Consider the following 113,072-nt stretch of genomic DNA (forward strand, 5'->3'; position numbering starts at 1 on the left):
GCACACCACCTCGTGGCCGACCTCGGCAAGCACAGCGGCCTGGACCAGACCGACATAGCCAATCCCAAACACCGTCAAATTCATTTGGTTCTATTTCCTGTCAAAGGCCGGCCCGCGAAAGCGGTCCGGCCGGTTCAGATGTCCCCCAGGCCCAACGGCCTGGCTGGTTCGGCATGATCTTATCCCAAAACCGGTTCCCACTTTTGGGGATCATGCCTAGTTGGAATTGCTTATGTTGCACGCCAGCGATTCCGGAAACTGGCATGGCTGCCCCAGGGCGGTGAAAGCGACGCGCTTGACCTGCAGGGTCACCTTGCTGCCGGGATCGGTGAAGGCGCCCATCCAGTTGGTCAGCTTGTCGCTGCCCCAGAGGCTGAAGAAGATTTTCTGCGAATGGGCGGGCAGCTCGTCCGGGTTGGTCACTTCATGGACGAGCTTGCCGTTGACATACCAGCGCAGCCGGTGCTTCTCCCAGACGAAGCCGTAATCATTGAAGCCCTTGTCGGCGCCGCCTTCGACGTCGACCAGCTTGCCGTTCTTCGGCTTGCCCTGGATGTAGCTGTTGACCTGCACTTTCGACGGGTCCTTGGTGAGGACCTCGAAGTCGATCTCGTCCCAGGGCTGTTTGTCCTGCGGGCCGATATAGGAGAAGAAGGCGGCGTTGAGGCCGGAGCCGGTACCGGTCTTCATGCGCGCCTCGTAGACGCCGTAACCGTAGCGCTGCTTGGTCTGGATCTCGGCGCAGGCGAACTCGCGGTCCTTCAGCTTGCGCTTTTCGAAGCCCAGCGACAGCACGCCGTCGGAAAGCCGCACGAGGTCCTTCGACCAAGTGCAGTTCTGATGGGCGCCATTGGTCCAGCCGTCCGAGACGAACCAACGGGACTGGTTGAAATTCGAGAAATCGTCGACGAAGGACGGCGCGCTTTGCAGCTCTTGCTGTCCCTCTTGCGCATGCGCGGGGTGCAGGCCCACCGCAAGGGCCACTGCCATCGCAAACAGGCTGCCGACGAAGCCCAGCCGCAGACTGGTTAATCCGCTCCCCGGCGCATGCGACATCGCGCAAGCCGCCGCGGTGGAGGTGTTGTCCGGATTTGCGTTCATAACAAACTCACCTTGTGTTGTTCCGCCCCAACCCAAAGTCATCCTTGGCCCGCGCGAGCGAGCCGCTTCCGATCTTCCGCCCTTGAACTCCTCTCTATTCCTCGTTTTTACGCAATTCCGGACAGAAAACCGCTCACACTTTTCCTGGAATTGCTTCAGTGCCTCGTACCGATGACGGCGCCTGAAGGCGCCATCAGCCTCTGGAGCGTTTCACCGTTTCACGGAAACGGCGAACCGCTCCATCTCCTTGTTCCCACGCAATTCCGGACGGAAAACCGTTTTCACAGTTTTCCTGAAATTGCTCTTGCCGTCGCCTGCTCAGCAGGCCGACCGGAACCATCCTCGACGATCGCGTCGAGCGAATGACGCAGTTCCTTCATCAAACCTTTCTGGCGAGCGAGCTCCGCAATACGCCGCTCGCAATTCAGGATCGAGTTGGTCATCGCGCTGACGTCCGATCCCTTGCTGGCCGATGCCGAACCGTTCTCCATCGCCTCGACCAGAAAGGCCGCGTTGGCGGCCGTCGACTTGTAACGGTTCTCCAGCCCGGTTTTCTCCGCCTCGATCTCCGCCGAGATCTGGTCGAACAGCTTCGCCAGCCGGTCGAAACGCTGGAGATCGGTCTGCCGGTCGCGCGCCGGATCCCGGGATCTGAAGCCAAAAATCGAAGCCATCCTATCGGCCTTTCGAAATTGCTGCATTGCAACATAGACTGCCATTCCAGCAGCGACTAGGCAACATCATAGTTTTCGGAATGCGGATTTTTTGAGGGGCGGCAGCTTCCGGGACGATGCGGATCACTCGTTTGCGGCGCTGGTTGCCGCCATCAGGAACCGCATCGGCGGTATTTGCTGCCGTGCAACAATCCCGGTGCGGCGGAACAGCGCGTCGAGCTTGTCGGTGGCGACGCCGCGGACGATCGGGATCAGATTCGACTGGCTTGCGAAGGCGTAGGCCGCGGCCGATGCCAGCCCACGCTCGGCTTTCACGTCAAGGAAGTTGCGCAGCCGGTATTTGTCGCGGACATGGCGCTCATGGCGCCGCAACGCAGCCTTGGAGCGCTCCGGAAGGCTGTCGATCTGAAGCAGCGCCAGATCGGCATCGGCAAGACGCTTCAAATCCTGCGTCCTGTGGCGGCCGCTCAGCGAATCGGCACGCACGATCGCGCCATAGCCGCAGGACTTGATGACCTTGAAGCGCGCGCCGCAGGCGACAGCGCGGGCGTAGAGCTCGTAGTCCTCGCCAAGCCTGAGGTTCTCGTCGTAGCTCAGCCCGTGCTGCTCGAGGAAAGCCCGGCTGATCACCGGCTTGAGGAAGCCCAGCTCGCCGCGCCGCACACGGCGGCGCGAGATGTTGCCGTCGATGAAGCGCTCGAAATCGAGAAATTCCGGCTCGGCCGCGAAAAGCGGCGCCGCGACCTTGGCGAAGTCGGGCGCGGCATCGTCGCGGATCAGCATGATGTTGTCGGCGGCGAAATCCCAGTCGACACTGGCGAAAAGCCGGCGAAAGCGGCCTTGGAGGAAGAAATCGTCGGCATCGAGAATACTGATGAAGGGCGATCTGGAGGCCCGGATGGCGGCGTTGCGCGCGGCGGAAGGACCGCGATTGACGTCGAAGCGGATGACGGCAAGCCGGCCGCTGCCGTCATCGGCGGCCAAGGCCACATCCCGGGTGTCGTCGGTGGAGGCGTCGTCGACCACGACGACTTCGGCGACTTCCGTCTCGCGCAGCGCCGAAGCGATGGCGACGGAAATCGTTCGCGCCGCATTACGCGCGGCGATGATGACGCAGACTCCCGAGGTCGCCACCGGGGTCACCGCGGGGGTCGTCACAGGCATCGTCACGGGCATGGGCTCACCTTTCGCTTGCATGATTGGCCGCCCCGCCCATGATTTTGATCATTTCGCTCCGCGCCGGCTCGACCGTGGCCGGGCGCTCGAAGATGCGCCGGCTGAGGTCGGCGGAGGCCGCCCAGCCGGCTTCAGCCAGGTAACGGACCGGCTCGCGGCCGCAGAGTTCCCACAACACATGGCGGCGCTGCGGCCAGCGCAGGGAGGCGAGCCACGGCGCCATGACCATGTGGAAGAGATCGGCGTTGTCGATGCGGGCCAGAATGCGGGTGGCGCGATCCGAAAGCAGCGTGCCTGTGGCGCCGAGCAGCACATCGGCCGCGCGCAGGCCGAGGAGCAGCGTATCCGCCAAGCCCTGTCCGGCGGCGTGATCGAGCACCCTCTGCTGCTCGGCTTCGCTCAACCGGTCGGCACTGGCCCTGACGTCGCAGACATAGCCGGCGCAGGGCTCGCGATTGAAAAAGGCCTTGGCGACGCTGATCGAGGACAAAAGCAGCGTGTCGGCCGCCGAGATCACCGGCATGACCGCTCCGGCCACCTCGACTTGGCGCTTGCGACGCAGGAAGCCGTCGATGTCGCGCGGGCTCGGCGAACCCGGCTGCTGCAGCCGGTGATGGAGGTCGACCGTCGATGCCCTCGCGCCGTCTTCACGAACCATGTGCTGCTCGCCGAGGAAGCGGACCCACCAGACGGAACGGGATTTGCCGGCAACCTCGTAGCCGATCGCCCGCAACGCCTCGCGGGCCTTTGCGAAGGTGGCGGGCGAAACCAGTATGTCGACGTCGCCGGATGGTTTCATGAAGTGGTCGCCATAGAGCAGATGCTGCTGGAGCGGCCCCTTGAGGAAGACGAAATCGACGCGGTTCTCGCGCAACGCGCGATCGATGGCTATCGAGTCGCCGATGCAGGCGGCGTTCATCAACATCGTGCGCCGACGGTAGCCGTCGAGCCAGCCAGGCAATTCCGCAGGCGCGGCACCTTCGGGCGCATGCTTGAGCGCCTTGAGCAGGAACACGGCGACCTTGTTCAGCCTGGCGATGTCGGCGACTTTGGCCGCCGAGATTGGGGCCGCCGAGATCGGGGCCGCCGAGATTGGGGGCGCGGCGATCGGGGCGTTCGAGACGGTCGGCGCGGGCACATCGGCCCGGCCATCCGTGATGCTGGATCGTGGCGCGAAAAACAGCCTCAGGCAGGCCTGCACATAGGCGACTTCGTCGGCGCAGCCGGCGGCGCGCAGCCTTTCATAGGAGCCATCCTGCACCGCCATGCCCGATGTCGTTCTCCGCAAAATGCCGCCCAAGGGGCTTATACCGCACCTGCGAAGAAAAGCATCGGGAAAATTGACGCGATGACCCAAAGCCGAGTTGGGATCGCCTCGCGTCTGCAACCCAAGCGTTTAAAACCGCTGTGCGTTCAATCACTTTTGAAGACGATCCCTGAGACGCTCCAGCGGGCCGGAAAGTGGCGTTTTTTTGCGGCAATTCCTTCGCATTTGCGAGATTCTTTTCTCGCCTAAAAAATTATCATAACTAAATCAAATGCTTATTTAAACGGCAAAGACCTGAGGTTGAATTCCTGGATGGGTGAGGTTTAGGATGACGGTGCCCACGGCTTGATCCTCAAGGAATGCGAGCGCAACCAAGAATTGATTAATGGTTGGTAAATCAGGCTTGACTCATGGATGGTGCCGTGCAGCAATCGCGCTGCAGCATAGCGATATGCTGGCGGCATTCTGCAGCCGCTTCCAGTCCTTAATTGGAGAGTAAAATGGAACAGAATGTTGAAAAGCATGAGTACGAAACCCCCAGCCTGACGGTTCACGGTTCGATTGAATCCATCACGCAGGGCGGTGCTGGCACGACGGCGCTCGACGCGAGCTTTCCCGCGCACACGCCGGTCGGCGAGCTGACTTTCTCTTAAAGCTTACTGGCATCCGGGTGTCTAAGTTGGGGCTCCGGATGCTCTCCAACAGGTGAGCCGGGGGGCTTTTGTCCCCCGGGCTTCCTGCCGAGGGTCGCAGGCAGCCGATCCACGGCGAAAGTCCCAAGGGCGCGGTGGCCAGCAACGAGGTTTTAGGATGGACTGGAACCCCTCGGACCATGACCGCGTGGTCGCGACCGGCGAGGCGGTGGCTTGTGAATTCGGCGCCGGACTGGCGCTGCTGCACCTCAAATCCAACGTCTATTACAGCCTGAACGGCGTCGGTGCCTTCATCTGGGAGCAAATCCAGGAGCCGCGATCGGTGCTCGATATCCGCAGCGCCGTGCTTGCGCGCTACAATGTCGATGCCGAGCGCTGCAAAGCCGATGTCGAGGGCTTGCTCAAGGGGCTGACCGAAGCAGGGCTTGCGAGGCTCCACCGTGAGGAACTGGTCTAGGCTCCGCTCGCTGAGCGGCCGGGAGATGCTGTTTCTGGCGCGCTGCCTGATGGTGGTGAGCGCGGTGCGGCTTGCGCTGACGCTGTCTTCCTACAACCGTGTCCGCAGCGCGGTCACGCGGCTGGACGCCAGAAGCGACGCCAGCATCGCCGACCTGCGGCGTGTCGCCTGGGGCGTTGCCGCCGCGGCGCGGCTCGTGCCGGGCGCCACCTGCCTCACCCAGGCGCTGGCCGGGCAATATCTGCTTGCCCGCCAGGGCAACGCCTCGAAGATCAGCATCGGCATCGAAAAAGGGACCGGCAGCACGCTCAAGGCACATGCCTGGCTGATGAGCGGCAACCACATCGTGCTCGGCGGCTCGATCAACGGATTTGCCCATCTGGTCGACCATGGATCATGACCGATGAGCGGCGTCGTCGGAATCATCCATGGTGATAACGGCCGGCCCGCCGGGACCGGCGATATCCAAGAAATGCTTTTGCGCATGCGCCACCGCGCCCTCGACGGCAGCTCCTGGTGGACAGAGGGCGGCGTGGCGCTCGGCCACGCCTGGCTCGACACGACCGGCGAGGACGGACCCGGCCCGCTGACCATGGCCGGCGGCAAGCTCGCCATCACCGCCGACTGCCGGCTGGACAATCGCGACGAGCTTCTGGCGCGGCTCGGCCGGCGCGATCGGTCGATGACCGACGCGGCGCTCGTCATGCGCGCCTATCTCAAATGGGGCGAGGCCTGTCCGACCTATCTGCAGGGCGATTTCGCCTTCGCGATATGGGACGGCGAGCGCCAGGCGCTGTTTTGCGCGCGCGATCATTTCGGCGTCAAACCGTTCTACTATCATTCGAGCGGCAGGCGCTTTGCGTTCGCCTCGGAAATCGGGCCGATCCTGGCGCTGGACGGCGTCGGCAGGCGGCTCAGCGAGCACCAGATTTCCGGCTTCCTCGCCGGCTTGCCGGACGATCCGCAGGCCACGCCCTATGCCGAGATCTTCCGGCTGCCGGCACGGCACAGCATGACGGTCGCGGACCGCCAGGTGACGCTGAGGAGATACTGGCAGATCGAGCCGTCGCAGCGGCCGCCGCGTTCGGACGCGGCCGAGGAATTCAGGCATCTCTTCGCGCAATCGGTGGAGAACCGCATGCGCGGCACGCCTGCCGTCGGCGCCATGCTGAGCGGCGGGCTCGATTCTTCCTCGATCGCTTGCGTCGCCGGTCTTCGCGCGGCGGCGCAGCGCAACCCGAGGCTCAAGACCTTCTCGCTGGTGTTCGACAAGGGCTCGTCAATGGACGAGAAGCCGTTCATCGATGCGGTGCTCGATGACAATCCGCTCGACGCCACGCTGATAGCCGTCGGCAACTACGCGCCCTTCGCCGAATTTGAGCGCATCCTGGAGGAGCAGGAAGGCACGTTCCTGGCGCCCGGCCTGTCCCTGACCCGCGGCCTTTACCGCACCGCCGGCGCAAAGGGCGTCAAAGTGCTTCTCGACGGGCATGGCGGCGACGAGGTCGTCTCGCAGGGCCATGGCCACCTTCACGAACTCGCCAATGCCGGCAGGTGGCTCGAGCTGTGGCGCGAATTACACAGCGCCGCCAATACCTATGGCGAGGGCATGCTTTCCCTCTATTTCAAGTTCCTGACCATCTACGGGCCGGCCTGGCGGGTCGCGCGAATGCGATCGACGGCAAGACGCGTCGTCGGCAAGCTGCGGCGCAGGCCGGCGCAAGCCGCGCGCGTCGCCTGGGCGGGCCTGGTCAACCCTGAGCTTGCCAGGCGCACCGACCTTTCCGAGCGTTTCCATCGCTGCGGCTACATGCCCGCAGCCGTCACCGCCAGCGAGGCGCTGACGCATCGCTGGCTGCTCTCCACCGGGCTGGTGCCGCACGCCTTCGAAGTGCTCGACAAGGCCGCCGCCAATTTCGGCGTCGAGCCGCGCTATCCGTTCTGGGACAAGCCGCTCGTCGAATTCTGCCTGGCATTGCCCGGCGAGGAAAAGCTCAGGGACGGGTTCGGCCGCCATGTGCTGCGCCGGGCCATGCAAGGCATCCTGCCGCCGCCGGTGCAATGGCGGCGCGACAAGATCGATTTCACCGCCAACCTAGTCAAGGGCATGCTCGGCAATCACCGCGAGCTTCTGGACAGGCTGCTGATATCGGACAGCGAGCGGATCGCGCCCTATGTCAACCTGCCGGAAGTGAACGCGGTCTATGAGCGACTGCTCAGCCAGCCCGAGCAGGCGACGCTACCGGATGTCCAGCATGTCTGGCGCTCGGTTTCGCTGTCGCTTTGGCTGCGGCAAGTTGAAGGAAGTCCCGCATGAACCTGCCGATCGCTTCCCTTGCGCGGCCCGAGCCCGCCAGCGAGACGACGGCGCCAGGCGGACGCATCCGCCATTTCTACAAGGCGTACGGGCTGATCGTCAGCTCGGAGGTGGCGCTGCCGGAACTGGAACCGGCGGCGCCGGCGACACCGGACCTGGAGATCGCGGTCGGGCCGGTCGGCTTTCCCGACTCGGCATCGCCGGGCGCCACGGCGTTCCGCTTCGAGCCGACGCGCCAATATCTTTCCTGGCAGGCGGTCGGCGCGTTCATGATCAGCGGCGCCAGCCGGATCGAGGTCGATCCGGCGCCGGGTATCGACGACCCGCTGCTTGCCTTTCCGCTGCTCGGGCCGGTGATGGCGCTCGCTCTTCACCAGCGCGGGCTGCTCGTGCTCCATGCCAGCGCCATTGCCGTAGGCCGCAAGAGCGTGATCTTCATGGGCGACAAGGGCGCCGGCAAGTCGACGATGGCGGGCGCGATGATCCGCGCCGGCCATCGCCTGCTCACCGACGATGTCGTGGCGCTGGATCTGTCCGATCCGGAGCGGCCGATGATCCTGCCCGGATTTCCACAGCTCAAGCTCGCCGCGGACGCCGCCGGCGCCATTCGCCTCGATCAGGTGGAGGTGCGTCCGCAGGTGCATCCGCAAATCGACAAGACGCAGCATCGGCTGCGCGACGGATTTGCCGCTGGAGCGGTGCCGGTATCGCGCATCTATGTGCTCGAGCGCGGCGATCGGGCGGCGATCTCGCCGCTGATCGGGGCCGCCGCGCTGCCTGCGATCATCAAATTCTCCTATGTCACGCGGTTCGGCCGGCAGGCGCTGCCGGGCGATTCCGCCTCGGTGCATCTCAGGCAATGCGCGCAGGTCGCCGGACGGGTCGGCGTCAGCCGCCTCGAAGTGCCGGCCGGGCTCGGCCGGATCGACGAGGCGGTCGCCGCGATCGAAAACGACCTGGCGTCCGGGACAAGGTGAGCCAGGCGCATGGGCTGGTCCTCGAAGCTTCGCCTGTCGCTTTTCCGGGACGTCGCCGGCTTCGGCGCCATGATGGCGCATGTCGGCGGGAGGCGCACGGCGACGGCGCTTGCCTTCCTGATCCTGGGCAGTCTCACCGAAGGCATCTCGATCCTGTTGCTCGTTCCGTTGCTGCGCCTGATCGGCAAGGCCGAGCAGGATTACGCGGTGCGGGTGCCGGAGGCCTTGCATTGGCTGGTGCCCGGCGGAACGCTGTCGCTTGCCACCGTGCTATGCCTGCTTGTCGCGCTGGTGGCGCTGCAAGCGATGTTCAACCGCTTCAAGTCGGTCTACATGGCGCGGCTGCTCTATGACTTCGTCAACCGCGTGCGCATGAACCTGTTCGAGAGCGTCGGCAAGGCGCGCTGGGGCGTTTTCACCCGCATCCGCAGCTCCGACCTCGATCATGCGCTGAACGGCGATGTAGACCGGGTGCAGGTCGCCGCCTTCTCGCTGCTGATGCTGACCCAGGCGACGCTGCTTCTCACCGGCTATCTCGTGGTCTCGCTGTTCATCTCGCCGGTGATGACATCCTTCGCTATTTTCATCGGCCTGGTGCTGCTGGTTGCTCTGCAACCGTTCAGGGCGCGCGCCAGCGCCTATGGCCGCACGCTGACCGGCAACCGCCAGGACCAGTACCGCACGGTCTCCGAGTTCCTCGGCGGCATCAAGGTGGCCAAGAGCCTAAATGTCGAGGCAAGCTATTTTGCCGAGCTCGGCGCGACGCTGGACAGGATGAAGGCCGACAACATCGCCTTCGTCCGCAACAGCTCGCTCGGCACTGCGCTGTTCCAGGTCACGAGCGTGATCGGGCTCAGCCTCTTCATCTATATCGCGCTGGTCCGCTTCCACCTGTCGTTGGCCGAGATCGTGGTGCTGCTCCTGGTCTTCATGCGCGTCGCGCCGCGCTTCATGGACATGCAGCTCCAGACACAGCAGGTGCTGATCAACCTGCCGGCCTATGCCTCGATGAAAAGCCTCCAGGCCCGCTTCGACGCCGAGCGCGAGCCGGAAGAGAGCGTGGCCGGACAGGGCGCGAGACTGTCGCTCGATACCGGCCTCAACGTCCGCGACGTCTCCTTCGCCTATGGCGAGGGCGACGGGAAACCAGTGGTCAGCGATATCACCTTCGGCCTGCCGGCCGGCAAGGTGACGGCGCTGATCGGCCCATCCGGCTCCGGCAAGAGCACGATCGCCGACATGCTGCTCGGCCTGCTCGAACCAACCAGCGGCCGGATCCTGGCCGACGGGGTGGAGATCACCACCCGGAACCGCAGGGCCTGGCGCGATCAGGTCGCCTATGTGCCGCAGGACGTGTTCCTGCTGCACGACACGATCGCCGCCAATCTGCGCCTTGCCGCGCCCGATGCCAGCGATGACGAGCTCTGGGCGGCCTTGCGCAACGCCCATGCGGCCGATTTCGTGGAGCGGCTGGCATTGCGGCTCGATACGGTGGTGGGCGACCGCGGTGTGCGGCTCTCCGGCGGCGAGCGGCAGCGCGTCGCCCTGGCGCGGGCGCTGCTGCGCAAGCCCTCGCTGCTCATCCTCGACGAGGCAACGAGCGCGCTAGACTGGCAGAATCAGTCGCTGATCGCCCAATCGATCGAGGCGCTGCGCGGCGAAATGACGATACTGACCATTGCGCATCGGCCGTCGATGATCGCCTTCGCCGACTGGGTCGTTGCCATTGAGAACGGACGCATCGTCGAGGTCGGACAATATCGGCGGCTGAAGACAAAAGCCGGCAGCTGCCTTGCGAGGATGCTGTCGGGCGAGCAGGCCGAGCGCGAAATCACGCCCCCGGTCGAGGCCGGACAGGCCCCGGCGTCGGTCGAACGATCAGTGGAGGCTGCGCCTGGCGCTTAGCTTTTCGCCTTCGGCGACCTTGTTCAGGATCGTGCCGCGGTCGGCCTCGCGGGCCTTGTCGGCCGATGTCGGCGTGGTTGTGCCGATCATGGCGAAGACCAGAAGGAAATAGCCCGCCTGGATGATGACGGCGCAGACAATGGCACGCAAGAGGATGGTGCCCGCCGAAGCGCCATCGAAATATGACCAGCCGATGACGATCGCCAGCGCGAACATCATGCCGATGATGAATTTTGGCAGAGACATGTTCGCCGGTCCTTCAACCGAGACGAGCATGCAGAAGCTGCGACTTACCCACCCGCGTAACTCCCCGTTGCGCCAAAGAACTCTTTCTGGCTGCCCAAACCGGCCGGTTGCTTCCGGCCTTCCTTACCCATGCAGACTATGACAGGAACAATTTGCGACTCTATTAAGGCGGGCCGATTGGAGCAAGGCCCGACAGGTATGGTTTCCAACCATTTTACGAGATCGGCGCCACCATGCTGCGTCGCACACTCTGGCCGCGGCAGCTATTCAATGCGCTGTCTGTCGCTTTAGTAAAGCGCGTCACTTTGATTAGTATTTTATCTGAATAACTTACCACCGCGAGTGCTTCCAGCGGTGCGCAACCGCGTTTCTTCTGCAGCAAGGAACGCACTGTCCAAAAATGGCCCAAAAGGCGAACTACATTTTCCCGGTTTTCTCTCACCTTGTCATAAACGTGCCACAAAGGTGAAAATTTGGGCACGGCAGGTTTATTATTTAGTCAATTCATGACGAGAACATTTCATCGCGATGGGAAATTGTGTGTTGCGCTGCAGCATTTTTTTGATATCTTGCCGTAAACCATCCGTTCAACGTATGGAGCTTCTGCATGAGGGACGTCGCCAAGTCGGCTAATGCGGGTTTTTCGCAGGTCGGCGTTGATTTTCCACCCCCCATCGGCGGTCTAATCAAACGCAGTTTCGACATCGTCGGTTCCCTGACCGGGCTGGTCCTGCTCAGCCCGCTCTTCCTGATGGTCGCCCTGCTGGTCAAGCTTTCGGACAATGGTCCGATCTTCTACGGCCACAAGCGGATCGGCCGCGGAGGCAGGATTTTCTCCTGCCTCAAATTCCGCACCATGGTTCCGGACGGCGAGCGCGTGCTCGCCGCCTATCTGGCGGCCAATCCGGAAGCCAATGCCGAATGGATCGCGACGCGCAAGCTGAAGAACGATCCGCGCGTCACCCGCGTCGGCCAGGTGCTTCGCAAGCTCAGCCTCGACGAGCTGCCGCAGATCCTCAACATCCTGCAGGGCGACATGAGCCTTGTCGGCCCGCGCCCGGTCGTGCGCGACGAACTGGAGATCTATGGCAGCGCCGCGGTCTATTACCTGAAGTCGCGCCCGGGCCTGACCGGGCTGTGGCAGGTGAGCGGCCGCAACGACGTATCCTACGACACGCGTGTCGCCTTCGACCGCCACTATGTCGAGAACTGGTCGTTGGTCGAGGACATTCGCATCATCTTCAAGACGGTTCCTGCCGTGTGGATGTCGCGCGGCAGCTATTGACCGACGGGCCTGCCCCGCAGAACTCGGGGCAGGTATCCGGAAATGATCTCATCGGGCGGATGGGGCCAAACGGATCGGAAACGTTCATTTGACAAAAAACCTCTTCGGACTGTCTTTCGCCTGCAGTCTCATATCCCGGACACCGGCCCGCTTCGCGGGCTTCGTGCTTGCGGCGTCGCTGGTCATGCCGCAGTTCGCCGTTGCCGGCGATTATCGGCTTGGCCCACAGGACAAGCTCAACATCCGCGTCGCCGAATGGCAGACGGTCGACGGCACGTTCCGCGACTGGTCGGCCATCAATGGCGAGTATTCGGTCGGCCCCGGCGGGACGCTCTCGGTGCCGTTCGTCGGCGACATGCAAGCCGCCGGCAAGACGACAGCGGAGATCGCTTCGGCGATCGGGCTCGCGCTGCAGCGTAAGCTAGCGCTGCCCGACAAGCCGGAAGCCTCCGTCGAGATGGCACAGTTCCGGCCGTTCTACATTTCGGGCGAAGTGCAGAATCCCGGCCAGTTCCCCTTCGTGCCCGATCTGACGGTGCTCAAGGCAGTCAGCATTGCCGGCGGCATAAGGCGTAACGCCGATTATGGTCCCCAGCTTGGCAAGGATCTGGTCACCGCCAAGGGCAGCTATGACATCTATGACGACCAGCGTATCCGCCTGCTCGTCAAGCGGGCCAGGATCGATGCCGACCTCGCCGGGAAGACAACCTTCGAGGTGCCCAAGGAAATCGAGGGCGATCCGAGACTGGCGACGATCGTCGCCGACGAAACGGCGATCCTGGTCTCCGACCAGAAATCGCTAAAGCTGAAGCTCGATGCGCTCGACGATTTGAAGGGCGTGCTGCAGGCGGAAATCGAATCGCTGCAGAAGAAGATCACCAACCAGCAGAAGCAGGTCGACCTCGCCGAGAAGCAGGCCGACAGCATCGGCCCACTGGCTCAGAAAGGCTTGGTCGCCAATGCGCGGCTGCTTTCCTCGCAACAGTCGGTCACCGACCTGCAGGGCAAGATCCTCGACTATGAGACGGCCATCCTCACCGCCAAGCAGTCGATCAGCAAGGCCGAGCAGGACGCCATCGACGCCAGGAATTCGCTGAATTCCACCCTTACCGCCAACCGGCAGCAGGCCGAGGCCGATCTGAACGAGGCGACGTTGAAGGTCGGCATGCAGAAGGGCCTGATCGCGCAGGCGTCGGACCCCGCGACGGCGGCCAGCATGACCAGCGACCAGGAGCCGGCCCTGCTCTATTCATTGGTGCGCGTCGCCGACGGCAAGACGAGCGAGGTCGAGGCCAAGGAAGACACACCAGTCCTGCCGGGCGACGTGATCAAGGTCAAGCTGGCGCCGACGGCCAGCCAGTAGCGCCGCCGACCCGAGCTTGCCCGAAGCGAGCCGGGAACCGGAGGCGGGAGGGACAAGCCAGGCTCGTTCGCGTCGCGGCGCGGGCGGGCGATCTGTTTTGGACCGCTTGAAGGCATAACATGCAGCCCCCAGCCCCGCGTCACGTCTATCTGAACCTCGACGCCATCCGCGGCGTGGCGGCGATCAGCGTGATGCTCTACCACTTCTCGCCATTCCTGGCCGCCGGCAAGGTGCTGCCGTCGAGCTATCTCGCGGTCGATCTGTTCTTCCTGCTCAGCGGCTTCGTCATCGCGCATGCCTATGACCGCAAGATCGAGAACGGCATGGGCTTCGGCACTTTCGTGGCCATCCGCCTGATCCGGCTCTATCCGCTCTATCTCGCCGGCACGCTGCTCGGCTTCTTCTATCTGCTGGTCAAGAACAGGCTGATGCCGGCCGAATACATGCCGTTGTCCGAGATCGGCCTACAACTGACGACCGGCATGTTCTTCATCCCGCTGGTCAGCGATGCCTACCACACGATCTTCCCGCTCAATCCGGCTTCGTGGTCGCTGTTCTTCGAGCTCATCGTCAACATCGCCTATGTTGCGGTCTTCGTGCTTCTGTCACGACGCGTGCTGATGGGGATCGCTGCCGTCAGCCTGGTGCTGCTTGTCGTCGCCTCGATCCTCGCCGGCACGCTGGATTTCGGCATGACCGGGAACACCATCCTCAGCGGGCTGCCGCGCGTCACCTTCTCGTTCTTCCTCGGCGTGCTGGTCTGCCGCTCGATGGCGCGCTGGCAAGGCAGCCTCGGCTTCCTGCGGCGCGGCCTGTGGGTCGAGAGCGCGATCCTGCTCACCCTTGCCGTCTTCGCCATCGCGCCGGCCGGCGGCGCGCGCATCGTCTACGACCTCGCCGCCATCGTCATCGTCTTCCCGATCATGGTGATGACCGGCGCGGTGGCGCCGACCGCGCCGCTTCTGTCAGGCTTCTATGGCTGGCTCGGGCGGATCTCCTATCCGATCTATATCATCCACACGCCGATGCTGATGATCATCGCCGGAGCCGGCAAGGCCTTCTCGATAGACCCGTTCGCGCATCATCCCTGGTTCGGGCTCGTGATGGCAGCCTCAGTCGTCGTCATCGCCGACATCGCCACGCGCATTTATGACGAGCCCGTGCGTCGCTTCCTGCAGCGGCAGATGCAGCGCGCCCGGGCCATGGCGTAGAGCGGCTCACTTAGGAAGGATCCAACGGACCAATCCGGCATGAAGATTCCGAAATCCATTCTGATCGATCCCGATCGAAACGAGACCTACGGCGTCTTCGCCGTCGCGGTTTCCATGATCGCCTTCGCCTACTCGCCCAATTTCGGCCAGATCCTGATCCTCGCCTACTACGCCGTCTGGCTGCCGCTGCTGTTCGTCGACTACCGGCGCTTCACCTGGAAGCTCTCCAGCGCCTGGCTGCCCATTCTGCTTGCGGCCTATGTCTGCTCCTCGGTGTTCTGGTCCCAGGCGGCGGGCATCAGCGCGCGCGCGGCGGTGCAATATTCCTCGCATATCGTCTGCGCCTATGTCGCGGCGCGCACCATCAATGTGCGCACGCTGGTGGTGGGCTCGCTGATCGGCATCTTCTTCGTTCTGCTCTATTCACTGGGAGTCGGCGGTTACGCGCTCGACACGATAGACGGCACGGTCAATTTCGTCGGCGCCTTCAGCTCCAAGAACCAGATCGGCTTCTTCTCCTCGCTCGGCATCTTCTTCTGCCTTGCGTTCCTCGTCTTCTACCGGCGCAACTGGCTGGGCTTCGTGTGGACCGCGCCGATCATGCTTCTGTCGGCCTATATGCTGGCCATCGCCCATTCGGCGACGTCCGTGGCCTCGCTGCCGGCGGTGATCGGCATCGTCATGCTGCTCACCATGACCAAGGTCCTGTCGCTGCGCTATCGCCGCGTGCTGTTCATCGTCGGCGCCGGCGCGCTGGTGACGGGCGTCGTTGCGGCGCTCAATCTCGGCCTGCTGGATGTCGTGCTCGGCGTCTTCGGCAAGGATTCGACGCTCACCGGCCGCACCTATCTGTGGGAGCAGGGCTGGGAGGCAGCGCAGGAGCATCCGCTGCTCGGCTACGGCTACGCCGCCTATTGGGTGCAAGGCTTTGCCGATCCGGAGCGGCTGTGGGCTGAGTTCTACATCTCAACCCGCTCCGGCTTCCACTTCCACAACACCTATGTCGAGACGCTGGTCGAGATCGGCTTCATCGGCGTGACCCTGCTGGCGCTGGTGATCCTGCGCTCTTTCTACGGCCATGTGTCCAAAGTAGTGTTCGGCGAGTGGAGCGCCGATTCGGTGGTGCTTGCCGGCGCGATCGGGCTGATGCTGATCCGCTCCTTCTTCGAGGTCGAACTGCTCGGCCCTTACTTCATGGCGTCCTTCATCGTCTATTACGGCCTGTTCACGCTGACCCCGTTGCCGGCTGTCCGGCGCCGCAGGGCGGCCATTCCAGCCGAGGACGAGCGGCCTGCCAATGGCCGCATGCCAGTCGCCATCTGATCACTGGGACGCAGCCGCCGAGCGTGCGACAGCGGCTTGGATCAACCGGTCGGCAAGGATCGCCAGGAAGGCGATCGACAGGCCGGCGATCAGGCCCATGCCGGCATCGGCCTTGCCGAGCGCGACATAGACCGCCTGGCCAAGATCGCGCGTGCCGACGAGGGCGGCGATAGCCAGCATCGAGAGCGCCGCCATGATGGTCTGATTGAGGCCCAGCATGACGACCGGCAAGGCGAGCGGCAGCTTAGCCTGCAGCAAGGTCTGCATCGGCGTCGCACCCATCTGCTCGACCGCCTCGACGACATCGGCGCGCACATGCCGCAGTCCGTGCTCGACATAGCGGATCGGCGGCACGATGGCGTAGAGCATGATGGCGATCAGCGCCGTGAACTCGCCGACCTTGAAAAACATCAGCGCCGGGATGAGGAAGACGAATTGCGGCATGGTCTGCAACGCATCGCAGATCGGCTTCAGGATATGCGAGACGCGGTCGCTATGCGCCGCCCATGTGCCGAGCGCGCCGCCGGCCAGAAGGCAAAGCAGGACCGCCAGCGTGCAGAGATAGAGCGACTGCACCAGTTGCGGCCATAGGCCGTTGACCAGGATCAGCCCGAAGCCGACCAGCGCGAAGAGGCCGAGGCGCGGCCCGCCCACCTGGCCGGCAAGCAAGGCGACGGCAAGGATGAAGACAGGCCAGGGCAGATCGAGAAAGCCGGTGTAGAGGACGAGGCCGGCGGCCAGCACGGCGAGCCCGCCTCGCCAGCCGAAGGCGCGCATCGCCAGCGCGGCCAAGGCCAGCACCAGGACGACATAGCCGGCCAGCACCGGTGGCGGCAGCGCGAAGCCCCACATGGCCGGCGTCGCCGAGCCCGAAATGCCGACGCGCAGCGGCAGGAGCAGGCAATAGAGCACGGCGTTGCGCACGCCGTTGAAGAACCAGGCATAGTCGCGCACGAGTCCCAGCAGCCACTCGTTGACCGCGCCCATCTGCATGCGCAGCCCGGTTTGCGGCAGAAGCGTCGCATCGGGCATGGCAAGCCGGATGACCACGGCAAGAGCCAGCGCGACCGCCAGCCACAGGGCCAGTCGGCGCGGCGTCATCCAGCGCATGGCGCGCGTCGGTCCGGTCTCCGGCGCCTTGGCGAAGCCGATGGTGAGGCGGTCGATGAGGATGGCGAGCAGCGCGATGACCAGGCCGGACAGAATGCTCTGGCCAAACTCGGCCTTGCGCATGGAGGACAGGACTTCCCAGCCGATATCCTCGAAGCCGCCGATGATGGCGGCGACGATGACCATCGACAGTGCCGCCATCGTCGTCTGGTTGAAGCCGACGAGAAGCTGCGGCAGCGCCGTCGGCACCTCCACCTGCAAGAATTGCTGGCGGCGCGTGCAGCCGCTCATCAGGCCGGCCTCGCTGATCGCCGCCGGCACACGGTCGAGCCCAAGCATGGTGTTGCGCACCATCGGCGGCGTCGCGTAGATCGCCGAGGCGATCAGCCCGACCACCGGCCCGAAACCGAACAGAAGCAGGAGCGGAATGAGATAGGCGAAGGCCGGCACCGTCTGCATCAGGTCGAGCGCGCCGAGCAGCACCGGACGCCAGCGCGGGCGAGCGTAGCCGAGAACGCCGAGCAGGAAGCCGAGCACGGTCGAGATCGGCACCGCCAGCAGCACCAGGGCAAGCGTGTTCATGCTTTGCGGCCAATAGCCGGCGAGCAGGATATAGGCGAGCGTGGCGAGCGCGAAGATCGCCAGCCGCTCGCCGCTCGATTTCAGCGCAAGGGCGGCGACAGCCAGCATCACCGCCGGCCAGGGCAGCCAGGCGAGCGCCAGCCGCGCGCCGCGCATCGGCGCATCGAGCAAGGCTGAGAGCGCCCGGAACCCGGGCTGGATGACGGCGACCACCACGTCGGTCACCGCGTTGATGTAGGAGGCCAGCGGCAGCGTCCATTCCTTGGGGAAATTGACCAGCCAGGGAAGTTCGGTTTTCAGGAGCAGGCAAAGCAGCGTCAGCACGGCCAAACCACACCAGGGAAGAAGGGCCGGCGCGATGGCGAACCTCTGCGGTGACCGTGCGATCGCGGCCGGCGCCGTCATGAGCTTTTGCGCCTCGCCTGCTCGCGCTCCAGCACGGCGAGCACCGCGCCGGCGCTGAGCACCGCCGGCGGGCTGTCGCCGGCGCCCGGCACCGTGAAGGCCGCTACCCCGGATGCGAGCCGCGGGATAAGCGCTTCGAGGCTGGTGTCCGCGGCAACGCTTTGCTCGGGCAGCGGCGCCCCGTTCGCCGGTGAGGCGACGTCGCCTGCCGTGATGACCCGCAGCAGCGGCATATCCTCGGTGAACTGCGCGACATAGTCGTCGGCCGGGCTGAGCACGATGTCGGCCGGGCGGCCGATCTGCACGATCTTGCCGGCACGCATGATCGCCAGCCGGTCGGCCAGGCGGAAGGCCTCGGCGATGTCGTGGGTGATGAAGATGATGGTCTTCTTCAGCATGCGCTGCAGGCGCAGGAACTCGTCCTGCATCTGCTTGCGGATCAGCGGATCGAGCGCCGAGAACGGCTCGTCGAGGAACCAGAGCTCCGGGCCCACAGCGAGCGAGCGGGCGATGCCGACGCGCTGCTGCTGGCCGCCGGAGAGCTGATGCGGGAAGGACGCCTCGCGGCCTTCGAGCCCGACCAGCGCGATCATCTCGCGGGCGCGGGCCTCGCGCTCCTTCGGCGGCTTGCCCTGGATCTTCAGCGGAAAAGCGACATTGCCCAACACGCTGAGATGCGGCAGCAGGCCGAAATTCTGGAACACCATGCCCATGGCGTGGCGGCGCAGGTCGATGAGCTCCTTGCCGCTGGCGGCGAGCAGGTTGCGGCCGTCGAGCAGGATCTCGCCGGCGCTCGGCTCGACCAGGCGCGACAGGCAGCGAACCAGGGTCGACTTGCCCGAGCCGGACAGGCCCATGATGACGAAGATCTCGCCGGTCGCCACCTCGAAGCTGGCATCGACCACGGCCGGCAAATGCGCTTCCGCGCGCAGGCGCTCGGCCAGCGCCTCGGGATCGATCACATAGCCGCGCGAGTCGAAATAGTAGCCCGGGCGCCGGCCATAGACCTTCCAGACATTGCGACAGGCAAGCTTTATCGGACGCGCGGCAGTGTCCATTCCCATCAATCCGTGCCGATTGTTCGCCCGGCTCCGCGCATTGCGGAAGCCGGGCCTTTGTTGCCCTCAGCCCTTGTCAGGCATGTCGGCGAATTATCCCTTGGCGCCATCCAGCCAAGGTTTCCACACCGTCTCGTTCTTGTCGATCCATTCCTTGACGACGGCGTCGAGATCCTTGCCCTGCTTGTCGACCGCCAGCATCAGTTTCTGTTGCTCGGTCGCATCCATCTTGAACGCCTTCAGGAAGGTGTAAGCCGCCGGCCATTTGGCGCCGAAGCCCGACCAGACGATCTTGTCGACGTCAGGCGGCGTGATGCAATGATCGTTGGTCTGCTGCTTGCAAGGCGGCATCGTCACCCAGCCGACATCGTTCTCGGCCAGCGCGTAATGCGGTCCCCAGAACATCATGATCAGCGGCGTCTTGGCCGCTTCGGCCGCTTCGAGCTCCGCCACCAGCGCGCCTTCCGAACCGGACGGCACGGCAGTGTAGGGCATGTTGTTGTCGGCAAGGATGGTCGCGGCGCGCGAGCCCCAGTCGGACGGGTAGTCGAGGAAGCGGCCGTTGGGCGCGGTCTCGGGTGTCGCCAATGCCTGCACGCATTCGGGCTTGTTCAGCGCATTCCAGTCCGGCAGGCCGGGGCAGACCTTCTCCATGAATTTTGGATAGATCCAGCCTTCCTGGGTCTTCAGATCGAGCTTGCCGATATCCTCGATCTGCTTGGCGGCGAGCACCTTCGGATAGATGTCGCCGACATTGTTCAACCAGATCTCGACCGAGGCGCTGAGCGAGCCGTCGGCAAGGCCTGAGAATTGCGGAAAATTGCCGGCGGTGACGTATTCGACCTTATAGCCGAGCTTTTCCAATATCTGTCCGGCGATGTGGGTGGAGACGTGCGCGCCGGTCCATTCCAGCATGGCGAGCTTGATCGGCTCGTCCTTGGCGCCGAGATCGGCGGCGACGGCAGGCGCGCCTGCCGCCAGAAGGGCGGCAAGCGCAATGGCATTCAAGATCGGCTTCCTCAGCATGATGTTCCCCTTTGTTTTTGGTTGGTATCGCTGTTTGCCGCACAGAAGTGTTGCACAATGCCGGCCGGCGACTTAACAAATCTGGACGCCAACTTTCGATCTTTGGACACGTGGCTCCGAGCGCCCAGCCGATCCGAATCCTCATCGTGGTCACGCCCAACTTCAATCTGGCGGCGACGACAGCCTTCATCGATCCGTTCCGGGCGACAAACTATCTTGAGGGGCTGACACGCTTTCGCTGGATGATCGCCTCCGCCCATGGAGGATCATGCCTCGCCAGCAACGGCATGATGGTCCAGACGGAGAAGCTCGCTTCCATCGAAGAGCAGAATTTTGAAATCGTGCTGGTGTCGGCGAGCTGGACACCGGAGACGGCGAGCACTCCGCATCTGCAGGCGCTGCTCAGGAAATGGGCGCGCAACGGCTCCATCGTCGGCGGGCTCGATACGGGAGCGTTTATCCTCGCCGATGCCGGACTGCTCGACGGGCGCCGCGCCACGGTGCATTACGAGCATATCGATGCGCTGAAGGAGCTGCATTCCGACATCGACGTGTCGGAAGACATCTTCGTCCATGACGGCAAACGCTTCACCTGCAGCGGCGGGATCGCTTCGGCCGATGTCGCCTTGCATTTGATCCGGGCAAGCGCCGGCGATGCTTTGGCCAATGCCGCGGCTCGCTACATCTTTCACCCGACCTTGAGGCCGGCCGGAACATCGCAGAACCCCGGTAGCGCGGAACCGCTTGGCCGCTCGGCGCCCAAGACCGTGCGCCAGGTCATATCGATCATGGAGCAGCATCTCGAGCAGACGCTGATCATCCCCGAGCTTTGCCGCAAGGTGGATATCTCGCAAAGGCAGCTCGACCGGCTGTTCAAGCAATATGTCGGCAAGCCGCCGGCGCTCTATTATCGCGATATAAGGCTGGACCGGGCGCGCGGCCTGGTCACCCAGACCGACATGCTCATGTCGGAGATAGCGATCGCGTCGGGCTTTTCGAGCCAGGTCCATTTCAGCCGGGCCTATCGCGAACGCTTTGGCCTTTCGCCGCGTTCCGACCGTGTCGAGGGCCGCATACCTTTCGAGTTCAGGGCCTGGCCGATGCACCGGAAGTCGCCGGACGATGAGGACGAGGCGGCTGGCGAAAAACGATAAACCAGCGGCGAACCGCGCATAGATTCTTCGCCTTTTCGGCAGCAAGCTTCTGCCATCGTGTCCTGTGCAGGCGCACGAAACCAGAGGTGCTTCGATGACGCTGCTTCCTTCGAAAGACGAGTTCACCGCCATCAAGGAGGGCTATTCGCCGAACCCCTCGCGGTCCCTTTCGCTGAAGAGCGACGCCTATACCGACCCGCGCTGGCATCAGGTCGATCTGGAAGCGATCATCGCCAGGACCTGGCAGTGGGTTTGCCATGTCGAAAAAGTCCGCAAGCCGGGCGACTATATCGCGGTCGAGACCGCGGGACGCCCTATTGCCGTCGTCCGCGACCGCGAAGGCGTTCTGCGCGCCTTCTACAATGTATGCAAACACCGCGCCCATGCGCTCCTTTCGGGCGAGGGCAATTCCAACAAGATCATGTGCCCTTACCACGCATGGACCTATCGCCTCGACGGCCAGCTGGTGCGCGCGCCGCACACCGAGACGCTGGAAGACTTCCAGACGAAGGACATCTGCCTCGACCAGGTGCAGGTCGAGGAGTTTTGCGGCTTCATCTATGTCAATCTCGACCCCTCAGCGGCGTCGCTCGCTTCCCAGACGGGCGACCTCGCGACCGAGATCAAGCACTGGGCGCCCGACATCGACCAGCTGACCTTCGCGCATCGGCTGACCTATGACATCAAGTCGAACTGGAAGAACGTCGTCGACAATTTCCTCGAATGCTATCACTGCCCGACGGCACACAAGGATTTCTGCACGCTGGTCGACATGAGCACCTACAAGGTGACGACGCACGGCATCTATTCCAGCCACATGGCCGATGCCGGCAAATCCGCCAACTCCGCCTATGACGTCTCCAACGCGACCGTACGGACGCATGCCGTGTGGTGGCTGTGGCCGAACACCTGCCTGATGCGCTACCCCGGGCGGTCCTCGATGATCGTGCTGAACATCATCCCGGCGGGGCCGGACCGGACCTTCGAGACCTACGATTTCTTCCTCGAGAGCAAGGAGCCGAACGAGGCGGAAGTGCAGTCGATCAAGTACCTCGACGAGGTGCTGCAGGTCGAGGACATCAACATCGTCGAGAGCGTCCAGAAGGGCATGAACACGCCCGCCTTCACGCAAGGGCGCATCGTCAACGACCCCGATGGCTCCGGGCAGTCGGAACACGCCGTGCATCATTTTCATGGCCTGGTCCTCGACGCCTATGGGCGCTGCGCTGCGTGATCGACAGGTTGCATCGACGATGCATTTAGCCGGCGTTTCAAAGGGCTCTCCATGAGCGGAAGACTTAAGGACAAGGTGGCGCTGGTCACCGGCGGGCGCGGCGGCATCGGCCGCGCAATCTGCGAGAGGTTTCTCGCGGAGGGAGCCACGGTCTTCGCAGGTGATCTGAGCGATACAGGCAGCATGGGCGCCTCGCCGGAAGGATCCGCGACATTCGTGCAACTGGACGTGACCTCGGAAGACCAGGTCAGGGCCGCCATGGCCAAGGTCGAGGCGGCCGCCGGCAAGCTCGATGTGCTGGTGAACGCCGCCGGGATCGAGATCGAAAAGACCATCGAGCACACCACGCTCGAGGAATGGAACCGCTGTTTCGCGGTCAACGTCACCGGCATGTTCCTCACCTGCAAATACGCGCTCCCCCTGATGCGCAAGGTAGCCGCCGGCGGCCGCACAGCCTCGATCATCAATTTCGGCAGCTATGACGGCTTCATCGCCGACCCGGGCCTCGCCGCCTATTGCGCCAGCAAGGGCGCGGTGCATGCGCTGACCCGCGCCATGGCCTGCGACCACGGACCCGAAGGCATCAGGGTCAACGCGATCTGCCCAGGCTATGTCGACACACCGATGCTGCAGTCCTTCTTTGCCGGCGCAGGATCGGGAGGCGGCGGCGGCACGATCGAAATGCTGCGCGACGCGGTGCGCAACGTGCACCCGATGCGCAACTACGGCACGCCGGCCGACGTCGCCAACCTGGTCAACTGGCTTGCGAGCGACGAAGCGCGCTACGCCAGCGGCCAGCTCTGGATCCTCGATGGCGGCCTGTCGGCCCAGGTTCAGCAGATGAGACTTTGACCATGAGCAAACCCGTCATCATCACCTGCGCCCCGACGGGCGGCATCCACACGCCGACGATGTCGGAGCATCTGCCGATCACGCCGAGCGAGATCGCCAAGGCGAGCATCGACGCGGCTGAAGCAGGCGCGGCGATCATCCATCTCCACGCGCGCAATCCCGAGACCGGCAAGCCCGATCCGCGGCCGGAGTTGTTCCAGGATTTTCTCCCGCGCATCAAGCAATCCTGCAACGCGGTGCTGAACATCACCACAGGCGGCGGGCTGGGCATGACGCGTGAGGAGCGGCTGCGGGCGGCGAGCACGGTCAGCCCCGAAATGGCGTCGATGAACATGGGGTCGATGAATTTCGGCGTCTTCCCGATGCTCGACAAATATTCGAACTGGAAGCATGAGTGGGAGCCGGAATTCCTGGCGATGACCCGGGACTTCATCTTCCGCAATACGTTCGGCGACATCGAATATTCGCTGCGGGAACTTGGCGACGCGCACGGAACGCGCTTCGAGTTCGAATGCTACGACCTCGGCCACCTCTACAATCTAGCCTGGGTCGTTGACCAGGGCTGGGTCAAGTCGCCTTTCTTCGTCCAGATGGTGTTCGGCATCCTTGGCGGCGTCGGCGCCGATCTCGACAATCTGGTGCACATGCACACGATTTCCGAAAAACTGTTCGGCGACGATTATGAATGGTCGGTGCTCGCCGCCGGCAGGCATCAGATCCCGTTCACCACGCAAGCAGCATTGCTCGGCGGAAACCTGCGCGTCGGCATGGAGGACAGCCTCTATATCGGCCCGGGCCAGAAAGCGACGTCGAGCGCCGAGCAGGTGAGGAAGATCCGCTCGATCGTCGAAAATTTCGGCCGCACCGTCGCCACGCCGGACGAAGTGCGCAAGCGTCTCGGCCTCAAGGGTGCCGCCAATGTGGCGTTCTAGGTGAGAGAAACGTGGCCGCTCGGGAAAACAATCTGCTGGGAAAAATAGCGATCGTCACCGGCGGCGGACGCGGCATCGGCCGCGCGATCGTTGACCGGCTGGTCGGCGATGGCGCCCGCGTGCTGACCTGTGGCCGCGGCAAGCGTCCGGACAATCTTGCCGCCGAGGTCTCCTGGGTCCAGGCCGATGTCGGCAAGTCTTCCGACGCAGAGGCCATCGTGAAGGCTGCCCGCGATGCTTTCGGCGCGCCGACGATCCTGATCAACAATGCGGGCATTCAGATCACCAAGACGGTCGCCGAGACCACCGACGAGGATTGGGATCTCGTCATCGGCGCAAACTGCAGGGGCGTGTTCAACATGTGCCGCGCGGTGTTGCCCCTCATCGCCGAGCATGGCGGCAGCATCGTCAATATCGGCTCGATCTCCGGCAATGTCGCCGATCCGAGGATGGCGGTCTACAATGCCTCGAAAGCCTTCGCGCATGGCCTGACGCGCTCGATCGCGGTCGATCATGGGCCGAAGGTGCGATGCAACGCCATCTGCCCGGGCTGGATCATGACCGAGATGGCGGCGGACGGCTTCGACCTTGCCCATGATCCGGCGCGCGCCAAGGCCGACGCCATTGCCAGGCATCCTGCCGGCAGGCTCGGCAAGCCGAGCGACATCGCCAATGCCGTCGCCTGGCTGGTTTCCGACCAGGCCGCCTTCGCGACCGGCCAGTGTTTCGTTCTCGACGGCGGACTGACCGCCGCCTCCCCTTTGCAACCAGGATTGTTCTAGATGACCAACGTCAATCACACGGCGGTGCTCGGCGCGGGCGTTATCGGCGCGAGTTGGACGGCGCTGTTCCTCGCCTCCGGCCGCAGCGTCGCGGTGTTCGATGTTGCCGATACGGCCGAGGCGCAGGTCCGCGACTATGTCGAGCAGGCATGGCCGGTGCTGAAGGATCTCGGGCTCACCGACAAAGGCAATCCCGATCGCGTCAGCTTCCATAAGTCGGCTGCCGAGGCCGTTGACGGCGCGCAATTCGTCCAGGAAAGCGTTCCGGAACGGATCAACATCAAGCACGAGCTTTTTGCCGCGATCGAGCCCGCGCTCGCTTCAGATGCTGTCGTGGCATCGTCGGCCTCGGGCCTGACGCTCAGCGAGATGCAGGCGGGATGGAAAAATCCGGCCCGCTTCGTGCTCGGCCATCCATTCAATCCCCCTCACCTCATCCCGCTGGTCGAAGTCATGGGAAACGGGCGCACGGCCGACGGCGTGGTCGAGGCGGCCGAGCGCTTCTACGCCAGCGTCGGCAAGGTGACCATCCGCGTCAACCGCGAGGTGCCGGGCCACGTCGCGAACCGGCTGCAGGCGGCGGTGTGGCGCGAGGCGATCCATCTGGTGAAGACGGGCGTCGCCAGCGTCGAGGATGTCGACAAGGCGATGTGGGCCGGGCCGGGGCTGCGCTGGGCCGCGATGGGGCCGACCATGCTGTTCCATCTCGGCGCCGGCGAAGGCGGCCTTGCCGCGTTCTGCGAACGCTACACCAGCAGCTTCAATCGCTGGTGGGACGATCTCGGCGTCCTCCATCTCGACCCAAAGACTTCGGCGACACTGGTGCAAGGCGTCACGGAGGAAGCGCAGGGCAAATCGGTGTCGGACCTGTCCGGCCAACGCGACGCCTTGATCACCGCCACGCTGAAGGCGATCACGCCGCTTCGGGCGCGCTGAGCGGCACAATGTCGAACATCCCGGTAGAAAACGGCCCTGTCGTCATCGTCGGCGCCGGACAGGCGGGATTTTCCGTTGCCGCCAAATTGCGCGACCTCGGGCACAGCGGGCGGATCACCCTGGTTGGAGCGGAGCCGCACCCGCCCTATCAGCGCCCGCCGCTTTCGAAAGGCTATCTTCTGGGCGATATCACGGAGGAGCGCCTGCATCTCAGGCCTTTGACCTTCTACGACCAGAAAACGATCGAGCTCCGGTTGGGGACGGAGGTCGAGGCAATCGACCGGGATCGGCGCGAGGCGAGGCTGAACGACGGATCGGTTCTGTCCTATAGCCGCCTTGTCCTTGCCACCGGATCGCGGCCCCGACTCCTGCCGCCGGACCAAGGCGGCGACCTGGACGGAGTCTACTATCTGAGGTCGATCGCCGATATCCAAAGGCTGGCGCGGGAGTTCGTAGCGGGTCGGCGCGTCGTCATCGTCGGGGGCGGCTATATCGGCCTCGAAGCCGCCGCCGTCTCCGCCAAGCTGGGCTTGGGTGTCACGCTCATCGAGAGCGCCCCGCGAATCCTGCAGCGCGTCGCGTCGGCCCATACCGCATCGTTTTTCCGTGAGCTCCACCGAAGCCACGGCGTCGACATCCTGGAAGGCGTCGGGTTGACGCGCCTGGCCGGGCGCGAGGGCCGGGTGACCGGTGCCGTCTTGAGCGACGGACGCAGTTTGCCGGCCGATTTCGTGATCGTCGGTATCGGCATCCATCCGAATGTGGAACTCGCTGAAATGGCAGGCCTCGATACCGAGAACGGCATCGCGGTCGACGCCCAATGCCGGACCACGGACCCCTTCATCCTCGCGGCCGGCGACTGCGCGTCGTTTCCCTGGAAGGGCCGGCGCCTCCGCCTCGAAAGCGTCGGCAATGCCGTCGAGCAGGGTGAGGCCGTGGCGAAGACCATCATGGGCCAGCCGCAGAAATACCACGCAGAGCCATGGTTCTGGTCGGATCAGTTCGATTGCAAGCTGCAGATCGCGGGCCTGGGCGGCGACCATGATTGCGCGATAACCCGGCAGGTGTCCGACACCTCGCTTTCCATATGGTATTATCGGGGCGACGACTTGCTGGCGGTGGACGCGATCAACCAACCGGCCGCCTACATGGTGGGCAAGCGCCTGATTGCCCAGGGAAAATCACCGGACCGGATGAAGGTCGGTGACGCCGGCTTCGAGCTCAAGTCGCTCCTTGTCTGATCGATTGCCGGCTAACGTCTAGCTTCGTTTGACAGGGGAACGGCCCAGCCCCTTAAAGCCGAGCCGTTCGACCCATCCGACGGGCAACGGTGATCCAGCCGGGTCTATCCCTTGGCGCCATCCAGCCAAGGTTTCCACACCGCCTCGTTCTTGTCGATCCATTCCTTGACGACGGCGTCGAGATCCTTGCCCTGCTTGTCGACCGCCAGCATCAGTTTCTGTTGCTCGGTCGCATCCATCTTGAACGCCTTGAGGAAGGTGTAAGCCGCCGGCCATTTGGCGCCGAAGCCGGACCACACGATCTTGTCGACGTCAGGCGGCGTGATGCAGTGGTCGTTGGTCTGCTGCTTGCAGGGCGGCATCGTCACCCAACCGACATCGTTCTCGGCCAGCGCGTAATGCGGGCCCCAGAACATCATGATCAGCGGCGTCTTGGCGGCTTCCGCCGCTTCGAGCTCAGCCACCAGGGCGCCTTCGGAGCCCGATGGCACGGCAGTGTAGGGCATGCTGTTGTCGGCAAGGATGGTCGCCGCGCGCGAGCCCCAGTCGGACGGGTAGTCGAGGAAGCGGCCATTCGGCGCCGTCTCCGGCGTCGCCAATGCCTGCACGCATTCGGGCTTGTTGAGCGCGGTCCAGTCGGGCAGGCCGGGGCAGACCTTTTCCATGAACTTCGGATAGATCCAGCCTTCCTGGGTCTTCAGATCGAGCTTGCCGATATCCTCGATCTGCTTGGCGGCGAGCACCTTCGGATAGATATCGCCGACATTGTTGAGCCAGATCTCGACCGAAGCGCTGAGCGAGCCGTCGGCAAGGCCTGAGAATTGCGGAAAATTACCGGCGGTGACGTATTCGACCTTATAGCCGAGCTTTTCCAATATCTGTCCTGCGATGTGGGTGGAGACGTGCGCGCCGGTCCATTCCAGCATGGCGAGCTTGATCGGCTCATCCTTGGCGCCGAGATCGGCGCTTTGCCCGGCCGTCGTTGCGGCAAGCATCAGCGCGAGGCCAAGCCCGGCCCCTTGCAAGGCATTTCCTATTGTCATGTCAGTTCCCCTGTTGGTTGATGGTCCTTCTGTTTATGCCGGCCTCCTCCCACGAGACCGGGATCCATCACCCCCGACCGACGCTACCACAAGGCGCCGCCGGTGATCTGGATATTTTCCATGGTGATCCCCTTGGCGAGGTCCGAGCAGAGGAAGACCGCGAGCGCCGCGATTTCTTCCGGCTGCATCATGCGGCCCTGGGGATTGCCCTTCCTGAATTCGTCCATCACCTCCTCGGCGCTGCGGCCCTTGCCTTCGCGCTCGACGACCTGCGCCACGTTGCGGCGCATCAGCTCGGTCTCGACCCAGGTCGGGCTGATCATGACGCAGGTCACGCCATGCGGCGCGCCTTCAAGCGCGACGCAGCGTGTCAGGCCAAGCAGGCCGGCCTTGGAGGCGCAATAGGCAGGATTGTCCTTCCAGCCGACGGAAGCGGCGGTCGAGCCGATGTTGACGATGCGGCCCCAGCCGCGCTCGATCATGCCGGGCAGAACGGCGCGCGTGGTGCGGAAGGCGCCGGTGAGATTGGTGTCGACGATCTTGTCCCAGAGCGCGTCGGAATGGCCGCAGACCGGCTGTTCGGCCGTGGTGCCGGCGGCGTTGACCAGGATATCGGCGGCGCCGACAGCCGCCTGGGCTTCCGCAAAGAAGAGATCGGTGAGCGCGCTGTCACGCACGTCGAGATGGGCGGCATGCACCTTGGTGCCGTGGGCGGCGAGCGCCGAGCGGACCCGCTCGATTTCTTCCGCGCCGGGATAATAGGCGGCATCGACCCTGCCCGCCTGTGGCGACGCCACATAGGAGCCGACGGCGACATTGGCGCCTGCCTTGGCGAGCGCCGTGGCAATGGCAAAGCCCATGCCGGAAAAGCCGCCGGTGACGATGGCGCTGCGGCCGGTGAGGTTGGTCATCGCAAGCGGTCTCCGAATTCACACTGCAAGATAGCCTCCGTCGACGACCATTTCGGAGCCGGTGACGAATTTCGATTCGTCCGAGGCGAGGTAGAGGACCATGTAGGCGATGTCCTTGGGCTCACCGAGGAAGCCGATCGGATGGCGCGACAGCGCCTTGGCCTTCTCCTGCTCGAGCTTGCCCAGGTCGCGCAGATAATTCTCGGTCTGCGGCGTCCAGATATAGCCGGGATGAATGGAATTGCAGCGGATGCCGTAGCGCTGCTCGGCGCAATGGACGGCGACCGCTTTGGTCAGCGTGCGCACGCCGCCCTTGGAGGCGCAGTAGGCGGCAAGGTCGGCCTCGCCGATGATGCCGTCGATGGAGGAGAGATTGATGATCGATCCGCCGCCGGATTTCTTCATCAGCCTGATGCCTTCCTGGCAACCGAGGAAGACGCCGTCGAGATTGACGGCAATCGTGCGCCGCCATTCGGCCAGAGTCGTGTCCTCGACGTTTCTGGCAATCGCGATGCCGGCATTGTTGACCAGCACGTCGAGCCGCCCGAAGCGCTGCTCGATCGCCGCCATCACGGCAGGCCAGTCCTCGGGCTTCGACACGTCATGGCGCAGCGCCAGCGCCTCACCGCCAGCCTTGACAATCTCGGCCGCCGTATTGCCGGCGAGCCCTTCGTCAATGTCGCCGACGACCAGCCTGGCGCCTTCCGCCGCCAAAAGAAGCGACGACGCCCGCCCGAGGCCGAGACCGGCTCCGGTAACGAGCGCCACCTTGCCTGCGACGCGGCCCATTTGCGGCATCACCCTCCTTTGTTAGTCGGCTCCAGCGGCGTGCCCAGCCAATCACGATAGAAGCCTTCGAGGTCCGGCTCGAAATCATGCACGATCGGATAGCCGGGCGCAGCCGCCTCGACCTCATGCAGCGAGCCGCATTGCGGGCAGATGAACTCGCGGATTTCCATCCAGCCCGGATCCGGCAAATCGCTGTTGGGGTAGATCTCGCGCAGCGTCTCCTCGCTATCGCGCACGATGATCGCCGCCTTCAGCTTCCAGTTCTTGCGGTAGTCGCCAAAGGAATGGCCGCATTCGCATTTCGTCACCCGCTCGTCGCCGCTCTGGCAGATGAAGAGATGGTCGCCGACCGGAAGCAGGATCGGATCGTTCCAGCCGACGCGGTCCTGCAGCACAGCGACATATTTGAAGAAACGGTCGTCGTCCTTGTAGGCGCTCATGATGCGGCGCGTCTGCGGCCAGGGCAGCGTGCCGGCAACCAGGTCGGCGATGACTTCCTTGCTGTATGAGGTCATGGTCCCTTACTCCACGCCGAAGGTCGATTTGGCATCGACATCCCAGAAGGTCGAAAAGTCCTTGGTGAAGCGCGGCGAAAGCTTGATGGCGCTGGCGTACATCTTCTTGACCTCGGGCGCGAAGTCGGCGGCCTTCACCCGTTCGCGCTCCTTGGCGATCCACTCCGAAACCGGTTTTGCGCTAGCCAGGCGCTTGGCCCGCATCTCGGCGCGATGGCGCTTGGTGGCTTCGAGATTGGCCACCGGAAAACCGTCCTCGTCCTCGTCGAGGACGACGCCGAAGATGCCTTCAGCCGCTTGCCTCGTGAGGAAACCGTTCTCGACGTCCCAGGCGGTTTTCACCGGGTCGCGTTCCAGCACGTCGCCGTAACCGCCGCCGCCATTGTAGGAATGGGTAAACACGTCGCCCGTCTTATGCGGCGCGGTGATGTAGGGGCCTTCCAGCGTCACATGCTCGCCTTCCAGCCGCACTTCCAGCTCCGAGCGGTATGGATTGGTGCCGGTGTGATGCGCCAGCGGCGAGCCATTCCCGGCCAGCTCGAAGATGTTGGTGTCGCGCACCGCGCGGTGCTTCTGGCAGGTCGGCGCCGGATAGCCGCCACAGAGCCCGCCATTGTCGAAGACGCGTGAGGAATGTTCGGACGTAACAAGCCGCAGATGATCGGTCTTCGAGACCAGCCAGGTCGACAGGAACGAGCAGCCGCCGCGATATTTGCCGGCGCCGCCGGAATTGGGAACGATCGACCTGCCGATATAGAGCATTGGCATGTTCTGTTCCCAGATCTCGATATTGCCCATGTCGGACTCAGGATTCCAGCCGACATAGGCGGTGTCGAGGCCGTCCTTGATGGCCAAGGCGCCGGAGCCGGCGGCGGCGCATTCGAAATGCGCCATGCCGAAGGGCGTGCCGTACTGGCTCTCGCCGCCCATCTCGATCATCGGGCTGTTGACCTGGCCGACAAAGGCTTCCTCGACGAAGCCGCGGGCGATGAAGGAGCGCGAAAGCAACCGCTGGAAGACGCCATAGGCGGGCAGCAGCAGCGCCCAGGACGTGGCGGTCGCCACCATCTCGTTGTCCGGGTTGGTCCAGGTGCCGTGCGGCAGCTTCAACTCGGTCGCCATCCAGGCGCCGTCATTGACCAGGCCCTCGAAATTCATGTGCTGGGTCAGCGTCACGAACATGCCGCCATCCATGCCGGCCGGCGTGCAGTTCATCGAATGGTAGCCCCAGGGCTGCGTGCCCTCGAAGTCCATCTTGATCTTGCCGTCTGCGGTGATCTCCATCTCGATGGGGATGTTGTAGAGCCAGTCGGGATCGCCGAGCGGCTGGTAGCCCGGCTTGCCGGCGGTGACGTGGCCGTAGAAGGTGTGGCCGCGATAGATGCCGGGCACGGTGAGCTGGCGGGTGCGCGCGAGCTGGGCGCGGCGGCCTTCCTCGATGAACTCCTTCGATACCTGCATCCAGTAGTCGAGGCCGATCTCGTCGATCAGCGCCTTGACGCTCTCGCGCATATCGATGCACGACGCCACCTTGGCCTTCTCGTCCAGCACCCAGTAGATCGGCATGCGGAGATTACGCTCGCAGCGGATGACGTAGTCCCGCCTGAGCTCGTCGTTCTCGCCGACCTTCTCGGCGCAGACGAACAGGCCTTCGGTGAAGCGCTCCTGCGCCAGCGCCACGTCGCCGCCGGGCGTGATGCCGCCGGCCTCCAGCTCGTGGCAGACGGCGCCGGCCCAGCCGACCAGCTTGCCGGAATGGAAGATCGGCACGACGTCCATGACGTCCGGCACCTGCACGGTGCCGATAAAGGCGTCGTTGTTGGCGAAGATGTCGCCGTCGCGGATCTGCGGGTTCTCCTCGTAGCCGTTGCGGATCATCCATTTGATGAAGCGGCTCATCGTGTGCACATGCACCATGATGCCGTTGGAGAGCGCGATGGCATCGCCTTCCGGCGTGTATATGGCGACGACCATCTCGCCGACCTCGCGCACGCCGGGTGAAGCCGAGATGCGGCGCGCCATCTCGCGGGCCGACACGCAATAGGCGCGCAGCTTGGTGTGCAGCGTCTCGAATTTCAGCGGATCCTGGTTGCGCAGATGGAGGTCGGTGATGCCGTCATAGCATCCGGTCTCTTCCATCAGCCGTTCGGATTCGATCAGCCGTTCGCGGATGCGCAGCGCAGAGGCGGGTTTGTCCAGCATGGCGTTCGCCCTTCTCAAGCGTGGGTGTAGTGCAGCAGCGTCCATTCATCGACATGGACGCGATCCTGCGGGTGGACGACGAGCGTCGTGGCCGGGTGTTCGATGATGGCCGGTCCGATCACTTCATGGCCGGGCTGCAGCAAGTCCATCTCGTAGAGATTGGCCTTGTGCCAGCGGCCGCCGATATAGGCCTCGCGCACGCCCTTATGGGCCGACGCCGGATCGGATTTGCCGAGCGGCCGCTTGACCAGCATCGGCTTGACCTTGTCGGCGGTCGCGATCAGGCCCAGCTCGGTGATCGAGAAGCCGGCCTCGCCATAGCGCGAGACGCGGTGATTGACCTTGGCGTAGACCGCCTCGAATTCGGCGATGACCCTGCGCATATCGTCGGCGGAACCGATGGCGGACAGCGGTGCCATCACCTCCACGTCCTCGAGCTGGCCGGTGTAGCGCATCATCAGGAACGGCACGGTCTTGATCTTGCTCAATGCGTGGCCGTCGGCGACCATTTCGTCGACCGCGGCCTTGGTCAGGTCGTCCCAGACCCCCGTGACCTTCGCGCCGAAAGCCTGCAATTCGTCATCGCTGGCGCGCGCGCCGATATCGATCTGCGTCGACACCGAATGGCGACGCATGAAATCGGCGGTGGTGCAGCCGAAGGCCGAGAAGGCGGCGGCGAACTGGAAGGTGATGATGTCCTTGAAGCCGATGCCCTTGGAGCAGCCGGCGAGATGCAGGGGGCCGGAGCCGCCATAGGAGAGCAGGGTGAATTCGGACGGATGGATGCCTTGGCCGGAGATGACGCGGCGCAGCGCATTGTTGGCGTCGGCCTCCAGCATGTCGATCATGCCTTCGGCCGCCTCCTCGACGCCGACCCCCAGCACGCGGGAGCATTTCTCCTCGAAGGCTTTGCGCGCCTTCTCGACCTGCAGCACGACCTTGCCGCCAAGGAAGTAATGCGGGTTCAGACGGCCGAGGATGGCATCGCAATCGGCGATGGTCGGCTCGGCGCCGCCCTTGGCGAAGCAGATCGGGCCGGGATCGGAACCGGCGCTTTCCGGCCCGAGCGAGACCTTCCTGGTCAGCGGATCGACCTTGAGGATCATACCGGCGCCGGCGCCGATCGTGTCGAGATGCAGCGTCGGCACGTTGAGCTTGAAGCGGTCCATCAGCGGCTCGTTCTCGATCCGCGTCTGGCCGCGCGTGATGACGCCCATGTCGAAGGAGGTGCCGCCCATATCCGAGCAGATCAGCGAGTCGTTGCCGATCAGCTTGCCGACATAGGCGGCACCGAGGATGCCGCCGATCGGGCCGGAGATCATCGTCTCATGCAGGCGCGGATGGTTGATGGAGGTCAGGCCGCCGAAGGAGAGCAGCGTCTGCACGCCATATTTGAAGCCGTATTTCTTCGAGACGTCCTCGATGCCCTTAAGCTGCCTGCGGCCGCGCGAGGTGGCGTAGGCCTCGATCAGCACCGAGTTCAGCCGCGACTGCTCGCGGATGACGGGCCGCACTTCATGGCTCGAGTAGACCAGGATGTCGGCGCCGGCAGCGGCGATCTCATCGCGGCAGATCTCGGCGATGCGCTTCTCGTGCGCCGGATTGACGTGCGCGAAGATGGTCATGATGCAGATCGCCTCGACCTTGTCGGCGATCAGCTTCTTGGCGGCGGCATGCACCTCGTGCTCGTAGAGCGGCAGGATGATGTCGCCGAACTGATCGATGCGCTCGGTGACGCCATAGGTGCGACGGCGCGGCACCAGCGGATCGGGATGATGGTGAGTGACCGCGTGCAGGCGGTCGGCATAAGAATAATCCGCCCATGCCTGCAGGCCGCGGCCCATCAGGATCATGTCCTCGAGGCCTTTGGTGGTGATCAGGCCGAGCTTGCGGCCGGTGCGCGACAACAGCGTGTTGAGCATGCCGGTGCCGGAATAGAGCACCACATTGACGCCCGAGAACAGATCCTGCAGCGAGATGCCCCAGGCATCGGCGGCATCCTCCGCCGAGGCGAGGAAGCCCTCGGCCTCGTTCTTCGGCGTGGTCGCCGACTTGCCGATCTTGAAGTGGCCGTCCTGATCGACAAGGATCGTGTCGGTCATGGTGCCGCCAGCGTCGATGCCGATGACGATTGGGTTGGTGGTGATCTGGTCCACGGGTCGCCTTCCCTTGCCGAGAGTGACCACAGGCTAGATTCGATCGCGCTGATCGCGCCATATGCCTAAAGACACAATGACCCGGCGGCGCGGTTCGCCGAGAAAAGGGCATGCGCATGGGCAATATCTGGGCGCCGCTGGCAAAAGCGATCGCCGCCACCGGCACCGAACGGCATGTCGACTGCCTGATCGACCTGATCGGCGCCGACATCGCGCACGACCTGGTGACGGTGACGCGCTATTCGGCGACCAGGACACCGGAATTCGTCAAGCATCGGCGCTTCTCGGACGAGATGGTGCGGCGCTACCTCGACAATTACTACGTCTTCGACCCGTTCTATGCCTCGTGGCGCAGCCAGCGCCGGCTGGGCATCATGCCGCTGAAAGGTCTGGCCGACGAGGAAGCCAAGCGCGGCCAGTACATAGCCGGCTTCTTGGCGCAGTCGGAAATCTGCGACGAGGTCGGCATCATGCTGGCCGATGGCGGCGACTGGTGCCTGGGTATCTTTCTCGACCGCTCGACCGTGTCGTTCAAGGACAGCGAGATCGCGCTGCTGACCGAACGGCTGCCGGTGTTCGAGGCCCTGCATGCTCTCGACATCAAGGCGCGCGGGTCAGACTTTTCGCGCACCTCGGCGCCGAGCGGCCCCGGCGCTTCGCCGCAGCAGAAACCCAGCATTCCAGAAAGCCTGTGGCCCGAGCTTTCATCGCGCGAACGCGAGTTGGTGCAGTTGATCCTCGCCGGCCATCCGACCGCCAACATCGCCGAGCGGCTCGGCATCACCGTCGGCACGGTCAAGAACCACCGCCGCCGCATCTATGAAAAGCTCGACATCACCACCGAGCGCGAGCTGTTCCTGCAATTCTTCCAGCACCGGATGGACAGGTAGCGGCGCGTCAGTCGTGCAGGTCCCGCGGAATCGGTGGCCCTAGGGTGAAGCCGGAAAAGGTCGCCTCAAAGCCTTCGCGCTGCGGCGAGCAGCACATCATGCCCACGTCGACCGTTTTCGAGATCGGGAAATAGGCCAGCCGCACCGGCTTCCAGCGGCCGTCCGAGGCGTCCAGATATTGGATGCGGATCGCCTCGGCGTGGCGGGTCAGGCGGATCCTGACACCGTCCTTGCCGGCGGCGATGGCGACCAGGGACCAGTCGGAAGTGTCGTTGGTGACGACGACAGAGAAGTAGGCCAGCCCGTCGGTGTATTCGATGCCGGCCTTGATCCAGTGCGTTTCGCTGAGGCGCAGCATCAGCCCCGCCTGATCGTAGAGCACCTTGTAGTCGCCCTTGACGATGACCTCGGCGCTGAAGTCACCCTCGACGGGACGGTAGAGGAAATGGCCGTTGTGGCGCCAGAAGCCATAGAAGGTCTCGCGCCAGAAGTCGGTCTCCTTGCCGGTTCGGACGGTAAGCGTGCCGTCGCCGACCATGTGATGCGGCGGCGGGTTGAGCCATGTCATATCGGCTAGGCCAGACGTCATCAATTCCCCCTTCGATACGCCTAGCCGGCGAATGTATAGGCCGTCTTCACCGTGGTGTAGAACTCCATCGCGTAGCGGCCCTGCTCACGTGGGCCGTAGCTCGAGCCCTTGCGGCCGCCGAACGGCACGTGGAAGTCGACGCCCGCCGTCGGCAGGTTGACCATGACCATGCCGGCTTCGGAATTGCGCTTGAAATGCGTCGCGTGCTTCAGGCTGGTCGTGCAGATGCCGGAGGTGAGGCCGAAGGGCGTGTCGTTGGCGACAGCCAGAGCCTCGTCATAGTCCTTGACGCGGATGACGTTGGCGACCGGGCCAAAAATCTCCTCGCGCGAGATGCGCATGGCATTGTTGGAGCCAACAAACAGCGCCGGCTGCAGATAGAAGCCGGGCGTCCCGCGCTCCAGCCGGTCGCCGCCGAAGGCGAGCTCGGCGCCTTCCTGGCGGCCGATGGCGATATAGTCCTCGTCCTGCTTGAGCTGCGACTGGTCGACGACCGGGCCGATCTGGGTCTTGGCGTCGAGCGCATCGCCGATGACGAGCTTGTCTAGCCGCTCCTTCACCGCATCGACGAAACGGTCGTGGATGCCTTCGCTAACGATCAGGCGCGAGGAGGCCGTGCAGCGTTGTCCAGTCGAGAAATAGGCGCCGTTGATGGCGCAATCGACGGCCACCGCAAGATCGGCGTCGTCGAGCACGACGAGCGGGTTCTTGCCGCCCATCTCAAGCTGGAACTTGCGCATGTGCTCGACGCTTGCCGCGGCGACGCGCTTGCCCGTGCCGACCGAGCCGGTGAAGGAGATGGCGTTGACGTCGGGGCTGTCGAGCATCGCCTGGCCGACCACCGAGCCCTTGCCCATGACGAGGTTGAGCACGCCCTTGGGCAGGCCGGCGCGGTGCAGGATGTCGACGATGGTCCAGGCGCTTTCGGGCACCAGTTCGGCCGGCTTGAAGACGATCGTGTTGCCGTAGGCGAGCGCCGGCGCGATCTTCCAGGCGGGGATGGCGATCGGGAAATTCCATGGCGTGATGATGCCGACGACACCGACGCCCTCGCGGGTCATCTCGACGCCGACGCCCGGCCTGACGCTCGGCACCATCTCGCCCGACAGGCGCAGCGTCTCGCCGGCGAAGAAATCGAAGATCTGCGCGGCGCGGATCGTTTCGCCCACGCCCTCGGCCAATGTCTTACCTTCCTCGCGGGCGAGCGACCGGCCGATCTCGTCCTTGCGCGCCACGATCTCGTCCGAGGTCTTCTTCAGCACGGCGTGGCGGGCAAGAGGTCCGGAGCGCGACCAGGCCGGAAAGGCGGCCTTGGCGGCCGCTATGGCCTGCTTGGCCTGCTCCGGCCCGGCCGACGCGTATTCGCCGACGACATCGTTGGTATTCGAGGGGTTGATGTTGCGCGAGCCGGCCTCGCCAAGCCACTCGCCATCGATCAGGTTCTTGCGCAGCACGGTCATCTTGTTTTTCCTTGGGTTCTGGTCACGGCAGCTATCAGCCGGTCAATTGTCAGACAAATGATATAGTCACTGTCCGGAAAGAGGTCTACCCGGCATATGAGACAAAGCTAGGACTCAGGTCGAGAACGACCAGAACAGGCAGGCGAGCGTGACCACGCCGAAGATGACGAAGAACAGGCTTCTCAGCAGGACGTTGCGGCGAAGCTCGTTCATGGTGAGATGCGCCGCCACGATCGCCGCGACGAACAGGAAGCGCCAGTTGAAGAGCGCCCACAGCACCTCGTGCTGGCCGAAAGCCCATCGGGCGACCAGCGAGCCGACGATGGTCGCGAACAGCATGATCGTCGCCCAGCAGATCGCGTCGGCGGCATGGGTCAGCACGATGCCGGCGGCGCGGATCGGGAGGATCATCATCAGCATGGCGCCGAAGAAATAGACGGCGGCGATCGCCAGGAACGAGCCGGCGTCGGCGATGCCGTCGAGGCGCTTCACGCCATACGCGCCGTAGGGATAACCGTGCCTCGCCACGGCCAATGACAGCGCCATCAGCAAGGCGCTCAAAACCGTGACCAATGCGAATGTGCCGAGGGCCTTGCTCATGCCGTTTCCCGTCAAGACGAATCAACAGGAGTCTAGCAATCAAAAGCCGCAATTCACCTGTCGATATTCTCGAAGGCGCCAATGCCCTGGGCGATCAGATTTGTCGCCATGACCAGCGAGACGATCGCGCCCGAGTTGAAGACGACGACCCACCATTTGCCGCCGGTGAGGAAGCCGGAGCCTTCGGCGATCGCCAGGCCCCAGTCGGCGGAGGGCGGCTGGATGCCGAGGCCGAGAAAGCTCAGCGTGGCGATCGAGAAGAAGGCGTAGCCCAGCCTCGTGACCAGCTCGATCAGGATCGTCTCCCTGATGTTGGGAAGGATCTCCAGCACCATGATGGCGAAGGCATTCTCGCCGCCGAGGCGGGCCGCGCTGACATATTCGCGTTCCTTCTGCTCGCGCACGGCGGCGCGCACGGTCCTGGCCACCAGAGGTGCATAGGCGATGGCGATCACCAGGATGACCGTGAGGTTCGAGGGCCCGAGCGCCACCAGCGTCATGGTGACGAGCACGATGAAGGGAAAGGCCATCAGCGTATCGAGCAGCCGCGCGCCGATCGCGTCGACCAGGCCATCGAAATAACCGAGGACCAGGCCGATGATGGTGCCGGCGGCGACGCCACCCAATGTCGCGAGCGGCGCCACCAGCAGGATGTCGCGCGACCCGACGATGATGCGAGACAGCACATCGCGGCCGAGATGATCGGTGCCGAACCAGTGCGCGGCGTCCGGCGGCGTCAGCGTGGCGAGAAAATCCTCGGCATAGGGATCGTAGGGAACCAGACGGAACAAAGCGCAGGCGATCCAGAAGGCGAGGATGAGTGACCCGAAAATGACAGAAGGTGGAAGGCCGCGAACGGCGCGGCCCAGCCTGCCGGCGACCCGCAAGAATGCAGGCACGCGCGAAGGTGCCGGAAATTCCAGAAGGTCCATCATGGCGACGCCCGCCGCCGCTGCCGCGGGTCGAGCAGCGCCTGCACGAGATCGCCCGCCGCCGCAGACAGGACGAAGATCGTCGCCATGACAAGCACGCCTGCTTCCAGCATCGGGAAATCCCGCGACTTGGCGGCGTTCAGCACCAGGTTGCCAAGGCCCTGGATGCCGAACAATGCCTCGATCACCACCAGCCCGCCGAGCATGTAGCCGCTCTGCGTCGCGAGCACTGCGACCGTCGGCGTCAGCGCGTTGGGCAGCACGTGACGGACAATGACCTGCCGGCGATCGAGCCCTTTCAGGGTGGCGGTGCGCGTATAGTCGGCGGCCAGCGCTTCGATGACGCCGGCCCGCGTCATGCGCGCCAGATAGCCAGCGAGGTTGAGCACCAGCGGCAGCGCCGGCAGGATGAGGTAGTAGCCGCTCGTCCAGAAGCTCGCGCCGTCGGGAGCCGCACCCGTGATCGGCAGCCAGTTCAGCCACAGGCCGAAGACCAGGAGCAGGAGCAGCCCCGACACGAAATCCGGGACGATGCCGAAGGAGACGCCGGCGAGCACGATCAGCCGATCGGCAAGCCCACCCCGGTTGAGGCCGGCGACAATGCCCGCGCCGACACCCAGCGGCACAAGAAACAGCATGATGATTCCCGCAAGCGCCGCCGAGCGACCAAGGCTTGCCAGCACGAAGGGGCCGACCGGCGCGCGCATCGACAGCGACGTGCCGAAGTCGCCGGTGAGCGCCGCGCTGAACCAGCGCCAGTATTGGACGAGCACAGGCTGGTCGGCGCCGAGCTGCCTGTTCAACGCCGCGACGGCCTGCGCGTCGGCGAAGGGACCAAGCATGACGCGCGCGACATCGCCGGGCAGGACCTGCCCGGCGAGGAAGACCAGCGCGCTGACCAGCCACAAGGTGAGGAGCAGCGAGGCCACGCGTGCCGACAAGGCGCGGCCGGTCAGCATCGGGCTCCGGCGCCCCGGCCGGTTTGACGTTTCCGCGTCATGCCTGGACGAAGGAAACGCGGTCGAGCAGAAGATGCGAGATCGCCGTGAAGCGCACGCCTTCGACCTTCGCGCTGGCGATCCGGCTGTATTGCGAGAAGTAGCTGATGATTTCCGGCGTCTCGTCGAGCAGCAGGGTCTGGATCTTGCCGGCTGCGATGCGCTGCGCCTGAAGGTCGCGCGCCTTGCCGTAATCAACCAGCAATGCGTCATAGTCAGCATTCTTGAAATGCGCGGCGTTCCACGCGCCGTCGCTCTTCAGCGTCGCGTTGAGGAAGATGTCAGGCGTGCCGCGATGACCGAAATCGGTGATGCCGAGATTGGAATCGAGCCAGGGCGAGCTGCCGAACGTCGCCGACCCGTAATAGGCATCCTGCGGCAGCACGTTGAGCTTGATGTCGATGCCGGCCTTCTTGGCGAAGTTCTGGATGATGACGGCGTAATCGGGGATATCGTAGGCGCGCTCGGTGGTCAGCGTCACCTCGAAGCCGTTGGGCACGCCGGCCTCGGCCAGCAGCCGCTTGGCCTCGGCGATGTCCTGCTTGCGCTGCGGCACCGACGGATCGGCCGAGGGGAAGATCGGCGCGAATGGCGTGTCGTTGCCGGCGATGGCGCGACCCTTGAGCAGGCCTTTGACGATAGCCTCGCGGTCGAGGGTGAGCGCCAGCGCGCGGCGGACGCGCTTGTCGGTGAACGGCGCCTGGTCTGTCCTGAGATGCACGGCGTCATGCGAGCTTGCCTGGACGCTGAGCAGCTTGAAATTGGGATTGCCCTCGATCGCCAGTTCGAGACGCGTGGTGCTCGGGATGACGTCGAGCTGGCCTGCCTGCAGCGCCACAACCTGCGCCTGCTCGTCGTCGAAGAATTTTATTTCGACCCGGTCGGGCAGCGCCTTGTCGCCCCAGTAATCGGGATTGCGCACGAAGCTGGCGCCCTGCTTGGGGCGGAAGGATTCGAGCTTGAACGGGCCGGTGCCGTTGAAATTCTTCTCGAAATCGCCGGCATAGTCGGCCGGCAGGATCACGGCGTTGTAGACGTCCGAGGAGACATAAAAGGGGAAATTCGAGTTCGACTGGTCGAGATCGAAGGCGACCGTCGCGTCGTCGACAATCTTGGCACCGCCCTTGGACAGGATGCCCTTGTAGGCAGAGAGCGCCGACGAGCCGCTGTTCGGATCGACCAGACGCTCGAAGCTTGCCACCACATCCTTGGCGGTGACGGTGCGGCCGTCATGGAATTTCACGCCGGGCCGCAGCTTGAAGGTCCAGCGCTTGGCCGTCTCGTCGGCTTCCCAGGACAGAGCGAGCTTCGGCTGCAGCCCGTCCTTGGGATCGTCGAGGATCAGATATTCGCCGACCTGGCTGAGCACGCCGATGCTGGCCGGATCGGTGACCGTGACCGGATCGATCGCCTTGGTCGGCTGGCCAAGCCCGACGCGGACGGTGCCGCCGGCGGCAGCGGCGCGCGCCGTGCCTGAGAAGCCCAAACCTTGCGAGGCGGCAAAGCCGGTCAGGCCGATCAGTGCCGCGTATTTCAGGAGATCGCGGCGTTTCAGGTAGCCGGCGGCGTATTCGTCGACAGCGACGTTCCAGATGTCACCAGACAGATTGCGAAGGGCGTCGATTTCGTTGCGCTTGGTCATTTTTGCCTCTGTGAAAATCGTGGTTCTGAAATGAAGCGGAGACGACGGGGCCGGATCAGACCGGCTGGCCGTCGAGATGGATGCGGTCGACTGCTTGCGGATAGAAGGCGATCAGCCCCTTGATCTTCGGCATCTCGGCGATCGGATCGCGGTAGCTCCAGGCGATGTCTTCGCGGAGCGAGCCGTCCCTGAGCACGCCGGACCCGTAGGAGGCGACGCCTTTGTAGGGACATCGGGTCCTCGTCAACGAAGCCCTCAGCCGGTCGAGCCGGACATCCTCCGGCGGAAGATAGAAACGTGTCGGCAGATGCGTTTCGAACAGCAGCACGGGACGGCGGCTGTCGGCGATCGGCTCGCCGTCGAACCAGATCTCGACATGGCTGGAGCTCTGCAGCACGTCGATGCGCGCATAGGGATCGCGGGCATGGACGAAGACTTCTTCCTCCTCCTCGAACCATTGGTCGACGAGGTTCCAGGTGAAGGCGATGCGGCCGGCAAGCGGCGCGAGGTTTTCGTCGAGCGGGGCGACAAACGACCAGGCGGCATCGGCGGCGCACCTGTCGCCGGCTTCGATATCCCAATATTTCGTCTCGCCGCCGACGGCATGCTGCTGGCCTTGCTTCGACGGCTTCAGCGCCGACTGGTCGACCGCCGCCAGCGGGAAGAAGTAGATCGGCAGGAAGTGATTGGAGCGCAGCACCAGCACGTTGCGGCTGTCGGCGATGACGCGGCCGCCGAACTTGACGCGGATGCGCTTGGGACTGTGCAGGACGTTGATCAGCTGCGGCGCGGTCGCTTCGCGCGGCTGCAATCTCGGTGCGGCGGTCATGACGGCTCTCCTCAGGACACGGCGCGCTGATTGGCGCGCTGCTCGGCGAAGCGGTTGGCGGGGCGGGCGAGGCCGAAGCGGTCGCGCAGCGTTCCTGGCGCGTATTCGGTCGGGAAGACGCCGCGGCGCTGCAGCTCGGGCACGACCTGTTCGGCGAAGTTGATCCAGTCCTCCGGCAGCAGCGGGAACATCAGGTTGAAGCCGTCGGTGGCTCCCGCCTCGAACCAGTCCTGCAGCTGGTCGGCAATCTGCTTCGGCGTGCCGGCGACGGTCGGCACCGAGCCGCTGTTGGCGAGCTTGCGGGCGATCTCGCGCAGGGTCAGGTTCTGCGAGGCCCACTGCCTGACCCGGTTGAGCGAGGTGCGCCCGCCATTGAAGGTGCTTTCGTCCGGAAGCTGCGGCAGCGGGCCGTCCGGCGGATAGGCCGAGAGGTCGATGCCGCTCCAGCTCGACAGGAGATCGATGCCGACGCGGTCCGGCAGCAGCGTCTGCAGGTACTCCTGTCTGTCGCGCGCCTCGGCCTCGGAGGCGGCGACGATCGGCAGGATGCCCGGCAGGATCTTGAAGCTTTCCGGCCGCCTGCCGTGACGGGCGAGACGGTCGTTGATGTCCTCACGATACCGGATGCCGTCTTCCCTGGTGCTGTAGATGGCGAAATGCGCATCGGCATGGGCGGCGGCGAAATTCTTGCCGTCTTCCGAGGAACCTGCCTGGACGATCAGCGGATGGCCCTGCGGCGGCCGCGAGACGTTGAGCGGCCCGCGCACCTTGAAATGGGCGCCGCGATGGTCGAGCACATGGACCTTGTCCGGATCGGCAAAATAGCCGGTTTCCTTGTCGAACAGCAGGGCTTCGTCCTCCCAGCTGTCCCACAATCCCTTGACGATATCGAGGAATTCGGCGGCGCGCTGGTAGCGGAAGGCATGCTCGATATTGCCGTCGCGGCCGAAATTGCGCGCCTCCTCGTCCATGGCCGAGGTGACGACGTTCCACGACGCCCTGCCGCCGCTGATGTGGTCGAGCGAGGCGAACAGGCGCGCCACATTGTAGGGCTCGCTATAGGAGCTCGACGCAGTGGTGATAAGGCCGATATGCTTGGTCACGCCGGCAAGCGCCGACAAAAGCGTTAACGGCTCGAGGCGGGCATTGGCGTAGTGCGCGACGCCGCTCTTCACCGAATCCCAGATCGATACGTGGTCGGCGACGAAGATCGTGTCGATCCTGGCACGCTCGGCGGCCTGGACCAGCTCGCGATAGTAGTCGAAGCCAAGCACTTCCCGGCCGGGCGCACGCGGGTGCCGCCACGACATGCGGTGATCGCCCTGCGGGTTGAAGAAAAATGCGCTCAGGATCAACTGGTTTCGCGCCATGCAGGCCTCCTTGCAAATCCTTGGGAGAGACACGGACGCCGCGTTGCTCGGCACGACCCGCGATCTCCAATTTGCAAAAAGGCTAGATTGCGCTCGTCATTAATTCGAGTAATTTTATAGAGATTATGTACTAAATAAGCGGAAGCGATTGCCCTTGATTAGGGCACCGGCAGAAAGCGATTTCGAGGTCTCAATGTCCCCTTCGGTGCTGAACGTGGAGAAACTTTCCATCGCCTATGGCGGGAAAAGAGGATGGCAATCCGCCGTCGATGGCGTGTCGCTCTCCATAGGCCAGGGCGAAGCATTGGGACTGGTCGGCGAATCCGGCTCGGGCAAAAGCTCCGTGGCTCTGGCCATATTGCGCTACCTGCCGGGCAATGCCCACCTGGCGGCCTCGGCGCTGGAATTCCAGGGTCGGGAAATCCGTGGGCTGTCCAGCGAAGACCTGCGCGGCCTGAGGGGCGACCGCATCGCGGCCGTCTACCAGCATCCGGGCGCCGCGCTCAGCCCGGCCATGACGATCGGCCGGCAGATCGGCGAGACGATCATGCGCCACCGCCCGGTCCGCCACGAGGAAGCGCGCTGGCGCTCAGCCGAATTGCTCAAGCGCGTGCGGGTCGCCAATCCCGAGCGGGTGCTCGATCTTTATCCGCACGAGTTGTCCGGCGGCATGCAGCAGCGCGCCAACATCGCCATCGCCATCGCGCTCGACCCGGCGCTGCTGGTGCTGGACGAGCCGACGACGGCGCTCGATGCAAGCGTGCAGTCGGAAGTGATTGCCATCCTCGACGATCTGCGCCGCGACCACAAAACCAGCATCCTTTTGATCAGCCACGACATCAACCTGATCCGCCGCTCCTGCGACCGCGTCGCGGTCATGCAGTCGGGCGCCGTGGTCGAGAGCGGCGATGCGGAGGATGTCTTCGAGAATCCCGCCCATGCCTACACCAAGGCGCTGATCGCCTCGATCCCGGCGCTCGATTTCACCAAGCATGACGGCCGGCTGGCCGAGACCGGCTCGGCAGGCCGCATCCAGGCGGCCGCTCGCCGAACCGGTCTGGCCCCGCAACGCCGGACCGCCATTGCCTGCAAGGGCGTCAGCCATTCGTTCGGTTCGCAGCCCGTGCTGCACAATGTCGAGCTCCGCGTCGGGCAAGGCGAGACCTTCGGCCTGATCGGCGAATCCGGGTCGGGCAAGTCGACGCTGGCCAGGATCGTCACCGGGCTGCAAGCACCCAGCCAGGGATCGGTTGAGCTGTTCGGCAGGACGGTCGCGTCGCGCGCAGAGAAGCGCGCCGCCAGCGAACGGCGCGACGTGCAGATGGTTTTCCAGTCGCCCGACCGCACGCTCAATCCGCGCCACCGGATCGGGCGGATCATCAGCCGGCCGTTGCGGCGGCTTGCCGGCCTTGGCCGGAGAGATGCAAAGAACCGCGTCGCCGAGCTGCTGCGCTCCGTCCGGCTGGCGGACACAACCGTGGAACAGAAGCCACGCTCGCTCTCCGGCGGCCAGCGGCAGAGGGCGGCGATCGCGCGCGCCTTTGCCGGCGCGCCGAAAGTGGTGGTGCTGGACGAACCGACCTCGGCACTCGACGTCTCGGTGCAGGCGACGGTGCTCAACCTGCTCAACGACCTGCAGCGCGACCAGGACACCACCTATCTGTTCATCAGCCACGACCTCAGGGTCGTGCGCTACATGGCCGACAGGATCGGCGTGCTCTATCGCGGCCGTCTGGTCGAGACCGGCGCATCGGAACAGGTCTTTCGCGGACCCAACCACCCCTACACGAAGCTGCTGCTGGCCGCGTCCTCGGACAATGCGCCGGCAATCTCAGCCGAAGCGGCGGCAGAGACAACGCATGCCGGGTGTGCGTTCGCCGATCGTTGTCCTCTTGCCTTAGCCAGCTGCCGGGAAGCAGAACCTGCCGCTGCCGATGTTGGCGGCGGCCATCTGATCGCCTGCAGGCGAAGAAGCGAATTGGCCTAGCCGATCCGGTTGCCGCTCTTCGGGTCGAACAGATGCAGCGCCGCCGGATCGGCGGCGAGGCGGATCGTGTCGCCCGGCCTCACATCGCTGCGGCCCATGACGAAGACGCAGATCTGCTGGTTGGCCAGCCGGACATAGAATTGCGTCGACAGGCCGAGCGGCTCGGCCACCTCGACCCCGGCCTTCAGCGCGCCGTCATCGACCAGCTTGATGTGCTCGGGCCGCAGGCCGATGGTGAGGTCATCGCCGTCCTTAAGTGGCAGGCCATCCGGCAATCTGAGCTTCTGGCCGTCGGCGAGCACGGCGTCGGCCTTGCCACCCTTGGCCACCTTAGCCGGCAAGAAATTCATGCCCGGCGAGCCGATGAAGCCGGCGACGAAGGTGTTGGCCGGACGGTCGTAAAGCTCGAGCGGGCGGCCGACCTGCTGGACATAGCCGTCATGCATGACGACGATGCGGTCGGCCATAGTCATGGCCTCGACCTGGTCGTGGGTGACATAGACCGAAGTGGTCTTGAGCTGCTGGTGCAGCGCCTTGATCTCGGCGCGCATGTGGACGCGCAATTTGGCGTCGAGGTTGGAGAGCGGCTCGTCGAACAGGAACACTTTCGGGTCGCGCACGATGGCGCGGCCCATGGCGACGCGCTGGCGCTGGCCGCCGGACAATTGGCGCGGCAGGCGGCCGAGATAGGAGTCGAGGCCGAGGCGCTTGGCAGCGGCGCCCACGCGGCCTTCGATCGTCGTCTTCTCGGCCTTCTTCAGCATCAGGCTGAAGCCCATGTTCGAGGAGACGTCCATGTGCGGATAGAGCGCGTAGGACTGGAACACCATGGCGATGTCGCGGTCCTTGGGCGCCACGTCGTTGACCAGCCGCTCGCCGATATGGATCTCGCCGCCGGTGACCTCTTCGAGGCCGGCGATCATGCGCAAGAGCGTGGACTTGCCGCAACCCGACGGGCCGACCAGGACGACGAACTCGCCATCGGCGATCTCAAGATCGACGCCGTGCAGGATGCGCAGCGCGCCGTAATCCTTCTCGACATGTTGCAGCGTGACGGAAGCCATCTTTTATCCTTTGACCGCGCCGGCGGTGAGGCCGGTGACGAGATAGCGTTGCAGGAAGGCGAAGAAGACGCAGACCGGGATCAGCGCCAGGATGGAGGCGGCCATCATCTGCCCCCAGTCGACGGCAAACTTGCCGATGAAGGTGAGCAGCCCAACCGCAAAAGTCTTCTGCTCGTCGCTGGAGATCAGCATCAGCGCGAACAGCAATTCGCTCCAGGCGGCGGTGAAGACGAAGCCGAGCGTCGCGCCCATGCCGGGCAAGGTCAGCGGCACGATCACCCGGCGCATCGCCTGCGCGCGGGTGCAGCCGTCGATCATCGCCGCCTCCTCCAGGTCCTTCGGGATGCCGTCGAAGAAGGACTGCATGAGGAAGGTGGCGAAAGCGGTGTTGAAGGCGGTGTAGATGATGATCAGGCCGATCAGGCTGTTGGTCAGGCCGAGATCGCCCATGATGCGGTAGATCGGCGGGATGACCATGACCAGCGGGAAGGTCTGGGTGAGCAGCAGCAGGATCGCCAGCGTCGCCTTGCCGCGGAAGGTGAAGCGCGACATGGCATAGCCGGCGAGCGTGGCGATGACCGTGACAAACGCGGCTGTCGACACCGAGACGATGACGCTGTTGAGGAAATAGCGCGGGAAGTCGGACGCTTCGAGCACGGTGGCGAAGTTCTTGAACGTCGTCTGCGACGGCCAGAAGGTGATGCCTTCGGTATAGAGCAGGCGCTCGGGCGTGACCGAGATCTTCAGTGTCCAGAAGATCGGGAACAGCGCGAAGATCACGTAAGCGGCTATCGCCGCGTAGAGGCCGATGCCGCCGAAGATGCGCGAGGAAGTGGAGCGACCGGCGATCATTAGACGTGCCTCACCAGCGTGCGGCGGATGGCGATCAGCCCGATGGCGTAGACAATGAGCAGCACCAGAAGCAGCACCGCCACGGCAGAGGCATAGCCTTTGTCGAGCGACTTGAAGGCGCTGACATAGATGTAGACGGGGACCGTGCTTGTGGAACCGGCAGGCCCACCCTCGGTCATGACGAAGATCAGGTCGGCGAAGGTAGCGATCCAGATGGTGCGCAGCATGACGGTGATGACGATGGTCGGCGCCAGGAAGGGCAGCGTCACCTTGGTGAAGCGCTGCCAGGGCGAGGCGCCGTCTATTGCGGCCGCCTCATGCAATTCGGACGGGATCGATTTCAGCGCGGCAAGCAGCGTGATGGCGAAGAAGGGAATGCCGAACCAGACATTGGCGATGATCGGTCCCCACATGGCGGTGGCGGGATCGGACAGGATGTTGGTCGGCTCGGCCTTCAGGCCCAGCGCATAGAGCCAGTGCGGCAAGGGCCCGATGATTGGGTTGAACAGCCAGGCCCAGGTGAGGCCGGAGAGGAAGGACGGCACCGCCCAGGGCAGGAATACCACCGCCTGCACGACTTTGCGACCGTAGAAGGGCTTGTCGAGCAGCAGCGCCAGGCCCATGCCGAGGAAGAACTGGAAGAACAGGCTGGCGACCGTCCACCACAGCGTGTTGATGAGCGCCTGGCCGAGCACAGCGTCGGAGAGCATCGCCTGGTATTGCGCAAGCCCGACATATTGCGACTTGAAGGCGGAGAATTTGCGGAAGGAGTAGCTGATGCCGATGATCAAAGGCACCAGAAGCACCAGGACCAGCAGGACGATGGCCGGCGAAAGATAGAGCCATGGCTCGATCGCGGCCTTGCTCAGCCGCCGCTTGCGCGGCGGGGCGGCGGATCGGATTTCGGACACTGCGTAGGTCATACGGTGCTCGCGGTGGAGGGTGGGACCGGCGTTGGCGACAGCGTTCTTCTCCCCGTTGAACGGGGAGAAGATGCCGGTAGGCAGATGAGGGGCGGCGCTAACTTCTGAAAGGAGGGCGCTGCCCCTCATCCGACCCTTCGGGCCACCTTCTCCCCGTGAAACGGGGAGAAGGAAGAAGGGTGCTACTTCTTGTTCTTCGCCAGCCAGTCCTGCTGTTCCTTGGTCAGGAACTTGGCCCATTCGTCGGCCACGTCCTTGGCCGGCTTCTGGCCGAGCAGCACTTCCTGGAAGTTCTTGATCGCCACCTGGTCGACGAAGTTGCCGAGGTTTTCCAGATGGGTCGGCGGCGTCACCATTTCATATTTGGAGCTGTCGCTAAGCTCGGTGAACCAGCCCTTGAACTGCTCGGTCTTGAAATGCGCATCCTGGTCGGCGCCGTTGTGGATCGGGATGACGCCGACTTCCTTGGCCCATTCCAGGTTATCCTTGGGCGACAGCAGCGTGGCCATCAGCTTCCAGGTCTCGTCCTTGTGCTGGGAATTGGCGAACATCGCCCAGCCGGCATAGCCCAGCGTCGGATAGGATTTGCCGCTCGGGCCGACGGGAAGCGGCGCGACAGCGAAGTCGTCGGCGCTCATCTTGTCGGCGATGCCGAGTAGCGCGTCCGGATCCTGGTTGAGCATGGCGCAGGTGCCGGAATAGAAGCCGGTCACCGTCTCGTTGAAGCCCCAACTCACGGCGTCCTTCGGCGCCAGGCCGTCCTTGTACATGTCAGCCAGCATCTGCAGGCCCTTGATCGAGCCCGCGTCATTGATGGTCGAGACACCGTCGTCGGTGAAATAGCCGCCCTTGCCGTCGGCGATGTTCATGAACATGTGCATGCCGTTGAAGGCACCCGGACCGCCACGCAGGCAGTAGCCGTATTTGCCGGGAAGCGCCGAGATCTTCTTGGAGAAGGAGACGAACTCGTCGAGGTTTTCCGGCGGCCGGTCGAGGCCGGCTTCCTTGAACAGCTTCTTGTTCCAGAACAGCGCATTCACATAATAGCCGTAGGGGATCATGAACTGCGTGTTGTTGACGGTCGAGCCGAACTGCTTGGCGCGATCGCCGAGAGTCTTGGCGTCCGGCCACTTGGCCATATAGGGGCCGAGATCCTCGAGCTGGCCGTTGTTGGCGTAGAGGCCCATCCAGCGTTCCGGCATCTCGACGACGTCGGGCGTGTCACCGGCCTGCACCATGGTGAGGAATTTCTCGAAGGCCTGGCCCCAGGGCAGCGAGACCACCTCCACCTTGATGCCGGGATTGGCGCTCTCGAACTCGGCGATCTGCTTCTTCAGGAATTCGGTGCGCGGCGGACTGGTGATGACCTCGACCAGCTTGATGGTGGTGTCGGCCAGCGCGCCGCTGGCGGAAATCGCCAGGCCGGCTACGGCGGCAAGCATGAAGGTCAGTCTTTTCATCTTCAGGACTCCCATTTTGATCCGTTTATTTTTTTGACCTGTCGAAGGCCTGGGCGATGTCGGCCCAGAGGTCCTCGACATTTTCCAATCCGACATTGAAGCGGATGGTTCGGGGGCTGACGCCGAAGCGCGCCATCGAATTGATGCCCGGCGTCTGCTCGAGCGAGGCCTTTGCCGGCACGACCAGGCTTTCATGGCCGCCCCAGCTGACGCCGATGCGGAAATATTTCAGCGCGTCGACGAAGGCCGGGATGTCGACGTCCTCGGTGACCTCGAAGGAGAACAGCCCGGCATAGCCGGCTAAAGTCTTCTTGCCCGGATGGTTCGAATAGGCGGGGTGGTTGACCCGCTCGACCTTGCCATGCGCCTTGAGGCGCTCGGCGAGGATGAGCCCGCTTTTCATGTGATGCGGCAAACGCAGGGGCAGCGTGCGCAGGCCGCGCAGCAACAGCCAGCCTTCGAAGGGCGACAGCTTGCCGCCGAGCTGCGAATAGGTCTGCTCGTTGATATGCTTGATGTGGGCGGCCGAACCCGCCACCACGCCGGCGACAGTGTCGCTGTGGCCGCTCAGATATTTCGAAGCCGAATGCAGCACCAGATCGACGCCATGCGAGACCGGCTTCTGGAAGACGGGCGTGGCCCAGGAATTGTCGATGGTGGTGACGATGCCGTGCTCCTTCGCCAGCCGCGTCAGATGCTCCAGGTCCTGCAGCTCGAACATCATCGAAGTCGGGCTTTCGAGATAGAGCAGCTTGGCGCCGGGAAGGGCCGCGGCAACCGCGTCGGGATCGGCGCCGTCGACATAGTCGACCTTGATGTTGAGGCGCGGGAACAGCCGCTCGAACAGCCGGTAGGCATCGCCATAGCAGTTGCGCACGGCGACCATGCGCTCGCCGGCGCCGACGAAGGCGAGCACGGTCGCGCTGATCGCCGCCATGCCGCTCGAGAAGCCGCGCGCGGCTTCAGCGCCTTCGAGCGCCGCCACGCGCGCCTCGAACTCCATCACCGTCGGATTGTCGCCGCGCGAGTAGATCGGCTGCTTTCTTCTGCCGGCAAAGGTGTCGGCCATGTCGGCGTAGCTGGCGAAGGTGAAGAGCGAGGTCTGGTAGATCGGCGGCACCACCGCGCCGCCCGGAAACGGATCGTCATGCGCCAGAAGCGTCGCCGCCTCGCCAAGATAGTCGCTGGCGAGGGAGGCCGGGTCGAAGGTGTTGGGCTGCTCGTTCATCTGCGGTCCGAAAGTTTGAGGTTGGCGGCACCGCGCTTCAGATCGTCCTCGACGGTGGCCATGAGCTTCAGCGCCTCGGCGCGGGCGCCCTCGGGATCATGCGCGGCGATGCAGTCGAAGATGGTGCGGTGATAGGGGAAACTGGCATGGCCGAAGTCGCGCACGCCGAGCGGATGTTCCCAGAAGCGGTGGAACAGCTCATGCATGGCACTGATAATCTGCTCGAACAGCGGATTGCCCGAGGCGCGGTAGACCGCCTGGTGGAATTCCCAGTCCTCTTCCGAGGACATGCCGGCGCGCGTCCGGAAGGCTTCTTCCATGATGTCGAGCTTGCGCTCGATCTCGGCAAGCTCGGCCTTGCCGGCGCGGATGGCGCAAAGCGCGGCCGCCTCAGCCTCCAGCGCGCGGCGAATCTCCAGCGTGCGCATCAGGCCGGCGAAATCATTGCCGCCGGCCAAAGTCAGCGGCATGTGCAGCATGTCGGGCGAGACGGCGGCCTTGAGATAGGTGCCCGAACCCTGCCGCCGCTCGACGAGGCCGAGCCCCTCCCAGCGGGTCAACGCTTCGCGAACCGTGTTGCGGCTGACCTTGAGGCGTTCGGCCAGAATACGCTCTGTCGGAAGCTTCTCGCCCGGGCCCAGGGCTTCCTGCCGGACAAAGCCCGCCAACGCCTTCAGCACCGCGTCGTCGCGGGCCGTGGTCTGGATGGGGGGTAGGAAGTCGGTCACGCCGGCTGAGCCTAAAGTGGTTCAATGGTCCAACCAATTTCTGCACAGGTGGCGAGACGAGTCAACAGTCGAAACGAGGCTGGGACGAACGGCGCATATGCGCCATTCGGCTGGCCCTGTCGTTTCAGGCGCGGATGCGCGTCGGCAATCTCCGTTACGGCGGATCTTTCGTCGCGCCCCACGACAATGTCATCGAGATGGCCATGCCCTGCCCTGGTGCAAGCACCGTCAAGCCACCGAGATCCAGCAGGTTGTGGCCGTTGGCCGAGTGGCTCATCGGCTCGAAGCAGAAGAAGTCCTCGCGGTAGTCCGGATCGAATGTCGTGTCGGAGACGAAAAGGAAATAGTGCGATAGCGCCGGAGCGGTCTCGATGCCGAGCCGCGTGCGCCGCTCCGGCCAAACGATGGTTGCCGTGCCGTTCCAGCCTTCAAAACCGTTGTTGACCCAACGGCGCGGCAGCGTTCTCGGGTGATTGAAATCAAGCGCTTCAGGCACCGATGTGCGGGCGTCGGGGAGCCAGCCCGCTTTTTCCGTCCAATAGGCCGTCGCCGGCGCTTCGAGCGTGGTCGCCGGCGTCAGTGGAAAATAGGGGTGCCAGCCGAGCCCGAACGGCATCGGCCGCTCGCCGAGATTCGTCACGCCAAGGATCGCCTTGAAACTCGGCCCTTCACATTGGAAGCGTTGTGTGGCGCGATAGCGATAAAGCTCGCCCTGAAGCTCGAACGACAGCGATGCCTCGGCGTCACCGCGGTCCTCGACGGTCCAGCCACCGAGCCAGCCATCGCCGTGCAGGTAGTGGTTGTCCCAAGGTGTGTTGGGCTTCAGACGATACTCGGTCCGATCGAACAGAAAACGATTGCCTTCGACCCTGTTGCCGAACGGGACCAGCGGAAAACAACCGGCCTTCAGCGGATCGCGATCCGAACCTTCCGGCGGCGGGCGCAGCAGCGGTTGCCAGCCGCCGCCAAGATCGGCTTCTAACCGCCAGATACTCCCGCCTTGCGTCGAGAGCACGCAGCGAAGGCTCTCGCTGGCGATCTCGATATCGGCCATCGTCAGCCCTTGATGCCGGTCGCGGCGATGCCGCGCACGAAGTGCCGCTGCAAGGCGAGGAAGAAGATCGCCGTCGGCAGCGTCGCCACGACGGCCGACGCCATCAGCACGCTCTGCTTCATCGACATGCCGGCGCCACCGACCAAAGTCGCCAGCCCGACCGGAAGCGTGCGGGTCTCGTCGGAATTGGTGGCGATCAGCGGCCAGAAGAAGTTGTTCCAGCTTGCGACGAAGGTGAAGATCGCCACCGTGGCAAGCCCCGGCTTGGTCAACGGCAGGAGGATGCGCCAGAAGAAGCCGAAACGGCCGCAGCCATCCATGATGGCGGCGTCCTCCAGCTCCCTCGGCACGGCCTGGAAGAACTGGGTCAACAGGAAGACGCCGAAGGCGTTGGCCGACGCCGGCACGGTGAGGCTGAAGATGCTGTCGACCAGGCCGTAGCTGTTCAGGCCAAGGAACAGCGGCACGAAGAGCAGTTCATAGGGCAAAAGGAAGGTCGCGAAAATCACGCCCATGATGACGCGGCGGCCGGGAAATTGCATGCGCGCCAGCGGATAGGCGGCCAGGGCATCGACGGCCAGGGTGAGCACGGTGGTGAGAATGCCGACGACGGCTGAGTTGTGGAACCAGGTCAGCATGGGGAAGCGCTGGAACAGCGCGCCATAGGCCTCCAGCGTCGGCGCATCCGGTATCCAGGCCGGCGGATAGGCGTAGATCTCGCTTTCCGGTTTTATCGACGTGACCAGCATCCACAGGATCGGCGCGCCCCACAGCGCCGTCACGACGACCATCAGCACATAGGCAAGCGCGCGCCCGCCAAGCGATTTTCCGGCACGGTTGGAGCGCTGGTCCTGCATCAGATCGCCTTCATCAGCTTCATCTGGGCCAGCGAGAAGACCAGCGTGATCAGGAGCAGCACCACGCCCGCGGCGGCGGCCGGACCCATCTCGAAATTCTGGAAGGCGGTGAGGTAGATGTACTGCACGATGACGAAGGTGCTCGCCTCCGGGCCGCCCTGTGTCATCACATAGGCCTGGCCGAAGACGCGCCAGCCGTTGATGATGGTGAGCGCGGTGACCAGCGCCATGGCCGGCCGCAGCAAAGGCAAGGTGATGTAGACGAAGCGCTGCCAGGGGCCGGCGCCGTCGAGCGTGGCGGCATCATGCAATTCCTCGGAAATGTCCTGCAGCGCCGCCAGGAAGATGATCATGTTGGTATTGACGGTCCACCAGATGGTGGTGATGGCCAAAGCCGGCATCGACCAGTACGTATCCTTCAGCCAGGCGATCGGCTCGATGCCGATGGTGGTGAGATAGTAATTGACGAGGCCGGTGCCCTTGTCGAACAGCCAGCCCCACAGGATGCCGACCGTCGAGACCATGACCACGTAAGGCAGGAACACCACCGTGCGCACAAAGGCGGTGCCCTTGAGCTTCTGGTCGAGCAGCATTGCTAAAGCCAGGCCAAGAACGACCATCGGGATCGCCGTCAGGAAGACGAAATAGAAGGTGTTCCTGATCGCGGTCAGGAACAGCGGATCGGCGAAGATCTGCCGGTAATTGTCGAGGCCGATGAATTCAGGCGTGCCGAGAATATCCCATCGCATGAAGCTGATGCCGATGGCGGCCAGCGTCGGCAACAGCATGAAGGCGATGAACAGCGCCAGATAGGGCGACAGGAAGAGATAGGCGGCGAGCGTCATGCCGCTGCGCACCGCCCCTCCCTCCTGCGCCGATGCGCGGCGGGCGCTGGAGCGGCCCGCCGGTTGTGATGCCAGCGATGTCATCAGCCCTTCTTCAGCTGCGCGTCGAGCCCTTCCTTCATCGCCTTCAAGGCGTCCGGCACCGGCTTGGAGCCGTTGAGCGCGGCCTGCAGATTGGTGACCAGCGGCGTCGGCTTGTCGAAAGAGAAGACCGAGAGATATTGCGGGATCAGCGGCTCGTAGACGATGTTGGGCAGGTCGTCGACGAAGGACTTGAAGTATTTGTATTGCTCGGTGCCGGTGAAGGCGGCGCTTTCACGCACCGCCTTGCTCTGCGGGATGATGCCGACGGTGGTGGCGGGTGCTGCGAAATTGTCGAAGAACCACTTCATGAAGGTGCCGTCGGCGGCGAGCTTGTCGTCGCTTTTCTGCTTGGACACAGCCATGCAATGCGAGTTCGCCCAGACGGCCGCCTTCTGGCCGAATACCGGCAATTGCGCGGTCATGAAATTCATCTTCTGCGCCATGCGCAGATTGACCTCCCAGGGGCCGATGAACTTCATGGCGACCTGCTTCGAGGCGAAGGCATCCTCGCCCTTGTTGCCGCCGACCTCGGGGTTGGTCACACCATGCACGTTGATCAGGTCGACGAGATATTGCAGCGCCTTCTGCGAGGCCTCGCTGTCGACCGCGGCCAGGCCCTTGTCGTCGAGGAAGGTGCCGCCATTCTGGTACATCAGGCTGAACCAGATCCAGCGCGCCGTCGCCCATGTGTTCGGCAATTCGAAGCCGTAACGCGTGACCTTGCCGCTGCCGTCCTTGACGGTCAGCTTCTTTGCCCATTCGAGGAATTCCTCGCCGGTCTTCGGCGGCTTGGCCGGATCGAGGCCTGCCTCCTGCACCATGTCGACATTGTAGTAGAAGCCGAGCGGATGCACGTCGAGCGGCGCCGCGTAGACCTTGCCGTCGAAGGTCACCCCGGTGCGGCCGGCATCCGGAACCTGCGACAGGTCGAGGCCGGACGAGGCGACCACGTCGTCGATCGGGCGGATGACCTTGCGCGTGGCGAATTCCGGCAGCTCGGTGATGTGGAAGAGCACCAGGTCCGGCGCGCGACCGCCGGCCGAGGAGACCACCCATTTGGAGAACAGCGTATCCCAGTCATAGCCGGTCGGCTCGACGGTGACGCCCTTGCCGCCCTTGTTGAAGGTGTCGATGACGCCGTTGAGCGCGGTGGTGTTGTCGGCGCCGGTCCAGCCATGCCAGAGCGTGACCTTCTCGTCGGCAGCGAAGGCGCCGCGCGGCAGCGCGCCCGCTAGTGCTGCACTTGCGCCGAGCGCAAGCGCCTGGCGACGCGTCAGCAGGGATTTCGCGAAGACATCATTTGCCATTGTTTCCTCCGATCTATGGCTTTGTGTCAGGGGTGGTGAAGCACGCTCAAGCCGCCATCCGCGACGAGGCAGGCGGCGTTGATGAAGGGGCATTCGTCGGAGACGAGAAAGACCGCAGCCATGGCGATCTCCTGCGGCGTGGCGATCCGCCCGCCCGGATGCAGCGCCAGCGTCTTGGCGCGCGCGGCCTCCGGATCGTCGAAGCTGTTCCAGTAGTCGATGACCTTTTGGGTGGCGACATAGCCGGGCGCCAGCGCGTTCACGCGCACATTGTTGCCGGCATATTCGATCGCCAGCGACTTGGTCAGGCCGATGAGCGCATGCTTGGCGACGGGATAGGGGAAGGTGTGCGGGATGATGGTGAAGGCGTGCGTGGACGCGATGTTCAGGATCACGCCGCCGCCCTGCCCGATCATCCCCGGCAGCGCCGCCTTGGCGCAGTGCCAGGCGCCTTTCACGTTGACGTCGAGGTTGCGCGTCCAGTCATCCTCGGTGGCCTCGAGCGGCGTCGAAAAGACGTTCATGCCGGCATTGTTGATGACGGTGTCGACCGGGCCGATGGCCTTCGCCGCCGCGGCCATCGCGGCGTCGATTGCCTTGGCGTCGGCGATGTCGGCCGCCGCATGCGCGACCTTGCCCAAACGGGCGGCGCTTTCGGCGAGCAGGCCGGCGTCGCGGTCGACCAGGAACAGCTCGGCCTTCTCACGCAGGCAGGCCTCGGCGATGGCATAGCCGATGCCTTGCGCCGCGCCGGTGAGGAAGATGCGTTTTCCCTTGAGCCGTCCCATCAGCGCCGCCCCAATGCCGAGGAGCGCAGATTGTCGAGCAGCACGGCCAGGAGCAGGATCACGCCGCGCACGATGTATTGGTAGAAGGCTGGGATGTTGAGCAGGTTCATCGCATTCTCGGCGATGCCCATGATCAGCACGCCGACGATGACGCCCGACATCGTCGCGCGGCCACCAGCAAGCGAAACGCCACCGAGCACACAGGCCGAGATCACCGAAAGCTCCAAGCCCACCGCGGCGTTGGGCTGGCCCGAGGTGATGCGCGAGGCGAGCAGGATGCCGGCGATGCCGCAGACCACGCCCTGAAGCGTGAAAATCCAGATGCGCGTCCGGTCGACATTGACGCCGGCAAGCCGCGAGGCCTCCGGATTACCGCCGATGGCCAGCGTATTCTTGCCGAAGACGGTGCTGTTGAGCACGAAGCCGAAAATGGCGAAGAGCACCGCAAGCACCCAGATCGGCGTCGGGATGCCGAGCAGCTTCGACAAAGCGAGCTGGTAGAAATCCGGGCTGTTGATGCCGACGGCGCGGCCGTCCGACGAAATCAGCGCGAAGCCGCGCACGATCTGCATGGTTGCGAGCGTGGTGATCAGGGCGTTGATGCGGAACTTGGCGATGACGACGCCATTGACGCAGCCGACGACGGCGCCGCAGGCGATGGCCGCGATCAGGCCAAGCAGGATCGAGCCGGTGTAGTTGGACGCCATCACCGCGACCATGCCGGCAAAGGCGACGATGGAGCCGACCGACAGGTCGAAGTCGCGCGCCGCGAGGCAGAACATCATGGTGCAGGCGACGATGCCGACGGTGACCACCGATTGCAGCAGGCCCAGCATGTTGCGGTCGGTGAGGAAGTTCGGCACGAGCAGCGACACCAGCGCGAAAGCGACGATGAAGATGACGACGAGACCTTGTTCGCCGAGCAGGATCTTCTTCAACCGAACTGTCATTACAGATCCTCAGGATGCGATCGCGTCGGGAGTTTTCTTGTCGGGCAAGGCAGCGGCCAGGATCGCCTTTTCGGCGAACTGGTCGCGCGCGAGCTCGGCGCTGATGCGCCCGCCGCACATCACCAGGATGCGGTCGCAGATGCCCATAACTTCCGGCAGCTCGGACGAGACGACCACGATCGCCATGCCGTCCTCGGCGAGCTGGTAGAGCAATTCGTAGATTTCCGACTTGGCGCCGACATCGATGCCGCGCGTCGGCTCGTCGACGATCAAAACGCGTATGTCCTGCTCCGACAGCCAGCGGCCGAGGATGACCTTCTGCTGGTTGCCGCCGGACAGGTTGACGATGTCCTGCCTGCGCGACGGCGTGCGCACCTTCAGCTTCTTGATGAAGGTCTCGGCGGTCTCGATCTCGCTGGCGCGGCTCAGCACGCCGAAGCGCGTGTGATGGCGCCTGGACGAGATGTTGATGTTCTCCTCGATCGAGCGGCCCTGGATGATGCCGTCATGCTTGCGGTCTTCCGAGCAGAGCACGATGCCGGCGCGGATCGCGTCATGCGGGCTGGCAGCGGCAATTGTCTTGCCGTCGACCGCGATCGTGCCGCCCGAGCGTGGGTCGGCGCCGAAGACCAGTCGCATAAGCTCTGAACGACCGGCGCCGATAAGACCGAAGAAGCCGACTATCTCGCCGGCGCGGGCCTCGAAGCTGGCCGGGGTGCGCAGCCTGGCGCCGCTCAGATTGTCGACCTTGAGGCGAACCTCTCCGGCCTTGCGCGGACGAAAACCCCAGATGTCGGAGATCTCGCGGCCGACCATTTCGGCAACGACCTGATCGCGCGTCACACCTTTGAGCGACGCGTGATGCGCGGCGAGCTTGCCGTCGCGCAGCACCGTCAGGCTGTCGCAGAGCCGGAACACCTCGTCGAGGCGGTGCGAGACATAGATGATGACCTTGCCCTCGCCGCGCAGCCGGTCGATCAGCGCGAAAAGGATCTCGCTTTCGCGCGAGGACAGCGACGAGGTCGGCTCGTCGAGCGCAATCACGCGGGCGTCGAGCATCACCGCCTTGGCGATCTCGACCATCTGCCGCTCGCCGATCGACAGCGTCTTGACCTTGCGGCGCATATCGATGTCGATGCCGGCCGATCTCAGCTTGGCGCCGACATCATCGAGCATGCGGCGGCGGGCGATGACGCCTCCGCTCGCCGGAAAGCGGCCGAGGCTGAGGTTCTCGGCGACGGTCAGCTCGGGGACCAGCTGCAATTCCTGATGGATGACGATGACGCCGTTGTCGAAGGCATCCTTAGTCGAGGCATAGGCCTGGACCTTGCCGTCGATGCTTATTTCGCCGGCATCGGCATGCTGGTCGCCGGACAGGATCTTGATGAGGGTCGATTTGCCGGCTCCGTTCTCGCCCATCAATCCATGCACGGCGCCCTTTTCGACGCCGAACGACACATCCGACAAGGCTTTGACGCCCGGATAGGTCTTGGTGATGTTGGAGAATTCGAGAAAGGACACGGGCCTCGATCCTTTTTGAGCATGCCAAACAGGCGGCGGCATCAAGCCGCCGCCTGTTTGTACAGGCAGGACTATTCGATGCCGAGGTCCTTGCGCACCTTCTGGTAGTCGTCGCGCTTGGCCAGCGCACCGGCGGTCAGCGTCAGCTTCGCCGGCTCCTTGTTGTTGGCGATCCAGTCATACATGTCGAGCGCCGTCTCGTAGCCGTGACGCTTGGGCGAGATGATCACGGTGCCGACGAAGCCGGTAGCGGCGGGCTTCTTGAACTCGTTGATCGCCGATTCCGCGCCGCCGATGCCGACGCCGATCATGCCGTCCGCCGGAATGCCGACGCTTTCGGAAGCGCGCACGGCACCCAGCACCGCCTCGTCATTGAGGCCGAAGGCGATCCACTTCTTGATGCCGGCATGGGCATTGAGCACCACGGTGGCGGCATTGAGCGCGGCTTCGGTGTCGGTCTTGGCCTGCGGCGCGTCGAAGATGTTTTCCGCCTTGAAACCGGCGGCCTTCAGCACCGAGATCGCGCCCTCGACGCGGTCGACGGCGGTCGGCAGCTGGTCGTAGGAGACGCGGATCGCGCCGACCTCGTCCAGCTTCCAACCGCGCGCCTTCATCTCGTCGACGATGGCCTGACCCACCGCCTCACCGATCTTGGTGGCCGAGATGCCCATATGCGGCACGTCCTCCAGCGGCTTGCCGTCGGCGCCGACGAGACGATCGTCGACCGTCATCAGCTTGAGATTGTTGGCGGCGGCCTTGGCGACGATGCCGGGGCCGAGCTTCACGTCCGGCGTGCAGACGACGAAGCCCTGAGCGCCTTGAGCGCCGAGATTGTCGATCGCCGACATCAGCTTCTCGCCATCCTCGGCGCCGATCTTGACCAGGGTGAAGCCCTTTTCCTTGGCGGCCTGGTCGGCGAACTTCCATTCGTCCTGGAACCAGGGCTCCTCCGGCTGCTTGACGATGAAGCCGATCTTGGTGTCCTGAGCGTAGGCCGACGCGATCGTGGTGACCGACAAGACGGCGAGAGCACCCGCGACAAGCGCGGTTTTCAAAAGTCGCATGATTACCTCCCAGCAAACAGCCGGGCGCTCAGCCCGGATCGGCCGTGTGTAATCAATTTTGTCATACCCGTCAATTGATCTGGTATGATAAATGAGATAGATAGTCCGATAAGTAGTCGCTGGCGCAAATCACTCGCATCCGCTAAGGCCGGACCAATTGCGCGCAAACCGAAGGGTCCGCTGCCTTGGAGGAGGGGCTGAGGTGAACGAAACACCGAAGAAGGCTGACGAAGACAAGGAAGAGCGCGCGACGACACGCCGTCCGCGCGTCATGCCCGACGTGACCAAGGCGATCGCCTCCGACATCTTCTCCGGACGTTACCCGGCCGGATCATCGTTGCCGACCGAGAACGATCTCGGCATCGAATACAGCGTCAGCCGCACCGTGATCCGCGAAGCGCTGAAAGTGCTGGCCGCCAAGGGGCTGGTGCTGTCCCGGCCCCGCGTCGGCACAGTCGTGTGCGACCAGGACAACTGGAACATCATCGACCCGCAGGTGCTGGCCTGGCATGCGCCGCATGCGTTGGACGACAAGCTGTTCGACGCGATCCTCGAAACCCGCCGCGCCATCGAGCCGCTGGTCGCGGAACTTGCGGCAACACGCGCGACGCTGCAGGAGATCGCCGACCTCGAAGTGGCCTGGCAAGGCATGGCCGGCGCCGGCGAGGACCTGACGCAATTCTCGCGCTCCGACATCGTCTTCCACCAGATCGTCTATGGCGCGAGCCACAACCCGATCTTCCGCCAGATCGGCAAGCTGATCGACACGGCGCTTTTGTTTTCGCTTGAAGCCACCGCGACAATCTCGCCCGTCAGGCGCAGGGAAGCGGTGGCGGCGCATGGCGAGGTGGTCGAGGCGCTGCGGATGCGCGACGCCGTCGCGGCTCGCAATGCGGCCAACAAGATACTCGACCTCGCCGCACGCGACCTCGTCAGCGCCAAGAAACTGAAAAACAACTGAGACCGGCCGACCGCATGAAGATCACCGCTCTGACCACCTACATCGTTCCGCCGCGCTGGCTGTTCCTCAAGATCGAGACCGATGCCGGCATCAGCGGCTGGGGCGAGCCAGTGGTCGAAGGCAAGGCGCTGACGGTCGAAGCGGCGGTCAAGGAACTGGCCGACTATCTGATCGGCAAGGATCCGCGCTTGATCGAGGATCACTGGACGGTGATGCATCGCGGCGGCTTCTATCGCGGCGGGCCGATCCTGATGAGCGCGATCGCCGGCATCGACCAGGCGCTGTGGGACATCAAGGGCAAGGCGCTCGGCGTGCCGGTGCATGACCTGCTCGGCGGCAAATTGCGCGAGACGATCAAGGTCTATTCCTGGATCGGCGGCGACCGGCCGGCGGAAGTGGCCGCTGGCGCCAAGGAAGTGGTGGCGCGCGGCTTCCAGGCGCTCAAGATGAACGGCACCGAGGAACTGCAGATCGTCGACAGCCACGACAGGATCGACGCTGCGGTCGAACGGGTCGCCATGGTGCGCGAGGCCGTCGGTCCCAATATCGGCATCGCCGTCGACTTCCACGGCCGCGTGCACCGCCCGATGGCGCGCATGCTGGTCAAGGAGTTGGAGCCCTACCGGCTGATGTTCATCGAGGAGCCGGTGCTGAGCGAAAACCGCGAGGCGCTGAAGGAGATCGCGGCGCTCGGCTCGACGCCGATCGCCCTCGGCGAGCGGCTCTACAGCCGCTGGGACTTCAAGCCGGTGTTCGAGGAAGCTGTCGTCGACATCATCCAGCCGGACCTCTCGCATGCCGGAGGCATCACCGAATGCCGCAAGATCGCGGCGATGGCTGAGGCCTATGACGTAGCGGTGGCGCCGCATTGTCCGCTGGGACCGATCGCGCTGGCTGCGTGCCTGCAGCTCGATGCCGTGAGCTACAATTGCTTCATCCAGGAGCAGAGCCTGGGCATCCACTACAACGCCGGCAGCGACCTCCTCGACTACGCCGCCAACAAGGACGTGTTCCGCTATCAGGACGGCTATGTCGCCATTCCCGATGGGCCCGGTCTCGGCGTCGAGATCGACGAGGATTATGTGAAAGAGCGCGCCAAGGAAGGGCATCGCTGGCGCAACCCGGTCTGGCGCCACAAGGACGGCTCGTTTGCCGAATGGTAATGTCGCCGACTGGTAAGCGGCTCGAATAGTAAGCCGGCAAATCATTCCGCGCGCAATTACTTACAGCGCCGCTGGCAAAGGTCCGATGGCGGCCAAGCCGGCTTCGGTCAGCGCGTAGACGCCGCGCTCGGCCCTGGCGAACCAGCCATAGTAGTTGTGCAAAAGGATGCTCGCCGCGCGCGGCGAAAGGACCTTGAGGTCGCGCGGCCGCTTCGGGCCGTCGGCCATGGCGGCGGCGCAGGCAAGCGCCTCCTGGCGGTAGGCTGTCATGATCGGCTTCTTGCGCGTGCTGCCGCCGATGGACGGATCGCCCTTGCGGCGGCGATGCTCCTCGACCAGACGCGAGCGCCGCCTGGGATCGCGGCGCGGCGGCAAGGCGGCGGGACTGAGGAGCAGCTCCACTTCGCCCTTCTTGCCGACGCCCAGCAGGCCGAAACCAAGACGGCGGCAAAGCGCGCGGAAGCGGCGGTCGTGCTCGCGGCCCTTGCCGCGCGCCGACATCAAGGCAGCCAGCCAGACCTCGTCACAGGCCGCCGCACGATCGACCGCTTGCAGGACGAGCTCGAGGTTGAATTGCAGCTTGAGCTCGCAGATGACGACGACATCCGGCTCGCCCGCGCGCACGCCGACCACGTCGCAGCCGCCGATCTCGCCCTTGACGGCGAAATCCATGCTCTCGAGGAACCGCTTCACCGGCTCGTAGAGGGAGGTCTCCTGCATGCGGCAGACATAGCCGATTCGCGGCGATCCGGTCGCCTGCCGCGAGCATGCTTACCCGATACCTTGAGAGGCACGCCGCCCACTGCCGGATGGACGGCCCGGACGCGGTCGCAGCACGAAGATCAGCGGCCATCGCGGCCGGTACGCGGTTTTTGTGGAACTGCCCCGGTCGGCAGGCTATGGACGACATGGCGCCGGCCGAGAGACCGAGGCGAGCGATTGAAGGCGGATGAGCATGATTTCGGCTACGGATTTCGATCAGTCTGTGGGTCAGACCTTCATCGTCGAGACGAACGGAAAAATGGTCGCGCTGGAGTTGAGCGCGGTGAAACGGATCGCCCGCAGTCCGCGCGACGGCGGCGGTTTCTCGCTGCTCTTCAAGGGACCGCCCGAAATGCTTTTGCCGCAGGGAACCTATCGCTTTGTCGGAAGCGAGCTTGCGCAGGACATTTTCATCGTGCCTGTGTCGAGCGACCAGACGGGCTACACCTACGAGGCCGTCTTCAACTGATCTGCAAAGCAGACCATAGCCCGTCCGGCGCGACAAGGCAGCGGCGGCTTTCAGGCGCGATGCAGGTAATCCTCGATCGACTGCGCCTTCATCTCGATCGAGAAGCCGGGCGCACGGGGCGGCATATAGGCGGCATCGCGGATGACGCACGGCTCCAGGAAATGCTCGTGCAGATGGTCGACATATTCGATGACGCGCCCGTCCTTGCTGCCGGACACGGCGACATAGTCGATCATCGACAGATGCTGGACATATTCGCATAAGCCCACGCCGCCAGCATGCGGCCAGACCGGCAGACCGAATTTGGCGGCGATCAGCAGCACCGCAAGAACCTCGTTCAGCCCGCCCATGCGGCAGGAGTCGATCTGCACGACGTCGATCGCGCCGCCAGCGATGAACTGCTTGAACATGATGCGGTTCTGGCACATCTCGCCGGTCGCGACCTTGATCGGCGCCACGGCCTTGCGGATCTTGGCATGGCCGGCGACGTCGTCGGGGCTGGTCGGCTCCTCGATGAAGAACGGCTTGGCGAAGGCAAGGTCCTTGAGCCAGTCGATCGCCTGGTCGACTTCCCAGACCTGGTTGGCGTCGATCATCAGATAGCGGTGCGGGCCGATCACCTCGCGGGCGATCCTGAGACGACGGATGTCGTCTTCGCGGTCGCGGCCGACCTTCAGCTTGATGTGGTTGAAGCCATCGTCGACCGCTTCCTGGCAAAGCCGCCTGAGCTTGTCGTCGGGGTAGCCGAGCCAGCCGGCCGAGGTGGTGTAGCAGGCATAGCCTTCGCGCTCGAGCGTGGCGATGCGCTCCGCTTTGCCGGCCTCGGCCTGCTTCAGGATCGCCAGCGCCTCGGCCGGCGTGATGGCATCGGTGAGATAGCGGAAGTCGACGATGCGCACGATCTCTTCCGGGCTCATCTCGGCGACCAGGCGCCAGACTGGCTTGCCGGCTTCCTTCGCCCACAGGTCCCAGACCGCGTTGACCACCGCACCGACCGCGAGATGCATGGCGCCCTTGTCCGGGCCGATCCAGCGCAATTGGCTGTCGCCGGTCACATGGTGCCAGAAGCGGCCGGGGTCCTCTTTGACCCAATCGAGATCGAGCCCAACGACGAGATGGCGAAGCGCTTCGATCGCCGCGCAGCAGATCTCGTTGCCGCGGCCGATGGTGAAGGTGAGCCCATGGCCCTTCAGCGACGGTCGATCGGTGTCGAGGATGACATAGGCGGCCGAGTAATCCGGGTCCGGGTTCATCGCGTCCGAGCCATCGAGGCTTTGCGATGTCGGGAAGCGCAGATCGAAGGTTCTGAGGTCCGTGATCTTGGTCATGTCTGCCTCTTATCTGGCCTGCCTCTTAACTGGATTGCCCGCCCTTTACCCGCGTGCCGGTATGGCCGGCCTCAGATCGACCAGCCGCCGTCGATGTTATAGGCCTGCCCGGATGTGTAGGTCGCGCCTGCCAGGTAGACGGCGAGGTCGGCGATCTCTTCCGGCGTGCCGATCCTACCCATCGGCTGGCGGGCGATGAAGGCGGCGCGGGCCGCCTCATAGTCGCCCTGCGCCTGCATGCGGCCCTGAAGCGAGGGGCTTTCGACCGTGCCGGGGCAGATGGCGTTGCAGCGAATGCCCTTAGCCACATAATCCGCCGCGATCGACTTGGTCAGGCCGACGACGGCCGCCTTGGTCACGCCATAGGCGAAGCGGTTCGGCACGCCCTTCGGGGCGCCCGCCACCGACGCCATGTTGATGATCGAGCCGTCGCCGCGCTCCAACATGCCGGGCAGCACGGCGCGAATAGTGCGGATCATGGCACGCACATTGAGATTGAAGGCGAAGTCGAGGTCCTCGTCCTTCATCTCCAGGATCGAGCCGGCATGGACGAAGCCAGCGCAATTGAACAGCACGTCGACACGGCCGATCTCGGCGAAAGCAGCCTTCACCGCGCCGTCGTTCAACACGTCGAGCTTGCCTGTCTTGATGCCGGGCGTCTTGGCGAGCTCGGCCAGGGCCGCCTCGTTGATGTCGGTGGCGTGGACGATGGCGCCTGCCTTTGCGAAAGCCAGCGCGCTCGCCCGTCCGATGCCCTGCGCGGCCGCCGTGACGACCACGACCTTGCCTGTGATATCAGCCATGTTCCTGTCTCCGTCTTTCAGCCGGGCCGTCGCTCGACGATGTAGATGTGATCCGCGGCCAGCACGACCTCGTCGCGCTGGTTCAAAACCTCGACGCGTTCGATGACGCGTCCGGCGTTTGGCCGCTTCGGGTCATCCTCCTTGGCGGCGATGGTGGTGCGCGTGCGGATCGTGTCGCCGATGAAGACCGGCTTGATAAAACGCAGCCGGTCGTAGCCATAGGAGAAGGCGACCGGGTTGATGACGCTCGCAGTCAAACCGACGCCGACCGAGAAGACCAGCGTGCCATGCGCGATGCGCTGGCCGAACGGCGTGGTCTTCATGAACTCGGCGTCCATGTGGTGCGGGAAGAAATCGCCGGTGTGGCCGGCATGGACGACGAAATCGGTCTCGGTGATGGTGCGGCCGCTGGTGAGGCGCGACGAGCCGATCAGGTAGTCCTCGAAATAGGTGGTCTGTTCCATGTCCCGCCTTAGGGCTTTGCCGCCAGCGGCGTTGCCGGTGTGGCACTGGATTTATAGGCGGCCTCGACCAGCGCCATGGTGTGCCAGGCATCCTCGACGGAGCTCACAAGCTCGGCGTCCTCGCCCGAAGCGAAGCGCTGGACATTGGCCATGCGGCCGACGAAGGCGTCCGGGAACCATTCGCCGGCGAGCGGGACGGTGACCCACTCCGACCCGCCTTTCGGATAGATTTCCAGAATGTCCGGCTCGCCGCGCGGATAGTCGAGATTGAGGCCGAGCTTGACATAGGCAGCACCCTCGGTGCCGCAGATGCGGAACTCGCAGGCCTGGTAGCGGCGGCCGAATTTATGGTCGTGGTTGATCGACAGCCCACAGCGCACCGTATCGCCATAATCGAGGATGGCGCTGGTGCGGGTCTGCGCGACCTTGTGGTTGGGATGGCCGAGCGTCTTGGCATGCACGCCCAACGGATTGCCGAGAAGCTGGCGGATCAGATCGAGATAGTGGATCGAGTGCATGGCGATCTCGACGCGCGGCGCCTTGAGCAGGAATTCCCAAAGCTGCCAGGGCGTATCGAGCGCCAGCAGCGCGTCGAAATCCACGACCTCGCCCAGCCAGCCCTTGGCGATGGCGTCCTTCAGCGCCAGCATCATCGGAGCGAAGCGGAGCTGGAAGTTTACGGCGGCCTTGAGCTGCTTGGCGCGGCAGATTTCGAGGATCTCGGTAGCCTCGCCGAGATAGTTGCCCATCGGCTTCTGGATCAACGCCACCGCGCCATCCGGCAGAGCCCGCAACACGTCGGCGTGGCGGCCAGGCGGCGTAGCGAGATCGAAGATCGCGTCCTGCACCGCCGCAGCTTCCTCGACCGAACGGAACGCCGTGACGCCCCATGTCCCGGCGAGTTTTTGCGCCTTGGCCTGGTCCGGATCGTAGAGGCCTGCAACCGGAAATCCTGCCTTCTTGTAGGCGGGGAAATGCGCGTCGCCGACGATCGAGCCGGCGCCGAAGGTGACAATCGGACGCGGTTTCGAAGGCTTTGGCCAGGCCTGCGCCAGCGATGCCGGGTCGAAGGCATCAGTCATGATGGAAGACCTCGTCCATCATCGCCCACCACTCACCTTCCTTGCGCGTCTCCAGCGGCTCCTGGCAAGGCATGCAGACCGCCCACCATTCCTGGGTCTTCGGGTCGGCGGCCATCTTGGCCATGTCGGCGGCGTAGTCGGCGCCGTGATATTCGAAATAGGAGAACAGGAGGTTCTCCGGCCGCTTCAGATAGATCGAATAGTTCTTGATGTTGCAGGCCGAGATCATGGTCAGAACGTCCGGCCAGACGGCGGCGTGGAGGCGGACATATTCCTCGACCTTCTCGGGCTTCAGGCCGAGCACCATTCCCATGCGTTGCATATGCGCCTCCCTATTTCACGATCGCCGTGGTGAATTCGGCGATGCTCCTTGCCTCGACCGCGTCCCAGTCCCAGTCGATGCCGATGCCGGGCTCGCCGGGCGCCAGGGCATGGCCGTCCTCGATGCGCATCTTCTTACCAGTAAGCTCATCGAGCTGCGGAATATATTCGACATATTTGCCGTTCTGGATGGCGCAGACCAGGCTCACATGCAGCTCCATCAGGAAATGCGGGCAGACCGGCATGTCGAAAGCCTCCGCGGCGTGGGCCACTTTCAGCCAGGGGGTGATGCCGCCGATGCGGCCGACATCGACCTGGACGATGTTGCAGCCGCCTTTCTGCATGTATTCGCGAAAATGCCTGATCGAATAGAGCGACTCGCCGACCGCGATCGGCGTCGCGGTCGAGTTCGACAGCCGCACATGGCCGTCTATGTCATCGGCCGGCAGCGGCTCCTCGATCCAAGCGAGGTCGAGCTCGCGCAGCCGCTCGGCGCGGCGGATCGCTTCGTCGACGGAAAAACCCTGGTTGCAGTCGGTCATGATCTCGTAGCCGTCGCCGACGGCCTTGCGCACCGCCGACAGCCGCGAAACATCCTCCGAGCCGTGCGGCTTGCCGATCTTGACCTTCGAGCCGGTGAAGCCCTTGGCCTTCGCCTCCAGCGCATCGTCGACAAGTGCGGCCGTCTCGATATGCAGCCAGCCGCCCTCGGTGGTGTAGAGCGGGCAGCGGTCCTTCGCGCCGCCGGCGAGCTTCCAGAGCGGCAGCTTCTGCTTCCTGGCGCGCAGATCCCAAAGGGCGGTGTCGATCGCGGCCAGCGCGATCGCCGTGATGGGGCCGATGGTCGTGGCGTGGGTGGCGAATTCGAGATCGTGCCAGATCGCCTCGATCTGGTCGGCGTCGCGACCGATCAGGCGCGGCGCGAGATGGTCGGCCAGAAGCCGCATCACCGACGAGCCGCCGGTGCCGATCGTGTAGCTGTAGCCCGTGCCCGTCGCGCCATCGGCATCGGTGATGGTGACGATGGGCGTTTCCTGGCTGACGAAGCTCTGGATCGCATCCGTGCGCTTGACCTTCGGCACGAGGTCGACCATGCGCAGTTCGATTTTCTCGATTTTCGCCATGCTCAGCTCCTCAGCGACTTGCCGGTTTCGGCGGAAAACAGATGCGCGCGGCTCAGGTCGAAGCTCATGCCGATCCTGTCGCCGGCCTTCAGCGGCTTGGGATTGAGCATGCGCGAGACCCAGTCGGTGCCGTTGAACTCGGCGAATACCAGCGTTTCGTTGCCGAGCGGCTCGGTGATGCTGACCGGCAGCTCGACGCGATGGACTTCGGTTTCGCCGCCGGAGCTCAGGCCGTGGCCGGTGGGGTAAAAATCGTCGGGGCGGATGCCGAACACGACCTTGTCGCCGGCAACGGTCTTCGACTTGAACTGTCCAGGCAGAGGCAGGCTGTCGCCGCTGCTGAAGACAAGCTTGCCGTCGCTCACCGTCGCCTCGTGCAGGTTCATCGGCGGCGAGCCGATGAAGCCGGCGACGAAGCGGGTGGCGGGACGGCTGAACACCTCGTCCGGCGTGCCGACCTGCTCGATATAGCCTGACCGCATGATAACAATGCGGTCGGCCAGCGTCATCGCCTCGACCTGGTCGTGGGTGACGTAGATGACCGTCGACTTCACCTTGGCGTGCAGCTTCTTGATCTCGGTGCGCATCTGTGTGCGCAACTTGGCGTCGAGATTGGACAGTGGCTCGTCGAAGAGGAAAACGTCCGGGTCGCGCACGATGGCGCGGCCCATGGCGACGCGCTGGCGCTGGCCGCCGGAGAGCTGCGAGGGGCGGCGCTCCAGCAGCTCGTCGAGGCCGAGGATGGCGGAGGCTTCCGCGACGCGCCGGTCCATGTCGTCCTTGGCGGCACCCGCGATCTTGAGCGAGAAGCCGAGGTTCTCGCGCACAGTCATATGCGGGTAGAGCGCATAGGACTGGAACACCATCGAGATGTTGCGCGAGCGCGGCGGCAGGTCGTTGACCGTGCGGCCGCCGATATCGATGTTGCCGCCGCTGATGTCCTCCAGCCCCGCGATCATGCGCAACGTCGTCGACTTGCCGCAGCCCGACGGCCCGACTAGCGCGATGAATTCGCGGTCGGCGATCTCGAGATCGATGCCGTGCACGATCTCCATGTTGCCGTAGCGCTTGGTGAGCTTTTTCAGCGAAACCGTTGCCATGAAGTCAACCTTTCACCGCGCCGGAGGTGAGGCCGCCGACGAGGTGTTTCTGGACGATGTAAGTGAGGGTCAGCGCCGGGATGATCATCACCACGGCCAGCGCGCACATGCCGCGCCAGTCGATGGTGAACTCGGCCGTGTAGTCGAGCAGCCCGACGGGCAGCGTCTTGGAATTGACGGAGCGGGTGAGCTGCGAGGCCAAGGCGAACTCGTTCCAGCAGGTGAGGAAGGCGAAGATCGCGGCCGAGGCGATGCCCGGACGCGCCAGCGGGAACTCGACCTGCCAGAACGCCTGCCAGCGCGTGCAGCCGTCGATCTGGGCGGCCTCGGCGAGATCCTTCGGCACCTGGCGGAAGAAGCCGTCGATCAGCCAGATCGTGAAGGGCACGTTGAGCGCGACATAGGCGAGGATCATGCCGATATGCGTGTCGATGATGCCGAGGCGCACATAGAGGAAAAACAAGGGCAGCGAGAGCGCGATGCCAGGCACGGTGCGCGTCAGCATCAGGCCGAGGAACATGCCGGACTTGCCGCGGAACCTATAGCGAGCGAAGGCGTAGCCGCCGGCCGTGCCGATGGCGACCGCGATCACCGTCGAGGTGACCGAGATGATCAGCGAGTTGCGGAAATAGTCGAGCACCGGAATGCCGCCTTTGCCGATGCCGCTGAACATGGCGATATAGGCGTCGAAGGAGAGCTGTTGCGGGATCCAGACCGGCGGCTTGGCCATGATCTCGACCGTGGGCCGCAGCGACGACAGCACGATCCAGATGCCCGGCAGGCAGATGACCAGCATGGCAAGGAACAGGCCGACACGATGCGCGACGGTCAGCGCGCGGCGCGTGAGGCGGGCGGAGGCGTTCTCGTCCATTGTCACCACTCCGCGCCGATCTGCGCGCGCGCCGCGGCGAGCTTGTTATAGAAATAGACGGTGAAGCCGATCGACAGCAGGATCGAGAAATAGGCCATGGCGTTGGCGAGGCCCATGCGGGCGTCGCTGTAGGCGGTGCGCCCGACCAGCGTCCACAACAGCTCGGTGCGGCCGGCCGGGCCGCCATCGGTCATGATCTTGACGATGTCATAGGCCCGCGCGACGTCGAGCGAGCGGATCGTCATGGCGATGTAGGCGAAGGGCATGACGAAAGGCCAGGTCACATAGCGAAAGGTCTGCCAGGGCGTGCAGCCATCGACGCGCGCCGCCTCGATCGGCTCCTTGGGCATGGCGAGCAGTCCGGCCAGGATGAGGATGGCGAAGATCGAGGTTGACGACCAGATCTCGGCGATCGAGATGGCGATGAAGGCGAGATGGCCTTCGATCAGCCACGGGATGGCGTCCTGCGTGATGCCCAGCGATTGCAGGGCGTTGTTCACCAGGCCGATATTGTCGTTGAACATGAATTTGAACTGGAAGCCGACGAGGATCGGCGAGAACATCATCGGGAACATCATCAGCGTGCGCAGGATGCGCTGGCCGCGCGTCGCCTTCTCGACCAGCATGGCCAGGCCGAGGCCGAGCAGCATTTCGAGATTGAGCGCGATGGTGAGCAATAGAACGGTGCGGCCGAAGGCCCACCAGAAATCCGCATTGGAGAGGATCGAGAGATAATTCCGGAAGCCGACGAAGACGAAGAAGGTCTCGGGCCGCGTCAGGCGGAAGGGCGTGAAGCTGGAATAGAGCGACAGGATCAACGGCAGCACCACCACCGCCGCCAACACGATGATGGCCGGGAGCAGCAGCAGGAGCGGCGCGGATGGCTTGAAGCCCTTCATCAGTATCCTGTGAGGTTTGCATTCAATTTCGGGCCGCCCACCGGCAAGGCCCCGGCTGGAACCGACAGAGTCGGTCCGTGCCGGCAAGACGCGGTCGCCTCCCCCATTCGCGACGGGGGAGGCGGCGTTGGCAGCAACGCCTAGAGCTTGCCGGCGTCCTGGAGGATCTGCGTCGCCTTGGCGGCGGCCTCGTCCAGGGCCTGCTTGGACGTCTTGTCGCCAAGGATCGCCGCCTGCAGTTCCGGATAGACGGCGTTCGATATCTCGATCCACTCAGGCGTCTGCGGCACGGCGAAGGCGTGCTTGGCTTCCTCCTGGAAGGCAGCGAGAACCTCCTTCTTGTAAGGATCGTTCTCGGCCTGCTTCAGGTCCCAATCCCAGACCGCGGTGCGGGTCGGCAACGGGCCGGCGGCGGCTTCCAGCTTCTGGCTGTCCTCATTGGTCAGCCACCACACCAGCGAGGCCGCAGCGTCCTTGTTGGCGCAGTTCTCGGTCACCGAGAAGCCGTGGAAGCCGGACCAGCCGGTACGCACCCCGGCAGACCCCTTGGGCGCGACCTTCACGCCGACATTGCCGGCGACCTTCGAGGATTTCGGGTCGTTGAAGAAACCGGCCCAGCCCGGCCAGTCGAGGTTGATCGCCACGGTGCCCGAGGCAAAGCCCTGGCCGAGATCATCCCAGAGATAGTTGGTGGTGCCAGCCGGCACGGCCTTGGCCTTGTAGAGGTTGACGAACCAGTCGAGCGCGCGGATGCCGGCCTCGGAGTTGAAGACGGGCTTGCCGTCCTTGTCGAGATATTCGCCGCCTTCGGCGACCACCATCTCGTAGAAGCGGCCGTTAATCGCCTCTTCCTTGCCGGCGAACTGCGTGCCGTAGAAATTCGGCGGGTTGGCGAAGAACTCGGCCTGGTCGGTCACTTCCTTCCAGGTGTCCGGCGGCGCAAGGTCGTAGCCGTATTTGGCCTTGAACTTGGTCTTGTTGTCGGCGTTCTCATAGAGGCTCTTCTGATAGTAGAGCGCCGAGACGTCGAACTGGGCGCGCGGCAGCATTTCCAGCTTGCCGTCGATGGTCGCGGCCTTGATGGTCGACGGCACGAAAGCGTCGATCTCTTCCTTCGGCAGCAGCTTGCTGAGGTCGGTGTACAGGCTCGTATATTGCGGCGCGAAGGACGAATGGTTCCAGCCGACGCACCAGTTGGTGCTGCCTGAGGCGATGTCGGACTTCAGTTCCTTGTCGATGTCGAAGCCGTTCTTCTTGGTCAGGATGTTGACCTTGGCGCCGGTCGCCTTCTCCCATTCGGGAATGCGCTCGTAGAGCTTTTCATATTGCTGGCCGCCGATCAGCTTCACATCGATCGTCACGCCCGGAAACTTGCCGGGCAGATCGGCCGAAAACGCCGTGCCGCTCAGCAGCAGGCCAGCCAGGCCGGCGGAAATGCCTAGAACCAGTCTTGTCATGTTCTCCTCCCATGGGCTCGCGGCGACGGCCCGCCGAGCGCGCGACCGATCGCTTAAGCTTCATTCATATGCAAATAGCATTTTCATTCCCGGGTCAAGGCGATTATGCTTCCAGCTGAATGAAGTTCATGCATATATGCAGATCGAAATTCACTGGAGGGACAGGTGGCCGAGGAAGAAGACGGGGACCGCTACCGCGCGCCAGCGCTCGACAAGGGGTTGGACATCCTCGAGCTCTTGTCCAGCGTGGACGGCGGGCTGACGCAGGCAGAGATCGCCAAGCGGCTCGACCGCAGCCCGAACGAGTTCTACCGCATGCTCGACCGCCTGGTGCGGCGCGGCTATGTCACCAAGATCGACGGCGACCGTTATTCGCTGACGCTCAAGCTTTTCGGGTTGGCGCAATTGCACGCGCCGGTGCGCCGGCTGGTGTCCTATGCGACGCCGATCATGCGGGAACTGGCCGAGACCTCATGGCAGGCCAACCAATTGGTGGTGTTCGACCGCGGCGCCGCCGTGGTCATCGCGCAGCAGGAAGCGCCGCGCTACTGGGGCATCTCGATCCGCGTCGGCACGCATATCAGCCTGTTCGACACCGGTTCCGGCCATGTGCTGCTTGCCTTCCGCTCGCCGGAGGAGCGCAAGATGATGATCGCCGAGCATCTGCAGAGCACCGAGCAACTCAACCTGACGCCGGAGTTCTTCGCCCGGCTCGACCAGGTGCGCGACCGCGGCTACGAGATGATGGCTTCGCTGCAGACCGCCGGCGTGTACAATCTGTCGACGCCTGTGCTGGGGCCGGACGGCAGGGCCATCGCGGCGCTGACCATCCCCTACATCACCCTCGTCAACGCCCCCACGGCGCCGGACATCACGCTGACGATTCGGCATCTGCAAGGCGCCGCGGCCAGGCTCTCGCAGCTTGCCGGATCCGATGTGGCGCAATCGTCGTAATTTCTTATTTGAATAATGGATTTTTCGGCGAGATAGTGCCTTAGAGCAGGATGAGCCCATGGCAGCCCGTCATCCCGCCCTAGGGGGTTGTTTTTTGGAGCATGATCTTATCCGAAAAGTCTGCAACTTTTCGGGGTCATTCTCCAGGACCACGGAGGATATGCGACCATGATCATCGACACGCATCTGCATCTCGTCGACCAGAGCGCGCTTCGCTATCCGTGGCTGGCCGGCGCGCCGGCGCTGAACCGCGATTTCTCCTATGAGGAATACGCCGCCGACGCGCGGCGCTCAGGCATCGAAGGCGTCCTGCATATGGAGGTCGATGTCGATCCCGCCGACATCGCCGCCGAGACCGCTTATGTGAAGTCGGTCGCCGGTCGGGCCGGGAGCCTGCTTCGCGGAGCGATCGCCGCCTGCCGGCCCGAAGAGGCCGGTTTCGAGGCCTATCTGGAAACGGTCAAGGCCGACCCGTTCGTCAAGGGTTTCCGCCGCGTGCTGCATGTTGTGCCCGACGATCTGTCGGAAGGGGCGCTGTTTCGCCAGAACGTCAAGCGGCTGGCCGGCACCGGCCTGACCTTCGACCTGGTGGTATTGCCGCATCAGATCCCGAAGGCGATAGCGCTTGCCGACCTCGCGCCCGACGTTCAGTTCGTCCTCGATCACTGCGGCATGCCCGACATCAAGGGCAACGCCGAGCATCCGTGGCGCGAGCATATGGAAGCGATCGCCAAGCGGCCGAATGTCGTCGGCAAGATCTCCGGCGTCGTCGCCTATGCCGACCCGGCGACCTGGACCGTCGAGACGCTCAAGCCCTATGTCGAGCACACCATAAGCTCATTCGGCTGGGACCGGGTGATCTGGGGCAGCGACTGGCCGGTCTGCACGCTGGGCGGCGGGCTGACGACCTGGATTGCCGCGACGCATGCGCTGCTTGCCGGCGCGAGCGACTCGGAGCGGACGCGCCTGCTTTCGGGCAACGCCCGCCGGCTGTGGCGTCTTGGCTAGGCTAGAGCGTTTCACTGTTTCACGGAACCGGCGAACCGCTCTATTTCCATTCATTGCATGAAATCAGCGCAAACGCCGGAGATTGGTTGAAGCCGCCGCAACCCCGTCATTCTATGGCGGAGCAAGGAGCGAAGCGACGCGCGCAGACCATAGAATCCATGCCGTGACTTGGAAGCGCCGCCACGGTTCAGAATTCTGCTCCGCTGCACTCCTTGGCGAAGGTAACGGCATGGATTCTAGGGTCTTCGCTACGGAGCTTCGCTCCTGCTCCGCCCTAGAATGACAATCGCGATGGGCGTCTCGGCCAATCTCCAATGCATGCCACCTGCCAACGCAAAATAGGACTGACCGGTCAAAATCCCCGCGCAGTACCACTAGTCGCTGTCAGCGAGCATTTGCGCCGGCACACCGAGTTCTGGCCCGGCGTCGGCGAGCCGCTGATCAAGCGTATATACCGTGGCGCCATGCTCCGATGCGATGGCGAGATGCAGCGCGTCCCCCGCTCGAAGCCTAAGATCGTGCCGATCGGCAAACTTCGCTGCCGCCCGGAACTGCCCACCCGTCACGCCTAGGACGGTAAGGCTCTCGGCGACCAGCTTATTGAACATGGCAAGCACCGCGGCGCGCTGTTCCAGGCTGATTTGTCCGGTGCGTAGTTTGATCGCCATGGCGGACGACATCTCGGTAACTGTCCAGTCGCTAATGAGAAGCTGCACCGGGTCCTGTTCCGTAAGCCAAGCCTGCACACGAGCCGTCATCGCTTCGTTGGTCAGCGCCGCGACGACCAGCGACGTGTCGAGATAGAGCATCAGTAGCGATCGCCATCCCGCATCGACCGCACGAGGTCGGCGGCGCTCTGAGACTGGGCCGGCATCGCTGCCGTCAGCGATCGAAGCAGCGCGACATCGATCGGTTTGCGCGGCCTGGCTACGGCAGTGAGCCGCGCGACCGGCTTGCCGCGGCGAGTGATGTCGATCGAATCGCCTGCCTCGACCCGATCGACCAGTTCACTGAGGTGGGCCTTGGCATCCGCCAGATTGATCGGATTCATGTCACGCTCCTGACCATATAGATGGTCATATAGCGCATCAGGCTTGACAATTCCAGATCGATGCCTCGCTGCGATCAAGCTAGGCTGGAACGGTGTCGTTCCTCGGGGTCGGCCGAGTGCGACATTTACGAAGGCGATCAGGATCAAACAGCTAGCAGCTCGATCTAGATCGTCGTGCGGACGTGGCGCTCGCGACCGTAGAGCGAGACCGGGAGCAGGATGACAAGGCCGAGCGCGGCCTGCACCGTCGACGGGCGGAAGCCGAGGCCGATCAGCAGAGTGTTGATTTCGGTGAGCACCAGGACGCCGGCGATGGTGCCGAGATAGCTGCCGCGGCCGCCGACAAGCGCCGCACCGCCCACCACGACGGCGGCGATGGTCTGGAAGAGATAAGGCTGGCCGACATCGCCATAGGCCGAGCCGGTGAAGCCGAGTAGCAGCACCCCGGCGACGGCCGCGAAGAAGGCGCTCGCGGCGTAGGTGACGATCCACATAAGCAGCGGATCGATCAGCGCCAGGGGTGCGGCCTCCGGATTGCTGCCGACCGCGTAGAGACGGCGGCCGTAGGCTGTGCGGGCGAGCGCCAGCACGATCAGCGCCGTCAGCACGACGAGGCAGGGCACCAGCAAGGGGACTGGCAACGGACCGACCGAGCCGCCGATCGAGACGAAGCTGGACACCGTTGCCGGCGCGGAGCCTGACGGAAAGCCTCCGGTCCACAACAGCACGGCGCCCTGGACGACCATGCCGATGCCGAGCGTGACGATGAGCGGATGGATGTTGAGCCCGCGCGAGATCAGCCCGTTGAGCGCGCCGATCGCGATGGCAAGAACACCCACGAGGACGCAGACCAGGGCGAAGTTCCAACCCTGGCCGTAAAGCTGCGCCGCGACGACATTGGCGAAGCCGATGACGAAGGGAATCGACAGGTCAATGCCGCCTAAGATGACGACCAGGGTCTGGCCGATCGAGGCCACAGCCAGCAGCGAAGCGATGACCAGCAGCGCGCGGATGGCGAAGGGCGCCGAATAGCCGGGGATGAGCAGCGTGCCGACGATCTGCAAAAGCAGCGCCATCGCGAAGGCGCCGGCGATGCGGGCGTTGGTGGACTGGAACCAGTTGCTTGTCATCCGGTCAGCCTTTCCGCCTCGATAGCCGTTCCTGCACCGCCGTCAGCACCACGGCGATAACGAGGATCAGGCCATAGGCGATCTGCAGCACATAGGTTGAAACATTAAAGGTGGTGAGCAGGCTCTGCAGGAGGAAGATGTCGATGGCGCCGATCGCGGCGCCGCCAAGTCCGCCGCGTCCACCGGCGAGGCTGACACCGCCGAGCGCCACGGCGGCAATCGCAATCAGCGTGTAGGTCGGGCCGATATTGGGATCGGCAGAGCCGATCAGCGAGGTGAGCATCAGCCCTGCCGCCGCCGCGAATATCCCTGTCAGGACATAGGTGATGAGCCGCACCCTGGTCACCGGCACGCCGGCCGTGTAGGCGGCGCGGTCGTCGCTGCCGACCGCCATCAGCAGGTCGTAATAGGGCGTCCGGCGTATGAGCAGCCAGCAGAGCCCGATCAGCGCCAGCGGCACGATCGAGAGCGGTCCCGCCATCGCCTTCAACCAGTCCGGCGCGGGGCCGATCGGCGCAGGCAGGATGGTGAGCGTGACACCGGTGAGGATCAGGTAGGTGCCGAGCGTCGCCACGATCGGCTGGATGCGGACGATGGTGGCGAGCACGCCGTTCGCGGCCCCGACTGCCGCCCCAACCAGCAGCGCGGCCGGAACGATGATCCACGGCGACGAGATGCCGAGATTGAGGAACAGAAGCTGGATGACCAGAGCGTTGACGAAGCCCATCAGCGGACCGACGGAGATGTCGATGCCGCCCCGCCCCGCAAGGATGACTGGCGCCGAGGCGACGGCCGCACCGATCAGAGGGGCGGCAAGCCCGAGCAGCGTTCCCCATGACGAAGGCTGAAAACGTGCCGGATTGAGCGCGACGTTGAGCACGAGCAGGACGACGAGCATCACCACGGCAAAGCCGACGCCGCGCAATTTGCGAAGGACCGGGCTCATGCGGCGCGTCCGAACATGGCGGCGATCACCATGTCGGTGGTCATTTCCGCGCCCGAGAACTCGGCGGACACGCGCTGTTCGCGGAACACCAGCACGCGGTGGCAGAGAAGCAATATCTCCTCGATCTCGCTGGACAGGATCACCAGGGCCATGCCCTCGGCAGCAAGGCCGCGGAAGGCGTCGTAGAGAACATGTCGGGTCGCCACGTCGACGCCGCGCGTCGGATCGTTGAGCAGAAGGAAGCTGGGCTCCAGCGCAAGGGCGCGGGCGAGCAGCACCTTCTGCTGGTTGCCACCGGACAGCGTGGTTATGGCCGCATCGGGGCGCGGCGCGACGATGCTGAGTCTTTGCCTATAGGCCTCATAGCGGCGCCGACGCGCCGCGAAGCTCAAGAGGCCGAAACGACGGTCGCTGGATACGGTGGAGATGGCGAAATTGTCGAGCACCGACTGCGTCGGGAAAATGCCGGTCGAGCGGCGATCGCGCGGCAGATAGGCGATGCCGCTGGCGACGGCCCTGCGGAAGCTGGTGATCGATCCTGCCTTGTCCTCGACGGCGATCTCGCCGGCGACCGGCCGCTCGAGCCCGGCCAGCGCGCGCAGGAAGCGTTCCTGGCCGTGGCCGTCGAGCCCGGCAAGACCAACGATCTCGCCCGGCGCGATGGTCTGGCCGATCGGGTCGACGCCAGGAGCGATCACAAGGTCGCGCACACGAAGAGCCTTTGCCTCAGCCATGCGCCAGCTCCGCGGCCGTTTGCGGCGCCATCGCGGCCAGTAGCTCGGCCGGCATCGAGGCGCCGCGCTCCTCGGTTTTCACCACGCGGCCGGCGCGCAGGATCGAAATGCGGTCGGACAAAGCCATCACCTCGTCCATGCGGTGCGTGATGAACAGGATCAGCGTGCCGGCGCCGGCCATTGCGCGCATCAGCGCGAAGACCGATTCGCGATCGGCGAAGTCGAGCGCCGCCGTCACCTCGTCGAGGATCAGGACACGCGGGTTGCGGATGACGGCGCGGGCGAGCACGACAAGCTGTCGCGCGGCAAGCGGCAGCTCGCCGCATGGACGGTCGAGATCGATCGGGGTCACCGCGAAGCGACCGAGCGCGGCCTGCGCCCGGGCCCGCCGCTCGCCGCGCGGCACGCCTCGTCGCCAGAAGCCGTCGAGGCCAAGCAGAATGTTGTCGGCCACCGAACGGTCGGGCGCGACCAGCACCTCCTGGAAAACGGTGGCGAAGCCGGCCGCCTGGAAGGCGGCGGGCTGCGTGCCGGAAAACGCCTTGCCGTCGAGCAGGATCGCGCCGCCGTCCGGCTGCACGATGCCGGAGAGGAGCTTCACCAGCGTGCTCTTGCCCGAGCCGTTCTCGCCGAGGATCGTATGGATCGTGCCGGGACGGAAGGCGATCGATGCCTCGGCCAGCGCGACGGTTTCGCCATAGCGTTTGGAAACGCCTTGGACTTCGAGCATGTGTCTTTCCGAAAGTTGAGAAGCCGGCCGTTCAAGAAGAGCCGGCTTCGCGCGGCATCACTTGGCGCAGGCGTCCGGCACCTTGGAATAATCCCAGCCCTTGGTCGGCGCGGGATTGGCGAAATAGGCGCCGAGCACGTCCTCGGGCATCGGGTCCGTCGGCGGCACTGGGAAGACCGAAACGGCGTCCGGCGTCATGCAGTCCTTGTACCATTTGTCGAGCTCGGCGGCATGCACCGGCGGGATCGGGATGAGCAGCGTGTTGAGCTTCGGCTTCTGGCCGTCGAGCATGCGCTCGCCGACGCGAAACAGCGTCTGCGCCGTCCAGCCCGGCAGCACGGCATGGCCCTCAAAGCGGTACTTGTCGGGATTGGCCTTCCAGTAACCGAGCGCGTCGCCGGTGATCGAGCCGGTGATCAGCGGCGCCGGGCGGCCGGCTTCGGCGAAGGCCTCGGCGACGACGCGGCTTTCGCTGCCTGTCGTCCACACCGCGTCGATCGGCGCCGGATTGGTGGCGATCGCCTGCAGCACCACCGTCTTGGTGACGTTGGCCGTCCAGTTGCCGTTGACGGTGCGCGCGACCTTGAGGCCCTTGTTCTCGGCCAGCGCCTTGTCGGCGCCCTGCTTTTCCTGGACCACGATCGGATGGCCTGCGATGCCTTCCACGACCAGCACGCTGGCGTCGGGCTTGGCCTTGCCGATCGCCGTCATCATGTCATAGCCCCAGCGGGCATAGTTGGAATCGACATTGATGGCGTTGGGGCTCGTGACCGAGCCGGCCGCGGTGATGAAGGGAATGCCTGCCTTGGCCGCCGCATCCACGGCATCGTCGAGCGCCGTCGCCGAGCCCGGAATCGAGGTGATGATCGAGCATTTCTTGTCGATGAAGGCGCGGATCTGGTTGATCTGCTGGCTTGGATCGTTGTTGGAATCCGACACCTCGAAGCTCGACACCGTGCCGTCGGCGATGAGGCCGTCGACCAGCCGCTTCAGCTCCTTGGTGACCGAGACACGCCACGGATTGCCCTGGTAGCTCTCCGAATGGCACCATTTCCATGGCTTGGCGGGCGGCGTGAAATTGTCCCAGGCCGAGGGCAGAACCTTTTGCGGGGCGCCGTCATATTGCGCCTTCAGCACATCCGGCAGGCCGTCGATCACCGATTTCACGTCGGCGGCATGGGCGGCGAGCGGCATCGAGACGATGGCGGTTGCGGCGAGAAGGCCGCGTATCAGGCTGGTCATTTTTTCCTCCCTTGGTGCACTCAAAACTAGCCGGCGGCGGCCGGCGCGAAACTCTCACGGAACAGACGGTTGATGTCGGCGACGACGCGCCTGGCATCGTGCCTACCGGCAAGGCCCTCATTGAGGCGGTCGGAGGCCTGTTGCTGGAACGCCATGTAACCGTCGTGGCGTGGGCGGACCCAGGCGCTTTCGAGCGTCGCGCGCGTGTCGCGATAGAAGCCGCCGGTCGCGGCGTTGACGGTGTCATCCTCCCAGGCCGCGGCGTGGCCGGGCTGGCCGCCGGCGGCGGCATAAGGGCCGCGCTGCACGTCGCCGCTGGCGATCCAATAAGCGAAGTCGATCGCCGCCTCGCGCGCGGCGGAAAAGGCGGAGACGGCGATGCCGGTGCCGCCGAGCGCGGAGCCGACCGGGCCGGTGCCGCCGGCGACCGGCATGTCGGCGAAGGCAAGGCGGTGCGGCCGGAAGCCCGCCACCGCATAGGGAACATAGCCATAAATCAACGGCGCGCAGGCGATGCGCGAACCGGGCTCGATCATTTTCTCGAACACGGCGATCGGATCCATTGTCAGGCATGCGGGATCGACGAGCGCCGCAATCTCGCGCAGCATCTCGAAGGCGGTTTCGCCGGTCTCGGCGTCAACAAGGTCGGACGAACCGTCGACCATGCACGGCCGGCCGAGGTCGGCGGCCAAAGTGTAGAGGCACATCAGCGAATGCGGCGGCCTGAGCGGCAGGAGCACGCGGCCCTGCTCGGCAAGCGCCAGCACTTCGGTCCAGATTGCCGGCGCGGCTTCGATCAGATCCGGCCGCCAGGCCTGAACCTGGGTCGCGGCGTCGATCGGGAAGCCCCATTGCCGGCCCTGCCAGGTGTAGCTTGGATAGGATTCGCCGACGCTTCCCCTGGCCAGCGCTTCGCGCTCCGCCTCGCGTCCGGGGACATCGAGCGGCGCCAGGCATTTCTCGGCGGTGATCTGGCCGACATGCGGATGGTCGATGACGATCAGATCATAGGCGCGGGCGAGCTCTTCCACCGGGAAGGACTCGAAATCCTGCAGCGAGCGCTTTTCCCATTCGATCGAGACCCCGGTCTTTTCCTTCCAAAGCGCCGAGCACGCCACCATCGGGTCATAGCCGCGCGGATGGCTCCAGGTCATGCCTTTCAACGAAACACCGCTCACAGGTCGAACTCCGCGCGGATCTTTTCGCTGTGCTCGCCGATGCGCGGGGCGGCGCGATCCACCTTGGCGCGCGCGCCGTCGACGCGCAGCGGTGTGCGGGTAGTGAGGATCGAGACATTGTCCTCGCGCGTCACGGTCTGCAGCATGTCGAGCGTCTTGAAGCCGTCACTCTCCATCAGCTCCGGCCAGGTCAGCACCTTGGCGCACCAGATGTCGGCGGGCTCGAGCACGGCCAGCCATTCGTCGATGGTCTTTTCCGCGATGCGCCTGGCGATGATCGCCTTGATCTCGTCGCGGGCGGTGAACCAGGTCGCGGGCTTGTCGCGGAACGGGTCGAGCTCGGACAGCTCGAGCAGATCGGCAATCTTCGGGATCGGCGTCATGGCGATCGCCAGATACCCGTCTTTGGCCGGATAGACGCCGTAAGGCGCCGAGAGATAGGCATGGGCGCTGCGGAAGGACGAGCGCCTGGGCAGGCGGCGGCCGTCATTGAGATGCGTGGTCAGCACCTCGAACTGGAAATCGACCAGCGCTTCGAGCAGGCTGGTCTCGACGTGACCACCCTCGCCCGTGATGCCGCGCCGCACCAGCTTGGCGAGGATGCCTTGGGCGCAGGCCGCGCCCGCCAGCATGTCGGCGACCGCCAGGCCGAACGGCACCGGTCCCTGCTCCTCGTCGCCGTTCAACCACATGACGCCGGAACGAGCCTGGGCGAGCAGGTCCTGCCCCGGGCGCTTCACCCAGGGACCGTCCTCGCCATAGCCGCTGATCGAGGCATAGACGAGCCGGCGGTTGATAGTCCTCACATGCTCATGGTCGAGGCCGAGCCGCTCGATGACGCCCGGCCTGAAATTCTGGATAAGCACGTCGGCCTTGGCGATCAGTGCGCGCAACATGGCGAGATCGGCCTCGTTCTTGAGGTCGACGGCGAGGCTCTCCTTGCCGCGGTTGATGGCATGGAAAATGGTGGAATCGCCGCCGATCTCGGTGTCGCTGAGATAGAGCCGGCGCGACAGGTCGCCGCCGTCGGGCCGCTCGATCTTGATGACGCGCGCGCCGAGGTCGAGCAGGCGCAGCGAGCAATAGGGACCGGACAGGAACTGGCTCATGTCGATGACGACGAGGCCGGTCAACGGAAGTTCTTTTTCAGCGGCCACGGCTCACTTCTCTGTCTTGCCGACGAAATCGGCCGGGTTCTTGTATTTCACCGTCTGCAGATGCTCGCAGTAAAGCACGAGCTCTCCTTCACCCTTGAAGACTTCATAGCTGGCGCGGATCAGGCCCATGTCCTGGTAGCGCGGCTTTTTGTCGAGGTTGGTGCGGATCGAATAGATGGTGTCGCCGATGAAGACCGGCTTGATGAAGCGCAGTCTATCGTAGCCGTAAGAAAAGGCGTTGATGCAGTTGGTGGCGACGAGGCCGAGACCGGCCGAAAAGACGAAAGCGCCCGCCACCAGCCGGCGGCCAAAGATACCCTCCTTCTCGGCGAACATCTGGTCCTGCACATAGGGGTGGATATCCAGCACCAGCGCATTGAACGCATGGCTTTCGCCTTCGGCGATGGTGCGGCGGAGCGAGCGGATTTTGTGGCCGGGCTGCCAGTCCTCGTAGAACCAGTTTTCCGAATTCCAGACAGGGATCTCGGCATGCGCCTCAGGCATGTCGGCGGGATGCGTCGAGGCGACACCGACGGTCGGAGAGAATGCGCTCATGATCCGCTCCGGAAGCTTCCCGCGCGGCCTGCAAAGCGGTTCCGGGCATGATGCCGGATGGCGAGATGCATGATTGCTTTCCTCCCGTCGATTTTCTTTTGTGAATAATATTTTCACATATGGGATTGCCTTGCAAGCGACGATCGGCGAAATTTTTGGAAAGCCGGCACAGGCGAAGGAGCCGCCGGTCCTGAGCAGGCATTCGCGGGCAAGCCCACGAATGCCTGCTCAGGATTGTTGTTTTTCGCAGGTTCTCTTCGCAAAACCGTGGGACACTTTTGCGGAACCTGCTTAGGAGGAAGATCGATGCAAAGCGCCTGTCTTGTCTTTGTCGGCAGCCTCAACCGAGAGGCGCCCTATTTCCAGGGCGCGCGCGGCGTCGGCCTCGGCGTCTACGCCTTCGACGAGGCGACGCTTGCCGTGCAGAAGCTTGCCGAGACCAATGAGGTCGACAATCCGACCTTCCTGTCGGTGACGCCGGACGGCTCCCGCATCTATGCCAATTCGGAAGTCTTCGCCTGGCGTGAGGGAACGGTCACGGCCTATCGCTTCGAGCGCGCCACCAATTCGCTTGCCTATATCAACAAGCAGCCGTCGCTCGGCAGCATCACCGCGCACAACACGATCACCCGCGACGGCAGCAAGCTTCTGGTGGCGAATTACGGCATGGGCAGCGGCGGTCCCGACAGGGCGGTCGCTGTGTACGGCTTTGCGGCCGATGGCGGCCTGACCGCGCCGCTGGCGAGCGTTGCGCATTCCGGCATCGGCCCCAACGCCGAGCGGCAGGAGCGGTCGCATGCCCACAGCGTCACCGAGACCATCGAGGGTGGCGTCGCCATCGTCGCAGATCTCGGCATCGACCAGTTGGTCTCCTACCGGATCGAGCCGAACGGCGCGCTGGTGAAGCTCGCCTCCTCGGCGCTCGCGCCCGGCGCTGGGCCGCGTCACGTGGTGCTGCATCCGAACGGCCGCTTCGTCTTCGTCATGAACGAGCTGGACTCGACGGTCGTCTCCCTGGCGCTCGACCAGTCCTCGGGCAAGCTCGAACTGATCGACACGAAGCCGGCAGTGCCCGAACCGGCGCGTGCGCGCAATCACTGCGCCGACATCCAGATCTCGCCCGACAGCCGCTTCCTCTACGGCTCCAACCGAGGCCATGACAGCGTCGCCATTTTCGCCGTAGACCAGCAGTCGGGGAAACTCAATATCGTCGACTTCACGCCTTGCGGCGGCGCGACGCCGCGCAACCTCGCGCTGACGCCGTCCGGCAAGCATCTGTTTTCGGCAAACCAGAATGCCGACCGCATCTCGATCTTCGCGCGCGACGAGACGAACGGCCGGCTGACCGATACCGGTCGTGCCATCGAAATCGGAACGCCGATGTGCGTGCGGATCATCGAGGACCCGCTTCGATCCTAGCTGCCAACCATGCTTACTGGCTGACCCGGGCGAACGAGCCGGTGTAGGTCTGGCCGGCAAGCGCATAGGTAACGCTGAGCGTTCCCGGCGACGCCATCGTGGCGGTGATGTCCGCGCCGTTCGGCAGGCGTCCGAGCTTCAAAATGTTGCCGGAAATCCTGCCCGAACCGTCGGCGACACCCGGCTTGTTGTCGGCCAGGTCGCCCCATGCATAGCTGGCCGTCACCTGCCCGCCCGAGGACACGGTCAACACCGCCAGCTTGCCGTCATACATGCCGTTGAGCTGCCCGGCCCATATGCCGGAGAATGCGGCGTATCTGGCCGGAACGCCCTTGCCGGGCGGGACGACCGCGACCGTCTGATCCAGCACCGCCGAATTCGGCAAGGCCGGAGCGGGAGCGGCGGCCGGAGCGGGTTGCGGGTCGGCAACAGGCTGCGTTTCCGGAGTCGATTGACAAGCAGCAAGCGCGACCGCGATGCAAAACATCGGCAAGGGACTGTTTGGCCGCGCAAGCAGTCTGGGTCGAACCCGCAGCTGATTCCCATCCAGAACCGGAATATTCATAAGCATCCCATCCCTCTGGCAGGAAGCCTTAGCCTAGTTGCCGCCACCATCATAGGGATTTCCTCGGGCGCTTTCCTTTGCATCCGGGGCGAGCAAATCGTCGCCGCGACGCCGTGGATCGAAGCGATCAACGGGGAATCCGCCACAGGGATGTCAGAACCGGTTCAAGCGAACGTGCCCGCGAGACGGACACTCCGACTATTGAGCCTGCGTGCCGCCTGGGATCAGCAGAAAGCCCTGTTCGATACCTCCGGCTCAGCATCGACGGCTCTCATGCCGGCTTGCCGATATCTTTCGCCGGATCCGACCTGCGTCACTTCGGTCCGACAGCTTTCCAGGGACGATCGCTCCACTTGCGGCATCCATCGAGACTCCGTTGGGGCATGATGCTGGAACTCCCGCCGATGCCCCGCGTTCCCAAGAGACAGCAGCGATTGCGCTTCACCGATCCGAGGAAGATCGTTCGTCAATTTCCTTCGGGAAGAACGCGACAAGAGCACGGAGTTCCAGCCATGGCTTTCACGCTTGAGAGTCCAGCCTTTGGAAACGGGCAGGTCATTCCCGAGCCCTATGTCCGCAGCGGAGGCAATTTGTCTCCTCCCCTGCAGTGGAAGAACGCGCCGGCCGGCGCCAGAAGCTTCCTGCTGGTCGTCGAGGACCCCGACGCGCCGCGCGGCATGTTTCGCCATTGGGCGGTCTATGACATTGCCGTCGGGCGGGACCGCCTGCCGGAAGGCACCGCCGGGCCGGAAAATTTCCGCCAAGGCGTGAACGACTTCGGCAATGCCCATTACGACGGTCCCCAGCCGCCAAAAGGGCACGGCGTTCACCACTATCACTTTCGCCTCTCAGCCCTCGACGTCGAGACGCTGGAATCCGGCGGGGAAACGGGCATCGCAGATCTTCTGGCCCATGCGGAGCCGCACATGATCGCCACCGCCGACCTGGTCGGCACATATGAAAGCCGCTGATGCGCAAGGCGAAGCAGGCTGTCTGTCGGCGTTCGTTTATGCGCTCGTTCGAACAAGGAGCAAAACAATGCCGGACAAGAGAACCATCAAAAAGGCCCGCGAAGACAAGCGCGAAGGCAAGTCGGCAAGCACACAGGCCGGTGAATTCGTTCACGCGGAAATCGACAAGGTCCGCCAAGGCAAACACGGCGCCCGCTCTGCCAAGCAGGCGATCGCCATCGGTCTTTCTGAGGCGCGCCGGGCGGGCGTCGACCTGCCGCCTCCCAAGAAAGGCGACGTAAAGGAGAGCACGCGCAAGAGCGCCAAATACGCTTTCGAGACAGGCCAGGATGAACGGAAACCCAAGCGTCGACCGAAGGTCTCGAAGGCGGTGTCGAAGGTGCTTGAGGACGAGCCGAAGAGCACCGCCTCCCGCAAGGCCCTGTCGCGGCAGGCCAAGAGCGCCGCATCCGGCCGCACGGCCGCAGAGCGGTCGGCGGCGGCCCGGAAAGCCGCGCAGACCAAAGGCGCCGCCGGACGATCGGCGGCAGCGCGCAAGGCAGCCAGAACCCGCGCCCAGCGCGGTTAGACTAGCGGCAGTTGCAAGACGAGGAGCGAGCCGTTGAGCAGGTTCCTGCGTCAGGCCTCATGCCGGCCACGCAATACCTTCGCATCAAGCCTCCCATGCGGGCATCGCGCAGTTAAGCGCGAAAGCCGTGACGACTTCGGCTATCTGAAAAACTTTGCCAGGAAGGACTGTTTGGTGGAGCCAATCGGAATCGAACCGACGACCTCTTGAATGCCATTCAAGCGCTCTCCCAACTGAGCTATGGCCCCACTCCCGGCAGTCAGCCGGCGCCGTTTCCGGCGAAGAGATCCGGCGCGGTTGGGACCGCGCCGTCGTTTAGTGCTGGCGGCTTCTAGCGCCGCCTTCGGTCAAGATCAAGCCTTCAAAGACCGCTTTTTCGTCACAGGCCAAAATGGCCGGCAAACAATCAGAATCAGACCTCGTCCTCGTCGTCGCCGACGCCGATCATATCGGAGACGTCGTCGTCCTCTTCCTCTTCGTCGGCAAGGAAGGTGTCGTCGTCATCGTCGCCGAGATCGACGTCGTCATCCTCGTCGTCGCCGAGATCGGGAAGATCGTCGCTGCCGCCCTTGGCCTCGTCATCGGCTTCCTCGAGCGAGACGACTTCGGCGCCCTCTTCCTCGTCGCCGTCCACTTCCTTCTCCGCAACTTCCTCGTCTTCCTCGAGGGCGGAAATCTTGCCTTCGTCGAAATAGGAACGCGGATAGCTCTTGCCGGTATAGGGCGAGACGATCGGATCTTTGTTCAGGTCGTAGAATTTCCGCCCCGTTTCGGGGTCGACACGCTTGGTGCCAAGTTCAGCTTTTGCCACAGCAGGCCTCGTCGATAAAAGAGTGGTCCCCTTAACCGCAGTTTTAAGCGCTGTCAAAGCCAAAAGCCGGCATTGTAAAAGCTTGCATTCGAAGGGCCGCGCCTAGGGGATGACCATTGCGGCGCGCCGTGATACGAGACCGCCGCAACATCAAGAATAGAGCCGGCCAGCCGGCATTTCATTTGGAAGACAAAATGTCTCATTCCGCCGCCGCTAAGCCGGCCACGGCCCGCAAATCTCCTGCCCTTGCCGGCACAGCCCGCGTGCCGGGCGATAAGTCGATCTCGCATCGCTCCTTCATGTTCGGCGGCCTTGCCTCCGGCGAGACGCGCATCACCGGCCTGCTCGAAGGCGAGGACGTGATGCGCACCGGGGCCGCCATGAAGGCGATGGGCGCGCATATCGAAAAGAACGGCGCCGAATGGGTGATCCGCGGCACCGGCAACGGCGCGCTGCTTGAGCCGGAAGGCCCGCTCGATTTCGGCAATGCCGGCACCGGCTCGCGGCTGACCATGGGCCTCGTCGGCACCTATGACATGGAGACGACCTTCATCGGCGACGCCTCGCTTTCCGGCCGGCCGATGGGCCGCGTGCTCGACCCGCTGCGCCAGATGGGCGTGCAGGTGCTGAAGGCAGCACCCGGCGACCGCATGCCGATCACGCTGCGCGGCCCGAAGCACGCCGCGCCGATCACCTATCGCGTGCCGATGGCCTCGGCCCAAGTGAAATCGGCGGTGCTGCTTGCCGGCTTGAACACGCCGGGGATCACCACGGTGATCGAACCGGTGATGACACGCGACCACACCGAAAAGATGCTGAAAGGTTTTGGCGCCAACCTGACCGTCGAGACCGACGAGCGCGGCGTGCGCCATATCTTCATCGAGGGCCAGGGCAAGCTCATCGGGCAGACCATCGCCGTGCCGGGCGACCCCTCCTCCGCCGGCTTCCCGCTGGTGGCGGCGCTGATCGTGCCGGGCTCGGACATCGTGATCGAGAACGTGCTGATGAACCCGACCCGCACCGGTCTTTTGCTGACGCTGCAGGAGATGGGCGGCCGGATCGACATCCTTAACCCGCGCAATGCCGGCGGCGAGGATGTGGCGGACCTGCGCGTGCGGTATTCTGAATTGAAGGGCGTCGTGGTGCCACCGGAGCGCGCGCCGTCGATGATCGACGAATATCCGGTGCTGGCGGTCGCAGCCAGCTTCGCCGAGGGCGAGACGCTGATGCAGGGCCTGGAGGAATTGCGCGTCAAGGAATCCGACCGGCTGTCGGCGGTCGCCAATGGGCTCAAGCTCAATGGCGTAGACTGCACCGAGGGCGAGGCTTCGCTCGCGGTGCGCGGCAGGCCGGGCGGCAAGGGGCTGGGCGCCCATCCGAATGGCCAGGATACGGTGGTGAAGACGCATCTCGACCACCGCATCGCCATGAGCTTCCTGGTGATGGGGCTGGCAACGGAAAAGCCGGTGACGATCGACGACGCCAACATGATCGCGACGAGCTTCCCGGAGTTCATGGGGCTGATGAAGGGACTGGGCGCGGAGATCGAGTAAGGACCGATGGGTTATTGGGGCCAAACTGAAATGCTGGCGGGACAGCGCCCCCCTCTGTCCTGCCGGACATCTCCCCCACAAGGGGGGAGATCAGCCCTCATCGCGGCTTTCGCCAATCGCCCACGTTGCAGAATTGAGCGAGGCGCCAAAACTGCCAATCTTCCCCTTTGTGGGGGAGATGTCCGGCAGGACAGAGGGGGGCGCGAAGGATCGCGGCGTCCATCTTCTTCAATCTTGGCGATCTGCCCATGAGCATCCCCTTCACCATCGCCATCGACGGCCCCGCGGGCGCGGGCAAGGGCACGCTCGCCCGGCGGCTTTCCGACCACTACCGGCTGAACCTGCTCGACACCGGCCTCACCTATCGCGCGGTGGCGCACAAGCTGCTCGAGCTCGGCCTGCCGCTCGACAATGTCTCGGCGGCGGAGACCGCGGCACGGCAGGTCGATCTGTCAAACCTCGATCGCACGGTGCTGTCGGCGCATGCGGTGGGCGAAGCGGCCTCCAAGGTCGCGGTCATTCCCACGGTGCGGCGCATCCTGGTTGAAAAGCAGCGGGCCTTCGCCAAGGCGCCACCGGGTGCTGTGCTCGATGGCCGCGACATCGGCACGGTCGTGTGTCCGGATGCCGACATCAAGCTCTATGTGACAGCGAGCGCCGAGGTGCGGGCGAAGCGCCGGCTGGCCGAGATCGAGAGCATGGGCGGCAGCGCCGACCTCGCCATCATCCTCGCCGACATCGAGCGTCGCGACGAGCGCGACATGGGCCGCGCCGACTCGCCGCTCAAGCCGGCGGCGGACGCGCACTTGCTTGATACCAGCGAAATGGCTATAGAGGCCGCGTTTCTAGCGGCGATGACGATCGTTGACGAGGTCCTTGCCAAGAGAAACAAGGCCTGATCAAGGGTTTTTCGGTTGCCGTCGGCGGCTAAAATACCCATATCGGGCACGAACCAGCCTGCCAGCATTCTTCATGCGCCGGACTTGCCGCTCCGATAGCGGCCAAGGGCTCTTCAGCCCGGAACGCCGGCAGGCTCACGCAACGCTAACCCACGGCGCCCGCTCCGCGACTGAAGCGGAGCATTCCAGGAGAAACAATGTCAGCTGCTAATCCGTCTCGCGACGATTTCGCGAGCATGCTCGAAGAATCATTCACCGCCGGCCATTCCGGCGAGGGCCAGGTTGTCCGGGGCACGATCACCGCGATCGAAAAGGACATGGCCATCATCGATGTCGGCCTCAAGGTCGAAGGCCGCGTGCCGCTGAAGGAATTCGGCGCCAAGGGCAAGGACTCCTCCCTCAAGGTCGGCGACACCGTCGAAGTCTATGTCGAGCGCATCGAGAACGCGCTTGGCGAAGCCATGCTGTCGCGCGAGAAGGCTCGCCGCGAGGAGAGCTGGGTGCGCCTCGAAGAGAAGTTCACCAAGGGTGAGCGCGTCGAAGGCGTCATCTTCAACCAGGTCAAAGGCGGCTTCACCGTCGACCTCGACGGCGCCGTGGCGTTCCTGCCGCGCAGCCAGGTCGATATCCGCCCGATCCGCGACGTCACCCCGCTGATGCACAACCCGCAGCCCTTCGAGATCCTCAAGATGGATCGCCGCCGCGGCAACATCGTGGTGTCGCGCCGCACCGTGCTCGAGGAGAGCCGCGCCGAACAGCGTTCGGAGATCGTGCAGAACCTCGAGGAAGGCCAGGTGGTCGAAGGCGTGGTCAAGAACATCACCGACTACGGTGCGTTCGTCGACCTCGGCGGCATCGACGGCCTGCTGCATGTCACCGACATGGCATGGCGCCGCGTCAACCATCCGACCGAAATCCTCAACATCGGCCAGACGGTCAAGGTGCAGATCATCCGCATCAACCAGGAAACCCACCGCATCTCGCTCGGCATGAAGCAGCTCGAGTCGGATCCGTGGTCGGATATCGGCACCAAGTTCCCGATCGGCAAGAAGATCAAGGGCACCGTCACCAACATCACCGACTACGGCGCGTTCGTCGAGCTGGAGCCGGGCATCGAGGGCCTCATCCACGTTTCGGAAATGTCGTGGACGAAGAAGAACGTGCACCCCGGCAAGATCCTGTCGACGACCCAGGAAGTCGACGTGGTCGTGCTCGAGGTCGATCCGGCCAAGCGCCGCATCTCGCTCGGTCTCAAGCAGACGCTGGAGAACCCGTGGGAAGCCTTCGCGCGCAACCATCCAGTCGGCAGCCAGGTCGAGGGCGAGGTCAAGAACAAGACCGAGTTCGGTCTGTTCATCGGCCTGGAAGGCGACGTGGACGGCATGGTGCACCTCTCGGACCTCGACTGGACCCGTCCGGGCGAGCAGGTCATTGAAGAGTACAATCGCGGCGACATGGTCAAGGCGCAGGTGCTCGACGTCGACATCGAGAAGGAGCGCATCTCGCTCGGCATCAAGCAGCTGGCCCGTGACACGGTCGGCGAAGCGGCCAACAGCGGCGAGCTGCGCAAGAACGCCGTCGTCACCTGCGAGGTCATCGGTGTGAAGGATGGCGGTCTGGACGTGCGGCTGGTCGACAGCGGCATCGAGACCTTCATCAAGCGTTCGGACCTTTCGCGCGACCGCGACGAACAGCGCCCCGAGCGCTTCACCGTCGGCCAGAAGGTCGACGCCCGCGTCATCGCCTTCGACAAGAAGACCCGCAAGCTGCAGGTCTCGATCAAGGCGCTGGAAATCGCCGAGGAGAAGGAAGCGGTCGCCCAGTACGGCTCGACCGACTCCGGCGCCTCGCTGGGCGACATCCTGGGCGCGGCGCTGAAGAAGCAGGGCAACTAAAGCATTCCAGGAACCGCGCAGCGGTTCCGTCCGGAATTGCGTAAGCCCCTTCGCCTAACCAACAAAAAACCCGCCGGAGCGATCCGGCGGGTTTTTCCTTGACGGGATATCTGTGCCGTCAGGCGCGGCCGTAGAGCGGAACCAGCGTGCCGCTCATGGCCTGGTTGGCGGGCGAGGCGAGGTATGCGATCGCCTCTGCCGCGGCCTCCAGGCTGACCCATTTGCTGAAATCGGCGTCCGGCATGCTGTCGCGATTGGCCTGCGTGTCGAGCGTCGAGGGGGCCACCGCATTGACCAGGATGCCCTTGTGCTTCAACTCCTCGGCCATCGCCACGGTCATAGCCGCGACCGCCGCCTTGCTCGCCGTATAGGCGACCATGCCCGAACCTTTGCGCGGTTCCAACGCCGCCCGCGCGGTGACGTTGACAACGCGGCCGGCGGTATTGGACGCCAGCATCGAGCGTACCGCGGCGCGGCTGCACAGGAAGGCTGTGCGGGCGTTGGTGTCCATCATCTCGGCGAAGGAAGCCGACTCGATCTTTTCGACCGGCGCCATGGTGAAGCCGCCGGCGAGATGGATGGAGGCCCAGAGCGCGGGCACCTGATGGTAGAAGGCCTCGACCTTGGCCGAATCCGACAGGTCGACATTGTGCGCCAGATGCACGCTGGCATGAGCCGCATAAGGAAAATGCGGCGGGGCAGCCGCGTGGGCATTGGGCACATGGCAGATCGCGCCTTGCTCCAGCAACCTGCCGACAACCGCGCCGCCGAGCGCCCCAGTGCCGCCCGTCACCACGACATGCCTGCCATTCAGCGTTTCCGTCATACTTAGACCGCTCCTGTCATTTTTTTATGATTATATCTTGGGTTATGCCGCCCCAGCCTCGAACGTCGCGCCTTTCGCGCTGTCACTCAATTGAAATATCGACATAGCTGGCGCAGCGTCTTTGCATGCGTCGGACCCGTGGCGGGCGGCGCCGATTGCCGGTGCGCCGGCAAACGGTCGCACAAGCTTTCAGTCGACGGTGATTTCGATGACGCGCGGCTTGGCGGCCGCGCGCGCGCGCTTCAGCGCCTCGGCAAGACCGCCAACCCCGGTCAAGCGCTCGGCTTCGATGCCATAGGCCTCGGCGAGCTTGCAGAAATCCGGCGGCGCCGGCGAGACGCCGACCGGCTCGACGCCGACATCGAGCATCGAGGTCTCGATCTCGCGATAGCCGCGATTGTTCCAGACGACGAAGATCACCGGCGTCTCGGCATCGAGCGCGGCGCCGATCTCCGGCAGGGTGAACTGGAAGCCGCCGTCGCCGGTGAGGCACACCACCGGCGCCCCGGGTACGGCAAGTGCCGCGCCGATCGCCGCCGGCGGACCGTAGCCCAGCGCGCCGAAACCGGTCGCGGCGTTGAACCAGCCGCCGGGACGGTCGTGGTCGTAATAGAGGTTGGCGGCGTAGATCGGCTGGGTCGAGTCGCCGACGATGATGGCGCCCGGCAGCGCGTCGCGGATCGTCTCCACCGCATGAACCTGCGCCAGGTACTCGGGCTTCAGCTCGGCTCGCGCTGCCTTCCGCGCGGCGGCCGCGCGAGCCTCGCCGTCTTCCGCGGCAGGATGGCCAGGCCCGATGGCGACAAGCAGAGCCTCGATCCCTTCCGCACAATCCGCCTGGATGCCGACCGTCACCGGCCGGCGCGCGATCTGGTCGGCGCCGATATCGATGCGGATCAGGTTCCTGGGCAGCACGAAGCCGCCATCGCCATAGCCGTCATAATCGGTCGGTCCGAATTCGGTGCCGGCGGCGATCACCAGATCGGCGTCCGCCATCAGCGTGCGCACCGCCTTGAGGCTGGGGCTCGCCGGGACGCACAGCGCATGGCCATGCAGAAGGCCACGCGCATTGGCCGTCTCGACGACAGGAGCGCCGAGCGTCTCGGCCAGGCGCCGCAACGCCGCGTCGGCCTTCCTGGCGCCGCCGCCCGAAAGGATCAGCGGGCGGCTGGCGGCCTTGATCAGCTTTGCCGCTTCGGCGACCGCCGCCGCGTCCGGGACCGGCGGCGCGGCGTTGCTCAGCGCCGCCGCTATGCCGTCGGCGGGCTTGACCATGACGTCGGTGGGAATCTCGATGTGGACCGGGCCTGGCCGCGCCGACGAGAAAAGCGCGAAGGCGCGGGCGAGCGCGCCCGGCAGTTGCCCGGCCTCGGTGATGCGCTCGGAAGACAGCGCGACCTTTTCCATCATGCCGCGCTGGTCGGGCAGTTCGTGCAGGAAGCCCAGCCCCTTGCCCAGTGTATCGGTGGCGTTGACACCGGAGATGACCAGCATCGGCACCGAATCGGCGCGCGCCTGGCCCATGGCGGTGATGGTGTTGGTCAGCCCCGGCCCGGTGATGACGAAAGCGACGCCCGGCCGGCCGCCGGCGCGCGCATAGCCGTCGGCCATGAAGCCGGCGCCCTGCTCATGACGCGGCGTGACATGGCGGATCTTCGAGCGCGCCAGGCCGCGATAGAGCTCGACCGTATGCACGCCCGGAATGCCGAAGACGGTGTCGACGCCATGCGCTTCGAGCAGGGTGATCAGCGCTTCGCCGATGGTGGTCATTGATTTCCTCCCGTTGCAGCGGATCACTCTTCTGCGAAACAGTGATCCGCTCTGTCTCTTTGTTTCTTACGCAATTCCGGACGGAACGTTACGGCGAAGTGGCCGAACCTAACCGCTTCTCACTTTTCCTGAACTAGCGGCCCGAGGCCGAGCTCGGCCTCGACAGCCTTGATGCCGATCGCCGCCAATTCGCCGGGCGAGAACATCTCGCCGGCCAGGCAGCCTTCGATCCAGAGCCCGTCGATGATCGCGTTGATGGCAATGGCATGGTGGCGCAGCTCAGCCGCGTCCGGCTTGCGCCGTTCGGCGGCGAGCACTTCGGCCACGACCGCTTCCACCTCGTTGCGGAAGCCGAGATAGCCTTCGCGGTGGGCGCGAGCGAGCGACGGATCCGCGCCGGCGCGGCCGATGAAGGTTGCCCAGAGCGAAAACACCCGCTGGTCGATGATCGGCGCGTTGAGGTTGGCGGTGACGAAGGCCGCGAGACGCTGGCGCGGCGAGGCATCTTCCAAGGCCAATGCCGCTTTCGCCTGCTCCGTCATACGACCCATCAGCGCCGCATAAGCCTCCTGCAGCAAATCTTCCTTGCCGGGGAAATAGTGGCGGATCAGCCCGGCGGTGACGCCGGCGCGCAAGGCGATGGTGCGCACGGTGGCGCCCTGCAAGCCATGTTCCGCCACGCTGTCCAAGGTGGCATCGATCAGGTCCTGCCGCCGCCGCTCCTCGCCCTCGCGGCGGAACTTGCGACGGGACGGCGCATTCATTGGCGCAGGATCGGCCGCGTCAGGCATGTCGGCCCGCCTTCGCAGGCGATGCAGAGCGCGTCCGCCTCGAAGATCTCGACCGTGCAGCCGGCGGCCTCCATCGCGGCTTTGGTCCTGGGAAAACCGGCCACGGCAATGACCTTGCCCGGACTGGTGGGCAGCACGTTCAGGCTGAGGCCGTTGGAAGCGGCGAATTCTTGCGGATCGCCTTCGACCAGACGGATGCCGCGCGCCTTCAGCATCTGATAGAAGGGGGCCGGCAAAAGCGGCGAATAGACCAGCGCGAGGTCGTCGGCCAGCGGGCTGATCACCGACATCAGATGCAGGCACGCCTCTTCGCCCTGCCACAGCGGCAGATCGAAGCCGTAGACCGAGATGCCCAGCGGCGTCAGCAGGTTGGCAACCTGCTGGATGCCTTCCTGATTGGTGCGCACACCGCGCCCGATCGCCAGCGTGCGGGCATCCAGCCATACACAGTCGCCGCCCTCGACCTGGCCGGGCGCCTCGACACGGCCGAGGATCGGAATGCCCAGCCTTTTATAGGTTTCCTCATGCAGCGAAGGCTCTTTGGCGCGCAACGGCTTGCCCATCGACAGGATCAGCGCGCCGCGGTCGGTCATCAGCGACGGGTCATGCGTGAACACCGAATCCGAAAGGCCGTCGGCCTTGTCCTCGATCCACTCGATCTCGGCACCGGAAGCCGTCACCAGTTCGGCAAGGGCCGAGTGCTGCGCGGCTGCTTTGGCAGGGTTGAACCCAGGCCCATAGTGCCAGGCAGTCCTGTCGGCGTCGCGCATGGCATTGGCCGCCGAACGCATCAGCACACGCCGCAGCGGCGCCGCCATGGACTGTGATCCGAAAGCGCTCATCGATGCCCTTCTAAGATGAAAAAAAGCGAAAAAATTTCATGAAGGGCTATTTATACACTTGCACAACAACGCCGCAAGTGCCGTAATGAGCGGGATTGACGGGCTCGCGCTGTCGGGTCCATGCTGAAGTCTGGAACGGGCAGTACAGCGTATGTTGATTAGCCGGATGGACGTTCGACGACCTCCCTTCGACCATATAGAGGTCGCCCGGTGAGCGTGGCGGACGCTGCCGCAGTCCAATCCGGCAAGGCGCAAAGCAGCGCCGCCGAAGCCATCCATGTCGAGAACCTGCATAAGAAATTCGGCCAGCTGCACGTGCTGAAGGGCGTTTCGCTGTCGGCGCGCGACGGCGAAGTGGTCGCCATCATCGGCGGCTCCGGTTCCGGCAAGTCGACGCTGCTGCGCTGCATCAACTGCCTGGAGAACCCGACCAGCGGGATCATCCGGGTCAATGGCGAGGAGATCAAGCTCAAGGCCGACAGCCACGGCCACACCGTTCCCGCCGACCGCAGGCAGATCGAGCGTATCCGCTCGCGGCTCGGCATGGTGTTCCAGAATTTCAACCTGTGGAGCCACATGACGCTGATCGAGAACGTCATCGAGGTTCCGGTGCATGTGCTGGGCGTCAAGCGCGACGAGGCGATCGCCCAGGCCGAGAAGCTGCTTGCCCGCGTCGGGCTGGCCGAGAAACGCGACGTCTATCCGGCCTTCCTGTCCGGCGGGCAGCAGCAGCGCGCCGCGATCGCCCGGGCGCTGGCGATCAATCCGCGCGTCATGCTGTTCGACGAACCGACCTCCGCGCTCGATCCCGAGCTGGTCGGCGAGGTGCTGAAGGTGATCGGCGACCTGGCGCGCGAGGGGCGCACCATGGTGCTGGTGACGCATGAAATGAAGTTCGCCCGCGAGGTCGCGACGCATGTCGTCTATCTCTACAACGGGCTGGTCGAGGAGGAAGGTCCGCCGGAACAGCTGTTCGGCGCGCCCAAATCCGAAAGGCTCAAGCAATTCCTCCGCAATGTCGGTTAGGAGCCGGCATCAAGCGGAGCGAAAAACCGGGAACAACAACAAAGTGGGAGTCCTGAAATGAAGACTGTTCTCAAGACATTCGCGGCAGCGCTGCTTCTCGGCGTCGCGGCGATGGGTGGCGTGGCAAAGGCCGAGCAGGTCAAGATCGGCGTCGCCGCCGAGCCTTATCCGCCCTTCACCTCGCCCGACGCCAGCGGCAAATGGGTGGGCTGGGAGATCGACTTCGTCGACGCCGTCTGCGCCGAAGAGAAGCTCGACTGCGTCATCACGCCGGTTGCCTGGGACGGCATCATTCCGGCGCTGACCACCAAGAAGATCGACGCCATCGTCTCTTCGATGTCGATCACCGACGAGCGCAAGAAGACGATCGACTTCTCGGATAAGTACTACAACACCCCGACCGCGATCATCGGGCCGAAGGACCAGAAATTCGGCGCCACGCCGGACGACCTCAAGGGCAAGGTGATCGGCGTCCAGGTGTCGACCGTCCATGCCGTCTACGCCAAGAAGCACTTCACCGGCGCGCAGGAAATCAAGGAATACCAGACGCAGGACGAAGCCAACAATGATCTGGCCGCCGGCCGTATCGACGCGGTGCAGGCCGACTCGATCGCGCTCGGCGAATTCCTGAAAACCGACCAGGGCAAGGCGTGCTGCGACCTGAAGGGCATGGTGGCCCCCGACGACGAAGTGCTTGGACCGGGCGTCGGCGCCGGCATCCGCAAGGAAGACACCGCGCTCAAGGAAAAGTTCAACGCCGGCATCAAGGCGATCCGCGCCAGCGGCAAATATGACGAGATCTCGAAGAAGTATTTCGACTTCGACATCTATGGCGGCGCCACGCAGTCGAACTGAGCCTCTCGCGAATGAGTGAGGGCATGGCGCCAGCGCCATGCCCGACCTTGCCACTCATGCCTGCCGCCGACCTCGCCGTCAGCGGCTTGCCAGCAACCTGGGGGCGAAGCTGATCGACGCCTTTCTTCCGGCCTCCGCGGCCGGCATCATGGAACTCCTGTCACCGGTGGCACCCGGCTGGGGCGGCACGCTCTTGGTCGGGCTGCTGCATTCGATCGAGATCGCCGTGGGCGCCACCTGCCTCGGCCTCATGATCGGCACCGCCGGCGCCTTCGGCAAGCTCTATGGCGGCCCGGTGACGCGCGACCTTCTGGCCGTCTACACCACGGTGGTCCGCGCGGTGCCGGAACTGGTGCTGATCCTGCTGCTCTATTATGCCGGCACCGATCTCATCAACCAGGTGCTGACGGGGATGGGCTACAGCCGTGTCGACATCAGCGGGCTCGCGGCCGGCATCTTCGTGCTGGGTTTCGTCCAGGGCGCCTATTCGACCGAAGTCATCCGCGGCGCCATTCTCGCCATCCCGCAAGGCCAGATCGAGGCCGCCCGCGCCTACGGCATGCCGCCCGGCCTGATGCTGCGACGCATCACGCTGCCGGCGATGCTGCCCTTTGCCATCCCGGGCCTCGCCAATCTTTGGCTGATCGCCACCAAGGACACCGCGCTGCTTGCCGTCGTCGGCTTCTTCGAACTGACCCTGGCGACGCGCCAGGCGGCCGGCGTCACCAAGGCTTATCTGCTCTTCTATCTCGCGGCCGGCGCGCTTTATCTCGCGCTCACGCTGTTCTCCAACCTGATCATCGGCCGCGTCGAAACCTGGTCGCGGCGCGGCATGCCCTCCGTCAAGGAGGCGCGCTGATGTCGGCCGAAGCCACCGCGATCGACATGGCGGCGCGCGCCTCGATCTGGCTGAAGCCGCACCGCATCGTGCTCATCCTGATCGCCTTGGCGCTGGTGCTCTGCGCGGCTTTCTTCATGCGCTGGGACTGGCTGCCGCAATATTGGGAAATGGGCCTGATGGGCATATGGCGGGCGCTCTGGATCCTCGCCGTCACCTGCGCGCTGGGCTTTGCGCTCGCCGTGCCGCTCGGGCTCGCCCAGGCGGGCGGACCGATCTGGTTCTCGGCGCCGGCAAAGGCCTTCTGCACCATCATCCGGGGAACGCCGCTGCTCCTGCAACTCTGGCTGCTCTATTACGGCCTCGGCTCGATCTTCCCGCAATATCCGTGGATCCGTGAATCCTGGCTGTGGCCGTATCTCAGGCAGGCCTGGCCCTATGCCGTGGTGGCGCTGACCTTCTCCTTCGCCGGCTATGAGGGCGAGGTGATGCGCGGCGCCTTTGCCGGCGTGCCGAGAGGCCAGCTCGAGGCCGCTCGCGCCTTCGGCATGAGCCGCTGGAAAATCTTCCGCCGCATCTGGCTGCCGCAAGCCTTCTACCGGGCGCTGCCGACGCTGACCGGCGAGACGGTGCTGCAGCTCAAATCGACACCGCTGGTGGCGACGATCAGCGTCATCGACATCTTCGCCGTCTCCTCCAAGGTGCGCCAGGACACCTACCTGACCTACGAGCCTTTGCTGCTTCTGGCCCTGATCTATATGACGATCACCGGCATCCTGGTCTTCGTCTTCAGCCGGATCGAGGCTCGCATTCCAGTCAAGATCGGCTAAAAGCACACAGGCTTGCGGTAGGCAACAGCGGCCAGCACGCAGCCGCTTTTGTTGCAACGGCGGACGATTTTCAACACAAACGCCGCTTCAATTGCTGGTACTCGAAGAGCAATCAACCGCCACATTCCCAGGACGACCACGATGCAACTCACTCTCGACCAGGCAACAGGCCTATGCCGGATGGCGGCGCTCGGCGCCGGCGCCAATGAGGAGGCGGCGCAGTCGCTGACCGCCTCGATCATCGCCGCGGAAGCCGAGGGCCTCGCAACGGTCGGGCTGTCGCATTTCATCGACTATCTGGAGGCGTTCGAAGCCGGCCGCATCGACGGCAATGCCGATCCGGCGATCACCCGGCCGGCGCTCGCCGTCTATCTTTCGGATGCACGCGGCGGGCTTGCTCATACCGGCTTCGATCGTACGATCGATGATCTGGTCAAGGCGGCAAAACTGTTCGGCGTCTCGATCTTCTCGCAGAAGAACGCCTATACATGCGGCGCGCTCGGTTATTTCACTGGCCGGCTGGCCGAACAGGGCCTGGTTTCCTTCGCGGCCACCAACGGGCCGGCGGTGCTGGCTGGGTCAGGCTCGGTCAAGCCGGTCTATTGCACCAATCCGATGTCCTTTGCCTCGCCCGCCGCCGACGGACCGCCGCTGGTCATCGACCAATCGTCGAGCGCTACCGCCTTCGTCAACATCCGCAAGGCGGCCGAGGACGGCAAGAAGATCCCCGAGGGCTGGGCGCTGGATGCCAGCGGCAATCCCACCACCGACCCGGCGGCGGCGATGAAGGGGGCGATGCTTGCCTTTGGCGGCCAGCGCGGCGCCAACATCGCACTTATGGTCGAGGTGCTGGCCGCAGGCATTTCCGGCGCCAACTGGTCGCTCGACGCGCCTTGGTTCACCGGCGGGCCGGACAGCCCCGGTACGGGCCTTTTCGTTCTCGCCATCGAGCCAAAACTGCTCGACCCGGATTTCGAGCAGCGCATGAAGGACCAGCTGGACCGGCTGCGGCGACGCTACGGCGTGCATATTCCTGGACGCTCCCGCGCCGAGGCCGCGGAGAAGGCAAAGGCGCGCGGCATCACCACGTCCAGGGCGGTCGTGCAGCGCATCTCGGAATTCGCCGAGCGTTATTCGGCCTGATTTTTCCCACGCTGCTTGAACCTTCCCCCGACCTGACGCGACACATCCGCGGCACCCCACGCCGCGAGCCGCCTTGGTTGGCTTCGTCCGGCTCGCGGTTGGCGGCGCCGCGCCGGGCGTTCAGGGCGGGGGCGGGCGTGCTTACTTCACGCCACCTTGATACCGTCTCAGGTCAGGCCGCCTCGTCGGACCCTGCTTCGGCGTGGATACCGCCCGGAAAACCCCGCTTCGGCGGGGTTTTCTGTTTTCTCCAAACGCGGGGGAGCGGCATTCCGGGCAAGTCAAAAAACAAGGCGGCGGCGACCTCCGGTCGCTCTTTGCCTTTGGCGAGAAACGGATTAAGAAACGGCTTCAGCCAAGCACTCGCGCGGAGCCAATCATGACCGAAATCCTGCAGACCCCCAAGCTCGTCGTCGTCTTCGGCGGCTCGGGCTTCGTCGGTCGCCATGTCGTGCGGGCGCTGGCCAAGCGCGGCTATCGCATCCGGGTTGCCTGCCGGCGGCCCGACCTTGCCGGCCATGTGCAGCCGCTCGGCAATGTCGGCCAGATCCAGCCGGTGCAGGCCAATGTGCGCGTGCGCTGGTCGGTGGACCGCGCCGTGCAGGGCGCCGACCATGTCGTCAACCTGGTCGCCATCCTGCATGAGACCGGCCGTCAGAAATTCGGCGCCGTGCACGATTTCGGCTCGCGCGCCGTCGCCGAGGCCGCACGCTCCGTCGGCGCCGGCCTCACCCAGATCTCGGCGCTTGGCGCCGACCTCAATTCGCCGTCCAACTACGCCCGCACCAAGGCGCTGGGCGAAAAGGCGGTGCTAGAGACGATTCAGGATGCCGTCATCTTCCGGCCGTCGATCAATTTCGGACCGGAGGACAGCTTCTTCAACCGCTTCGCCGGCATGGCGCGCCTGTCGCCCGTGCTGCCGCTCATCGGCGGCGGCCAGAACAAGCTGCAGCCGGTCTATGTCGGCGACGTCGCCGAAGCGATCGCGCGCTCGGTCGACGGCAAGGTCAAGGGCGGCCAGATCTACGAGCTCGGCGGCCCGCAGGTGCTGACCTTCAAGGAATGCATGGAAGAGCTGCTCGCGGTCATCGACCGCCGGCGGATGCTGGTGCCGGTGCCGTGGTGGGTAGCGAACATCCAGGCGTCGATCCTCCAGCTGCTGCCCAATCCGCTCCTGACCAAGGACCAGGTGCTGCAGCTGCGCGAGCACAACGTGGTTTCCGACGAAGCTGTCAAGGCCGCCAGGACGCTTGCCGGCCTCGGCATCCAGCCGCAGGCGATCGCCACCATCCTGCCCAGCTATCTCTGGCGCTTCCGCGCCGCCGGCCAGTTCCAGCAGCGCCGGCCGATCGCCGACCGTTAGAAGACTCTAAAGCGCGTCGCGATCTTTCAGATTCGCTCCATGCGCTTTAGGTTTTTGATTTTACGCATGTCTTTATCCCGAAACCGGTTCCCACTTTCGGGAGACATGCTTTAAGTTTTGATGCATGTCGTTATCCCAGAACCGCTGCACACTTCTGGGCGACATGCATTGATTACACCCGCCGGGAGACCTGCATCGGCAGGCCGCCCTGCGGCTGCGTGGTGAGCTTCTGCACCGGCCACGGCCGGGTCTCGGACGTCACATCGAAGCGGAAGCGCGACAACAGGATCGCCAGCGCGATGATCATCTCCTGCATGGCGAAGCTGGCGCCGATGCAGACGCGCGGGCCGGCGCCGAATGGCAGGTATTGGAAGCGGTCGATCCGGTCGCGGTTTTCCGGATGGAAACGCTCGGGCAGGAAGGCGTCCGGCCTGTCCCAGAGTTTTCTATGGCGATGTACGACCCAGGGCATCACCAGCACAGCGGCATATTTCGGGATATAGAGGCCGTTCCAGGTCTCCGGCTCGATCGGCTCGCGGTTGATCGAGGGGGCCGGCGGATAGAGCCTGAGCGCCTCCTCGAAAGCGGCGCGGGTGAGCGGCATGGCGTCCAGCCACTTGGTCGGATCTGGCTCGCGCGCCAGCACGGCGTCGATCTCCTGCTCGACCTTGTCGCGTTCCCAGGGCGCCTCTGCCAGGCAATAGATCGTCCAGCCAAGCGCCCGCGCCGTCGTCTCGTGGCCGGCGCCGATGAAGGTGATGATGTTGTCCTCGACTTCGGCGCGGGTCAGCCCGTCCGGCCCCTCGGCGCGCAGCAGAAGCGTGAGGAAATCCTGCGGCACGCCACCCGGATCGCGCTTCATCCGCTCCTCGCGCATCCTCACCGTGCCGGCGACGATGTTGCGGAAATAGGCCATGGTCTTGCGGCCGCGGATGCGGGTGAGGCGCGGCAGCCATTCCGGCGCGCGCAACAGGTCGAGCGGATCTACGCGGCCCATGGTCTCGAACAGGCGGTCGATCTCCTTGGCGAAGCTGCCCGGCTCGCCGGCGATCTCGCCGGAAAACAGCGTCTCGGCCAGGATGTCATAGGTGAGCAGCGTCATGTCGTGGGCGACATCGGTCTCGCCGCCGGCCTCATAACGGGTGACGAAGTCCAGCGTGCGCTTCAGCATCGGCGCGGCGAAACCGAAGATGTGGCGCGGCGTGAACACCGGCGCCATCGCCTTGCGGGAACGCTTCCAGACCTCGCCCTCGGCGGTCAGCAGCCCGTCGCGCAGGATCGGGCGCAGGATCAACTGGCGCACCGTGGCCATCTTGTAGTTCCTGGCGTTGTCGATCAGCACATGGCGGATCAGGCCAGGATCGTTGGCGATCACCAGCGGCCCGCCGATGCCGGTCACCGAGATCCAGGGCTCGTTGTAGGTATGCTCACCCCACAATTCGAGCGGATTGCGGTAGACGATGCGCATCATCTCCAGCGTCGAAGGCGGCTGGGTGCGCGGCTTCGGCGCCGGCGGCACGAAGGGGGCGGGCTTGGTGTCCATGAAGCATGCTCCGCTGTCGGTGCCGAATGTAGTGCCCGGCAAGGCCGGCGTCCATGTGACCGTGCGGCGGACGCCGCCCCTCGCCGGAATGTGACCGGCATCGGCCAACCGCTGTTTGTTGCCTGCGTAGTCACCAATGGATGCCGCCAAGCAAGGAGCCTGCCGCTGGAGCGAAGCGCTGAAGACGCTGCGCGCCGCCGGATAGGCGCATTCCCACAATGTGATGAAGCCGCGCTTCGGCACGGCTTTCGCGCCTCCACAGGCCCTTGCCCCGGGAACGCCGCCGGCCATATTCGCGCGAGGCGTGGAAAGACCGCTCGCCAAGCCGGCAAAATGGCCGCAAACCTTGGAAAAGCAACCATTTGCGCCTATATCTAGGACATCAAAACGGCGCGATTCGCGGCCATTTTTCCGCGCCGGACCATCGACATCAATCAGACAGGTATTCATGAGCGACCAGACTGAAAGCGCCATTGGCGTGGAAGCCGAGTACGGCGCCGATTCCATCAAGGTTTTGAAGGGGTTGGATGCCGTGCGCAAGCGTCCGGGCATGTATATCGGCGACACCGATGACGGCTCAGGCCTGCATCACATGGTCTATGAGGTGGTGGACAACGCCATCGACGAGGCGCTGGCGGGCCATGCCGACCTCGTCTCGGTGACGCTCAACCCCGATGGTTCGGTGACCGTCATCGACAATGGCCGCGGCATTCCGACCGATATCCACCCCTCGGAGGGCGTCTCGGCGGCCGAAGTCATCATGACGCAGCTGCATGCCGGCGGCAAATTCGACCAGAACTCCTACAAGGTTTCCGGCGGCCTGCACGGCGTCGGCGTCTCCGTGGTCAACGCGCTTTCCGCCTGGCTCAAGCTCAAGATCCGCCGCAACGGCGAAATCTTCGAGATGAGCTTCACGCATGGCAATGCCGACGCGCCGTTGAAGGTGACCGGCAGCTACACGCAGGACAAGCAGCCCGGCACTTATGAAGGCCGCAGCGGCAGCGAAATCTCTTTCTTCCCGTCGGCCGAAACCTTCAGCATGATCGAATTCGATTTCGGCACGCTGGAGCATCGCCTGCGCGAGCTTGCTTTTCTCAATTCCGGCGTGCGCATCGTGCTCACCGATGCGCGCCATGCCGACCTGGTTCGCCATGAGCTGCATTATGACGGCGGCCTGGAAGAGTTCGTCAAATATCTCGACCGGGTGAAGAAGCCGCTGATCGAGACGCCGATTTCCATCCGCGCCGAGCGCGACGGCATCACCGTCGAGGTGGCGATGTGGTGGAACGACAGCTATCACGAGAATGTGCTGGCCTTCACCAACAACATCCCGCAGCGCGACGGCGGCACGCATCTTGCGGGCTTCCGCGCGGCGCTGACCAGGCAGATCACCGGCTATGGCGAATCCTCCGGCCAGACGAAGAAGGAGAAGGTCTCGCTGACCGGCGACGACTGCCGCGAAGGCCTGACCGCGGTTCTCTCGGTCAAGGTGCCGGACCCGAAATTCTCCTCGCAGACCAAGGACAAGCTCGTCTCGTCCGAGGTCCGCCCGGTGGTGGAAAGCCTGGTCAACGAGGCGCTCGGCACCTGGCTGGAAGAGCATCCGAGCGAAGGCAGGGTCGTGGTCGAGAAAGTGATCCAGGCGGCCGCGGCCCGCGAAGCCGCGCGCAAGGCGCGTGACATCACGCGCAAGAGCACGCTCGGCGTCACCTCGCTGCCCGGCAAGCTCGCCGACTGCCAGGAACGCGATCCGGCAAAGTCGGAGATCTTCATCGTCGAGGGTGACTCGGCCGGCGGCTCGGCCAAGGGCGGCCGCTCGCGCCAGAACCAGGCAATCCTGCCGCTGCGCGGCAAGATCCTCAATGTCGAGCGCGCCCGCTTCGACCGCATGCTCTCCTCCGACATGATCGGCACGCTGATCACCGCGCTCGGCACCTCGATCGGCAAGGACGAGTTCAACGCCGACAAGCTGCGCTATCACAAGATCATCCTGATGACGGACGCCGACGTCGACGGCGCCCACATCCGCACGCTGCTGCTCACCTTCTTCTTCCGGCAAATGCCGGAGCTGATCGAACGCGGCCATCTCTACATCGCCCAGCCGCCGCTCTACAAAGTGACGCGGGGCAAGAGCTCGCAGTATCTCAAGGACGAGAGCGCCTATGAGGAATATCTGATCGAGTCCGGGCTGGACGAGGCATCGCTGGTGCTGCCCTCCGGCGAGGTCCGCACCGGGCAGGACCTGCGCGCTTCCGTCGACGACGCGCTGGCTGTGCGCCAGCTGATCAACGGGCTGCATACGCGCTACAACCGCAGCGTCGTCGAGCAGGCGGCAATCGCCGGCGCGCTCAACGCCGACGTGCTTGCCGATCTCGGCCGCGCCAATGTCATGGCCGAGCGCGTCGCCACGCGGCTGGACATGATCGCCGAGGAGACCGAGCGCGGCTGGACCGGAGGGCTTTCGACCTCCAATGACGGCTCGGGCGGCTATGTGTTCGAGCGCACCGTGCGCGGCGTGAAGGATGTGGTGCAGCTCGATGCCGGATTGATCAATTCAGCCGATGCGCGCCAGCTCGACCGCTACGCGCCGCGGCTTTCGGAGGTCTATGGCGAGCAGCCGAGCTTGCGTCGGAAAGAGACCTCGGAGCTGCTTTCGGGACCGCTGGCGCTGCTCAACGCGGTGTTCGCTTCCGGCCGCAAGGGCCTTACCATGCAGCGCTACAAGGGTCTCGGCGAGATGAATGCCGAGCAGCTCTGGGAAACCACGCTGGACCCGAATGTGCGCTCGCTGCTGCAGGTCAAGGTCAACGACGCGACGGACGCGGACTCGCTGTTCTCGCGGCTGATGGGCGACGAAGTCGAACCACGGCGCGAGTTCATCCAGGACAATGCGCTGTCGGTGGCCAATCTGGATATTTGAGCAGGACCTGCCGACAACTTCTGCAACAAAAAAGCCCGGCAAGCCGGGCTTTTTTGTTGCAGAAGTTGCGGCCAATCAGTGATCCATGGCCTTGACGATTTCCTCGGTCATCTTCTTGGCGTCGCCGAGCAGCATCATGGTGCCGTCCTTGTAGAACAGCGTGTTGTCGATGCCGGCATAGCCGGAGCCGAGCGAGCGCTTGACGAACAGGCAGGTGCGGGCCTTGTCGACGTCGAGGATCGGCATGCCGTAGATCGGCGAGGATTTGTCGTCGCGCGCAGACGGGTTGGTTACGTCGTTGGCGCCGATGACATAGGCGACGTCGGCCTGCGCGAATTCGGAGTTGATGTCCTCCAGCTCGAACACTTCGTCGTACGGCACGTTGGCTTCGGCGAGCAGCACGTTCATGTGGCCGGGCATGCGGCCGGCGACCGGATGGATGGCGTATTTCACCTCGACACCGTTGGCCTTAAGCTTGTCGGCCATCTCGCGCAGCGCGTGCTGCGCCTGGGCGACCGCCATGCCATAGCCGGGCACGATGATGACCTTCTGCGCGTTCATCATCAGATAGGCCGCGTCGTCGGCCGAGCCCTGCTTGACGGTGCGCTCGATGCCGTCGCTGGCCGCCGCGGCGGTCTCGCCGCCGAAGCCGCCGAGGATGACCGAGATGAAGGAGCGGTTCATGCCCTTGCACATGATGTAGGACAGGATCGCGCCCGACGAGCCGACCAGCGCGCCGGTGATGATCAGCGCCAGATTGCCGAGCGTGAAGCCAAGTGCTGCCGCCGCCCAGCCGGAATAGGAATTCAGCATCGACACCACGACCGGCATGTCGGCGCCGCCGATCGGGATGATCAAGAGCACGCCGAGCACCAGCGAGGCGGCGACGATCAGCCAGAAGACGAGCTTGGACTCGGTGGTCACCAGCAGCACGATCAGCGCCACCAGGGCAACGCCGAGGACGATGTTGATGAGGTGACGGCCGCCGATCATGATCGGCTTGCCGGACATGCGGCCGTCGAGCTTGAGGAAGGCGATGACCGAGCCGGTAAAGGTGATGGCGCCGATGGCCACGCCAAGGCTCATTTCGACGAGCGCCTGGGCGTGGATGTCGCCCGCCGTGCCGATGCCGAAGCTTTCCGGCGCGTAGATGGCAGCAGCGGCGACCATGACGGCGGCGAAGCCGACGAGCGAGTGGAAGGCAGCGACCAGCTGCGGCATCGAGGTCATGGCGATGCGGCGCGCTGTGACCGCGCCGATACCGCCGCCGATGGCGAGGCCGAGCACGATCAGGCCGAAGCGGCCAGCCGACGGGGTTGCCAGCGCCAGCGTGGTGGCGATGGCGATGCCCATGCCGATCATGCCATAGAGATTGCCCTGGCGGCTGGTGGTCGGATGCGACAGGCCGCGCAGCGCCAGGATGAACAGGATGCCGGAGACCAGATAGAGGAAGGAAGCGAGATTGACGGTCACGTCACTTTTCCTTCTTCTTGTACATGGCGAGCATGCGCTGGGTGACCAGGAAGCCGCCGAAGATGTTGACCGAGACCAGCACCAGGGCGACGAAGCCGAAGCCCGCAGCGAGGCCGGAAGCGGCGATGCCGACCGCGAGCAGCGCGCCGACGACGATCACGGAAGAGATTGCGTTGGTGACGGCCATCAGCGGCGTGTGCAGCGCCGGCGTCACCGACCACACGACATAATAGCCGACGAAGATCGCCAGCACGAAGATGGCGAAACGGAAGACGAAGGGATCGATGGCGCCGCCCGAGAGCGCATGCGCCGCGTTGCCGGCCGCCTCGCCGGCGGGTGCGTTGGCGAGATCCTGCACGGCAAGGCGAACGGCAGCGGTCGCCTGATCGAGCTGATCGAGGGCTTTCTGCAAGGCATCCATCATGCGGTCCCTTCTGGCTTGGTCGAGGGCGACCTGGCTGCAGCTTTCTTTTTCGGCGCCGGTTTCTTGCCGGAGGCGTCGGCGACCATGGTCTTGGCCGGTATCGCCGCCGGCTCAACGCGCGGCTCTTCGGCTGCCTTGGCAAAATTGGGATGCACGACCTTGCCGCCGTCGGTCAGCATCGTTGCCTTGACCAGCTCGTCGTCGCGCTTGATGGCAAGCTGCTTCGCCGCCTTGTCGACCATGGTCTCGAGGAAGGCGTAGAGGTTCTTGGCGTAGAGCAGCGAGGCCGAGGCCGCGACACGGCCCGGTACGTTGAGGTGGCCGACGATCTTGACGCCGTTCTCGGTGGTCACGACCTTGCCCGGCACCGCGCCTTCGACATTGCCGCCGCGCTCGACGGCGAGGTCGACAATCACCGAACCCGGCTTCATCGAGGCGACCATGGCCGCCGACACCAGCTTCGGCGCCGGCCGTCCAGGGATCAGCGCGGTGGTGATGACGATGTCCTGCTTGGCGATGTGCTCGGCAGTCAGCGCCGCCTGCTTGGCCTGGTATTCCTTCGACATTTCCTTGGCGTAGCCGCCGGCGGTCTCGGCTGCCTTGAATTCCTCGTCCTCGACCGCCAAGAACTTGGCACCGAGCGACTGCACCTGCTCCTTCACCGCCGGCCGCACGTCGGTGGCGGTGACCACGGCGCCGAGGCGTCGCGCGGTGGCGATGGCCTGCAGGCCGGCAACGCCGACGCCCATGATGAAGGTCTTGGCCGCCGGCACGGTGCCCGCCGCGGTCATCATCATCGGCAGCGCGCGGTCATATTCGGCGGCCGCGTCGATCACCGCCTGGTAGCCGGCGAGATTGGCCTGCGAGGACAGCACGTCCATGACCTGCGCGCGGGTGATGCGCGGCATGAACTCCATCGAAAAGGCGGTGATCCCGGCCTTGGCCATCGCGGCGACCGCGGCATCGTTGCCGTAGGGATCCATGATGGCGATGACGGCGGCGCCCGACTTGTAGCCCTTCAGCTCAGCATCCGACGGCCGGCGCACCTTCAGCACGACATCGGCCTTTGACGCGTCGGCAGCCTTGCCGATCACCGCACCAGCCGTGGCGAAATCCTGGTCGGGAATGCGGGAGCCGAGGCCGGCGCCCTTCTCGACGATCACATCGAAGCCGAGACCCGCCAGGCGCTTGACCGTCTCCGGCGAGGCCGCGACGCGCGGCTCGTTCGGGTCAACCTCACGAGGGATGAACACGATTTGTCCCACCGGATGATCCTTTCGGCTGGAACCTTGATTGCGCAAAGCGTCGGCCGGGACGTCCGGTGACGTCAAGTGCAATTGGCTTGGGAAATCTACCGCAGAATGAGGGTGCCGACGGCCATGATCAGGATGAACAGGATGGTCGCCGAGAAGAAGCCGCCGACAAAGAAGCCGAAGGCCATAGCGATAAGGATGGCGGCACAGACCAGCGAGCCGTATTTGGCCAGGCCAAGGAAGGCCTTATAGGTACGGTCGTGCTCGGCATAGTCCATCTGCGCGCCAAGCTCGACAGGACCGGTCGGCGAGTGATCAGCCATGGAAGTACCCCTTCGAAAATGCCTTTGAGGCACATAGCGAAAAGCCGAACCAAGAGCAATGGCGCTATTGCCGCACGGCCTGCGACAACAGCCTCAAACGAAAGTTGAAATTGAGCGCCGTGCCATCGTCCGCGCGGCGAGGGGGATTTCAGCCGGCGAGATGGGGAAAAAGGCCGAGCAGGCCGACAACGATCAGGTAAAGCGCGACGATGTAGTTGAGGAGCCGCGGCATCACCAGGATCAGCACGCCGGCGATCAGCGAGATCAGCGGCGTCAGCGCGAGCGAGTGGATGGTCATGTCGGTGTCCTTTCATTTGACAGGCAATTGCCCGTCAGAGGTGCCGCGGAGCTTGTCTTGACGCAATTCCGGCCGGAAAACCGCTCACACTTTTCCTGGAATTGCTTGCTAACGCCGCAGCCGGCGAAAGGTTCATGGCTACAGTTCAGGCAGCGGCGCGAAAGTATTTCGCCGTTGGCACGATGGAAAGGGGCGTCAGCCGGTTGATGGCCGGATTGCCGAACATCAGCCGCTGCTCCATCGGCGTCGACTTGAAGAACGGCAGCCGCTCGAGCGTCAGGCGCATGTTTTCGCCGGCCGGAATTTCGAACAGGGCGATCGAGGCAAGAACGCCTGGAAATTGCTTGGCCTCGCTCCTCTGCACGGCATTGAAGAAACGCGCGTAGAAAGCGGAATGCTCGAGCTTGACCGGCGTAAGCACCGAGTCCTGGCCGAAGTAACAAGACGCGACCATGGCGATCCTGAGCGTCAGGAACGGCAGCACTCCAGGCGCCGGCGCGCTATCGGGATCGGTTGCGAAGCGGGTTCCGTCGATGAAGGTTTCGCCACGGGCGAGGCGCGGAAGCAGCACCTCGGGATAGGCGTCGATCGAAGGCGAGTATGGCTGCGCGCTGGAAATGTAGTGAAAGCGCAACGTGCTGACCAATTCGCCGTAGCAATAGACGCCGAACCTGTACGAATTGGGCAGATTATCCCAACGGTCCTCGAACATGCCGCTGGCGATCGGGCCACACATACCTGAGCGCAGATAGGAATTGTAGCGGAGCCGGTAGATCGCCTCGAGATCTTCGCCGCCGGTGATCAGGCGGTATTCGACATGATCCAGTAATTGCATCATGGACCGGTTGAGCGCGGAGTCCATCCTCGCGCTGGCGCCAGCCGACGCACTCTTCCTCGCTGCATCCATTGCCGATCCTCGAATTCCGCCTGCAATTAGGCTATTCGAGTTGAAATGAGACACAAGCTGAAAATTCGATATTGCTGATTTACCGCTTGTTAACGTTAATGGCAGCGCACGTTTTCGCCGATCTTTCACGGGAAAAGCAAACACCGATGCCGGCGGCTGGCTGATCCAGCCTGACGGCACCAATCAAGATAAATCCGGATTCAGAGCTTGGGAGCAACAGGCTATCCCAGAACTATACCGCGCCGTGTCGACCATCTTTTCATGCAACGCATACTTTTCCGGCAGAAGGTCTACTTCACACTTTTCCTGAAATTTCTCTTTACTTCAAATCAATTGTTACCGCTAAAACAGCTGCCACTTTTCTCGGGTTTGTTCTCTATTTTCAGTGAAATCCGAACGAAAAGCCGCTTCACGCTTTTCCCGGAATTTGCTCTTTTGTTCGACGCAATTCCGGACGCAAAACCGGTTTCCACTTTTCCTGGAATTGCCCTTGTGACGCAATTCCGGACGGAAAGCCGGTTTCCACTTTTCCTGGAATTGCCCTTGTGACGCAATTCCGGACGGAAAGCCGG

The 113,072-nt window shown here is 64.3% G+C and carries 109 protein-coding genes and 1 tRNA gene; 38 read left to right on the forward strand and 72 right to left on the reverse strand.

Features of this window, described 5'->3' with window-relative positions:
• The 5 genes from RFM41_RS19350 to RFM41_RS19370 all read right to left on the reverse strand — a co-directional run.
• Positions 1–84 (reverse strand): hypothetical protein (locus tag RFM41_RS19350; protein ID WP_320319255.1); only part of this gene is annotated, 84 nt, incomplete at its 3' end.
• Between the two features lie 132 nt (positions 85–216).
• A complete protein-coding gene (exoK, locus tag RFM41_RS19355; protein ID WP_320250588.1) occupies positions 217–1,101 on the reverse strand; it encodes an endo-1,3-1,4-beta-glycanase ExoK in 885 nt (294 codons plus the stop codon).
• A 281-nt stretch (positions 1,102–1,382) separates the two neighbouring features.
• Complete coding sequence (locus tag RFM41_RS19360; protein ID WP_320250586.1) at positions 1,383–1,775, reverse strand: hypothetical protein; 393 nt, start codon at positions 1,773–1,775, stop codon at positions 1,383–1,385.
• Between the two features lie 123 nt (positions 1,776–1,898).
• Positions 1,899–2,951 (reverse strand): glycosyltransferase family 2 protein, encoded by a 1,053-nt coding sequence (locus RFM41_RS19365; protein WP_320250585.1) that lies wholly within the window; start codon positions 2,949–2,951, stop codon positions 1,899–1,901.
• A gap of 4 nt (positions 2,952–2,955) precedes the next feature.
• Positions 2,956–4,218 (reverse strand): nucleotidyltransferase family protein, encoded by a 1,263-nt coding sequence (locus RFM41_RS19370; RefSeq protein WP_320250583.1) that lies wholly within the window; start codon positions 4,216–4,218, stop codon positions 2,956–2,958.
• Between the two features lie 500 nt (positions 4,219–4,718).
• Between RFM41_RS19370 and RFM41_RS19375 the strand changes: the two genes are divergently transcribed.
• The 6 genes from RFM41_RS19375 to RFM41_RS19400 all read left to right on the forward strand — a co-directional run bounded on the left by RFM41_RS19375 (position 4,719) and on the right by RFM41_RS19400 (position 10,527).
• On the forward strand, positions 4,719–4,871 hold the full coding sequence (locus RFM41_RS19375) for a lasso RiPP family leader peptide-containing protein (protein ID WP_320250582.1): 153 nt from the start codon (positions 4,719–4,721) through the stop codon (positions 4,869–4,871).
• A 157-nt stretch (positions 4,872–5,028) separates the two neighbouring features.
• Positions 5,029–5,328 (forward strand): PqqD family protein, encoded by a 300-nt coding sequence (locus RFM41_RS19380; RefSeq protein ID WP_320250580.1) that lies wholly within the window; start codon positions 5,029–5,031, stop codon positions 5,326–5,328.
• Complete coding sequence (locus RFM41_RS19385; RefSeq protein ID WP_320250578.1) at positions 5,312–5,728, forward strand: lasso peptide biosynthesis B2 protein; 417 nt, start codon at positions 5,312–5,314, stop codon at positions 5,726–5,728. The genes RFM41_RS19380 and RFM41_RS19385 overlap by 17 nt, the downstream gene beginning before the upstream one ends.
• Before the next feature lie 3 nt (positions 5,729–5,731).
• On the forward strand, positions 5,732–7,645 hold the full coding sequence (locus RFM41_RS19390; protein ID WP_320250577.1) for a lasso peptide isopeptide bond-forming cyclase: 1,914 nt from the start codon (positions 5,732–5,734) through the stop codon (positions 7,643–7,645).
• Positions 7,642–8,622 carry a serine kinase gene (locus RFM41_RS19395; RefSeq protein ID WP_320250576.1) on the forward strand — a complete coding sequence of 327 codons (981 nt, stop codon included), beginning with the start codon at positions 7,642–7,644 and terminating at the stop codon, positions 8,620–8,622. Before RFM41_RS19390 ends, RFM41_RS19395 begins: the two co-directional genes overlap by 4 nt.
• A gap of 9 nt (positions 8,623–8,631) precedes the next feature.
• On the forward strand, positions 8,632–10,527 hold the full coding sequence (locus tag RFM41_RS19400; RefSeq protein WP_320250574.1) for an ABC transporter ATP-binding protein: 1,896 nt from the start codon (positions 8,632–8,634) through the stop codon (positions 10,525–10,527).
• Here the strand turns inward: RFM41_RS19400 and RFM41_RS19405 are convergent.
• Positions 10,501–10,773: an exopolysaccharide production repressor protein gene (locus tag RFM41_RS19405; RefSeq protein ID WP_320250573.1), complete on the reverse strand. Its 273-nt coding sequence runs from the start codon at positions 10,771–10,773 to the stop codon at positions 10,501–10,503. The genes RFM41_RS19400 and RFM41_RS19405 overlap by 27 nt on opposite strands.
• 607 nt (positions 10,774–11,380) lie before the next feature.
• Here RFM41_RS19405 and RFM41_RS19410 point away from each other — a divergent pair.
• The 4 genes from RFM41_RS19410 to RFM41_RS19425 all read left to right on the forward strand — a co-directional run bounded on the left by RFM41_RS19410 (position 11,381) and on the right by RFM41_RS19425 (position 15,955).
• Positions 11,381–12,058, forward strand: coding sequence for a sugar transferase (locus RFM41_RS19410; protein WP_320250571.1), 678 nt, complete (start codon positions 11,381–11,383; stop codon positions 12,056–12,058).
• Between the two features lie 184 nt (positions 12,059–12,242).
• Positions 12,243–13,421, forward strand: coding sequence for a polysaccharide biosynthesis/export family protein (locus RFM41_RS19415; RefSeq protein WP_320250619.1), 1,179 nt, complete (start codon positions 12,243–12,245; stop codon positions 13,419–13,421).
• A 119-nt stretch (positions 13,422–13,540) separates the two neighbouring features.
• A complete protein-coding gene (locus RFM41_RS19420; RefSeq protein ID WP_320250570.1) occupies positions 13,541–14,632 on the forward strand; it encodes an acyltransferase family protein in 1,092 nt (363 codons plus the stop codon).
• Positions 14,633–14,671: 39 nt separating this feature from the next.
• On the forward strand, positions 14,672–15,955 hold the full coding sequence (locus RFM41_RS19425; protein WP_320250568.1) for an O-antigen ligase family protein: 1,284 nt from the start codon (positions 14,672–14,674) through the stop codon (positions 15,953–15,955).
• Here the strand turns inward: RFM41_RS19425 and RFM41_RS19430 are convergent, their stop codons facing one another.
• From RFM41_RS19430 to RFM41_RS19440, 3 genes are all read right to left on the reverse strand, one after another.
• Positions 15,956–18,052 carry an ABC transporter permease gene (locus RFM41_RS19430; protein WP_320250566.1) on the reverse strand — a complete coding sequence of 699 codons (2,097 nt, stop codon included), beginning with the start codon at positions 18,050–18,052 and terminating at the stop codon, positions 15,956–15,958. It abuts the gene before it with no gap.
• Entirely contained in the window at positions 18,049–19,110 is a 1,062-nt protein-coding gene (locus tag RFM41_RS19435) for a quaternary amine ABC transporter ATP-binding protein (RefSeq protein ID WP_320250564.1), read from the reverse strand. The genes RFM41_RS19430 and RFM41_RS19435 overlap by 4 nt, the downstream gene beginning before the upstream one ends.
• 93 nt (positions 19,111–19,203) lie before the next feature.
• Positions 19,204–20,136, reverse strand: coding sequence for an ABC transporter substrate-binding protein (locus RFM41_RS19440; RefSeq protein ID WP_320250562.1), 933 nt, complete (start codon positions 20,134–20,136; stop codon positions 19,204–19,206).
• A gap of 110 nt (positions 20,137–20,246) precedes the next feature.
• Here RFM41_RS19440 and RFM41_RS19445 point away from each other — a divergent pair, with 110 nt between their 5' ends.
• The 7 genes from RFM41_RS19445 to RFM41_RS19475 all read left to right on the forward strand — a co-directional run bounded on the left by RFM41_RS19445 (position 20,247) and on the right by RFM41_RS19475 (position 27,267).
• On the forward strand, positions 20,247–21,290 hold the full coding sequence (locus RFM41_RS19445; protein ID WP_320250560.1) for a GlxA family transcriptional regulator: 1,044 nt from the start codon (positions 20,247–20,249) through the stop codon (positions 21,288–21,290).
• Positions 21,291–21,384: 94 nt separating this feature from the next.
• A complete protein-coding gene (locus tag RFM41_RS19450; protein WP_320250558.1) occupies positions 21,385–22,524 on the forward strand; it encodes an aromatic ring-hydroxylating oxygenase subunit alpha in 1,140 nt (379 codons plus the stop codon).
• Between the two features lie 51 nt (positions 22,525–22,575).
• Positions 22,576–23,376, forward strand: a complete 801-nt coding sequence (locus tag RFM41_RS19455) for an SDR family NAD(P)-dependent oxidoreductase (protein ID WP_320250556.1) — start codon at positions 22,576–22,578, stop codon at positions 23,374–23,376.
• A 2-nt stretch (positions 23,377–23,378) separates the two neighbouring features.
• Positions 23,379–24,308, forward strand: a complete 930-nt coding sequence (gene kce / locus RFM41_RS19460; RefSeq protein WP_320250555.1) for a 3,5-dioxohexanoate:acetyl-CoA acetone transferase — start codon at positions 23,379–23,381, stop codon at positions 24,306–24,308.
• Between the two features lie 11 nt (positions 24,309–24,319).
• The gene (locus tag RFM41_RS19465) at positions 24,320–25,090 is read left to right on the forward strand and encodes an SDR family NAD(P)-dependent oxidoreductase (protein ID WP_320250554.1); all 771 of its coding nucleotides are present in this window, start codon (positions 24,320–24,322) and stop codon (positions 25,088–25,090) included.
• Entirely contained in the window at positions 25,091–26,026 is a 936-nt protein-coding gene (locus RFM41_RS19470) for a 3-hydroxyacyl-CoA dehydrogenase NAD-binding domain-containing protein (protein WP_320250553.1), read from the forward strand.
• Positions 26,027–26,034: 8 nt separating this feature from the next.
• Positions 26,035–27,267 carry an NAD(P)/FAD-dependent oxidoreductase gene (locus RFM41_RS19475; RefSeq protein WP_320250552.1) on the forward strand — a complete coding sequence of 411 codons (1,233 nt, stop codon included), beginning with the start codon at positions 26,035–26,037 and terminating at the stop codon, positions 27,265–27,267.
• 104 nt (positions 27,268–27,371) lie between these two features.
• Here RFM41_RS19475 and RFM41_RS19480 read toward each other — a convergent pair whose 3' ends face one another.
• From RFM41_RS19480 to RFM41_RS19505, 6 genes are all read right to left on the reverse strand, one after another.
• Positions 27,372–28,310 carry an ABC transporter substrate-binding protein gene (locus RFM41_RS19480; protein WP_320250550.1) on the reverse strand — a complete coding sequence of 313 codons (939 nt, stop codon included), beginning with the start codon at positions 28,308–28,310 and terminating at the stop codon, positions 27,372–27,374.
• A gap of 83 nt (positions 28,311–28,393) precedes the next feature.
• Positions 28,394–29,221: an SDR family NAD(P)-dependent oxidoreductase gene (locus tag RFM41_RS19485; protein ID WP_320250548.1), complete on the reverse strand. Its 828-nt coding sequence runs from the start codon at positions 29,219–29,221 to the stop codon at positions 28,394–28,396.
• 18 nt (positions 29,222–29,239) lie between these two features.
• On the reverse strand, positions 29,240–30,010 hold the full coding sequence (locus RFM41_RS19490) for a glucose 1-dehydrogenase (protein WP_320250546.1): 771 nt from the start codon (positions 30,008–30,010) through the stop codon (positions 29,240–29,242).
• Between the two features lie 8 nt (positions 30,011–30,018).
• Positions 30,019–30,525, reverse strand: a complete 507-nt coding sequence (locus tag RFM41_RS19495; RefSeq protein WP_320250545.1) for an acetone carboxylase subunit gamma — start codon at positions 30,523–30,525, stop codon at positions 30,019–30,021.
• Between the two features lie 6 nt (positions 30,526–30,531).
• A complete protein-coding gene (locus tag RFM41_RS19500) occupies positions 30,532–32,727 on the reverse strand; it encodes a hydantoinase B/oxoprolinase family protein (protein ID WP_320250543.1) in 2,196 nt (731 codons plus the stop codon).
• A gap of 14 nt (positions 32,728–32,741) precedes the next feature.
• On the reverse strand, positions 32,742–34,883 hold the full coding sequence (locus RFM41_RS19505; protein ID WP_320250541.1) for a hydantoinase/oxoprolinase family protein: 2,142 nt from the start codon (positions 34,881–34,883) through the stop codon (positions 32,742–32,744).
• A gap of 110 nt (positions 34,884–34,993) precedes the next feature.
• Here RFM41_RS19505 and RFM41_RS19510 point away from each other — a divergent pair, with 110 nt between their 5' ends.
• Positions 34,994–35,773 (forward strand): helix-turn-helix domain-containing protein, encoded by a 780-nt coding sequence (locus RFM41_RS19510; protein ID WP_320250539.1) that lies wholly within the window; start codon positions 34,994–34,996, stop codon positions 35,771–35,773.
• A 7-nt stretch (positions 35,774–35,780) separates the two neighbouring features.
• Here RFM41_RS19510 and RFM41_RS19515 read toward each other — a convergent pair whose 3' ends face one another.
• The 8 genes from RFM41_RS19515 to RFM41_RS19550 all read right to left on the reverse strand — a co-directional run bounded on the left by RFM41_RS19515 (position 35,781) and on the right by RFM41_RS19550 (position 44,193).
• Entirely contained in the window at positions 35,781–36,362 is a 582-nt protein-coding gene (locus RFM41_RS19515; RefSeq protein WP_320250537.1) for a DUF1349 domain-containing protein, read from the reverse strand.
• A 20-nt stretch (positions 36,363–36,382) separates the two neighbouring features.
• Positions 36,383–37,822, reverse strand: coding sequence for an aldehyde dehydrogenase family protein (locus tag RFM41_RS19520; RefSeq protein ID WP_320250535.1), 1,440 nt, complete (start codon positions 37,820–37,822; stop codon positions 36,383–36,385).
• A 114-nt stretch (positions 37,823–37,936) separates the two neighbouring features.
• Positions 37,937–38,422, reverse strand: a complete 486-nt coding sequence (locus RFM41_RS19525; protein ID WP_320250533.1) for a hypothetical protein — start codon at positions 38,420–38,422, stop codon at positions 37,937–37,939.
• A 53-nt stretch (positions 38,423–38,475) separates the two neighbouring features.
• On the reverse strand, positions 38,476–39,357 hold the full coding sequence (locus RFM41_RS19530) for an ABC transporter permease (RefSeq protein WP_320250532.1): 882 nt from the start codon (positions 39,355–39,357) through the stop codon (positions 38,476–38,478).
• Positions 39,354–40,313: an ABC transporter permease gene (locus RFM41_RS19535; protein ID WP_320250531.1), complete on the reverse strand. Its 960-nt coding sequence runs from the start codon at positions 40,311–40,313 to the stop codon at positions 39,354–39,356. Before RFM41_RS19535 ends, RFM41_RS19530 begins: the two co-directional genes overlap by 4 nt.
• A gap of 37 nt (positions 40,314–40,350) precedes the next feature.
• Positions 40,351–41,994 (reverse strand): ABC transporter substrate-binding protein, encoded by a 1,644-nt coding sequence (locus RFM41_RS19540; protein WP_320250529.1) that lies wholly within the window; start codon positions 41,992–41,994, stop codon positions 40,351–40,353.
• 55 nt (positions 41,995–42,049) lie between these two features.
• Positions 42,050–42,823 carry a DUF427 domain-containing protein gene (locus tag RFM41_RS19545; RefSeq protein ID WP_320250527.1) on the reverse strand — a complete coding sequence of 258 codons (774 nt, stop codon included), beginning with the start codon at positions 42,821–42,823 and terminating at the stop codon, positions 42,050–42,052.
• 11 nt (positions 42,824–42,834) lie between these two features.
• Positions 42,835–44,193 (reverse strand): LLM class flavin-dependent oxidoreductase, encoded by a 1,359-nt coding sequence (locus RFM41_RS19550; protein ID WP_320250526.1) that lies wholly within the window; start codon positions 44,191–44,193, stop codon positions 42,835–42,837.
• A 193-nt stretch (positions 44,194–44,386) separates the two neighbouring features.
• Between RFM41_RS19550 and RFM41_RS19555 the strand changes: the two genes are divergently transcribed.
• Positions 44,387–46,180, forward strand: a complete 1,794-nt coding sequence (locus RFM41_RS19555; protein WP_320250524.1) for a dipeptide ABC transporter ATP-binding protein — start codon at positions 44,387–44,389, stop codon at positions 46,178–46,180.
• Here RFM41_RS19555 and RFM41_RS19560 read toward each other — a convergent pair.
• The 14 genes from RFM41_RS19560 to RFM41_RS19625 all read right to left on the reverse strand — a co-directional run bounded on the left by RFM41_RS19560 (position 46,177) and on the right by RFM41_RS19625 (position 60,905).
• On the reverse strand, positions 46,177–47,244 hold the full coding sequence (locus RFM41_RS19560) for an ABC transporter ATP-binding protein (protein WP_320250522.1): 1,068 nt from the start codon (positions 47,242–47,244) through the stop codon (positions 46,177–46,179). The genes RFM41_RS19555 and RFM41_RS19560 overlap by 4 nt on opposite strands.
• Positions 47,245–47,247: 3 nt before the next feature.
• Positions 47,248–48,096: a carbohydrate ABC transporter permease gene (locus RFM41_RS19565; protein WP_320250521.1), complete on the reverse strand. Its 849-nt coding sequence runs from the start codon at positions 48,094–48,096 to the stop codon at positions 47,248–47,250.
• The gene (locus RFM41_RS19570) at positions 48,096–49,019 is read right to left on the reverse strand and encodes a carbohydrate ABC transporter permease (protein WP_320250519.1); all 924 of its coding nucleotides are present in this window, start codon (positions 49,017–49,019) and stop codon (positions 48,096–48,098) included. The genes RFM41_RS19565 and RFM41_RS19570 overlap by 1 nt, the downstream gene beginning before the upstream one ends.
• 182 nt (positions 49,020–49,201) lie before the next feature.
• Positions 49,202–50,479 carry an ABC transporter substrate-binding protein gene (locus RFM41_RS19575; protein WP_320250518.1) on the reverse strand — a complete coding sequence of 426 codons (1,278 nt, stop codon included), beginning with the start codon at positions 50,477–50,479 and terminating at the stop codon, positions 49,202–49,204.
• A 25-nt stretch (positions 50,480–50,504) separates the two neighbouring features.
• Positions 50,505–51,707: a PLP-dependent transferase gene (locus tag RFM41_RS19580; RefSeq protein WP_320250516.1), complete on the reverse strand. Its 1,203-nt coding sequence runs from the start codon at positions 51,705–51,707 to the stop codon at positions 50,505–50,507.
• Positions 51,704–52,435 (reverse strand): FadR/GntR family transcriptional regulator, encoded by a 732-nt coding sequence (locus tag RFM41_RS19585; RefSeq protein WP_320250515.1) that lies wholly within the window; start codon positions 52,433–52,435, stop codon positions 51,704–51,706. Before RFM41_RS19585 ends, RFM41_RS19580 begins: the two co-directional genes overlap by 4 nt.
• Before the next feature lie 154 nt (positions 52,436–52,589).
• A complete protein-coding gene (locus tag RFM41_RS19590) occupies positions 52,590–53,489 on the reverse strand; it encodes an aldose 1-epimerase (RefSeq protein WP_320250513.1) in 900 nt (299 codons plus the stop codon).
• Positions 53,490–53,491: 2 nt separating this feature from the next.
• Positions 53,492–54,346, reverse strand: a complete 855-nt coding sequence (locus tag RFM41_RS19595; protein ID WP_320250512.1) for a carbohydrate ABC transporter permease — start codon at positions 54,344–54,346, stop codon at positions 53,492–53,494.
• Positions 54,346–55,275: a carbohydrate ABC transporter permease gene (locus RFM41_RS19600; protein ID WP_320250510.1), complete on the reverse strand. Its 930-nt coding sequence runs from the start codon at positions 55,273–55,275 to the stop codon at positions 54,346–54,348. Before RFM41_RS19600 ends, RFM41_RS19595 begins: the two co-directional genes overlap by 1 nt.
• The gene (locus RFM41_RS19605) at positions 55,275–56,582 is read right to left on the reverse strand and encodes an ABC transporter substrate-binding protein (protein WP_320250508.1); all 1,308 of its coding nucleotides are present in this window, start codon (positions 56,580–56,582) and stop codon (positions 55,275–55,277) included. Before RFM41_RS19605 ends, RFM41_RS19600 begins: the two co-directional genes overlap by 1 nt.
• Before the next feature lie 26 nt (positions 56,583–56,608).
• A complete protein-coding gene (locus RFM41_RS19610) occupies positions 56,609–57,373 on the reverse strand; it encodes an SDR family oxidoreductase (protein WP_320250616.1) in 765 nt (254 codons plus the stop codon).
• Positions 57,370–58,320, reverse strand: coding sequence for an L-arabinose ABC transporter permease AraH (gene araH, locus RFM41_RS19615; protein ID WP_320250506.1), 951 nt, complete (start codon positions 58,318–58,320; stop codon positions 57,370–57,372). Before araH ends, RFM41_RS19610 begins: the two co-directional genes overlap by 4 nt.
• A 9-nt stretch (positions 58,321–58,329) precedes the next feature.
• Positions 58,330–59,841, reverse strand: a complete 1,512-nt coding sequence (araG, locus tag RFM41_RS19620; protein WP_320319291.1) for an L-arabinose ABC transporter ATP-binding protein AraG — start codon at positions 59,839–59,841, stop codon at positions 58,330–58,332.
• Between the two features lie 71 nt (positions 59,842–59,912).
• Positions 59,913–60,905, reverse strand: coding sequence for an arabinose ABC transporter substrate-binding protein (locus RFM41_RS19625; protein WP_320250502.1), 993 nt, complete (start codon positions 60,903–60,905; stop codon positions 59,913–59,915).
• Positions 60,906–61,176: 271 nt separating this feature from the next.
• On the opposite strand from RFM41_RS19625, the gene RFM41_RS19630 reads away from it, so the two are divergent.
• Positions 61,177–61,866, forward strand: coding sequence for a FadR/GntR family transcriptional regulator (locus tag RFM41_RS19630; protein ID WP_320250614.1), 690 nt, complete (start codon positions 61,177–61,179; stop codon positions 61,864–61,866).
• Between the two features lie 14 nt (positions 61,867–61,880).
• Positions 61,881–63,029 (forward strand): galactonate dehydratase, encoded by a 1,149-nt coding sequence (gene dgoD / locus RFM41_RS19635; RefSeq protein ID WP_320250501.1) that lies wholly within the window; start codon positions 61,881–61,883, stop codon positions 63,027–63,029.
• A gap of 60 nt (positions 63,030–63,089) precedes the next feature.
• Here dgoD and RFM41_RS19640 read toward each other — a convergent pair whose 3' ends face one another.
• Entirely contained in the window at positions 63,090–63,749 is a 660-nt protein-coding gene (locus RFM41_RS19640) for a DUF2161 family putative PD-(D/E)XK-type phosphodiesterase (RefSeq protein ID WP_320250499.1), read from the reverse strand.
• A gap of 235 nt (positions 63,750–63,984) precedes the next feature.
• On the opposite strand from RFM41_RS19640, the gene RFM41_RS19645 reads away from it, so the two are divergent.
• A complete protein-coding gene (locus RFM41_RS19645) occupies positions 63,985–64,260 on the forward strand; it encodes a DUF6916 family protein (RefSeq protein WP_320250497.1) in 276 nt (91 codons plus the stop codon).
• Positions 64,261–64,310: 50 nt separating this feature from the next.
• On the opposite strand, the gene RFM41_RS19650 is transcribed toward RFM41_RS19645, so the two are convergent.
• From RFM41_RS19650 to RFM41_RS19695, 10 genes are all read right to left on the reverse strand, one after another.
• Complete coding sequence (locus RFM41_RS19650; RefSeq protein ID WP_320250495.1) at positions 64,311–65,588, reverse strand: L-fuconate dehydratase; 1,278 nt, start codon at positions 65,586–65,588, stop codon at positions 64,311–64,313.
• Between the two features lie 71 nt (positions 65,589–65,659).
• Positions 65,660–66,391: an SDR family oxidoreductase gene (locus RFM41_RS19655; protein WP_320250493.1), complete on the reverse strand. Its 732-nt coding sequence runs from the start codon at positions 66,389–66,391 to the stop codon at positions 65,660–65,662.
• Positions 66,392–66,408: 17 nt separating this feature from the next.
• Positions 66,409–66,855, reverse strand: a complete 447-nt coding sequence (locus RFM41_RS19660) for a MaoC/PaaZ C-terminal domain-containing protein (RefSeq protein WP_320250491.1) — start codon at positions 66,853–66,855, stop codon at positions 66,409–66,411.
• 8 nt (positions 66,856–66,863) lie between these two features.
• The gene (locus RFM41_RS19665; protein ID WP_320250489.1) at positions 66,864–67,937 is read right to left on the reverse strand and encodes a Gfo/Idh/MocA family protein; all 1,074 of its coding nucleotides are present in this window, start codon (positions 67,935–67,937) and stop codon (positions 66,864–66,866) included.
• Positions 67,930–68,259, reverse strand: coding sequence for an L-rhamnose mutarotase (locus tag RFM41_RS19670; protein WP_320250487.1), 330 nt, complete (start codon positions 68,257–68,259; stop codon positions 67,930–67,932). Before RFM41_RS19670 ends, RFM41_RS19665 begins: the two co-directional genes overlap by 8 nt.
• 10 nt (positions 68,260–68,269) lie before the next feature.
• A complete protein-coding gene (locus RFM41_RS19675; RefSeq protein ID WP_320250485.1) occupies positions 68,270–69,382 on the reverse strand; it encodes a mandelate racemase/muconate lactonizing enzyme family protein in 1,113 nt (370 codons plus the stop codon).
• 2 nt (positions 69,383–69,384) lie between these two features.
• Positions 69,385–70,482, reverse strand: coding sequence for an ABC transporter ATP-binding protein (locus tag RFM41_RS19680; protein WP_320250483.1), 1,098 nt, complete (start codon positions 70,480–70,482; stop codon positions 69,385–69,387).
• A gap of 4 nt (positions 70,483–70,486) precedes the next feature.
• Positions 70,487–71,353: a carbohydrate ABC transporter permease gene (locus RFM41_RS19685; RefSeq protein ID WP_320250482.1), complete on the reverse strand. Its 867-nt coding sequence runs from the start codon at positions 71,351–71,353 to the stop codon at positions 70,487–70,489.
• A 2-nt stretch (positions 71,354–71,355) separates the two neighbouring features.
• Positions 71,356–72,252, reverse strand: coding sequence for a carbohydrate ABC transporter permease (locus RFM41_RS19690; protein ID WP_320250480.1), 897 nt, complete (start codon positions 72,250–72,252; stop codon positions 71,356–71,358).
• Positions 72,253–72,392: 140 nt separating this feature from the next.
• A complete protein-coding gene (locus tag RFM41_RS19695) occupies positions 72,393–73,709 on the reverse strand; it encodes an ABC transporter substrate-binding protein (protein ID WP_320250478.1) in 1,317 nt (438 codons plus the stop codon).
• A gap of 165 nt (positions 73,710–73,874) precedes the next feature.
• Between RFM41_RS19695 and RFM41_RS19700 the strand changes: the two genes are divergently transcribed.
• Together RFM41_RS19700 and RFM41_RS19705 are read left to right on the forward strand one after the other, a co-directional pair.
• On the forward strand, positions 73,875–74,663 hold the full coding sequence (locus RFM41_RS19700) for an IclR family transcriptional regulator (RefSeq protein WP_320250476.1): 789 nt from the start codon (positions 73,875–73,877) through the stop codon (positions 74,661–74,663).
• Positions 74,664–74,831: 168 nt separating this feature from the next.
• Positions 74,832–75,671, forward strand: coding sequence for an amidohydrolase family protein (locus RFM41_RS19705; RefSeq protein ID WP_320250475.1), 840 nt, complete (start codon positions 74,832–74,834; stop codon positions 75,669–75,671).
• Between the two features lie 374 nt (positions 75,672–76,045).
• Here the strand turns inward: RFM41_RS19705 and RFM41_RS19710 are convergent, their stop codons facing one another.
• The 10 genes from RFM41_RS19710 to RFM41_RS19755 form a co-directional block, all read right to left on the reverse strand.
• Positions 76,046–76,480 (reverse strand): type II toxin-antitoxin system VapC family toxin, encoded by a 435-nt coding sequence (locus tag RFM41_RS19710; RefSeq protein ID WP_320250474.1) that lies wholly within the window; start codon positions 76,478–76,480, stop codon positions 76,046–76,048.
• Positions 76,480–76,722, reverse strand: a complete 243-nt coding sequence (locus tag RFM41_RS19715; protein ID WP_320250472.1) for a type II toxin-antitoxin system Phd/YefM family antitoxin — start codon at positions 76,720–76,722, stop codon at positions 76,480–76,482. The genes RFM41_RS19710 and RFM41_RS19715 overlap by 1 nt, the downstream gene beginning before the upstream one ends.
• 164 nt (positions 76,723–76,886) lie before the next feature.
• Positions 76,887–77,852: an ABC transporter permease gene (locus tag RFM41_RS19720; protein WP_320250470.1), complete on the reverse strand. Its 966-nt coding sequence runs from the start codon at positions 77,850–77,852 to the stop codon at positions 76,887–76,889.
• A gap of 4 nt (positions 77,853–77,856) precedes the next feature.
• Positions 77,857–78,798, reverse strand: a complete 942-nt coding sequence (locus RFM41_RS19725; protein ID WP_320250468.1) for an ABC transporter permease — start codon at positions 78,796–78,798, stop codon at positions 77,857–77,859.
• Positions 78,795–79,532 (reverse strand): ATP-binding cassette domain-containing protein, encoded by a 738-nt coding sequence (locus tag RFM41_RS19730; protein ID WP_320250466.1) that lies wholly within the window; start codon positions 79,530–79,532, stop codon positions 78,795–78,797. Before RFM41_RS19730 ends, RFM41_RS19725 begins: the two co-directional genes overlap by 4 nt.
• Positions 79,525–80,262 carry an ATP-binding cassette domain-containing protein gene (locus tag RFM41_RS19735; protein WP_320250464.1) on the reverse strand — a complete coding sequence of 246 codons (738 nt, stop codon included), beginning with the start codon at positions 80,260–80,262 and terminating at the stop codon, positions 79,525–79,527. The genes RFM41_RS19730 and RFM41_RS19735 overlap by 8 nt, the downstream gene beginning before the upstream one ends.
• 57 nt (positions 80,263–80,319) lie before the next feature.
• Positions 80,320–81,504: a substrate-binding domain-containing protein gene (locus RFM41_RS19740; RefSeq protein WP_320250463.1), complete on the reverse strand. Its 1,185-nt coding sequence runs from the start codon at positions 81,502–81,504 to the stop codon at positions 80,320–80,322.
• Positions 81,505–81,530: 26 nt separating this feature from the next.
• Entirely contained in the window at positions 81,531–82,658 is a 1,128-nt protein-coding gene (locus tag RFM41_RS19745) for an extracellular solute-binding protein (protein ID WP_320250612.1), read from the reverse strand.
• Positions 82,659–82,678: 20 nt separating this feature from the next.
• Entirely contained in the window at positions 82,679–83,839 is a 1,161-nt protein-coding gene (locus tag RFM41_RS19750; protein WP_320250461.1) for a CaiB/BaiF CoA transferase family protein, read from the reverse strand.
• Between the two features lie 3 nt (positions 83,840–83,842).
• On the reverse strand, positions 83,843–84,394 hold the full coding sequence (locus RFM41_RS19755; protein WP_320250459.1) for a MaoC family dehydratase: 552 nt from the start codon (positions 84,392–84,394) through the stop codon (positions 83,843–83,845).
• Positions 84,395–84,700: 306 nt separating this feature from the next.
• On the opposite strand from RFM41_RS19755, the gene RFM41_RS19760 reads away from it, so the two are divergent.
• Positions 84,701–85,813 carry a lactonase family protein gene (locus RFM41_RS19760; RefSeq protein WP_320250457.1) on the forward strand — a complete coding sequence of 371 codons (1,113 nt, stop codon included), beginning with the start codon at positions 84,701–84,703 and terminating at the stop codon, positions 85,811–85,813.
• Between the two features lie 13 nt (positions 85,814–85,826).
• On the opposite strand, the gene RFM41_RS19765 is transcribed toward RFM41_RS19760, so the two are convergent.
• The gene (locus tag RFM41_RS19765) at positions 85,827–86,183 is read right to left on the reverse strand and encodes a hypothetical protein (RefSeq protein WP_320250455.1); all 357 of its coding nucleotides are present in this window, start codon (positions 86,181–86,183) and stop codon (positions 85,827–85,829) included.
• Between the two features lie 578 nt (positions 86,184–86,761).
• Between RFM41_RS19765 and RFM41_RS19770 the strand changes: the two genes are divergently transcribed.
• Together RFM41_RS19770 and RFM41_RS19775 are read left to right on the forward strand one after the other, a co-directional pair.
• On the forward strand, positions 86,762–87,349 hold the full coding sequence (locus RFM41_RS19770; RefSeq protein ID WP_320250453.1) for a YbhB/YbcL family Raf kinase inhibitor-like protein: 588 nt from the start codon (positions 86,762–86,764) through the stop codon (positions 87,347–87,349).
• Positions 87,350–87,416: 67 nt separating this feature from the next.
• On the forward strand, positions 87,417–87,917 hold the full coding sequence (locus RFM41_RS19775; RefSeq protein ID WP_320250451.1) for a DUF6496 domain-containing protein: 501 nt from the start codon (positions 87,417–87,419) through the stop codon (positions 87,915–87,917).
• Positions 87,918–88,089: 172 nt separating this feature from the next.
• Here RFM41_RS19775 and RFM41_RS19780 read toward each other — a convergent pair.
• Positions 88,090–88,165: transfer RNA gene (locus tag RFM41_RS19780), tRNA-Ala, on the reverse strand.
• A gap of 164 nt (positions 88,166–88,329) precedes the next feature.
• On the reverse strand, positions 88,330–88,728 hold the full coding sequence (locus tag RFM41_RS19785) for a TIGR02300 family protein (protein ID WP_320250449.1): 399 nt from the start codon (positions 88,726–88,728) through the stop codon (positions 88,330–88,332).
• A gap of 194 nt (positions 88,729–88,922) precedes the next feature.
• On the opposite strand from RFM41_RS19785, the gene aroA reads away from it, so the two are divergent.
• From aroA to rpsA, 3 genes are all read left to right on the forward strand, one after another.
• Positions 88,923–90,281, forward strand: coding sequence for a 3-phosphoshikimate 1-carboxyvinyltransferase (aroA, locus tag RFM41_RS19790; RefSeq protein WP_320250447.1), 1,359 nt, complete (start codon positions 88,923–88,925; stop codon positions 90,279–90,281).
• 248 nt (positions 90,282–90,529) lie between these two features.
• Entirely contained in the window at positions 90,530–91,180 is a 651-nt protein-coding gene (gene cmk, locus RFM41_RS19795) for a (d)CMP kinase (protein WP_320250446.1), read from the forward strand.
• Positions 91,181–91,377: 197 nt separating this feature from the next.
• Positions 91,378–93,075, forward strand: coding sequence for a 30S ribosomal protein S1 (gene rpsA, locus RFM41_RS19800; RefSeq protein WP_041001096.1), 1,698 nt, complete (start codon positions 91,378–91,380; stop codon positions 93,073–93,075).
• A 118-nt stretch (positions 93,076–93,193) separates the two neighbouring features.
• On the opposite strand, the gene RFM41_RS19805 is transcribed toward rpsA, so the two are convergent.
• From RFM41_RS19805 to RFM41_RS19820, 4 genes are all read right to left on the reverse strand, one after another.
• The gene (locus tag RFM41_RS19805) at positions 93,194–93,901 is read right to left on the reverse strand and encodes an SDR family NAD(P)-dependent oxidoreductase (RefSeq protein ID WP_320250444.1); all 708 of its coding nucleotides are present in this window, start codon (positions 93,899–93,901) and stop codon (positions 93,194–93,196) included.
• A gap of 189 nt (positions 93,902–94,090) precedes the next feature.
• Entirely contained in the window at positions 94,091–95,671 is a 1,581-nt protein-coding gene (locus tag RFM41_RS19810) for a 5-guanidino-2-oxopentanoate decarboxylase (protein WP_320250443.1), read from the reverse strand.
• Positions 95,672–95,790: 119 nt separating this feature from the next.
• Positions 95,791–96,462 (reverse strand): TetR family transcriptional regulator C-terminal domain-containing protein, encoded by a 672-nt coding sequence (locus RFM41_RS19815; protein WP_320250442.1) that lies wholly within the window; start codon positions 96,460–96,462, stop codon positions 95,791–95,793.
• A complete protein-coding gene (locus RFM41_RS19820) occupies positions 96,432–97,304 on the reverse strand; it encodes a dimethylarginine dimethylaminohydrolase family protein (RefSeq protein WP_320250441.1) in 873 nt (290 codons plus the stop codon). The genes RFM41_RS19815 and RFM41_RS19820 overlap by 31 nt, the downstream gene beginning before the upstream one ends.
• Positions 97,305–97,514: 210 nt before the next feature.
• On the opposite strand from RFM41_RS19820, the gene RFM41_RS19825 reads away from it, so the two are divergent.
• The 6 genes from RFM41_RS19825 (at position 97,515) to RFM41_RS19850 (ending at position 103,359) form a co-directional block, all read left to right on the forward strand.
• Positions 97,515–98,330 carry an ABC transporter ATP-binding protein gene (locus RFM41_RS19825; protein WP_320250440.1) on the forward strand — a complete coding sequence of 272 codons (816 nt, stop codon included), beginning with the start codon at positions 97,515–97,517 and terminating at the stop codon, positions 98,328–98,330.
• Positions 98,331–98,387: 57 nt separating this feature from the next.
• A complete protein-coding gene (locus RFM41_RS19830; RefSeq protein WP_320250439.1) occupies positions 98,388–99,185 on the forward strand; it encodes a transporter substrate-binding domain-containing protein in 798 nt (265 codons plus the stop codon).
• 148 nt (positions 99,186–99,333) lie between these two features.
• Entirely contained in the window at positions 99,334–100,044 is a 711-nt protein-coding gene (locus RFM41_RS19835; RefSeq protein ID WP_320250610.1) for an ABC transporter permease, read from the forward strand.
• Positions 100,044–100,853 (forward strand): ABC transporter permease, encoded by an 810-nt coding sequence (locus RFM41_RS19840; RefSeq protein WP_320250438.1) that lies wholly within the window; start codon positions 100,044–100,046, stop codon positions 100,851–100,853. The genes RFM41_RS19835 and RFM41_RS19840 overlap by 1 nt, the downstream gene beginning before the upstream one ends.
• Positions 100,854–100,994: 141 nt before the next feature.
• Positions 100,995–101,996, forward strand: coding sequence for an Ldh family oxidoreductase (locus tag RFM41_RS19845; protein ID WP_320250437.1), 1,002 nt, complete (start codon positions 100,995–100,997; stop codon positions 101,994–101,996).
• 379 nt (positions 101,997–102,375) lie between these two features.
• A complete protein-coding gene (locus RFM41_RS19850; RefSeq protein WP_320250436.1) occupies positions 102,376–103,359 on the forward strand; it encodes a complex I NDUFA9 subunit family protein in 984 nt (327 codons plus the stop codon).
• Positions 103,360–103,531: 172 nt separating this feature from the next.
• Here the strand turns inward: RFM41_RS19850 and RFM41_RS19855 are convergent, their stop codons facing one another.
• The gene (locus RFM41_RS19855; protein ID WP_320250435.1) at positions 103,532–104,902 is read right to left on the reverse strand and encodes a cytochrome P450; all 1,371 of its coding nucleotides are present in this window, start codon (positions 104,900–104,902) and stop codon (positions 103,532–103,534) included.
• A 448-nt stretch (positions 104,903–105,350) separates the two neighbouring features.
• On the opposite strand from RFM41_RS19855, the gene gyrB reads away from it, so the two are divergent.
• Positions 105,351–107,822 (forward strand): DNA topoisomerase (ATP-hydrolyzing) subunit B, encoded by a 2,472-nt coding sequence (gene gyrB, locus RFM41_RS19860; protein ID WP_320250434.1) that lies wholly within the window; start codon positions 105,351–105,353, stop codon positions 107,820–107,822.
• Between the two features lie 75 nt (positions 107,823–107,897).
• Here gyrB and RFM41_RS19865 read toward each other — a convergent pair whose 3' ends face one another.
• The 6 genes from RFM41_RS19865 to RFM41_RS19890 all read right to left on the reverse strand — a co-directional run bounded on the left by RFM41_RS19865 (position 107,898) and on the right by RFM41_RS19890 (position 112,680).
• Positions 107,898–109,295, reverse strand: coding sequence for an NAD(P)(+) transhydrogenase (Re/Si-specific) subunit beta (locus RFM41_RS19865; protein WP_320250433.1), 1,398 nt, complete (start codon positions 109,293–109,295; stop codon positions 107,898–107,900).
• A gap of 1 nt (position 109,296) precedes the next feature.
• Complete coding sequence (locus RFM41_RS19870; RefSeq protein ID WP_320250432.1) at positions 109,297–109,719, reverse strand: NAD(P) transhydrogenase subunit alpha part 2; 423 nt, start codon at positions 109,717–109,719, stop codon at positions 109,297–109,299.
• Positions 109,716–110,984 (reverse strand): Re/Si-specific NAD(P)(+) transhydrogenase subunit alpha, encoded by a 1,269-nt coding sequence (locus tag RFM41_RS19875; RefSeq protein ID WP_320250431.1) that lies wholly within the window; start codon positions 110,982–110,984, stop codon positions 109,716–109,718. The genes RFM41_RS19870 and RFM41_RS19875 overlap by 4 nt, the downstream gene beginning before the upstream one ends.
• Before the next feature lie 86 nt (positions 110,985–111,070).
• Entirely contained in the window at positions 111,071–111,295 is a 225-nt protein-coding gene (locus RFM41_RS19880) for an aa3-type cytochrome c oxidase subunit IV (RefSeq protein WP_201412909.1), read from the reverse strand.
• A gap of 148 nt (positions 111,296–111,443) precedes the next feature.
• Positions 111,444–111,593 carry a DUF3096 domain-containing protein gene (locus RFM41_RS19885; RefSeq protein ID WP_023729728.1) on the reverse strand — a complete coding sequence of 50 codons (150 nt, stop codon included), beginning with the start codon at positions 111,591–111,593 and terminating at the stop codon, positions 111,444–111,446.
• 145 nt (positions 111,594–111,738) lie between these two features.
• Complete coding sequence (locus RFM41_RS19890) at positions 111,739–112,680, reverse strand: N-acyl amino acid synthase FeeM domain-containing protein (protein WP_320250608.1); 942 nt, start codon at positions 112,678–112,680, stop codon at positions 111,739–111,741.
• A 27-nt stretch (positions 112,681–112,707) separates the two neighbouring features.
• Here RFM41_RS19890 and RFM41_RS19895 point away from each other — a divergent pair, with 27 nt between their 5' ends.
• On the forward strand, positions 112,708–113,049 hold the full coding sequence (locus RFM41_RS19895; RefSeq protein WP_320250430.1) for a hypothetical protein: 342 nt from the start codon (positions 112,708–112,710) through the stop codon (positions 113,047–113,049).
• Positions 113,050–113,072: the final 23 nt, after the last annotated feature.

It is taken from the genome of Mesorhizobium vachelliae (assembly GCF_033977325.1).
GTDB classification, from domain to species: domain Bacteria; phylum Pseudomonadota; class Alphaproteobacteria; order Rhizobiales; family Rhizobiaceae; genus Mesorhizobium; species Mesorhizobium vachelliae.

Excerpts from the sequence above, each read along its gene's own strand:
- exoK (WP_320250588.1), bottom strand. The coding sequence starts at position 1,101 with ATGAACGCAAATCCGGACAACACCTCCACCGCGGCGGCTTGCGCGATG.
- RFM41_RS19360 (WP_320250586.1), bottom strand. The coding sequence starts at position 1,775 with ATGGCTTCGATTTTTGGCTTCAGATCCCGGGATCCGGCGCGCGACCGG.
- RFM41_RS19365 (WP_320250585.1), bottom strand. The coding sequence starts at position 2,951 with ATGCCCGTGACGATGCCTGTGACGACCCCCGCGGTGACCCCGGTGGCG.
- RFM41_RS19370 (WP_320250583.1), bottom strand. The coding sequence starts at position 4,218 with ATGGCGGTGCAGGATGGCTCCTATGAAAGGCTGCGCGCCGCCGGCTGC.
- RFM41_RS19375 (WP_320250582.1), top strand. The coding sequence starts at position 4,719 with ATGGAACAGAATGTTGAAAAGCATGAGTACGAAACCCCCAGCCTGACG.
- RFM41_RS19380 (WP_320250580.1), top strand. The coding sequence starts at position 5,029 with ATGGACTGGAACCCCTCGGACCATGACCGCGTGGTCGCGACCGGCGAG.
- RFM41_RS19390 (WP_320250577.1), top strand. The coding sequence starts at position 5,732 with ATGAGCGGCGTCGTCGGAATCATCCATGGTGATAACGGCCGGCCCGCC.
- RFM41_RS19395 (WP_320250576.1), top strand. The coding sequence starts at position 7,642 with ATGAACCTGCCGATCGCTTCCCTTGCGCGGCCCGAGCCCGCCAGCGAG.
- RFM41_RS19400 (WP_320250574.1), top strand. The coding sequence starts at position 8,632 with ATGGGCTGGTCCTCGAAGCTTCGCCTGTCGCTTTTCCGGGACGTCGCC.
- RFM41_RS19405 (WP_320250573.1), bottom strand. The coding sequence starts at position 10,773 with ATGTCTCTGCCAAAATTCATCATCGGCATGATGTTCGCGCTGGCGATC.
- RFM41_RS19410 (WP_320250571.1), top strand. The coding sequence starts at position 11,381 with ATGAGGGACGTCGCCAAGTCGGCTAATGCGGGTTTTTCGCAGGTCGGC.
- RFM41_RS19415 (WP_320250619.1), top strand. The coding sequence starts at position 12,243 with ATGCCGCAGTTCGCCGTTGCCGGCGATTATCGGCTTGGCCCACAGGAC.
- RFM41_RS19420 (WP_320250570.1), top strand. The coding sequence starts at position 13,541 with ATGCAGCCCCCAGCCCCGCGTCACGTCTATCTGAACCTCGACGCCATC.
- RFM41_RS19425 (WP_320250568.1), top strand. The coding sequence starts at position 14,672 with ATGAAGATTCCGAAATCCATTCTGATCGATCCCGATCGAAACGAGACC.
- RFM41_RS19430 (WP_320250566.1), bottom strand. The coding sequence starts at position 18,052 with ATGACGGCGCCGGCCGCGATCGCACGGTCACCGCAGAGGTTCGCCATC.
- RFM41_RS19435 (WP_320250564.1), bottom strand. The coding sequence starts at position 19,110 with ATGGACACTGCCGCGCGTCCGATAAAGCTTGCCTGTCGCAATGTCTGG.
- RFM41_RS19440 (WP_320250562.1), bottom strand. The coding sequence starts at position 20,136 with ATGCTGAGGAAGCCGATCTTGAATGCCATTGCGCTTGCCGCCCTTCTG.
- RFM41_RS19450 (WP_320250558.1), top strand. The coding sequence starts at position 21,385 with ATGACGCTGCTTCCTTCGAAAGACGAGTTCACCGCCATCAAGGAGGGC.
- RFM41_RS19455 (WP_320250556.1), top strand. The coding sequence starts at position 22,576 with ATGAGCGGAAGACTTAAGGACAAGGTGGCGCTGGTCACCGGCGGGCGC.
- kce (WP_320250555.1), top strand. The coding sequence starts at position 23,379 with ATGAGCAAACCCGTCATCATCACCTGCGCCCCGACGGGCGGCATCCAC.
- RFM41_RS19470 (WP_320250553.1), top strand. The coding sequence starts at position 25,091 with ATGACCAACGTCAATCACACGGCGGTGCTCGGCGCGGGCGTTATCGGC.
- RFM41_RS19475 (WP_320250552.1), top strand. The coding sequence starts at position 26,035 with ATGTCGAACATCCCGGTAGAAAACGGCCCTGTCGTCATCGTCGGCGCC.
- RFM41_RS19480 (WP_320250550.1), bottom strand. The coding sequence starts at position 28,310 with ATGACAATAGGAAATGCCTTGCAAGGGGCCGGGCTTGGCCTCGCGCTG.
- RFM41_RS19485 (WP_320250548.1), bottom strand. The coding sequence starts at position 29,221 with ATGACCAACCTCACCGGCCGCAGCGCCATCGTCACCGGCGGCTTTTCC.
- RFM41_RS19490 (WP_320250546.1), bottom strand. The coding sequence starts at position 30,010 with ATGGGCCGCGTCGCAGGCAAGGTGGCGCTCGTTACCGGAGCCGGTCTC.
- RFM41_RS19495 (WP_320250545.1), bottom strand. The coding sequence starts at position 30,525 with ATGACCTCATACAGCAAGGAAGTCATCGCCGACCTGGTTGCCGGCACG.
- RFM41_RS19500 (WP_320250543.1), bottom strand. The coding sequence starts at position 32,727 with ATGCTGGACAAACCCGCCTCTGCGCTGCGCATCCGCGAACGGCTGATC.
- RFM41_RS19510 (WP_320250539.1), top strand. The coding sequence starts at position 34,994 with ATGCGCATGGGCAATATCTGGGCGCCGCTGGCAAAAGCGATCGCCGCC.
- RFM41_RS19515 (WP_320250537.1), bottom strand. The coding sequence starts at position 36,362 with ATGACGTCTGGCCTAGCCGATATGACATGGCTCAACCCGCCGCCGCAT.
- RFM41_RS19520 (WP_320250535.1), bottom strand. The coding sequence starts at position 37,822 with ATGACCGTGCTGCGCAAGAACCTGATCGATGGCGAGTGGCTTGGCGAG.
- RFM41_RS19525 (WP_320250533.1), bottom strand. The coding sequence starts at position 38,422 with ATGAGCAAGGCCCTCGGCACATTCGCATTGGTCACGGTTTTGAGCGCC.
- RFM41_RS19530 (WP_320250532.1), bottom strand. The coding sequence starts at position 39,357 with ATGATGGACCTTCTGGAATTTCCGGCACCTTCGCGCGTGCCTGCATTC.
- RFM41_RS19535 (WP_320250531.1), bottom strand. The coding sequence starts at position 40,313 with ATGCTGACCGGCCGCGCCTTGTCGGCACGCGTGGCCTCGCTGCTCCTC.
- RFM41_RS19540 (WP_320250529.1), bottom strand. The coding sequence starts at position 41,994 with ATGACCAAGCGCAACGAAATCGACGCCCTTCGCAATCTGTCTGGTGAC.
- RFM41_RS19545 (WP_320250527.1), bottom strand. The coding sequence starts at position 42,823 with ATGACCGCCGCACCGAGATTGCAGCCGCGCGAAGCGACCGCGCCGCAG.
- RFM41_RS19550 (WP_320250526.1), bottom strand. The coding sequence starts at position 44,193 with ATGGCGCGAAACCAGTTGATCCTGAGCGCATTTTTCTTCAACCCGCAG.
- RFM41_RS19555 (WP_320250524.1), top strand. The coding sequence starts at position 44,387 with ATGTCCCCTTCGGTGCTGAACGTGGAGAAACTTTCCATCGCCTATGGC.
- RFM41_RS19560 (WP_320250522.1), bottom strand. The coding sequence starts at position 47,244 with ATGGCTTCCGTCACGCTGCAACATGTCGAGAAGGATTACGGCGCGCTG.
- RFM41_RS19565 (WP_320250521.1), bottom strand. The coding sequence starts at position 48,096 with ATGATCGCCGGTCGCTCCACTTCCTCGCGCATCTTCGGCGGCATCGGC.
- RFM41_RS19570 (WP_320250519.1), bottom strand. The coding sequence starts at position 49,019 with ATGACCTACGCAGTGTCCGAAATCCGATCCGCCGCCCCGCCGCGCAAG.
- RFM41_RS19575 (WP_320250518.1), bottom strand. The coding sequence starts at position 50,479 with ATGAAAAGACTGACCTTCATGCTTGCCGCCGTAGCCGGCCTGGCGATT.
- RFM41_RS19580 (WP_320250516.1), bottom strand. The coding sequence starts at position 51,707 with ATGAACGAGCAGCCCAACACCTTCGACCCGGCCTCCCTCGCCAGCGAC.
- RFM41_RS19590 (WP_320250513.1), bottom strand. The coding sequence starts at position 53,489 with ATGGCCGATATCGAGATCGCCAGCGAGAGCCTTCGCTGCGTGCTCTCG.
- RFM41_RS19595 (WP_320250512.1), bottom strand. The coding sequence starts at position 54,346 with ATGCAGGACCAGCGCTCCAACCGTGCCGGAAAATCGCTTGGCGGGCGC.
- RFM41_RS19600 (WP_320250510.1), bottom strand. The coding sequence starts at position 55,275 with ATGACATCGCTGGCATCACAACCGGCGGGCCGCTCCAGCGCCCGCCGC.
- RFM41_RS19605 (WP_320250508.1), bottom strand. The coding sequence starts at position 56,582 with ATGGCAAATGATGTCTTCGCGAAATCCCTGCTGACGCGTCGCCAGGCG.
- araH (WP_320250506.1), bottom strand. The coding sequence starts at position 58,320 with ATGACAGTTCGGTTGAAGAAGATCCTGCTCGGCGAACAAGGTCTCGTC.
- RFM41_RS19625 (WP_320250502.1), bottom strand. The coding sequence starts at position 60,905 with ATGCGACTTTTGAAAACCGCGCTTGTCGCGGGTGCTCTCGCCGTCTTG.
- RFM41_RS19630 (WP_320250614.1), top strand. The coding sequence starts at position 61,177 with ATGCCCGACGTGACCAAGGCGATCGCCTCCGACATCTTCTCCGGACGT.
- dgoD (WP_320250501.1), top strand. The coding sequence starts at position 61,881 with ATGAAGATCACCGCTCTGACCACCTACATCGTTCCGCCGCGCTGGCTG.
- RFM41_RS19640 (WP_320250499.1), bottom strand. The coding sequence starts at position 63,749 with ATGCAGGAGACCTCCCTCTACGAGCCGGTGAAGCGGTTCCTCGAGAGC.
- RFM41_RS19645 (WP_320250497.1), top strand. The coding sequence starts at position 63,985 with ATGATTTCGGCTACGGATTTCGATCAGTCTGTGGGTCAGACCTTCATC.
- RFM41_RS19650 (WP_320250495.1), bottom strand. The coding sequence starts at position 65,588 with ATGACCAAGATCACGGACCTCAGAACCTTCGATCTGCGCTTCCCGACA.
- RFM41_RS19655 (WP_320250493.1), bottom strand. The coding sequence starts at position 66,391 with ATGGCTGATATCACAGGCAAGGTCGTGGTCGTCACGGCGGCCGCGCAG.
- RFM41_RS19660 (WP_320250491.1), bottom strand. The coding sequence starts at position 66,855 with ATGGAACAGACCACCTATTTCGAGGACTACCTGATCGGCTCGTCGCGC.
- RFM41_RS19665 (WP_320250489.1), bottom strand. The coding sequence starts at position 67,937 with ATGACTGATGCCTTCGACCCGGCATCGCTGGCGCAGGCCTGGCCAAAG.
- RFM41_RS19670 (WP_320250487.1), bottom strand. The coding sequence starts at position 68,259 with ATGCAACGCATGGGAATGGTGCTCGGCCTGAAGCCCGAGAAGGTCGAG.
- RFM41_RS19675 (WP_320250485.1), bottom strand. The coding sequence starts at position 69,382 with ATGGCGAAAATCGAGAAAATCGAACTGCGCATGGTCGACCTCGTGCCG.
- RFM41_RS19680 (WP_320250483.1), bottom strand. The coding sequence starts at position 70,482 with ATGGCAACGGTTTCGCTGAAAAAGCTCACCAAGCGCTACGGCAACATG.
- RFM41_RS19685 (WP_320250482.1), bottom strand. The coding sequence starts at position 71,353 with ATGGACGAGAACGCCTCCGCCCGCCTCACGCGCCGCGCGCTGACCGTC.
- RFM41_RS19690 (WP_320250480.1), bottom strand. The coding sequence starts at position 72,252 with ATGAAGGGCTTCAAGCCATCCGCGCCGCTCCTGCTGCTGCTCCCGGCC.
- RFM41_RS19695 (WP_320250478.1), bottom strand. The coding sequence starts at position 73,709 with ATGACAAGACTGGTTCTAGGCATTTCCGCCGGCCTGGCTGGCCTGCTG.
- RFM41_RS19705 (WP_320250475.1), top strand. The coding sequence starts at position 74,832 with ATGATCATCGACACGCATCTGCATCTCGTCGACCAGAGCGCGCTTCGC.
- RFM41_RS19710 (WP_320250474.1), bottom strand. The coding sequence starts at position 76,480 with ATGCTCTATCTCGACACGTCGCTGGTCGTCGCGGCGCTGACCAACGAA.
- RFM41_RS19715 (WP_320250472.1), bottom strand. The coding sequence starts at position 76,722 with ATGAATCCGATCAATCTGGCGGATGCCAAGGCCCACCTCAGTGAACTG.
- RFM41_RS19720 (WP_320250470.1), bottom strand. The coding sequence starts at position 77,852 with ATGACAAGCAACTGGTTCCAGTCCACCAACGCCCGCATCGCCGGCGCC.
- RFM41_RS19725 (WP_320250468.1), bottom strand. The coding sequence starts at position 78,798 with ATGAGCCCGGTCCTTCGCAAATTGCGCGGCGTCGGCTTTGCCGTGGTG.
- RFM41_RS19730 (WP_320250466.1), bottom strand. The coding sequence starts at position 79,532 with ATGGCTGAGGCAAAGGCTCTTCGTGTGCGCGACCTTGTGATCGCTCCT.
- RFM41_RS19735 (WP_320250464.1), bottom strand. The coding sequence starts at position 80,262 with ATGCTCGAAGTCCAAGGCGTTTCCAAACGCTATGGCGAAACCGTCGCG.
- RFM41_RS19740 (WP_320250463.1), bottom strand. The coding sequence starts at position 81,504 with ATGACCAGCCTGATACGCGGCCTTCTCGCCGCAACCGCCATCGTCTCG.
- RFM41_RS19745 (WP_320250612.1), bottom strand. The coding sequence starts at position 82,658 with ATGACCTGGAGCCATCCGCGCGGCTATGACCCGATGGTGGCGTGCTCG.
- RFM41_RS19755 (WP_320250459.1), bottom strand. The coding sequence starts at position 84,394 with ATGAGCGCATTCTCTCCGACCGTCGGTGTCGCCTCGACGCATCCCGCC.
- RFM41_RS19760 (WP_320250457.1), top strand. The coding sequence starts at position 84,701 with ATGCAAAGCGCCTGTCTTGTCTTTGTCGGCAGCCTCAACCGAGAGGCG.
- RFM41_RS19770 (WP_320250453.1), top strand. The coding sequence starts at position 86,762 with ATGATGCTGGAACTCCCGCCGATGCCCCGCGTTCCCAAGAGACAGCAG.
- RFM41_RS19775 (WP_320250451.1), top strand. The coding sequence starts at position 87,417 with ATGCCGGACAAGAGAACCATCAAAAAGGCCCGCGAAGACAAGCGCGAA.
- aroA (WP_320250447.1), top strand. The coding sequence starts at position 88,923 with ATGTCTCATTCCGCCGCCGCTAAGCCGGCCACGGCCCGCAAATCTCCT.
- cmk (WP_320250446.1), top strand. The coding sequence starts at position 90,530 with ATGAGCATCCCCTTCACCATCGCCATCGACGGCCCCGCGGGCGCGGGC.
- rpsA (WP_041001096.1), top strand. The coding sequence starts at position 91,378 with ATGTCAGCTGCTAATCCGTCTCGCGACGATTTCGCGAGCATGCTCGAA.
- RFM41_RS19805 (WP_320250444.1), bottom strand. The coding sequence starts at position 93,901 with ATGACGGAAACGCTGAATGGCAGGCATGTCGTGGTGACGGGCGGCACT.
- RFM41_RS19810 (WP_320250443.1), bottom strand. The coding sequence starts at position 95,671 with ATGACCACCATCGGCGAAGCGCTGATCACCCTGCTCGAAGCGCATGGC.
- RFM41_RS19815 (WP_320250442.1), bottom strand. The coding sequence starts at position 96,462 with ATGCCTGACGCGGCCGATCCTGCGCCAATGAATGCGCCGTCCCGTCGC.
- RFM41_RS19820 (WP_320250441.1), bottom strand. The coding sequence starts at position 97,304 with ATGAGCGCTTTCGGATCACAGTCCATGGCGGCGCCGCTGCGGCGTGTG.
- RFM41_RS19830 (WP_320250439.1), top strand. The coding sequence starts at position 98,388 with ATGAAGACTGTTCTCAAGACATTCGCGGCAGCGCTGCTTCTCGGCGTC.
- RFM41_RS19835 (WP_320250610.1), top strand. The coding sequence starts at position 99,334 with ATGGAACTCCTGTCACCGGTGGCACCCGGCTGGGGCGGCACGCTCTTG.
- RFM41_RS19840 (WP_320250438.1), top strand. The coding sequence starts at position 100,044 with ATGTCGGCCGAAGCCACCGCGATCGACATGGCGGCGCGCGCCTCGATC.
- RFM41_RS19845 (WP_320250437.1), top strand. The coding sequence starts at position 100,995 with ATGCAACTCACTCTCGACCAGGCAACAGGCCTATGCCGGATGGCGGCG.
- RFM41_RS19850 (WP_320250436.1), top strand. The coding sequence starts at position 102,376 with ATGACCGAAATCCTGCAGACCCCCAAGCTCGTCGTCGTCTTCGGCGGC.
- RFM41_RS19855 (WP_320250435.1), bottom strand. The coding sequence starts at position 104,902 with ATGGACACCAAGCCCGCCCCCTTCGTGCCGCCGGCGCCGAAGCCGCGC.
- gyrB (WP_320250434.1), top strand. The coding sequence starts at position 105,351 with ATGAGCGACCAGACTGAAAGCGCCATTGGCGTGGAAGCCGAGTACGGC.
- RFM41_RS19870 (WP_320250432.1), bottom strand. The coding sequence starts at position 109,719 with ATGATGGATGCCTTGCAGAAAGCCCTCGATCAGCTCGATCAGGCGACC.
- RFM41_RS19880 (WP_201412909.1), bottom strand. The coding sequence starts at position 111,295 with ATGGCTGATCACTCGCCGACCGGTCCTGTCGAGCTTGGCGCGCAGATG.
- RFM41_RS19885 (WP_023729728.1), bottom strand. The coding sequence starts at position 111,593 with ATGACCATCCACTCGCTCGCGCTGACGCCGCTGATCTCGCTGATCGCC.